This window comes from Oceanospirillum linum (genome assembly GCF_001995095.2).
GTDB classification, from domain to species: Bacteria; Pseudomonadota; Gammaproteobacteria; order Pseudomonadales; family Halomonadaceae; genus Oceanospirillum; species Oceanospirillum linum.
The window spans coordinates 346,030-461,372 of the sequence record NZ_MTSD02000002.1 but is presented as its reverse complement, the minus strand read 5'-3'; the positions used below and the strand labels follow the sequence as shown (position 1 = coordinate 461,372).

The following is a 115,343-nucleotide window of genomic DNA, read 5'->3' as shown; positions in this document are numbered from 1 at the left end:
ATGAGGTGGCTATGAGTAAAAAGCTGGATGGAAAGGTAACTACACCTTCACAGGGCGGGTCTTTGCCAGAGATTGGATCGGCTTTATCGGTTTTAACCCAGGCTGTGACAGCGGTTTCTCACCTACAGGAAGCCGCTGAATGTGCTGCAGAGCTTCAGCAGACCTTCGGTAATACACAGCTGAAATGGGTTCTGTTCTTTTGTTCGGCTCAACTTGATGTTGAAGCATTAGCAACAGAGCTTGAGTGTCTTATGCCTGATAAAACGATTATTGGGTGCACCAGTGCAGGTGAATTAAGCCCGGCAGGCTACTGTCAGAGAAGCGTAACAGCTGTTGCTTTTCCTGAAGCTGCTTTCCATATCGAGACAGCTCTTATCGAGCATCTGGATCAGTTTGATTTTACTAAAGCCCAGCAGCAAGTGAGTCATATGCTGGAACGCTGCCAGTTAAAGCAAAAAGCTCCGCTCAAGGGGCATACCTTTTTGCTGACTCTGCTGGATGGTATGTCGGATCATGAAGAAGTGGTTCTGAATATACTGAATGCTGTACTGGGTAGTACCCCTATGCTGGGTGGCTCTGCAGGAGATGATCTTGATTTCTCTCATACGCAGGTGGTTTATCAGGGTAAAAGCTATCAAAACGCAGCAGTACTGATGTTGGTTAATACGGCCTGTCCTTTTATGGTGTTTTCCCAGAAGCATGTGGAAGATACTGATGAACTGTTTGTTGCGACGAAAGTGGATAGCGAGCACAGACGGGTTTATGAGCTAAATGCTCAGCCTGCAGCAGAGGTGTATGCCAATGCGATTGGCGTTGCGCTGGACCAGTTAACACCTACTGTATTTGCACGCCATACCCTGAGTGTTCGTATTGCAGGAGAGAGCTTTGTCCGAGCCGTACAAAGTGCTAATGACGATGGCAGTCTAAGTTTTTATTGTGCTGTCGAGCGTGGCATTGTTCTGCGCCGTAATCAACATCTGGATATTCCCCAGGCCCTGGATCTTTTACTGAGTCGCATTGATGAAAGGCTTGGTGAACAGCAGCTGATACTTGGCTTTGACTGCATCTTTCGACAGTTGGAGCTAAGAACTCTTAATAAGCTTAGTCGTGTCTCTGATCGTTTGTCCTACCACCCTGTTGTGGGCTTTAACACCTACGGGGAGCATGTTAACGGCATTCACCTCAATGCAACCTTTACGGGGGTCGCCATCGGACTTGGGCAAAAAAAGAGTGCTGAACTTTGAACCAGCGAATACCGGATTCAGGGGAAAATGATGAGTATACCCATGAGTGATGCTGATTATCTTGAGCTGCAGCGGCTTCGGCGGGAACGGAAGCAGTTGCATAAAGAGAGAGAGGCTCTGGTTCAGGCGAATTATCGTCTGCAGCAGATGAATCTGGCACTCATTGATCGGGTTGAGGCGGCACCGGATGTCGGTGGGCGGGCTTATGCCGCATTTGAGAACTCTGCTTTGTTGGCGGAGCAGGTTCGGGAGCGTACCGCAGCTTTAAATGCAGCTCTGGTAGAGCTCCGGGATAGCAATCAGGCTTTGAAACAGGCCCATATCGAGATTGAAACACTGCATAACCGCCTCATGGATGCGATTGAAAGTATGGCGGATGCTTTTGTCCTGTTTGATGGACAAAAGCGCATGGTGCTCTGTAACAGCCGTTACCGGGAGATCTGGCAACGTTATAACTTGCCTGTTCAGGTGGGTACTACGCTCACAGAGATTAACCGCTATGCCACGGATGTTTTGTTAGACGATGCGACAACACAGGAAGAGATGCAGCTGTATCGACAGGTTTATGGACAGGTTGTCCGTTTGAGGGATGGTCGCTGGTTACAGGTTAATCAGAGGGAGACATCAACGGGTGATCTTTCTATTCTCTATACTGATATTACCCGATTGAAAGCTATCGAAACTGAGCGCCGGGAGGCGGCTTTGGCAGAGAAATCCCGTGTCCTGCAAAGTACACTGGAGAACCTTTCTCAGGGGGTGGTTCTGGTTAGTGATAAGGGAATACCAGAGGTATGGAATTCTCGCCTGACAGAGTTGATGGCGATACAGGAACGGGAGTTGACGGATTGTCTGGATTTTTCCCGGATGATCAATCGGATATTTGACCGTACCGATCTGGGCAGCCCTCCCACCGAAGCTTTGTTATCAGAAGATAATGCGCTCTGCGAAGTGGTCGGCACAGATGGTTCTGTGCTTGAGATCCGCCAGCGCCCCCGTTCCGAAGGAGGGCGGGTTATCACCTTTAGCGATGTCACAGAACGTAGTTTATTTGCAAAGGCCTTACAGCAAAGCGAACAGAAGATGCGCCTGATTACAGATGCTTTGCCGGCGATGATCTGTTACATCAATGCATGTCTGGAGTATGAGTTTACTAATAGGGCCTACCAAAAATGGCATGGTTTAAAGCGTGATGAACTATTGGGACGCCATTTAAGTGAGGTTTATTCGGCGCACCAGTTACAGCGTTTGGCGCGGTATATCGACCGTGTTATTCAGGGTAATACGGTAAGCTTTGAAGTCGATGAAGCCAATCAGCAGGGTGAGAGCCGATACTTATATAAATCCTATGTTCCACATATATCTGCAACAGGGGAGACTCTCGGTTTCTTTGTGTTGACCCAGGATATTACTGAGCGGCGTCAGACGGCTCAGGCACTACGTGATGCTAATGTGCTGTTGGAGCAAAGGGTTGAGGCGCGTACATCAGAGCTTTCAGAAGCTAAAAAACAGGCTGAAGAAGCAAATATTTCTAAGACTAAGTTTCTGGCTGCGATCAGTCATGATCTGTTACAACCGGTGAATGCTGCACGTTTGTTTAACAGCGCTTTGACCGAGTACCCATTGGAAAAGGCTGCACAGCAATTAGTGCACTCAACCGGCTCCTCCCTTAACGACATCGAGGGTCTGATCGGAGCATTAGTCGATATTTCTAAGCTTGATGCAGGTGTTGTCGAGGCTCAGATGGGGGTGTTCTCTCTTGACGTTCTGCTGGAAAACCTTTGCTATGAGTATCAGTGTCAGACAGCTCTTAAGCAGCAGAGGTTTCGTTCGCGGGTCGTAAGCTGTACGGTCTGTTCAGACTCTCAGCTGTTAGGGCGTATTCTGAGAAATTTCCTGACAAATGCCAGCCGATATACTGATCCCGGTGGCCAGATATTACTTGCATCCCGAAAGCGTGGTGAGTATGTCAGTATTGAAGTCTGGGATGCCGGTGAGGGTATCGAAGCGGGAAAAATGAGTGAGATTTTTCGGGAGTTCAGTCGTCTGAAGCGTAATGCTTCAGATAAAGGGTTAGGGCTGGGACTTGCCATTGTAGAGAAAATTGCCCGCGTACTTAATCATCGCATTCAGGTACGTTCAATACCAGGCAAAGGCTCAGTATTCTCCATTGAGGTGCCCTTGGCAGACCCGGATAAGATCGTATGTACCGAGTCATTACCTCTGATGCATAAGACTGACCCTCTGGAAGGTCGGCCGGTATTGGTGATTGATAATGATCCGGCGATTTGTCATGGCATGGAACAGCTGCTGGATGGCTGGGGGGTCGATGTGATGGTCGCTCTTGGACGTGATGATGCCTGGCAGTTAATTGATGAGGGGTTCTCACCTGAGCTTATTTTAGTAGATTATCACCTGGATAATGACATAACAGGGATCGATGTAGCCCGTGAGTTGAATGAGCGAATGATAGACCCTGCCCCGGTTATTGTTGTTACGGCAAATTACTCCGGAACATTAAATGCTGAGATTAAAGCCGCACAATATCAACTATTGAAAAAGCCGGTAAAGCCGATGAACCTCAGGCTGCTTATGGGACAGTTAATTCGCTGACGCAGGTGGCTTACTCTCTGCATTTTATATCTTCTGGGCTGTCATTAACCTGTCAGTAACTCTTAAAACCCCTGTCATTCTTTCTTGGCATACTCCACATTAATTCTTTCCGTCGGAGTGTTGCCCATGAATCCTTTTCTGCGTTCTACCCGGATAGTCAATTGGGATCATCCGGAAGTTTTGGCACTTGCCAGCTACCTGACAAAGCAGAGTGAGGCTCCCCTGGTGTTCATTGCCAAAACGTTTGATTGGGTGTGCGGCCACATTGAGGATACCGAGGCGTGTCAGAAGACAGCTGCTACACTGAGGGCTTCGGATGTCCTTGTTCAAAAGCGTGGTTGCTGTTTTGCTAAGAGCCATCTGCTGGCGGCTTTATTAAGGGCTAACGGGATCTCAGCAGGTTTTGCATATCAGGCTGTTGAAAATGAATGGGGAAAGCCGTCCTATCGCTTACATGGACTGAATACGGTTTATCTTCCTCGATCAGGCTGGTGTGATCTTGATACGATGGGGCATTGGCAGAATATTGAAAAATACTCAGGGCCGCCAGATATACGTTTGAACTACCCTGATGCTACGCGAATTAAAGGTGTATGGCCTAACCCTCTGAGTTGTGTTGTTGGCACTTTTTCTGACAATCTGCCTATACAGAGGCTTTATTGTGATTCGTCGGAAATAAATACCGGTGGCTGATATGAAACAACCTGATTGCGGCCTCCAGCTTTTGCCTGATAGAGTGCCTTGTCCGCCTGAGAGAGGAGCTTGTCTACTTCGTCGGTGGCATGGCGTACGATGTCAACACCCAGGCTGACAGTGATCGCAGGAATTGTACCGCTATTGATAGAGTTCTGTTCGATCTCACTGCGAATCTTATCGCTTACTTCAACAGCATCTTCCAAACCGTATCCTGGAAATATCATTGCGAATTCCTCTCCGCCCATACGACCTATAAAGCTGCCATTAGGCAGAAGAGATGAGATCCACTTAACAGCAAATTTCAGAGTGTCATCACCCATGGCGTGTCCGTATTGGTCGTTTACTCTTTTAAAATGATCAACATCCAACATAACTATTGCCATAGGGGATTTGGTCCGATGGGCAACGGTGAGTATTTGTTGTGCTCGCTCCATAAAATAGCCACGATTGATACAGCCTGTCAGAGCGTCACGGGTAGCCATCTCGTGCAGTTTTTTCATTGTGCCATTGAGGCTGTTTACCGTATTACGAATGTTGTGTAATTCCTGATAACGGGCCTCTTTAAGAGGGGTATATTCAGTCTGCTGTTCCAGCACTGTCAGAGCTTGGCTGGCCTCAGTGACAGGGGTTATCAGATGTTTGTATAAATTGTAGCCTATGATAAAAACCACCAGTAAGAGCATCGAGATACTGCAGGCTGCGACCATTAACATCTGATTATTCGTTGCAGTTATTAACGTCATGTTTTTCGTTTGCAATGCAGTTGCATCGCTGATGATCTTATTCTGAAGCTCAAACAGTTCTTGTTTGTATTTATCCCAACGCGTCTGCAATGTTTGTTCCAGTTGAATCAGGTTTTCATGCTCAATGCTACTGAGCCGTTCTGCCCGGCTGCTCAATAGTGGCTGTCGTGTTCGGCGAATTTCGCGTATGAGTTCAAATGCAGCACGAACCGTCTTCTGGGTATTCTGATTGAAACCAAAAGAGGGCTGAAATGCGAGTACCTGGGCTGCCAGAGCATTTTTTCGGATCAGTGTCAGGCTGCCGCCATAAGCCACCAGGTCACCCATGCGTTCGAGTCGCTCGAGGTTTAATGCTGCGCGCTGATGATCATGGATGGCCGGTAAAAGTTCTTTCTGACTGGTGTCAATCAGGCGAATGCTATAACGGTGAACAGCGGTGACTATTGCCAGAGCGCAGATTACAAAAATGACCAGAACAATGGTTAATTTTTGCAATAAACGACGAATATGTGGGCGCTTTGCGCCTGGGGTCAGGTTCTGCATATTAATACACGTTAAATGGGAAGTACTTTTTACTCAGAGCGCGTAGTTCGCCGGAATTAACTAATGCCTGAATCGCTTGGTCGACCTGTATTTTTAATTCAGGATCCGCTTTGGTGATACCAAGATGAACATCACCGGAGAGGGTCTTTTCCTCTAGCGGCAAACCCACAAAATCCAGGTTATCGTTCTCTGGCCGTTCAAGAAAATTCAGTGCAAAAAGTGTTGGTATCAGGATGTAATCGACCTGACTTTTCTGAAGAGCAAGCATTGTCTCACCGATGGATGCTTTGACAAGGATTTCCCCTTTGGCGTGATCTGACAGATAGCGCCACTGTGTTGAACCGGCCGTTACGGCAATGCTGGTGTCAGGGTTTTTGATGACCTCAACCGGTTTTTGTGTACTGTTGTCCATGTGACCTAAAAGGCTGCTGGTTGAACGGTAGTACTTAGCGCTAAAGTTAATGCGTTTGGCGCGCTCTTCCGTCCGGAGAAGGTTGCTGGCTGCCAGTTGGATCTCATTAGCTTCCAACGCAGGTATAACTTGTGGAAAGGGCAGGAGGGTAAATTCACAATGAGCTTTTATCTTTCTGCACACGGCCATGGCTATATCTGCGTTGTAACCGGAAATTTTCCCATTTTCATTGAGGTAATTAAAAGGAGGGAAAGAGGTTGAGATACCTATCTTAATTGTCTTGTTTTTCTGGGCTGCACTGAGTGTCTGGCTAAAACCAATCAATATCAGACCAATGGCCAGGCAGGTAATAGAAAAGAGCTTATGACATGCCATAAAAAGGGCCTAATCTAGTAAATGTTGAAAGGGAAGTACTTATTATTAAGCCTGTTAAAGCTGCCATCGGTTAGCAAACTACGAAGCGCCTGATCAATATCAGGTTTTAACTGCTTTTGCGCCGGGTTAATGGCCACGGCAATATCTCCTGCTAACCCAGAGCTTTCGATAGGGTTACCAATCAGGTCGAAGAGCCCACTTTCATCGGAATAAAGAAAACCCAATTGAAGAATTGTCGAAAGCAGAACTAAGTCAACATCACCGCGTTTCAATGCAGCGTAAATATCACTGATATCAGTATAAACTACAGCTTCCATCGCTGCGCTATGATTCTGTTGAAGATAGAATGCATGCACAGAGCCTTTAATAACAGCGACTCGGGTTGACCGGTACTTCGGTTGAGTATTTGGATTGCCGACGTAATAGGAGACGGAGCGCATGTAGCGTTCTGAAAATACAAACTCCCGTGAGCGTGCTTCAGTGACCAGAATATTGGAAAAAGCCAGGTCGATGCGGCCCTGACGGATATCACTAATATTGGTACTGAAAGGTTGTAGAACAAATATACATTGGCGTTTTATCCGTTCGCATATCTGCTGAGCTAACTCCCCTTCAAACCCCATAACCTGATGATTGGCATCGCGATAGCCCATGACTGGAGCGCTCAGAATGCCCACTGTAAGGGGAGAGGCAGCCTGAACAGGTGTTGTAGCACACAGCGCTGCCAGTAAAGTGCCAAAGCTTAAAAACGCTAAAACAGCTGATCGAACCATTGAGGCAACGTCCTGATAAACAGCTCTGGCGAGCAAAAAAAGACGGCTGTACTTTTCATATGTACAGCCGTCCTTGGTACAGTATTCATTTTTTACTAGTAAAAACCCGAAAAAATAAAGGAATATACTAGTTTTAGAACTGCATTGTACTACAAAGATTCATAAGGTTTAAATGTTATTGCGTAACCACTGCAGCGGATGCGGGATCTGCTGACTGTCGATGCGCTTTACTTGGCTGCGGCAGGAGTATCCGGTGGCTACCAGTCTGTCTTGTTTATCTTTGTCTGCCACAATGCCAGCCCAGCTCTGACTGTAAATAGTTTTTGATGTTTCAAGATTTGCCGTTTCATGACCGAAGGTGCCGGACATGCCACAGCAGCCGCTGGCTTGAAGTGTCAGCTTATAACCCAGTGCTGCATAGACCTGTTGCCACATCTTAATTGTCGCAGCCGCATTGGTTTTTTCAGTACAGTGGGCCAGCAGGAAGATTTCTTTGCTCTCGGTTTTCTGGGGCTGGTTTTCAGCTTCCTGGGTATCTGCTGCTTTATAAGCTTCCAGTTGTTGTGTCTGATTGCTGAGCCATTCCTGCAGCAGTAGTACCTCCGGTGCATCACCTTCCGGCAGCGCCTTGGTGTACTCCTGACGATAGGTGAGGGTCATGGACGGGTCGATACCCACCAGTGGAATACCGGTCTGGTTCAGGGCCCGTAGCATCTCGGCATTATCCGCTGCAGCTCGGCCGAACTGTTTCATCATGCCGTGTACGTGCAGTGGTTTACCGTTCGGTTTAAATGGTGCGATAAAAACGCGGAAGCCTAATCGGGTCAGCAGATCAAAAATATCCAGTACCAGGCGGGTTTCAAAGAAGCTGGTGAAGGCATCCTGCACGATGACCACGGCTTTATCTTTCTGGTCTGCGGGTATGCGGTTCAGGGCTTCCGGCGTTGCCCAGGAAACACCATAACGGGCCAGCTCTTTGGCGATGTTCTCTTTGCAGATCAGCGGGCTATCCACCATTCCGGCGGTGTTTTTCAGTAAGCTCTTAACCGGGCCGAACTTCATCGGCAGGTTATACAGCAGCGGCACCTTGGCAAAGTAAGGGATCACGTATTCTAAAGTGCCGACAAAGTAGTCTTTCAGTGGGCGCAGGTAGCGGCCGTGGTACAGCTCAAGGAACTTGGAGCGAAATTCCGGTACGTTAACCTTGATCGGGCACTGGCCGACACAGGATTTGCAGGCCAGACAGCCCGCCATCGCCTGATAGACCTCATGGCTGAAGTCTTCGTTCTCTTTGCCACCTTTACGCTTGGCCAGGGTGTTTTTCAGGCGGGGGATAAAGCTACCGACAAAGCTTGCCCGGCGTACTTCACGTACCTCCTGCTGCAGATCGGCACCGGCTGCTTCCTGCAGGCGCAGCCATTCACGGATCAGGGATGAGCGGCCTTTTGGCGACTGAGTGCGTTCACGGGTCGCTTTCCAGGAGGGGCACATAGCATCATTCGGGTCATAATTGTAGCAGGCACCGTTACCGTTACAGTACATGGCGGCACTGAACTCGTTACGGGTAGCTTCGGTGATCTGACGGTCATGCTGGCCACGGGTGGCGACACCGTCGATCTTTAACAGCCCTTCATCTCTAAGAGCGCCCTGTATAAATACAGGTTGGGCACCGGACTGTGCCGGAGTCGCAATTTTGCCCGGATTCAGCTGGTTGCGTGGGTCAAAGGCGGCTTTCACTTCCTGGATAAAGGGATATAGCTCACCGAAAAATTCTGGCGCGTATTCAGAGCGAACACCTTTGCCGTGCTCACCCCAGAGCAGGCCTTTGTATTTCTGGGTCAGTTTCACTACGCCATCGGTGATGGTGCGGATCATGCTTTCCTGCGCCGGGTCTTTCATATCGATAGCCGGACGGACGTGCAGTACGCCGGCATCCACATGGCCGAACATACCGTAGGCCAGATTATGGCTGTCCAGCAGTTCCCGAAATTCCATAATAAAGTCTGCCAGATTTTCTGGTGGTACGGCGGTATCTTCAACAAAGGGAATTGGGCGCTTTTCACCTTCTGCGTTACCCAGTAAACCCACGGCTTTTTTACGCATACCCCAGATCTTACCGATCTCACCGGCCCCCCGGGCGATGGTGTAGGCAAAACTCTTACCATTACCAGCCTGTTCAGAACCGGCAATCTGGTCGAGATGGGCGGTCAGCTTATCCAACTTGGTGTTCAGCTCCGCTTCATCGTCACCGGTGTACTCCACAAGGTTGATACCGGCGATAGTTTTGCCGTCTTTACCTTCAGGAAAGTAATCGCGCACGGTATCCCAGACGATATCGCCCATGGCCAGGTTCAGTACCTTGGAGTCCACGGTTTCGATGGAGGTGGGGTTCCAGTCCATCAGGTCTTTAGCATCACGCAGGGCATCGCTGAAGCTGGCGTATTGAATATTCACCAGAGCTGAGTATTTCGGGATTTTCAGTACATTCAGCTTGGCTTCGGTGATAAAGGCGAGGCTGCCTTCGGCACCACACAGCAGTGCATTCAGGTTGAACTGGCCGTTGCCATCGCGGATATGAGCCAGATCGTAACCGGTCAGGCAGCGGTTCAGTTTCGGGAACTTAGCCTCGATCAACTCCGCCTGCTCGCTGAAGATCTGATCCGCTAAGCGGTGCACGTCACCGACACGATCTTCACGCTGCTTGATCTCTGCCAGTTTTTCATCAGAGATCGGGCCGGAAGTCCACTCGGTGCCGTCCAGCATGACCGAGGTCAGTTCCAGCACGTGATCACGGGTTTTGCCGTACAGCACGGAGCCCTGACCGCTGGTATCGGTATTGATCATGCCGCCAATGGTGGCGCGGTTACTGGTGGAGAGTTCCGGTGCGAAAAACAGGCCGTGCTCTTTCAGCGCTTTATTCAGCTGGTCTTTGACGACACCGGTCTGCACACGAACCCAACCCTCCTCTGCATTTATCTCCAGTATCTGGTTCATATGCTTAGAGATATCAACCACTAAGCCGTCGGTCAGCGACTGGCCGTTAGTACCCGTACCACCACCCCTTGGGCTTAATACAACCTGCTCAAATCCGGGCTGGTTGCTAAGGTGGGTAATTTTGGCGATATCAGCATTGTTTTTAGGATAGAGCACTGCCTGCGGCAGCACCTGATAAATGGAGTTATCCGTGGACAGTACCACACGGTTGGCGTAATCCGGGTTCAGGTCACCCTGAAAACCTGTGGCTTTCAGTGCTTCGATAAAGCGTAGATATTCATCACGTATCGGAGCCGGTGCATGTTGCGTTAAGTTGGCAGCTGCGTCGGTATATAAAGCGGTGTCGGCCAGTTGCTTAATCATCGGAATCGGGTGCCTTTCTGAGAACAGTTCGTTTTCGGCGGTGATTCGCCGGGCAGGTTGGAGATGATCGTTAACCTGCGGTATGTCAGGGGGGCGTGAGAAGGCCAGATTATCAGTGGCTGAGCTATCACTTACCCTGTATTCAAAATGGGCGTCGATTTTATCTTAGTACGACACAATAGTCAGCAAAGGCCTGCTCAGGTCTTACACTACATTATGCGACTTTGGTATAGGAGGCTATAGAAGATCTCAATCGATTTACGATAGAGAAAATTGAAGTGATCAAAAAATAGTCAATCTAAGCCTGTATGCCTTTTTTTGTCTGCTTCAGGGAAATTTCCTCAACTTATCCAGAGAGTTATTCACAGCTTTTGTGGGTAAGTAGCAGATGATATTTTTTTGCCAAACGGCATGTGGCCAGTATGTTTTATTTATTGAAAGCCTTATAAATCAATTGATTAGAACGATTTGGGTAATAACTAATACCTCAGTGCCAAGTCTAAAGCAAGTCCATTTTTTTGGTGAGTTTCTTTCTGTCATAAAAAGAGTGCAAAACTGTCATTGTACGAGGATGTCAAGTGGTTTTCTGGGGATAAAGTGCTTTATTTGGCATCGTTAAGGCAGGTTTGCAAGACTGGGTTCAGGTTTTGAATAATGGAAAATTTTTGAGATCTGCAAGAACTTTTTGATGGATGAGGGTTCTTAATCAGTGCCAATCTTGCGTAAAGCAAGTTGATCTGATGACTTTCGTCACACTCATCAACCTTTTGGGAGCCTTTGGGCTCCCTTTTTTTCTGAACTCAAATGCCTGTCAGGCTACTTATAATCAGGTTGCTGGTATAAGTTGCGGTACGTTTGCTGATAGCGCAGCCATTCGTCTTCAAATGTTGTGTCATCCCAGTGCATATACTTTTGACATAATGTTTTAAGTTCATCTTTCATACTGGTGCCGCCATCCGCGTATAAAAGGCCGATTCTGGTGCGGCGGAGCAGTAAGTCATCCAAATGCTTTACCGCCAGATGGGCCAGTGCCCAGTGCAGTTCTGCTTTATAATACGGGGTTGCAGCCACCTTTTGCTCAGCCGGTATCATTTTGTTAAGAGGCAGGACATCTGCGCCATACATCTGGTGCAAAGCTTCCGGTATGAGTAAAAACTCACCCTGGTTATGACTGTTTGCACCAAGATCAGGCCAGGGCTTAGCCACCGGGGTCTGTGGGCGGAATGTCAGCTGATCAATGGCATCTTCGGCCATTTTCTGGAAAGTCGTAAGTTTCCCACCGCATAGATATAGCTGCCCATCCTGCCACCAGAGTTTATGCTCCCGGCGTTCATCAGACGGTGCTTTGTGTTCAGGGTTGCTATCGGGTTCTGAAAGCACAGGCCGAACACCAGACCAGACGCTCAGGCAATCTTTGGGAGTCAGCTTGCTGGCAGGAAAATAGTGATTGATCGCCTTAAACAGATAATCCTGTTCTTGTTGCTGCATTCTGATCGGCTCATCCATGTGCTCTTTGTGATCAAGGTCCGTGGTGCCAACCAGTGAGTGGCCCAGCCATGGAAGGGCAAACATGAGTCGACTGTCATCGGGATGGACCAGACAGACCCCCTTTTCTAATGGCAGTCGCTTTTGGGAAAATAAAAGATGGCTACCGCGTAGTGGCCGGATTTTTACCGGATCGTCATGGGGATCCGACGGGTGGGCGCGGGGAGATTGCGTCCAGGCTCCGGTAGCATGAATGACTTGTCGGGCGGAAAGGCTGAGCATGGGGTGATCTTCAGGGGAGATATCAATCTGAAATCCGCCAGACTGGTTACCCGACTCAAGCAGCTGGATCCGGTCTACCTTACAGTAATTGAAAGCTTTGCCACCATACTGTGCCGCTTCAAGTAAAACTCTGAGTGTCAGGCGGGCATCATCTGTGATGGCATCTTTAAATTGAGTAGCACCATAGCACTGCTGGCTGCGCAGGCTTGGTGCCGCTTTTTGAATATCGGCAGCGCTCAGCCCTTTATGATACTTTTTCCCCGCCAGCAGGTCATAAAGCCACATCAGAGCGCGAAATTTAAAGCGTCCCGGAAGGTGGTTGCGGTAGTGGGGCATGACCAGTGGCAGATGTTCAACCAAACCTGGTAATTGCTGGCACAGATGTTCTCTTGCCTGAACGGCATTTCGGGTCAGACTCAGTTGACCTGTTGCCAAATAACGGATGCCACCGTGCACCAGTTTGCTGGACTGGCTTGACGAACCGGACGCGAAATCATTCTTTTCCAGGAGTAGCGCCCTGTATCCTCTGCGGCTGGCCTCGAATAATAAGCCCGCCCCAGATATACCTCCGCCAATAATAATGATATCCCACTCTTTATCCGCCAGATGGTGTAAGGCTTCAGTCCGCCCTTTTACTAACCAATGTTCTGGAAGCATAAATAGAACTCCTTGTATTGACGCTGTTTACTAAATAATCTGACGGTCTTGCTGCTTTGTTACAGAGTGGCACAGCCTATGTGGACTGGGTAGCGGGTTTTGGTTGTATGTATGTGTTAATTTTGTTGAAAAAATAGCGATGAATCAATCTGGTCGGATGAGTCGTAGCGATCAGTAATAATTTTATTCAGCTCGCCACTCTTTTTGAGACTGCGGATAGCCTGGTTAAACTCATCTCTGACCCTGTATCCCTGGGGTGTGTTTCTGAAGATAAAAAAAACTGGTTCGCGGCTGATAGGGGTGCTGGGGTTGTAATGAATGTTACTGGCTCCGCTTTGCTCCAGAGCCTTAATACCGGAGTAATGTTCTACAAGAAATACGTCGATCCTTTTTGCCTGAAGCTTCAGGAAATTTATCTTATCGCTTTTAGCGTACTGAGGGGGGAGCCTGATGTTGTTAAGGATGCTGCCATAGTTATAGCCTGCAGTGAGGCCTAATGATTTGCCACTCAGTTGAGACAGGTCCGATGGGATGGCCTCTTCCTTACGGACAAAGGCAAAAATTTCTTTGTAGAATACAGTGTCAGAACGAATGTGCTCTCCTTTGATGCTGGTTTCAAGGCCGGGGAAATAAACCTCTGCCTGCCCGTTCTCGAAATAGAACTGGGCTCTCTTGGGGGGTTGGAGGGAGAGTTCCAGGTGGTAGTTTGTGAGTTCTTGAATGCGCCTGAGAAGCTGAGAGAAGGCTCCCTGATGTTGAGAGTCGATAAAGTGAGGTATGTAAAAGCTAACTAAATTCAGGCTGTTTTTCTGGGCGTTGTCTGCAAGGGTGTTGGCGGTGAATACTAGCGCGGCGGTCATGGTTAGTTTTTGAATAAAATGCTTCATATCATTGCCAACCTGAGTGAGGGTATGTGGTCAGCCTACCGTCAGGAAAAGTCAAATTAAACCCTTTATATGTAACTGTTTTGAATTTTCTGGTTTTAGTCTCTATGTGGAAAAAAGCGCCCGGGGTCAGGCCCGGGCGCTTTACTGGGAGCTGTAGACTATGGAAATTTTGGTTAATGGCCGTCGTTACTGCCGTCAACGGATTCCGTTTCAATGCTGATATCGACAATATTGCTGGCCCCGGGGCGTAAGGTAATAATGCCGTATTCAGTCAGGCTGTCAGCTTCATCTTCAGCGCTGCCAACTTCTAGTGTCAATGAGGGGCCTTGAAGGTGATCCGGAGATAAAAGTAGTGTTGCAGGCAGGCCTTCATCCCATTCCAGGTGTAGCTCGCTGATATTGTTCAGCTCAATTGTTTCGCCGTCAGCTGTTACAGCGGTTATACGGGGACGTTGATTATTGGGCACGTGGATGCTCCTGTTTTCTGGAGAGAGGCTATCGGGGATCGGTATCAGACCAAGATATAGAAAGTGTGGAGCATAGCAGATTTTCCAGGCACTGAAATCCTTCAGTTCTAACACCTTGTTATGCTGATCGGGTATAGATTTTATGATGAGTTGCTTTGAAGGGAAGATTAATACGACTATAATAAACGCTTCCTGATGCGACCAAAGTCTTACTTTCGCCTCGAACTAAACTCAGCTGACAATAAGAAACGAGAATTTGATGCAAGCGCCTGAGCATTTTGCAGATAAACCTGAACAGGATTTCAGGGATTCACCCGATCAGACTATCAGCTCTTCTTTGCAGCTTGAGCAGTATCTTCCATATCGCTTTAACCAGCTTGCAGATCAGATCAGTAGCAATCTGACTGCGGTCTATTCCTCTGAGTTTGGTGTTAGTTTGTCTGAGTGGCGTATTCTGGCCTTGCTGGGTCAGCAGGCTACAATGATCTCCACAGATATCAGCCATCGTACCAAAATGGATAAGGCAAAAGTTTCCCGGGCGGTACATAAACTGGGTCAGGAAGGTTGTCTGCATCGTGAGCGGGATGAGCAGGACCACAGAGTAAGTCATCTGAGCCTCACCCAGGCGGGTATTAAACTCTATAACTCCATTATTCCGAAAGCACTGGAATGGGAGAGTCGTTTGGTGGCTACCTTGGCAGAAGAGGAGCGTGTGCTACTGCACCGTCTGATGAATAAGCTGGATAGCCAGATGAGAGTGATTGCCGGAGAGAAATGAGCGGAAAATCTGACACGCCTGTTCTCTGAATATACTTCACTGGTTTATAAGAAAAATGATGTTAACAACGTAGTTTGCACCTGTTTTATGACAGCTTGCAGGCCGTTTGAAGATGAAAGTTTGCCCCAACAGGGAGCTTGATTTCAGGGGAGTCTGATTTCAGGTAAAGTATGTTATGGTCGCATGGAAAAGCACTATCCAATGTAACCTTTGGTTCTGACTCATTAAATACTCGCACGCTAATCTGGAATAAGAATTAGGGAACCCATGTTCACATCTGCAATGCGTAATCTCTCATCCGGAGTGATGTTAGGTCTGATAGGTACGGTACTTTCGTTATCGTTTGCATCCTTACTTTTTGGTGGCGGCAATTACAGTCAATTTCAGGCGGGTATTACAACACTGCTGATGACGGCTGTTATCGCAACACTTGCTATTGGCTTCTTTAGTTCCCGGGATGGCATGGCTGCGATCCCATTACCAAGTGCTGTGGCTATGACTGCAGCCCTTGTCGCAGAGCAAACGATAGCTCAGCAGGATATACGCCTGGTTATGATTTGCGGCACTTTACTGGCCGCTTTGGTGATGATTTTGTTGGGTCAGGCACGTTTGGGGCGCGTGATTCGGTATTTGCCTTTGCCTGTGCTGGCAGGCTTTCTTGCCGGGGTCGGTTGGCTGTTTTTCAGCGGTGGCGTTCGATTGGTTCAGCCGGAATTGCTCAGTCTTGATCTGGTACTTAACCCTTCTGTGTGGCTGGTTCTCTTTTTTGGTGGCTTACTTTTTTTTGCTCAGAAAAAGCTGGGCGGCTCTATGGTGTTGCCGACAGGTTTTCTGATTCTTATTTTCCTGTTTAATTTACTCGGTGCTGGCTTTCCTGAGTGGTCTGGTGGCTGGTTCTTCGATGGCCGGACACTCTCTTTCTGGTCTATGAACTGGCTGCCCAGATATGACCGCATTGGGGTCTCTGATGCGATTAATTTACCTTGGGGCGGAATTCTTACGCTGGCATTAATCAGCGTCTTTTCTATGCTGCTTCAGGCAACATCTCTTGAGCTGACGGTTGGGGATAGTATTGATCTGGATAGAGAGCTGAAAGTTGCATCGGGCGCTAATCTGCTGACGGGCTTGATGGGGGGCTCAGTAGCATCCTTGTCTTTAAGTCAGACCACTCTGAATCAACAAATGGGGGGGCAAGGTAAGGCTCCTGCCATTATTGCGGCTCTCATTCTGCTGCTCTTCTGCCTGGCCGGTAGTTCTGTATGGGCTTATTTGCCACTACCTGCGGTCGCTGTCGTATTGGTATATCAGGGGCTGATTTTTATGGATCAGTGGCTGTACCAATCCCGTAGTCGATTTGGAATGATGGATTATCAGATTATTGCTTTGATCTTCACCGTGATCATTCTGAGTGGTTTTTTACCCGCGGTGCTGTTGGGCACCCTGATTACGATCCTCATGTTTGTTCGCCAGTACAGCCGCCTGCGGGTCATCCATCACAATACAGACGCCACAACGTTACGTAGCCGTGTAGAGCGACCTTTACGTCATAAAAAGGCACTGGAGAAATATGGCAACAGGGTTCGGGTCGTACGCCTGAAGGGCTTTTTGTTCTTTGGTACGGCTTATACGTTACTGGAAGAGCTGAAGACAATGCTCCAGCCTCCGTGTGTTTTTATGATTCTTGATTTTTCGCGGGTCAGTGGCACGGATTCTTCAACTGCAAATGCGTTACTCAGGTTGCACCGGGCATGTGTTCAGAGAAATATTATTCTGATATTGACAGCGGTACCCTATGAGCTGAAGCAACTGCTGGAATCCTCTGATCTGAAGATGCTTGAGGATGGTGAAGAAGCCAAGCTCACAACCCGGGGCCTGATGGATACGGCAGGCTTATTTGTTAACTGGGATCGTGCTTTGGAGTGGTGTGAGAACGAACTCCTCAGTCGTTTGCCAACGAATGAGTCGGGTGAGTATACGCTGGAGTCTGTGCTCAAGGAGCGGTTAGATCTGCTGCCTTATGAGGTGGTACATCTTGTACGTTACTTTGAGCCTGTAGATGCTAAAGCCGGTGAAACCTTTATTAAGCAGGGTGATAAAGCCGATGCCCTTTACTTAATTACCAAGGGTAAAGTTGATATAGAGCTGGAGACGGGCGAAGAAAACCGGCAGCGCCTGAAAACCATGATGCCGGGAACCATTATTGGTGAAATGGGCGTTTATACGGGAGGTATCCGCACTGCTTCTGCCACGGCTGTAGTGGACACTCAGCTTATGCGGCTGACCGCTAAATCCCTACAGGATATGGAATCCCATAATCAGCTTATGGCTGTTCGTCTGCACCGTTTTGTGGTGATGCTTCTGACTCAGCGCCTAAGTGATTCGAATAAGGTTCTTGAAGAACTGTTCGATTAATCCGGGCTCTGTGCCCAGCAAAAAAATGCCGCTTCATCGCAAGCGGCATTTTTGTTTGCTATTTCAGTAAAGCGCTTTAGCCCATATGGATTCGCTTACCATCCACCTGTACATCTTTACGGGCTTTTATGATCGTATGCTCAGCCCGAAGCGAAGCGGTCTTGTTGACCTGCTGGATAAGGCTGCCTGCCTTTTGTACATCCTGCTCTTCAACTTTTCTGTCGCTGCGTTTGAAACGTTGTCTGAACGTGCTGGCCCTCTGTTCCGCCCAATCGCTGATCCATGATAGCTTTGTGAAACGACCTTTAAATTCTGATATCTGCGCGACCAGATCAAGTATCCGTACTCTGCTTTTCAGTGCTGCCAAACTGAAGTCTGCAGCGGTTACCGACGTTTTTCCGACGCTGTTAATGGCGATCTCTTCATGGCTTTCCAGTGATATTTTTTTACCGCTTTTTAGCTCAACGCCCTGGGGAAAGCTCTGCTTGGCAGGGCTTGGGTTCTGGCGGGTGAGAATATCTGTGACAAAGTAGCCCGCATCAACATCGGCCAGAAGAACAGTGTCACCCTCTTCCGGCTGGGTGTGGCAGCTGAATGCGACCTGGGCCTTAATCACTCCGATGGGCGTATTCAGCATCAGTCGGGCGGCATTATCTGAAGAAACGGTGATAACATCTGCTGTCATCAGCTTATGGCCATGCAGTAAAACCGGATGAGCTGCTGGGCTGGCCTTGTGTTCTGCCGAACGGTTTTCTGAGTATATTGACATCTTGATTACCCCATAAGCATAACTTTAGATTGCGCCGGTTTAATGGTAACTCCCGGTGGGCCGTTCTGAGGCGCCCCATTCTGACCGGTCATTGCACTGAGTTTAGTCGCTGGCTGGCCCTGAATCATAACCTTCATACTGCCCAGCATATGGCGGCATTCGCTCATGATCTTACTGGAGATAAGACCACCGGCGACACCTGGCGTATCCCCCCATGCTTAAGGGCACAAGGGTCTTCAGGGAGTGAGCGGGCATATTCATCATCATTACTTTGGTTGACGCTGTGCCGGGGTTCGCCATCATACTGTTGGCCTGATTCGGAAAGGGCATAGGTATGGGAGGTGCCGGAGGTGCAGGGACTTTACACACATCGGGCATCATCATGCTCATGGCACCCTGTTGACTGTTGGCGAACATATGGAATCCTTGCTGATATACCAATAAAGGTCTTCTGAATTTATTTTAACTGTTTTTGCTGTTTTAATGCTGTCTTGCCGAGGGTTTTTGCCATAACGCTGCCTTGAGTCTCTTTTCATCGGTCGGCAGGGCGTCCTGTTTATTACTACCGGTCCAGTCCGTATCTTCAACCTTTACATTATGGAGATTGCATCGTGTCAGTTCGCACCCGGTCAGTACCGCCTGATAAAGATTTGCGTTGCTAAGATCTGAATAGGTTAATACAGAGTTTGCAAGATCTGCTTGCTGCAGCTGCACATCCGACAGCTGACTCATCTCCAGTCGGCAGTTTTTTAACTGAGTCCGGTTCATCTGCGCATTTTGAAAACTTGCCTGATCAAGCTGACTATTATTGAGGGTCGCATCGTTCAGCTCGCACCCGGACATTAAAACCCCTGTTGCCTGAACCCCATTCATTTGAGCCTTGTTAAGCTTGCAACCTGAAAGGTTGGTTTGAACCAGGGTTGCGCCATCTGCCCTGATGTTATTCAGAATGCAATCCATAAACTGAGTCATAGACAGATCCCGCTTTGCAAAATCAACACCTGTAAGGTCTGCTTCAGCGATCAGGAGCTTTGCCAAACGCTCTTCGGTAAAAGGGAAGGGGTGCATCTTACACTGGTAAAGGCTAAGGCGTTCTGTCATCCCGTCTGTGCTGGAGCACTGGGTCAGGTCAGACTCGAAAAAGGTGGTATGCTCAAAATGGCAACCGGTGAATTGGCACTGTTCCAGGCTATTTTGCTCAAAGGATGCGTGCAGAAAATTGGTTTTATTGAACTGGGAGTGCAGCCATTCGCATGCCAGCCACTGGTTCTGCTTGAGATCGGATTCCGTAAACAGGCAGCGAGTGAACTCATTTTTCAGCCATTGGCTACTCTCAAAATCACAACGAATAAACTGGCTATCGCTAAATTGGCACGTGGCGAAAACACTTTCCCGCAGATCACACTGCTCAAAGCGACACTGCTCAAACCGGCAGTTGCTGAAACGGGCTACCGCGAGGTCGGTGCCTGAAAAGGTTTCTTTTTGGAAAACCCGGTCGAGGATCTCTTCATCAGATTTGATCTGGAACTGAAGCGCTTCAGTTAACTGCGTTACGGGAGCCGTTGTCATGAGGGTTGCCACTCTTCCAATTGCGTCTGATCAAGGTTTGATCTCTTAAACCCGGTTTTACCAAAAGTGGCTAGGTAAAAGTCTGCACTGTAAAGGTTGCAGGCTTCGAAATCGGTCGATCTCAGGTCCGCTTCCAGCCACAGGGTGTGGGTTAGCAGGCTGCCATAGAAATCCGCTGAGGAACAATCAGCCCTGACCCAGACACTTCGCTCGGCACTGATTCTGTTAAGTGAGGCTTCTGTTAACAGGCAGTCACTGAAGTTGACGCTGTGAAGCTCTGCTTCATCAAAACAGGATCTGCTTAGCCTTGCTTCAGCAAAGCTGGCATTCACCAGGTAAGCAGCGGTGAAGTTGGCCTCCTCCAGTTGACAGCCGGCAAGGAAACGGGCGTTTTCAAGGTTTGCTCGGAGGAACTGGCTCCGTTGCAGAGCGCAGCCCAACCAGCTGCATCTCGGAGAATAGAGCTCATGGTGAAGGGGCCCGTTCAGATGGCACTCCAGAAATGAGGCGTCGCTAAGATCACAATGCTCCGTTTGCCAGCTACTAAAATCAGTCTGACTGAAGTTTGCTCCGACAAAGGAGTCATGTGCATTTTTTACGCCGTTCAGCTGACACTCTATCCATTCGCAGGCTTGCCACTGGCTCTTTTGGCTTTGGCATTCTGACCACTGACAGCTGACAAACAAGCTGTTGCTAAATTGAGTTTGAGTAAAAGCACACGCCTTAAACTGACACTCGTTCCACTGACTACTGGCGAGCTGTATTTCAGATAAGGTACATTCATTAAAGTGGCAACGGGAGAAGCTCCAGCCTGAAAGGTCAAGCTGAGTCAGGTTAATCTGATCGAGTATGGCATTTTCAAGTATGCCTTCATCAAGCAGGGTATCGCTCTGGATCTGTTGGATAAACGCTTCAAGATTCATGATTTTCCGGATAAGCCTTTTAGCAGATTGATAATGGCCTTGGTGCCTATATCACTGGGCGGGTCTAATTCACTCTTATCCCCAGGATAAGCATCATAAAGTTGAGCTAATTCTTCGGACACCCGGTTGAGCTGATCTTCTACCAAAGGCTCCAGGGTCGTAAAGTCAGGGGATTGCCCGGGCTTGGCCAGTGCCCTGGCAATTTCGTTATCGATAGCCGCATTGCCACTTTCAGGAATAGCGCTGCTGTTGGCATCGGCTAGCTCTCCTGCACGATGAAGCTGCTCCTGCACCAAGGGGTCCGCTTCAGGGTTTTCAGGATCAGGGAGTGCCTGGTCGGGGAACAGCTGGGCTAACATCTGGTTTATCAATACTGGAATCTGGTCTGGCTCCGCCTGTATTAACTCATTGAGCTGCTGGTCCGTCAAACCCATCGCTTCAAATTGTGTTTTTAAGGCATCTGCAACGTGCTCCGCTTGGGCGGCGGTGATCTTATCCGCGACCATTGCGGGTTTACTTGTAGCGGGGGCTTCAGTATCTGCGGTTGTTGTGTCTTTTGAACCCTGGCCGCCCCCCGTTGATTTTGCGGCGGCCGCCGCCATTTTAGCGGCAAGCCCTCCTGCAGCGGCCAGTGCGGCTAGGGTCAACGTTCCGGGGCGTGCAATCTCAGTTTTTTCCGGTCCGGGTATTACCAGAGGGGTTAACGGCTCTTTAACCCGTGACGGGCGTAAAGGGCTGTAGTCAAGAATCTCTTCATCGGTAATGGTATCGCTGCGCCTGAGCTGCAGGTGGTTGGAAAAGTGTTGTAGGGTACGGTTTTCAGGTTGATTGATGGCAGAATATGAAGCCAGTAGTGCCGTTACTTCGCTGCCATCGATGGAGGCGATCTCAAGTTCTGCTCGGGCGATAACAACTTGCATGTTGATATCGGGCAATAATATCAGGGTGTCGGTCACCGCCTGATGCAGGGAGGCTTGGCCCTTTATTTCTGCCAGGAATTGCAACTGATAGTCCGGTGTCAGACCTTCAATTTTCCGATGATGAGGGTGCATATTCTCTAACAGGATCGGAGTATTGCCGGGTACATAGTGCTCAAACCACTGATCCTGCGCCGCCTGCATAAAGAAGTCCGGGTTAAGATCCTTTGCCAGAAAAGGCGCGTCATGTTCCTGCCATGCTGTGTCATAAGTCCCCCATAAGGTTTTCCGGGGCATCCAGTCAACGGAGGTGGCATTAAGCCCCGCCGGTGCAGGTTTCTGATGTTTTTTTACCAGCAGTTGGTCTGGGTATTCCAGCTGGGGCATCGGCGTGTCGCTTTCCAGAGGGTGGCCTTTGCCGATGGGATTCCGATCATCTTCTTTTCCGCCGAAACCCATCTCATAGGTCAGAGGGATTTGGGTAAAAGGTTCCGGGGTTGTGGGTGTCAGGATTTTACGCCAAAGACGTTCTCCGGTAACCATGAGTTCTTTTTTAATACTGCCAACCTGTAGCAGAACGTTATCGGAACTGATCGCAAAGCCGTCGGGAGCGTAGTAATTTCCGTAGACCAAAACCTCGCCACGGGGTTTGGGGTAGCCCAGGTCAAAACATTCCGCTTTAGGAATCACCTCCATAATGCCGTTCCAGGCATCCTGGGTGGAGTAGGGTTGATGGTTGTCGATGGGGGTTGCCAGCATCAGGCTGACAGTCAGTCTCTGTTTGCCCTTCCAAGCATAAGGAAGGGTTTGGATTGTCATTTCCGGCGGTGCGATCAGTTGCGTCATATATTAGCCCAATTGCACCATGCCGCTGGCGGAGACTTTAAGCATGCCCCCACCATTAACTTGTCCCAAGGCATTGGCTTTCATATTAATGGTAGCGCCTTGCAGGGTAAGAGCCGTGTTCGCTTTAGCCATAACCGTACCGCCCGTTAAGTTCGCTGTTGTCGTGCCTTTTAAACCAAGTATTGGGGCTTTGAAAATGGAAGGACCGGTAGTCCCTGTAGCGGTAATTACAGACCCTTTTAGATTAACAGCTGTTGCCGCAGATATGTCTGTTGTGGCACTTGTCGTCAAGGTGAATTTTGGAGTATTTATATTTGTTCCTGCCGGCAGTAGCTTGATTGTACTGGCCGGTGTCGCTGCCATTTCAAGTTTTGCGGCACCAAGATCTAACCAGGTGGTTTTCCCGGCTTTAGCTGCTGTAGATTGGGCTTCTAGGGCCGCTGATGTTGATAAGGCGTTACTAAGGGCGCTATCCCATGTTGCCCCAGTCGACCCTGGGGTGATCCCTGGAGAGTTAAAAAGGCAGATGCTTCCTAATGCTCCCGATCCAATATCGACACCGCTTGCACCGGTAATATCCTGTGAGGCATCCGACTTTGATAGCTGTGGGCCTTTGGTGACCTCAAAGCTAGGGCCCAGATTGACTGAGAATTTGCATCCCACATCAAACTCGAAATTTAAAACGGACAGGCTGGCTGAAGTATTGACACCGGTAACTTTAACCTCTGTTGTCGCTAATGTGGCTCCCCGGCTCACTTCATCCAGGCCGAAATAGACCTCTTCTTTGTTACCGGTTTGATAATCATAGGTATCACCAATGGTCTTGCTGATCAGGAGCTTATCCGGGTCGTATCCGGGTATTGAAAAGTAATCCAGGCCGAAGCTACCATCCCAGGTAGTTCGACCCTCGGTCTCAACATAGTTCACTTCATAGCCATTACCGTAGCCAAAGTCTTTAGAGCCACCAAATGTGTAGGTATTACCATCGGTCCAGGTGTATTGTTCGCCGCTTATGCGTACGAAGTGGTATTCACCGGTTCGCTCATCTTCAATTTTGTCACCGAGCTTTCCATTATCGTCCCCTTTTAGGAAGATATCGCCATCCAGTGTACTTTCATCAATTAAGTCATTTGCCTGATCAGAGGTGTTTAAGAGCCCTTCAGGGATCGCATCGGTTTTCTTACGGGTTGTCATTGTTATTTGAGAGCCGCTGACAACTTCCTGATAGAAGCCCCCTTCGGTCATCATCATAATACCGTTGGCTTTTACCGGGTTTGCTGCACCCAGATGTAGGTATGAGTTGCTGTTAGGGGAGAAAAGCTTAATCCTTTCGGAACCTGCCTCGTCCTCCATCTCAATAATGTTATTAGCAGCTGTCTTAATCTTGTTCTGTGTATGATTATCTTCCTGGACAATACTTGGCTTGGAGGCATTAGGGACAGCACCTGTGATCACCGGACGGTCAGGGTCGCCGCCGATAAAGCTCAGCAGGACTTCAGCACCTTTTAAGAGCGGGAAGTGCATGCCACTGTTATCACCGGCGTTGGGCTGAGGCATGGGAATCCACCAGGATGCCTGAGCGCCATCCCGACCTTTGCGATCAAAGGGAAGTACCACTTTGTAGCGGCCCCGGCTATCCAGATGAGCGTACTGGCCATCGCCTTCGGAATCGATAATCGCGTTCAGTACGCCATAAAAACGGGGCTTCTCCGTTCGCTGCTCCGGTCGGAACTGGATATCGGCGGCGATAGATTGAATCGTGTTACTGTAAGGTTGTTCGTGGGTCTGATGAATTTGGCTTAGATCAGGCGCATAGCCGTTATGGCTTACGGATATCGGCGTGTATTCGATATTGAGCTGCCCTAAGGGGTGCCCCTGGAGATGTATCGGGTGAGCCGGCGATATTTCAACATCCAGTGAACTGCCAAAAAAACGGGTTTTCTGCATAAGCAGTTCTTCGGCTCTGATATCCGCCAACTCTTTGGCTTCCTCGAGATCGAGAAGGTTATCACAATATCGAAAAACCTCTCCCATGCCTGAACTGTCAATCAGTGCTTTTGCAGATAGATCAACTGATGGTTGGTCATTATTGTAGTCTTTTACAATAACCTCCTTCGGAACTCTTTGTATATTCTTTGTCCACTGAAAAATAACAGGCATACCATCTGAATATGAATTACCTGTTACGGTTGAATATAATGCCTGGTATGAATCCTGGGGGTGCTGGTTGTTTTTATTGCAAAAAACAGCTTGGCTTTTTTGATCAAAATAAAAGTAAACGCCTTCTCTTTCAGTAATGCGTTTCAGGAATGTGTAGTGACTTTCACCAAATTGACAGCGGTAATCCCATTTTCTGTAACCGGATATAAGGCTCAGATCATATTCATCGGCAGTGAGCCCTGCCTCATCAAAAATTAGAGTTAATGTTTCAGATAATGTCAGCCCGAGGTAGACCTCATTGGTGGTGAATTGTGTCAGTAACCAAAGTCTGGGTACCAGGGTGGCCTGATAGAGATAGCCGTTCTCTGTCGCTTTCAGGTAGTTAAAATTCGATAAAATACCCTTAAATGAGCGTTTTTTTCCATAACTATCGATCTCTAACGTACAGTTGCCGTTAAGTAGATCTTCAGCATCCAGGTTTTCCGAGTAATTGATTAACTGGATGTCGAATTGGTATAGGTCACCTAATAATTCAGAGCCTGAAAACTGTAGTACCCGGAATTCATTATCCGCATAGTTGTCACATTTAAATGAGAAATTGACATCGGAAGAAAGACCCATAATTTAATACCTGTTTTATCTAATATTAAGATAATGAAAAAAAGAGAGTAATTATTCTAGTGTGTTGTTTGAGTTTTCCTGCATATAGGATAGTCGGTTTTTTCAAAGTGGAATTCCCTAGTACCCTACTCCTAAGTAGATGCTTTTAATTAGAAAAAAACACGTTTTTTTGAACTGCCTCATAAAAAATATAAAAATTTTATTTTGTAATTTACATTGTTTTTACTTTATCTTACAAAAGTAAATGCATTTTGGCCCTATGACGTTGTGCACTGCATTTGGTCGTCAGACATTTTTGGTGGTGCCAGGGCTTTTTCATACTAAACCCGGAGTAGTGACGGATGGCTAGCAAAAATTCAGGGTCGGTGGCGCCGAAGGAAAGAATCAATATTTCCTATCGCCCGGCTACTGGCGGTGCGAAAGAGCGTGTGGAGCTCCCCTTTAAAGTTCTGGTAATGGGGCAGTTTACCCCGGATCCAGATGAGGATGTGCTGGATGAACGTGCGACCAAGAATGTGAATCGGGCCAACTTTGATGAAGTGATGTCCGGTATGAACCTGAAACTGGATTTCTCAGTGCCGAACAAATTGAGTTCCGGTGGCGATGATGTTTCGGTGAGCCTTGATCCAAAAAGCCTTAAGGACTTAGAGCCGGATAATATTGTTCAGGCTGTACCGGAACTTCAGAAGGTTTTGCAGCTGCGCGAAGCTCTGAAAGCCCTGAAAGGGCCTCTGGGTAATACGCCTAAAATGCGCAAAACAATACAGTTGATGCTGGAAGATAAAGACTCCCGTAAGAAGCTGATGCAAGAACTCGGTCTGAAGAAATAGGGGCGAAGAGATGAGCGAAGAGACCCAGGTAAAAGAGCAAACTCAATCTCAGCCTCTGGTTGGTGAGATCCTTGAGTTCACCCGTCTGGCAGAAGAGGATGAAGGCTATGAGCTTGCCCGGCAGGGCGTTGAGGCGATGTTTTCTGAGCTGCTAACTCAGTCCGAACCGGTTGAGCGTGTTGATAAATCCTTAGTTGACCAAATGATCGAAGAGCTGGATCAACGGCTTGGGCAGCAGTTGGATGCTATTTTGCACAATGAGGAATTCCAGAAACTGGAGTCTGCATGGCGCGGACTGGCATTTTTGGTTAACCGGACAGACTTTAACGAAAACATCCGTATTGAATTACTGAATGTCGACAAGCACGAACTGCTTGAAGACTTTGAGGACGCTCCTGAGCTGAATCAAACCGCAATGTTCCAGAAAGTTTATACCGAAGAATATGGCCAGTTTGGTGGTGAGCCCTATGGGGTTCTGGTTGGTGGTTATGAATTCGGGCCTGGTGCACAGGATATTAAACTGCTTGAGAGCCTTTCCGGCTTAGCTGCCGTTACTCATGCGCCTTTCATTGGCTCAGTGGGCCCCTCTTTCTTTGGTCTGGATGAGTACGATGAACTGCCGGATCTGAAAGAGCTGGATTCACTGTTTGAGGGGCCTCAGTACCTTAAGTGGCGTGGCCTGCGTGATACTGATGACTCACGTAATATTGGTCTGACTTTGCCGCGCTTTATGGGACGCATGACATACGGTGAGAGTAAGCCCGTCAAGAGCTTTAGCTACAGCGAAGAAGTAGAGCAGAAATCTGACTATCTGTGGGTTAATGCGGCCTATGCTTATGCCACCCGTCTGGTCGATAGCTTTGCCCAATACCGTTGGTGCCCTAATATCATCGGGCCTCAGTCCGGTGGCGCCGTTACAGACCTGTCCGTTCATCTGATCGACCGGGATGGAACAAAATTTCTGAACGGGCCTGTGGAAACCTATATATCGGACAGAAAAGAATATGAGCTGTCGGACCTTGGGTTTATTCCGCTGACACAGCGTAAAAATGCTGATAATGCGACTTTTTTCTCTTCGAACTCTGTTCAACGACCTAAGCAGTTTGGTACTGAGCCTGATGAGCGTCAGGCTGAACTGAATTATCGTCTTGGCACTCAGCTTCCGTATCTGTTTATTGTTAACCGCCTGGCGCATTACATTAAAGTTCTGCAGCGTGAGAATCTGGGGAGTTGGAAAAGTCGTGCAGACCTTGAGGGCGAACTGAATCGCTGGGTCCGTCAATATGTTGCCGATCAGGAAAACCCGTCTCCGGCTACCCGAAGCCGACGGCCACTAAGGAAGGCTTTGGTTACTGTAACAGAAATTGACGGAGATGCGGGCTGGTATCAGGTTGGCCTGGAAGTTACGCCTCATTTCAAGTTCATGGGTGCGAACTTTACTCTGTCCCTTACCGGTCTGTTAGATCGCGTTTAATGCCTAAATAGAGGAATTAAGTCATGCCAAGTGAAATTTTTCTGACGATTGAAACAGAAGATGGTGAATCTCTGTCTGAAGGTTCTTCAACCGAGGATAGTATTGGTGCATTTGCCAAAACTGAACATGAAGATGAAATATTCGTAATCGCTTTTGATCATAAAGCAACGATTCCAACTGACCGGCTCAGTGGCCAGGTGATGGGGAATCGTAAGCATGAATACCTTGAGATACGAAAGCTTATTGATAAAAGTTCTCCTTTACTGTTTCAGTGTATCGCTGAACCGAAGGCTCTGACGTGTACTCTGGAGTTTTTCCGTCCAGCGGATACAGGTAGTGACGGGCAGCCGGTGCATTACTACACCATTGAGCTGGAAGGGGCGAAGATCGTTTCTATCCGTACCTGCTCACCCAATATGCTGGACCCTGATAACGATGGCTTCCCGGCTTTTGAAGAGGTTCGCTTTACCTATAACAGCATCACATGGAGTCATGAGATAGCCTCCAGTACTGCTATTGATAACTGGGCTGGTGCAGAGTAGTTATCGTGACTGATGTTGTTTCTTTACGCCCGGAGAGGCACTGCTCCTCTGCAGCGATATCCCGCATATCAACTGCAGTTGGATTGCCTCTACTGGGCTTAAAAGCGGCAAAATGGCTGATGCCATTTTGCTTGCTTTTTTTATCTGCCTGCACCGTTTGTCCGCCGTCCAGGGATAACTGGAGTGGGGACATACCGGCCCAGCCTGAAGAGCAGAGCATTAATATTGAGCAAGCTTCTGATAACAGCAAAGAAGGGCTCTGGTCATGGCAGGACGGTCCAGGTCGGTGGCTTTATAGCGCCAGAGAGAAACCGGATGCACCTGGTAATCAATGGGTCTATGAGCCTAATGCTATTGTTCTGCGTGTGAATGCTGCTGATCAATTAAATAGCTATATGGGACAGCCCCATACACTGAGTTTGAAAGTGATTCAGTTAACCAATCCGGCGATTGTTTCTGAGTTACGACAAAGTCCTTTTGGCCTGTCTGATCTGATGGCAGCGAAAGGTAAAGACCTGTCGGCCAATATTGTCCGGGAGGATATTCTGGTTGTTGCGCCAGGCAGTACCCGCCAACTGGTTTTAGATCGGGAGCAGGGTGTCCGTTATCTGGCCTTAGTGGCAGGTTATTTTGAGATGGAAAGCAAGAAAAGTGTTCGCATTATTCCTATTCCATCTGTACAGGCTCGGATTCTGCCCTGTTATGACACAACACCCTGGCCGTTTGGGGAGCCGCCACCACCTCAGCCTGATGATCTGCCTGCGCGTCTGAAATTATGGCTGGATATGTCCTCTTCAGAAATTGAGGAATTACAGGTACAGGCATATTAAGAAAGATCAGATGACGCATTCGGATATGCATGCAGAAGCGGAGATACCGAGTTTGGGCACCATCCGGAAACTGCAAACGTTGTTAACCGATCAATGCTCTGTTGATTACTTGCTCTGACAGGCACCGCTGTCGGCAAAAGACGGATACGAAAGGATATAGGCAGGATTTACTTTGAATACGAATAAACCTCTGTACTGGCACCAAGGGCTGTTTCTACAGCCAAACCATTTTCAGTATCAGGATGCATATAACGAGTTTATCCAGTCGGTTATCCGTAGAACGGTTGCTCCTTTGGCATGGGGGGTCGCTTCAGCCAAGGTTGATACCACTAACCTGGATGCTGGTCAGATCGGATTTTCTCAGCTTAGGGTGCTATTTCAGGATGGCACTCTTTTCTCCTTCCCTGAAAACGCACGTTTGGCGAGCCGCCTGTTTGACGGGCCTGCCTGGGATGATCGCAATAAACCTCTGCGTATCTATCTCGGGGTTAAAAAAAGAAATGAAGAGCCTTTGGTGCAGCGTGAAATTTCCGGCGCATCTGATAATACAATGAATAGCCGTTTTGTTATTGATAGTCAGAGTGCCACGCTGAGCAATCGATATGAGCAAGCGGAACGGGTTGAAGCTCAAGTGCTTTCTCTTGAGGGAAAACTGTGGTTCGAATCAGAGCTGGATCAGGCTGTGGGCTACGACCTGATTCCCGTTGCCCAGCTGATTCGTGCAGGAGATCAGGTCAAACCTGACGAAAATTTTATTGCTCCCTGCATCACGATGCGTGGGGATTCTAATCTTGTTGAATTGCTGCGTAGTATTCGTGAAGAGGTTTTGTCCAGAACCCGCCAGCTAGAAGAATATAAGCAACCGGCAACCAGTTATACGGTTTCGGAGTTTAACCCCCGGCAAATGCGTTATCGGCTGGCACTGCAGGTAATGGTGCGTTACGTACAGTCATTAACCCATATTTTGGAAATTCCCGATTTGCCACCGGAGCGTGCTTATACCTGTCTACGGGAGTTAACGGCTGAGCTGTCTGTCTTTACCCCTTTATCAAGTGCGACCTGCGAGATAGCCCCGGAAAATATTGTTTTGCCTGCTTATAACCATCTTAAGCTTGGCGATTGTTTCTCTGTGGCCCATACGCTTATCCATCGTCTGCTAAACGAGATCACGATCTCATCTGAAGCTATGGTGAGTTTTGAGCGGCTCGATAATGCAAGCTTCCGAGGTGTGCTTGATAGTGAGATGCGCGAGCGTAAAGGAACCTACTTCCTTATTTTGCGCACTGTGCAGTCACAGGACACCTGGCTAGAAGATTTCCGCCGGTACTCGAAGCTTGGGGCTGAAAGCCAGGTTGCACTTTATCAGGCAAGAGCACTTCCGGGCATTGGCAAACATTTGCTGAACAGCCGCCCGGAGGGGTTACCCAGCCGCCCGAATTCCCACTATTTTAGCCTGGATGTAACATCGAGCCTTTGGCATAGCGTTGAGAGTGATGCCTGTCTGAGTCTGATTTGGCCCGGCGCACCGGAAGATTTGAAAGTAGAGCTGGTCTCACTTAGGGGGTAACCATGCACCTGATTGATAGTTTTGTAGATGTACTGGTTTACGTCCAGCAGCAGAAAGCACTGATTGACTCTGGTGTTCAACCGGATTTTGAAGAGGTTCGGCTTAATGTTGAGCGTCTTTTAACAGAGAAATCCACCCTTTATCTGGAAGGGGGGGGTATCAATCTGAGCACTATGACGAAGCCCGCTTTGCGGTTGTCGCATTTATTGATGAGGCACTACTGGACAATGCATGGAAAGACTCAGGCCGTTGGGCAGCAGACCTGTTGCAACGTAATTATTACCGTACGGCATCTGCTGGTATTGAGTTCTTTGATCGATTAGCAGACCTTAACATGATTGATCCTGCTCACCGGGATATCCGGGAAGTCTATTATTACTGTATGGCTTTGGGGTTCAGTGGTCGCTTCTTTGAGCGTTCTGAGCGCTCAGTTCTTGAGCGCATCCGCCTTGATACCTATCAGCTTCTGATGGCGGGGCAGACAAGCCGCTTAAACGATGATGCAGAGTTGTTATCGCCTGAGGCCTACCCTGAGATCAGTCAGCGAAATACTGAAGTAAAAACCGGGCGTTGGACACCTTTTATTTTTGGTGTTCCTGTTCTGGTTCTGGTTATTACCTATGTGGCGATGAAACTTGATGTTGTCAGCATGGCCAACCACCTGGTTTCCCTGATCTGATCAGGGTTGTTGCGGACTTAGAATAAGAAGACGGATCGTGAAAACATTTCTTCGAGTACTATTTTATCTGCTGATCTGGCTGGTGATCTTTGCGATTACCATAGGGTTGGGTTTATTCCTTGGCTTTACTCCCCAGGAAGGTGCCATCGCAGCGGTAGGTATTTTTCTGCTCTGGCTGACTTACCGGCTAATAAAGCGCGTGCTGATTCGTCTTCACGCCAAAGGCCGTATTAAGCAACTGATACGCTTGGGGCGGAAGGATGAGGCGCAGGAGCAGCTGAAAGCTGATACCTCTGGCCTGGAACGCCGCTTTACCTATGCTATGCGTTTTCTGAAGCGTAGCCCGAACACGCATGCCTCCGACCCTGTTTATCAGCTGCCATGGTCCGTGATGCTTCCTGCCAGAAGTCATGATGCTGAGCGTTTGATTAATGCTGGTCAGCTGGTTCTGCCTTCGGGCCATAAAGAGATCTTTACAGGGGAAGACTGCCAGACAGAGTGGTGGTTACACAATGAAGGGGTTGTTCTGCAGACCCCGCCAGGTATCTGCGCCAGTGGTGGAGCACTGAACCCGGAGTGGGGGCGATTGCTTGAGTTGCTAGCCTCCCGTCGGCCTGCAGAGCCTATTAGCCATGTTTTGTTGACCGTTTCTCTGGCAGAGCTGGCCGCTAAAAATGAAGATGAGCTGTATCAGCAGGGTATGATTCTACGTGAGCGATTGGATCAGGTGATCCAGACTCTTAAGGTGAATGCTCCGGTTTATTTGGTTTTTAATGACCTGGAACATTTTGCCGGTGGCCGCTCTCTTTTGCAGCACCTGCCCGAGCAGATACGAGCCCAGGCTTTGGGTCATCATTTCCCTCAGGAAGGTGATCAGCTTGAAACAGAGACTCGTGTTAATACGGCTCTTGATGGTCTTGCAGAGCAATTGAAGCAGCTGAACCTTGAGTTGATGGGGCGTGGTATTGTTGATGATGCCATTATGTTATTGCCCTCTGAGTTGGAGCAGTTGCGCTCCGGTATTCGTGCCTTCTCGAAAGGGGTCTTCCAGAACAGTGTCTTCCAGGCATCGCCTCATTTACGGGGGGTATACTGGATGGGCGCTGAGGATACAGCCTCTGACAATGATTCATCTGTTGGTGCCGGTCTTTTTGTTAAGGATTTCTTTACTGAAATACTGCCCCGGGACCGGGGAATCGTGAATAAGATTCCCGCTGCTGTTCGTGCAGAGCGCTGGGTCAGAAATCTTTGGTTCACCGGCTTTGCGTCTATTACCGCACTGCTCTGGGTTGCTCTTATATATACCTATACCGGCGATAAGGGCTTTTTAGAGTCCCTTGAGCAAACATTTGCCGGTCAGATTGTCCAGCGGAGCGACCTCGGTGGAAATATTGAAAATGGCGAGCAACTGGTTGTACTGATTCAATCTCTTGAGCAGCACAGTTTTTTTCCATGGATTGATGATTCAACCACTGAACCTTTGTTTGTGAGCAAACTTAAGGCGATTTACGTTGACCGGGTCTGGAATGATCTGGTTATGCCTGTAGATCGTCGAATCGAGCGCTCTTTGAATAAAGCTTTATTCGATAACAAGCTGCCGCCGGATGAGGCTGCCCAGGAGATTGCTCGCTACGTTGGTATTCTTGTTAGGGAGATCAATATTCTGCAGGACTTCCTGGCAGGTAAAGATATGGATGCCCTTTCAGCTTTGCCTCCGCTTTATCAGGCTGATGACCAGCTTTTACATCAGGAGCTGGCTGAGTCTGAGTTTGACAGTCTTAACCGTTTGTATTTGCAGATGCTTTACTGGGCAACGTCTACCGATAGCTATGAGTCGACTCTCCAACGTAAGCAGCGGCTTCTGAAACGTATTCTTGCAGACCATCCGGATAATTTGAACTGGTTAGTCAACTGGGGGAATACTGCGGGAAAGTCCAATGAGGTCAGGCTAGCAGACTTTTGGCAAGGAAGTGTGCCCCTGGACCGTAATATTCAAGTTGCTCCGGCATTTACGTTAGCCGGTAAAGCGATGATCGATGATTTTATTGATCAAATCCTGGCCACGGATCAGGCTGCAGAACGTATTAACGCTCTTATACCGGGTTTTCAGGAGAGTTATCGCAAGCGTTATCTCGACGCCTGGCGGCAGTTTGCTCTGAACTTTTATAAAGGCACAGATGCGCTTTCCGGCCATCTTGACTGGCAAAGTGCTGTTGATACCCAGGCTACAGGAAGAAACCCCTTTTTCAATCTTCTCAACCGAATGGCGGAAGAGCTTGGCCCCTATGAAGTCATGGAGGATAAGCCGGATTGGCTGTTCATGGTCTTCTACTATAAGCAGATGGCGACATATGCTCCTGCGGATAAAACGGACTCAGGCGGTAATGGGGCTCTTGCAAAGCTGGCACTCAAGGTTGTTGGTAAAGCAGGGGCGGCGGGTAAAGCGGTAGCTAAGGCGGGTAAGACAGCACTAAAAACCCAGAAAAAACTCAATAAAGGGAAAAAAGGCGGGGGAGGCTCGCCTTCTGATGAGGAGCGGCTTGCGGTTCTTGAGCAGGCTGGTGCTCTTCTGGGGGAATATAAGCAGTTGATCGAGTCGATAGTTTTTAATTCCGGTATTCGCTCTACATCGTTCAGCTCTATATCCGGCCTGTACGCAAGCCCTGATAACCCGTCACAGGGAGAGACTGCCCTGGCGCAGACCTATGCCCGTATAAAGACACTGCAAGGGATGCTAGGCAAGAGGAGCCGCCAGAATGAGGCTTTTTGGGCTGTTTTTGCTGGCCCGATTCATTTATTCCGGGATTATATGACACAGGAGGCTGCCTGTGAGCTTCAGGAACGTTGGGAAAATAATTTCCTTGCAGGTATGCAGGGCGTCCCTGCTTATAAAAGAACGAGCTTTCTTTACGGTGAGGGCGGGCATCTCTGGAGTTTCAAGGATGCTCAGCTGACGCCTTATGTTAAACCTAAGTTCGGCGCAGGCTTTGTTCCTGTTCTTGCATCCGGTAAGGCCTTCCCCATGGACACAGCGCTGCTTGAGTACCTGGCCCGTGGGGACGATTTTCGGAAACAGCAGCAAAGCCGCTACACGGTTATTGTGAAATCCCGGCCTACTTCAGCAAACCCTGAGGCGCAATATTTACCTCGAAGAACGGTATTGGAAATGCAGTGCGAGCTGGGTCCTACCCGGCTGGAAAACCTTAACTACGCCCAGGATCGGGCCTTTGTTTGGGATCAGACCTGCGCTGATACAACGCTTCTGATTAATATTGGCCGTTATACTTTGGAAAAACGCTACCCCGGCCCTCAGGGGTTCGCTCGATTTTTAAAAGATTTCCAGAGTGGGCAGCGACGTTTTGTCCCGGATGACTTCCCAATTATGCGGGATCGTCTGCTCGATTATAAGGTGTCTTATATCGATGTTCGCTACGAGTTCCGCGGTTATAAACCTGTTATCAAAACGTTGGCAGCATCAGATCTTAAGCCGCCACGCCATATTGCTGCATGCTGGAGCTCATAGAAGATGGATTCCCGTAATGCTCTTATCGCATCCTTGATGATCAGGCCTCAGGAGCAGGAAGCTCAGTTGCCCTGTCGGGTGCTGTTTGCCGGTGCGTATGCCGGTAATGTTCAGAATGATGCGTTAATATTTCGTCAGATTCGCCTCAATGTGCAGAAACCTGAACAGGCAATGTACGAGTTGGGGTGTGCTGTAGATTTCTCTGTCGTGATGCCTGAATGGCGTGAGCCTTATGAGATCAGAACACTTGAAGATTTTCACCCGAGTGCTCTGATTCAGCGTTCACCACTTCTGAATTATGCAGTGAACCTGCGGGATCAGCTGCTTGCGGATACCTGCCCTGCAGAGTCTCTGTTGGCTGAGGCAAAGGCTTTTCTGGAGCGTTACTCCCCGCTGGAACCTGCGCAGCAGGCAGATGACTTTCTCTATGCTGATCTGGAAGTTTGTTTGACGGATCTGCTTAGCCAGCTTCTGCACTTTCCGGCATTTACTCAACTTGAGTCTCTCTGGCGGCAGCTGTACGCACTTTGTGAGTCTGTGCGTTATCACAATGCCAGTGATATCGTACTGTTGAACTGCAGCAAGGCTGATTTAGTCGATGACCTGGCTGGAGAAATGATTCGCAGCGAGCTTTATGAGCGAGTGTACAGTCATGAGTTTGGCCAATTTGGTGGTCAGCCCTTTAATATGCTGGTTGTTGATTTCTACATGGAGCAGACGGAGCAGGATTTGCGCCTGCTTCAGACCTTGTCAGATATAGGCTGCAGTGCGCACTTGCCGGTTGTTGCCCCTGTTTCACCGCAATTTATCGGTTTTAATGGTTACGAACAGCTGCTGGGGCAGTCGCTTGATGAGTGGTTTGAGAACCCTCGTTTTATGCCCCTGCATCGGCTTGCGGAGCAAGCGCGCAGTCGCTACCTGTTTCTGGTGCTGCCTGATCAGGTTACCCGGGCCCCTTATAATGGTAGTTTTTCCGGTTTTTTCTTTCAGGAGCAGGTTGATGCAGATGGTTGCTCCTTACTGTGGGGCAGCAGTTGTTACTCTCTGGCGGCTACAGTACTGAATACCTTTGATAATCAGTCGTCTTTTAGTCAGATGACCGGCAGTTTTTATGGCCGGGAGTTGCTGCATAAACCCTGGCAAGACCCGATGGCAGATATGATGCTGTCTCCTCTTGAGGTCGATCTTCCGACATCACTGGTAACCGATCTGTCCCGGCATGGCTTCTGCGTGTTATCCGCTCTGCCGGAAGAGAACTCCAGCTATTTTCCCCAGCTTAACAGTCTCCACCAGCTGTCCCTCAGTGGCGATAAAGCCGTACCCGATGCACAGCTACCTTATCTGCTAACCATTTGCCGGGTCGCTCATATGATGAAGCGAGTGTTCCGTGAGCAGATTGGCTCAATGGATGAGCCGGAACAGTTACGACAGAAGCTTGAACAGTGGCTTAAGAGTTTCGTGGTTGATCTGGAGTCACCGGCACTGGATGTCATGATGAAAAAACCTTTTCGTCAGGCTGGCGTTATTCTTCGTAGAGCGGAAGGTTGCCTGATGGAGGTGCGCTTACAGCCGCATCTGCGTTATATGGATGAGCGTTTTCAGCTTTCCTTAGATCTTATCCTGCAGGAGGTGGACTGATGGCTCGTCCTGGTTTTATAAGCTTTACCGGCTCTGCTCAGGGGGCGCTGGAAGGACCCGAGAAACAGTTGACTCGTGATGGTCTGAGTCATGTTTTAGTCTTCAGGCATGGTATAGATCTGCCGAGTGCTGATGACAGCAGAGTTTTAGGGGGACAGCCTATGCACCGACCTGTCGAGGTGATTAAGCCTCTGGATAGAATTTCTCCTCAGCTTTATCAGGCACTTTGCGAGCGGGAAGTGCTAACAAAGGTCGTGCTGTTCTGGTGTCATTTTAACAATAGCGGGACATCTGAGCTGCTTTACGAGATAGAGCTTAAAAATGCCCGGCTTGTTTCATTGCAACCTGTGATGCCGGATCTGCTGACCAAAGGCCAGGAAGATCACCCTTATTGTGAAAAAGTGAGCCTCTTATATGAATCTGTAAGTTGGCGTTACGGGCCCTCTGCTGAGGTCGAGTTTGAAGCCCGTAATGAGGCAGGTAAAGCATGAATAAAGTAGGGCGGGTGCGATGAAGGCTGGCTTACTCAGACGTCTGAATGATGATGTTTTGCAGGGTGATATTGAGGCCTTAGCTGCCCTTCTCGCGTTGCAGCTGCAGGATCTGCTGAATGTGAGAGCCGGCTCCTGCCTTTCCAACCTGGAGCTTGGATTGCCGGCGATTTCGCCGGTTCAGCTACAGGGCGATACGGTTCAGTCTCAACGATTGGCAAAGGTGATTCAGCTGCAGGTTTCCCGTTTTGAACCAAGGTTACAGCAATCAGAGGTGGTCGCCGAAGGGGATAAACAGGGCGTCATGTTATTCACCCTGAAGTCATTTTTTGAGCAGAGATATGAACGCTACCAGGCTAAATACCAAATTCGGATCGATAGTGATAGCCGGGTTGCTGTTTTGTGTACGGGGCTACAGTCCATTGGGCCTGCCCATCGTTGAGTTGTAAGAGTGTTTGGCTTACTGGCAGGACCACAGGTATAGCCTAACCCGATAAGAACAGTGGGTCTGAAATAAGAAGAGTACTTATGGCAAAAATTGATCGCCATTATCAGGATGAATTAAACCGCCTGCATGAGATGGCTGCTGAGTATGCAGAGTTAAACCCGTCACATGCTGGTTATCTGGCCTCTGCCGGAAATGATCCGGATGCAGAGCGGATTCTGGAGGGTGTTGCTTTTCTGACCGCCGGACTCCGTAGTGAGCTGGAAAAAGATCAGGCTCAGTTGTTACAGAATGTGCTGCAGGTTGCATCACCGGATCTGTTACGCCCTCTGCCATCGATTACTCTGATGCAATTTAAAGGGCGGCCAGCGCTCAAAGAGTTACTGACTTTACCTGCAGGTACTCCTGTTGCCGGTAAAACTCCTCAGGATGATAGCATCTGCGAATTTCGTACCCTGATGGCTTCAGGTGTATTACCCCTTGAGATCAGAGACGCATCGTTCCGTAAATCCCGGGAGAAAGAAGCAGGGGCAAGTTGCCTGAGTGTGAGTTTCCGCTTTACCTTTGGAGATAGTCTTTATCTGGCAAACAAACCTCTGGCGATCTACCTGAATACAACCCAGGGCGTTGCCGCCAGGATGCTCGATGCGCTATTACAGCATTGTGTTGGTTCCGCCGTAGTCTGGCCGGGTCAGCAGGTCGAACCTATGGAGCCCCCTGTCTGGAATACCGATCTTATGCAGTGGGCCTTTTTAAGTGATGATCAGCCGGAACTTCCGGCGCAGCGCCTAGCCCGTCGTTATTTCTCTGCCCCGGAGTTAGCTCAGGGCTTTTGTTTCCGGTTGCCGGAGTCGGCGGCTGAACAGTGCGCTACTGAGTTCAGCGTAAACTTCTATTTTGACTCGTCTGCAGACTGGCCGAAAGCCGATCTGGCAAAAGTGCTGCGGCTGAATGTCGTTCCTGCCGCGAATTTGTTTATCCGTGATGCACCTCCCAGAGTTCGGGACCTGCGACAGGTTTATATGCCGTTGGCACCCCGGAAGCGGGATGGTGAATTTCTTTGTGTATACGGTATTGAACAGGTTTCCGGACAGTATCGCAGCGAGCCGGAAAGTCATCTCTATTTGCCTTTCTGGCGACAGACCTCAATGGATGCACTTCGCTACCAGGAGCAGTTATCTGCTCACCCAGTAACTGATGAACTGGAGCTCTCTATCGCTTTGGGAGGTGGAGAACGTGATGAGCAGGAGGTGATTAAGGCTCGTGTTTACTGCACGAACGGGGCCGATGCCAGTACGATTCCGCCGGGAAGGGTTGCCGACTATATCTCTGGTTCGCCGGAGCTGGTTCAGTTTGAAAACCTGACAGCCCCAACGCCTTATCGAAAGGCGCTCTCGTCGGAGCAGCAATATTGGCAGGCCGTGCGCCAGTTAAGTGGCAATCTGATGGGGCATCTGACAACGGATCGTTTACATGCGGCTCTGAAAGAGTTGGTGATGCAGGCGAGTCCTGATCGAGCCCGTCAGCAGATTAATATGAAAAAAGTCGATGCTATTCAATCGGTTGAACTCCTGATGACAGATCGTCTGGTTTCCGCGATGTCGGTACGGGGCTATGAGGTCAGCCTTGTTCTGGCTGGCGATCATTTCTCTTCCAAAGCCGAGATGCACTTATTTGCCCGATTGCTGCAGCAGTTTTTTATCAGTCTGGTACCGGTGAACTATTTCTGTTTGCTTAAGGTGACAGATCAGCAGACCGGTGAAGTACTGCAATGGTCACCAATGCTGGGTAGGAAGCCGCTGCTGTGATACTTGATGACCTGTTAAATCATGGCCACAGATACAGTCTGTTGCAGGCGTATCGCTTACTAATGCAGCAGTTTGGATCTCAGGTACGGATTGATCTTGAGCCTGCTTTGGGGCTGGACAGTGCCCGGAGTGTGATTGAAAAAATTGAGCAGGTATCGGCATCTCATTTCCGAATAGAGCTGAATATTTTCAATCTGTACGGTCGTAATGGCGCTCTGCCTGCTTATATGACGGACTATCTGATGCAGTCAGAGCAGCAGGAAAAAGGCGGGGCAAGGACGTTTCTGAATCTTCTGAATCAGCGTATTTACCAGATACTGATTCAGACCCAACAACGTTCAATGCTGGTTTTCCAGGAAAAAGATGACCTGGAAAACCGCTATTACGACCGTTTACGTGCGATGGCGGGAATATCCGATGCGAGCCAGGAGCCTGAAGGTGGTCTGTTAAGGTATTTCCGTTTACTGACATCGCCTTATCGCTCTGCTGCTGGCCTTGAAGTGCTGCTGAGTGACTTTTTAGGTGATGTGCCCGTAAAGGCGCGGCAGTGCGAGTTACGACAGGTTTCTCTTTCCCGCCAGGCGCATTTAAAGCTGGGGCAGCAATCAGCAGGGCTTGGTGAAGGCTCCTTGCTAGGCAGCCGTATGCCCGAAGCGATCGGCAGTTTTGTCCTGGTTGTTGGGCCTGTGGCTTATCGTCGTTTTGATCAGCTGATCAGTGATAAGGAACAGTGGCGGCAGCTCCGGGAACTGATTCGTCTTTATTTGCAACAGCCCCTGCGATGTGAGCTTGAATTTTTACTGGATTGTACCGGTATGAATCAGAGTGTCAGAGATTCATCACAGATCACTTCTGGCCTAAATGGTTGGGGGCGCCTGGGCAAAAATGCCTGGTTACTGAAGCCTGATTTTACTGCCATAGATGGCTCGTCTTATCAGTTACAAGCCCGAATAGCGTTGGATTAATTTGGAGCATCCTATGTTGAGCTATCGTATGAAAAATATGATCAGTTGGTTTCTTCTGGCGATTGCTGGAGTACTGATCCTGTACTGGGGGTATCAGAAAAGCCATGAGTCTAAAATGATCCGTATTGCTACGGCATCAAAAGGCGGATACTACTACCAGTACGGCACGCTGTTAAAGCGCTATATTGAGAAAAAAACCGACTATACAGTGCAGCTGTTGGTAACCCGGGGGTCCGTGGATAACCGGGGGAAACTACTGGCAGGTGAAGCTGACTTTGCCATTGTCGGGACAAATTCCGTGTCTCTGCAGAACCTCTATATGGTTGCTCCTCTGTGGCGGGATTATATGCACCTGGTGGTGCGTAAAAACAGTGACATCAGCTCCTTGGCTGATATGGCAGGTAATAGTATTGCGCTGGGTAAACCGGGCTCCGGTTACCGGGCTCAGTCGATGAAAGTGCTGGATCATTTTGCACTGGAGGCAGAGCAGTTTCGCAGTAATGATGTCTATTTCACTCAACTGTTAAGCGATGCTTCACTGGAAGGGGCCATCGTGACAACCGGTTTGCTTAACCCTGACCTTAGGCAGGTGATGGCCAGTGGCTTGTTCAGGCTGGTATCACTGGAGGGTGCCGAGGGCTATGCTTTGAATCACTCTCAGTTAACAACCGCGAAAATACCTTCTGGTGTATACAGCACTGTAGCGGGTCCGGCTCCGGCTGAATCGGTGGAGACAATCGTGACCTATGCTGTTATGGCAGCCCGTCCCGGCCTTCCTGAGAAGATGGTTCAGGCCGTGCTTGATCAGCTTAATAGCGACCAGGTTCGGGCTGATGCTCCGGTCATGTTGGATATTAACCCTACTGAAGACCCTGTATTACGTTATCTGCCGCTGCACTCCTTGAGTAACCGCTATTACAATCCGTTTGTGGGTCTGGATAATTTTTCCCGATTGCTGGGTCAGATCGCTGAACACAAGGTGCTAATACTTGAGGGCCTGATCATTTTTGTTGTGGTCGTGGTGCAGTTAAGCCAGTTGCGCCGCCGACGTATTGAGCAGGTTCGGGTTAATCTTGCGGCTGAACTGGAGTCTGTTTTCCGCCAGACCGTTGAGATTGAACGTAATCAGAAAGATGCCCGGGACTGGCGTCTGCTAAAACAGTATTTAGTTGAAGTGATGCGCCTTAAACAGCAAGCGGTAACCCTGGTTCAGGGGTCGGAACTGGCAGAATCTATGCTATTTCTGAGCACTATCCAGCAATGTGCTGATGTGATGCGTCAGCTTGAGTGGCGTTTGTCGGCGATGCAATTGAGTGAAGCGGCCCGGCAGGAAGTTGATGCTGCCCGCTCCCTGGTTTCTGAGTAATCTGAGCTCGATAAGAAGGCGAGTGTTATCGGGATGAGAGAAGAGGCTTCTATGGCATCGTTGACAACTGAGCAAGACGGAGCAGGCACTGAGGGCTCCCCGGAGGAGAAGGCTATTCCCAAGGGTGGCTCTCTGATGGGGCGGCTTGGTTTAACACTGGTATTTGTATTGCTCTTTAGTGTTAGCCTGAGTGCTCTGCTGGCATATTTTAATTTTGAGAAACGTCACCGAGAACTGATCAGCTCACGCTTACAGGTGATGTTGGATGAAGTTCGTCTGGGTATCGACTATGGAACGGGACTCGGGCTTCCGGTGAGCAGCCTGACAGAAACCGGAGAGCAACTAAAAAACCTGGTTAAGGCTGATTCTGCTATTGATAAAGCCGTTGTTTATTCAGCCCAAAAGCAGCGTTTGTTTCAGGCGGGCTCAGGCGATCTTACCGGCCTGATTCCTCCGGGCTGGTTTCAGCAGGTGGTGGATGAATCACCGGATTCAGGTGCCCATCTTTTGATTCGGGAAACAGATGACTATCTGTTGGTGGCTGAGCCACTTTTTAACACCTTTAATGTTCAGTCCGGCATTGTTGTTCTGGCATATAGTCGAGGTGCCTATCAGGCTGAAAATGCAATGCTTATGAAGCAGCAAGCCTGGCAATCGGGCCTGGGTGTTCTGATTAGCGCTCTGGTTGGTTTGGGTTTTTTATGGCTGATGATGCGACGCTTGCGCAGGCAAATCCTGCGTTTGAGCGGAAGCCTGGATCTCCAGCTGCAAGGAGGCGCTACTCCTGAAGATGCGTCTGATGTTAATGCTTTACAGCCGCCGGACGAATTGGAAGCCCGGTTCCAGCTATTACATGACCGCGTGCAGGAGGCACAAAAAGCGTCATCGAATCCCAGCGACTCCCGGCAAAAGTAATCATTACTGTTAGGGTTCGTTGGCAGAGGAAGTAAAACAATTTATGAAGCGTATCTCTCTGTCAGGCAGTGTGGTGTTTATAGCGGTACTGGTGATTGTAATGGGTACTGCTGTTAGCGCCGGGATCTCTCTTGGGCTGATCAAAGACTCTCTTAAACCCGCTCAGCAGGTAAAAGCAGCCACTGTGGCCCAGTCCGCAGACCGGTTAGTATTGCATCTACTGGATCAGGGGGTTCCACTGGGCCGCTTTGGTCGAATGGATCAGGTGCTTGCCAGTCGTTTAAAAGGGCATGCTGACCTTGAGTATCTGGCTATCTATCAGCCTGATCAGAATCGTATTCTTTATCAGGCGCAGGCGGATACGACAGCATTGTTGCCCCCTGTAACCTCTCTTATGATGGCAGAGAAGCAGTTTGCTCTTTATCGCTATCCTCTGATGCAGAATGGTCAGCAGATCGCTGAGATTTGGGTTGGTTTTGATCCCGGCTTTATGGCTCAGGTATTTGAAGAGATTGGCTATGATATTGCGACTATTTTAGTTGTGACCCTGCTGCTGGCCATGGAACTTCTGATGTTTATCACCACCTATCACATTAAGACCCCTATGCTGGGTATCCATACTATGTTGGATAAGGTGGCGGAGAAAGACCTGCGTGAGGTGGTTTATTTCCCTGGGAAAGATGAGTTATCTCACTTAGGAAACCGTGTAGCTGCCGCCATGGGGAGTATGACGACCCGGCTCAGGAATGTGGCTCTGGGAAATGGCTATCAACTACCGGAAGGAGAGCCCAGACGAGTCGGTCTGACTCGACTGTCCTTTGTGCGGCCACCACTCTTTTTGGTGATTTTTTCTGAATCAATGTCACTCTCTTTCTTCCCGGCCTACGTCAATGCACTCTATGAGCCGATTGCGGGTTTATCTCCGACAATGGTGGTCGGTTTACCTATCTCTGTTTTTATGCTGGTTTGGGCTTTATCTTTACCTGTTGCAGGGCAGTGGTCGGATAGTGTAGGTCGCAAGAAAGCTTTTATGGTGGGGGCAGGGCTCACTGCTGTAGGACTTTTGTTAACAGCCTGGTGCGATAATCTCTGGCAACTGCTGATTGTGCGCTCCATTACAGCTGTGGGCTACGGCGTTGTCTTTATTACGGCTCAAGGCTATGTAACGGACAATACTACGGTTGAGAACCGTACAAGGGGAATGGCGATGTTCCTGTCCGGCTTTTTCTCTGGTTCTCTTTGTGGTGCTGCGATTGGCGGTATTCTGTCGGATCGCATCGGGTTTGAAGCGACCTTTATGCTTTCGGCGACCCTGTCTCTGGTTTCGGCTGTTTTTGTTATGCAGTTCTTTGAAGCTAAAGAGAAAGACCCGGATGCGCCGCCGCCAGCGGTTTTATCTTTCAGCGATTTTACGACACTGCTGACGGATAAGTACTTTCTGCTGATCACGTTTCTGTCGGCTATTCCTGCGAAGCTGTTGCTAACGGGATTTCTCTATTATGCCGGACCGGTTTATCTGAATGAGCTAGGGGCAAACCAGTCTTCTGTAGGGCGCATTCTTATGGCTTACGGTCTGGCTATTGTGCTGATCTCTCCCTTGAGTGCCTGGCTGGGGGATCGGCTGAAGAATAAGAGTGCTTTTATCATGTTTGGCGGCGGTTTATCTGCGCTGGCGCTGTTTGCGGTTTATCTGATTCCCGGGGTTTACGGCATGTTTACCGGAGTATTACTGCTAGGGGTTGCCCATGGTGTAGGGGTTTCACCTCAGTTATCACTCCTGACAGAGAAAGTGAAATTAAAAAATGGGCTTACCTTGGGTAAGACTATCGGAATTTTCCGTCTGACAGAGCGGATAGGGAATATCGCCGGGCCATTGGTGGCGGCAACGCTGATCAGCTTTATGGGGTTCCAGAACTCTTTCCTCTGGCTCTCCTCTGGCGTGGCTGCCAGTCTGATATTACTTGTGGTTCTTTATTCTATGTTCCGTTCAATGGATCAGCGGCAGTTACAAGAGGTATAGCCAGTGTTAGGATTTAATGTTTTCAGCAGGGCCTTGCTTGCAGTTGTTTTTATGATGTCGGGCCTGGTGTCTTCTGTTTGGGCTGACCAGACATCAGTGATTAAGCCGGTGAAGCAGGTTTATATGGTGCTCTGGCGAGGTGTGACGGAAGCGGAGCGGGGTTTTATGGATTCGATGATGAACCGGCCGGAACCTGTCGAGTTTGTTATTCGAAATGCCGGGAAAAGCCGCCAGCAGGTTGCCTTGATTCGTCAGGATATTCTGCAGCGCAAACCAGACCTGGTTTATAGTTTTGGTACGACGGTGACCTCTATCCTTGCAGGAGCTGAATCCGCTACTCATTCGGATGATGAGTATATTCGCTCGATTCCGCTGGTATTTAATATTGTTGCTGACCCAAAGGGGGCGGGTCTTGTATCGGACTATCAGGCGCCGGGGAGGAATGTGACAGGAACATCTCATCTGGTACCGATGGCGACTCAGGTTGCGGCTATGCAAGAGCTTGATGGTATTGAAAAGGTTGCGGTGATTTTTAATGCTAAAGAGAAGAACTCTCTGCTTCAGGTTGAAGCGTTGCAGAGTGCCTGTGATGCAGCAGGGATTGACTTGGTTCGCTTCCCGTTACCGAATGCAGATGAGGCAAAAGCGGACGATTACTTTGCCGCTTTTGCTCGCTTTATTACGTCTGAGGGGGCCGATATCACTTATTTGCCATCAGACTCATTCCTTATTTCAAATGCGAAAACCCTGGTGAACGTCAGTCATGGTGCTGGTGTTCCTGTCTATTCAGCAACAGAAGGGCCAATCCGTAAGGCTGGTGCCTATATGGGACTGGTGAGCCGTTACTATAACGTAGGGCAGTTTGCGGCTTATAAAGCCCATCAATTACTGTTTGAAGGGCGGCAGGTTTCTGAGGTTCCTGTTGAAACGCTTAAACGCTTTAGTTTTATTGTGAATATGGATTCAGCGAAAGCCCTGGACCGATATCCGCCAGTGACGATTATGCAAACAGCTGAAGTCGTTAAGGATTAATTTCTGTTAGAATAGCCCGCTTTGTGCGGGCTTTTTTCTATGGTTGCTATAGATCAACTCCATGTGTGAACGACCCGTAAAAACTCTCCTTAAACCACTTGAGGTAAGGCTTTGACTCAGTTTCGTCCGTGTATCGACCTGCATCAGGGGCAGGTTAAACAGATCGTAGGTGGCAGCCTGAACGAGCAAGGGGCTGATACAAATTTTATCAGTGAATATAGCAGCCGTTATTATGCTGAGCTGTATCGTGAGCACCAGTTGATGGGAGGCCATGTGATCGCCTTAGGTCCGGGCAATCAGGAGGCTGCTCTGGCTGCGTTATCAGCCTGGCCCGGAGGCTTGCAGTTCGGTGGCGGTGTGAATGCGGGTAATGCTGCGTCCTATCTTGAGGCTGGCGCTTCCCACGTGATTGTAACCTCCTATCTGTTTGAAGGTGGACAGTTCAGCTGGGAACGGCTGGCAGAGATTAAGGCGGTAACGGGTAAGGAGCGTTTGATTTTAGACTTAAGCTGTCGGAAAACGGCTTCAGGGTGGAACATTGCCACAGACCGTTGGCAAACGGTTACGGAGTTGGCGGTGGACCAGCATACGTTACAGGCTTTAAGTGATCACTGTGCTGAGTTTTTAATTCATGCGGCGGATGTGGAGGGGCTTCAGAGTGGTATTGATGAAGATCTGGTACGTTTGCTTGGGGCTGCAAGCCCGATTCCGGTGACATACGCTGGAGGAGCCCGTTCCCGGGAGGATCTGGAGCGGGTGCATGAGCTTTCAAACGGTGGCGTCGATCTGACCATTGGCAGTGCGCTGGATATTTTCGGTGGCCACGGTATAACGCTGGATGAATGTATCCAGTGGAATCACCAGCAAGCATAGTTAAAGCGGCAGCCCGTAATAAAAAGCTCTGGCGGAGACAACTCCGCCAGAGCTTTTTTGCTTTTCAGTCCGATATATAAAAAGCGGTTAACGACGCTCAGGTAGTGCTGGGCGTAGTTTTTCTGCCATCTTCAGCAATGTTTCTTCTGTGGTATCCCAGTCTATACAGGCATCTGTAATGGAAACGCCATACGCCATCTCGTCCCGGTTTGGAGACATTTTCTGATTGCCCCAGCCGATGTTGCTCTCAATCATCAGGCCGACAATCGATTGATTGCCATCCAGAATCTGGTGGGTGACATTTTCCATAACCAATGGCTGTAGTGCCGGATCTTTATTGGAGTTTGCATGGCTGCAGTCGATCATAATGTTCTTCGGCAGTTTAGCCTTTTCCAGATCCTGCTCACACAGGGCGACACTGACTGAGTCGTAGTTGGGCTTGCCATTACCACCACGAAGAACCACATGGCCATACTGGTTGCCTTTTGTTCGGATCACGGCAACCTGACCCGCCTGGTTAATACCCAGGAAGCTATGAGGATGAGATGCCGATTGCAGTGCGTTGGTTGCGACTTCCAGGCCGCCATCTGTACCATTTTTAAAGCCGATTGGCATCGACAGGCCACTGGTCATTTCACGGTGTGTCTGAGACTCTGTGGTACGAGCACCAATAGCAGACCATGCGATAACATCCTGCAGATACTGAGGTGAAATCGGGTCCAGAGCTTCTGTTGCCAAAGGCAGTCCCATTTCGGCCAGATCGACCAGAAGTTGGCGGCCAATATGCAGACCCTCTTCCAGTTGGAAAGAATCATCCAGGTGCGGGTCGTTGATCAGCCCTTTCCAACCAACTGTCGTGCGCGGCTTCTCAAAATAAACACGCATGACGATATACAGGGTGTCACTGACTTTGTCGGAAAGAGCTTTCAGGCGTTTTGCGTAGTCTTTGGCAGCATCAATATCATGGATAGAGCAGGGGCCTACAACAACAAACAAGCGCTGGTCTTTACCGTCAAGAATATTTTGAATAGTCTCACGACCCTCAACCACCGATGCACGGGCAGGATCCGTTAAAGGAATTTCTTTTTTCAGTTCTTCCGGGGTGATCAGGACATCCTGAGACACCACATTGACATTCGTCAGACGAGTTTTAGGCATCTGAAATCGTATCCTATGTTAGCTTTATGAATCGTTTAGGGTTTTATTATTAAGTTATTGTTCTTAATAGAATATTGTTTTTAACGGCCCAGTGATAGGGGCTAAGCCTATACTTTGGGTGATAAATTGAATATCTATTGTTTGTTCGTATTTCTCTGGCATTTTTCAGAATGAACTGCCTCAAAGACAGTTGGTAGGTTTGGGAAGCCCTGCCAGCTTACTGGCCATTTTGGCCGGGCTTTCTCCAAAAAGCTGCATCAGATAAATGCTTTTAGCTTTCTCCTTGCCCAGGTTAAGTCCAATATATTTCACCAAAGGGCGCATGGCAGGCGAGAGCTCAAATTCCTGATAAAACCGGCGCAGTAAATGAATAACCTCCCAGTGGGCCTCTGTCAGTTCCAGCCCTTCCTTCTCGGCCATCTGTTCTGCGACCTCCGGCTGCCAGTCTGAAAGTTGCTCCAGATAGCCTTCATCATCTAAAGGAATCCGCTTATTTCCAGTCATCAGCATAAAATTAAAACCAGCTGCAGACAGAGTCTGCCTGTTCTGTCAGTTCAACGAAGCCTGAATAATCTACGGGCTGGCACTGCCCGGTCAGCAGACATGCACTCAAACCGCGTGCAGCGGCATCGTTCTGGAGTACAAAGTAGCTAAGATCATCGCGCAGCCGTTCTTTGAAGGCAGATGTTGCGCCGTAGACGCCATCCTCGATAAAGAGCACGCTATCGCCACTACTGGCGCTGTAAAGGCACTCCTGCAAGGTGTTACTCGTTGATGGTGATTTATTAACTGTATGTAAAATCATCTTTAGATTCGCAAAACTATGGCGTTATTGGACGCTTAAAAATTAAAAACCTGACGATGGCTGTTCAGAAGTTTCTGCAGGCTAGCCTGGCTGATAGATTGACACTCGAAATCCAGCAGATTTGCCCTCAAGCCCCGCTCGCTCAGGCTTTTTTCACAAACAAAGACCTGATCGATATCGTACATCGGCAGGGCTTTCATCATTGCCTGAGTACCTTTTTGCTCAACCTGATCCGGCTGTTGATTACTCAATAACTGATAAACACCATCCCCCATAAAAAGCAGTGTTGCCTGCTGGCCGAACGCTGCACCAACCAGCGCCAGGTCAATTGCTTCTCTTGCCCAGGATGTACCGATGGGAGGTTTACGGAAGATAATCAGTAGTTCGGACATTCTCAGGCTCCAAAGGTAATCAGTTTGTCGCAGTTAATGCTGGCATCAATAAGCTGGCCCAGACCTGAAAGAGTGTATCCTTCGGCCAGGTTATAGGACGATTTGCTGTACCGTTTGGCTTCTTTCTCATCCAGAAGGCCGCGCCGGACTGCCGCCGCGATACAAACCACTAACTCAATTCCGTGCTCGCTGGCCAGGGTCTGCCATTGTGTTGGCACATTAATTTCATCCTGAGGGGGCGTCACCAGTGCTGAACTGTTGTATACACCATCGTGGTAAAAGAAAACCCGCTGAATACGGTGTTCACGTTTTAATAGCGCCCGGGCAAAATGCAGTGCGCTGAGGGAGGCCTGGTCACTGTATGGGCCGCCATAAATGGCAATACTGTAGTTCATTTCATTACAACTCTTCATCACAACTCTAAAAATTGCAGCACCGGATTTTCTTAGCCGGATAACCTTGGCCTCTGATGTCTGTCTTTTGGCTTGTCGCTATATCGGGGATGACCCCAACGGGCAGAAACAAAAACGCCCTGCAGTGCAGGGCGCTTAGTATAACGTATTCAGCCTGTTTTAGTCGTCTCCACTTAGCGCGCCAGTCAGGTGGAGCAGGCTCATAAAGAGGTTATAGATGGAGACATATAATCCGATGGTCGCCATAATGTAGTTACGCTGCCCATCATGTACCAGTTGGCTGGTTTCATACAGGATTGCAGCGGAAGCAAAAAGTACGAAACCGGCTGAGATCATCAGACTTAAGCCGGGAATACTGAAGAAAAAGCCTGCGATCATGGCACCGACCAGTACTAGGAAGCCGACAAACATAAAGCCGCTCAGGAAGCTGAAATCTTTTTTCGATGTCAGGGCATAGCCTGAAAGTGCCAGGAAAATGACAGCGGTGCTTGCTAATGCGGTCGTGACAACCTGCCCGCCGTTTGGCAGAGACAGGTACATGGAAACGACAGGGCCAATCGTGAAGCCCATAAAGCCTGTAAAGGCAAATGCACTGACAAGACCCCAGATGCTGTTCTGAGTTTTATGGGTTAAAAACATCAGGCCATAAGCACCGATCAGAAAAACAAAGATATTCATGCGACCGAGCCCCATCGCCGCCGAAATAAACGCGGTGAATGCGCTGAAAGCCAGTGTCATGCTCAGCAGCATAAAGGTGTTACGGATAACCTTATTAACAGGGACTGCAGAGGTCGACCCGTAGGTATTGTATTCTTCGATAGCCATTGAATAGCTCCTCTAATTCTTCGTGGTCGTCATTAAGACCTATTCTGTCTGTTTATGTTCAAAAGTTAAAGCCTTGTATAACCTGAGAAAAAACATGAAATGTCTATTGACGAAAAAAAATATTTGCGTATCATATGCGCCAGCTGGAGGGATGGCTGAGCGGCTGAAAGCACCGGTCTTGAAAACCGGCAAGGGTTAATAGCCCTTCCAGGGTTCAAATCCCTGTCCCTCCGCCATTTTTATAAAAAACCTGCTCTTTTTGAGCAGGTTTTTTTTTGCCTGTAGCTCGGGTTCATCCTAGGTTATGGTTTGGGGTTCTTTGAGTTAGAATCTGCTACCATACAAAAGCATGTTCAAAAGGAGTTGCTTGCTATGGATAAAGATATTTCACCGTGCTTCCCTTTTTGGGTAAAGCTGCTTTGGGTTATTGCCAGTGCGGCTCTTTTCTACCGGCTTGGGGTTGCTGCAGGCTGGTTCTGAATCTTTTCTGAAGCTTAATGAATGATGTTTTCACCAGCCTGAACCTGGATTTGATACAATTCATGCGGGACAACTAACTGCTGATTGCTGTATAAATGAACAAGAGGCTTTCTTTTGTTCTGTAAAGCAGCTAATTTACTCCTCATGATGGGTTTTTAAAGGTAAGTCATTGAAATATGGCTGATTTTCAAGCTTCACAGCTATCATTAAGTATCGGTCTAAGAGACGATGCTACGTTTGCTAACTTTTTTCCGGGAGATAATATTTATCTTCTGGAGGCTCTGTGTTCGCTTCTTGAAAGTGGCGGCGAGACATTTCAGTATATCTACGGGCCTCAGGATTCAGGCAAAAGCCATCTGTTGCAAGCCCTTTGTCACCAGGCCGATGCTTTAGGTTTCCGCTCTGTATACCTGCCTTTGGACGAACTTGCCCTTCTGTCCCCGGAGCTATTGGAGGGGCTGGAGACGCTGGATCTGGTTTGTATTGATGATCTTCATTTAGTCGCTGGCCGGGCCAAGTGGGAAGCCGCACTATTTCATTGCTTTAACCGTTTGCGTGATGCCGGAAAAGTTCTGGTGATCTCTGCAGATGCCCCTCCCTCGAAGCTGGGGGTGAAGCTACCTGATCTTTCGTCCCGTTTGGCGTGGGGTATTACTTCTGCTCTGCACAAGCTTGATGACGAACAAAAAATAATGGCTTTTAAGCTGCGTGCTCACGAGCGGGGACTGGAGCTGACGGATGAGGTTGCGCGCTATATATTGCACCGAAGTCCAAGAAGCTTGCGTGAATTATTCGATATGCTGTCGGTATTAGATCATGCATCTCTGATGGCTCAAAGAAAGTTAACAATACCCTTTGTGAAAGAGACTCTGCGCTGGTAGTTTTGTTTTGGATGCAGGTGTTTGCCTTGGCTTATTTGTCTTGTTTTATCGGATTAAGACAAAGCGTTACCTTTTGCTGCTTTTATTGAGAGGGCGTTGGGGTTATTTTCTTAGTCTTACCGATAAGAACAAAGGTTTAAGGAGAGTGCGATGATGGCTGTTTCAGATCAACTTGTCGGGGCTGCTATTGCTCAGTCCCGGGAGTTGTTGTTATTACTTGACCCGAAAAGCCTGAGTTTTATTTACAGCAACTCTGCCGCAGAGACAGCTTTGGGTTATGAAAGTGGTGAAATTTGCAGTCTTTCCCCCCATGATCTGTTCCCGGAATTTACTGCGCCAGAGCTTAATGCAATTCTTGATAATCTTTCCGTGGATGTAAACAAGCACTCTGTGATGAACACTGTTCTGGTGTCTAAGCTGGTAGGTCTGCGTGACTACTATCTTCAGCTGCAGGGGGTTGAGCTTGACCAGCAAGAGGTGATTCTTATCTCTGGTCATGATGTTACTGAACGCATGGCTGAGACAGATCAGGTGCACGAGATGCTGGCTGAGGCCCAGATGGACTCTATGCTGGACTCAGCAACAGGGCTTATGCAACGCGTTTATTTCCTGCCTTACATGAATAATGTGATGATGAAGTCACACGAAACCAAGAAGCCGTTTGGTCTTATGTTGCTGGATCTTGAGAATATGCCGGAAATTAATGAGCTGTATGGTCAGCCTGCCGGTGAGCGTGTTTTCCTGCATATTGGTCAGATTGTGAAGCGTGTGGTGGAAGTTCCCGAATATGCTGCCCGTTTTTCAGGGAAAAAAATCTGTCTGTTATTACCTATGGCAACGAAAAAGTCGGTTCAGGATTTGGTGTCTCACCTGATGCGGGCCATTGCCCGTCTCTACTATCCGGAATGGCCGGAACTGAAGGTTAAGGCGCGTATGGGTATCTATTTTGGCAGCCCTACAGTTGATCCTGAGGTTTTGCTTGAGCGGGTAGGTACCGATTATCGTGATCGCAGACTGGAGGCCGATGAAGTGCTGACACTGCTAAATCCGAGTCTCGACCCCTAGGATATTTACCCATTAAGCCTTTTGTGCTTTCAGGAACCAAGTGTTACTTATCGGAATAAAAAAGCGGATCACTAAAAGTGATCCGCTTTTTTTATTTCTGAGTGAAGCTTCTGATATAGTCCTAGCCCATGATGGACTTGTACATCACAATGATGACGGCCAGTGGCGTCACATAACGGGTGACATTCCAGAACAGAGACAAAGCACCTTGGGACATATTAAGTTCGTCTGCCACATCTTCTTTCTTCATAACCCAGCCTACGTATAGTGCGGCCAATAAGCCTGCCAGAGGTAGCATAATATTGGCAGTGATGTAGTCCAGCAGATCAAAGATTGTTTTGCCTTCAAAAACGGCAAACATACCCAGTGGGTGAACATCAGACCATACATTCAGGGAGAGTACCGTTGCGATCCCCAGGAACCACACCGCACCGCCTGCGGCCAGAGTCGCTGTCAGGCGATTAAAGCCGCTGCGCTCTTCCAGCCATTCCACGGAAGGCTCCAGGAGAGAGATTGCTGAAGTAAGTGCTGCGAATACCAGCAATATGAAGAAGAGTGTACCGATCAGTGTCCCCATGGACATACTGCCGAAGGCCATGGGTAATGACACAAATATCAGGCCTGGGCCAGCGCTTGGTTCCATGCCATTGGCAAATACAATTGGGAAAATTGCCATGCCAGCGACCAGTGCCACAAGGGTGTCCATAAGGCCAACGGTGATGGAGGTCTTTGCGATGGATACATCCTGGTCCAGATAGGAGCCGTAAGCCATCATGACGCCTGTACCCAGGCTCAGAGTGAAGAACGCATGCCCTAATGCTTTCAGAACACCCTCAGAACTGAGTTTGGAAAAATCAGGGTTGAACAGGAAATTAACGCCCTGGGTGAAACCGTCCGTTGTCATGGCGTAGCCCACCATGATAACCATGAGTATAAAAAGGGCTGGCATCAGGTAGGTTACAGCTTTCTCCAGGCCGCTTTTAACGCCCCTGGCAACAATAAAGAGTACGCATGCCATAAATATACTGTGCCAAAACAGTAGCGTTGACGGGTCCGCTAGCATGGAACCGAAAATACCACCAACGGCATCGCTGCTTTGGCCTACAAAGTCACCGCTGAAGGTGTAGCCCACATAGTTGACCGCCCAGCCACCAATGACACTATAGAATGACAGAATCAGAAATGCTGCAACTGTACCCAGCGTACCAATCGATACCCAACCTGCTTTGGCGTTATGCTCGCGAATCAGATCTCGCATACTGGCAATAGGGCTCTTTCCGCCTTTGCGGCCTAAGAGTACTTCGGCAATAAGAATCGGTAGACCAACAATGGCGATGCAGGCCAGGTATACCAGAACGAAGGCACCGCCACCGTTTTCACCCGTGATGTATGGGAATTTCCAGATGTTGCCAAGGCCGACCGCAGAACCGGTTGCAGCCATAATAAATGCCCAGCGCGAAGACCAATGCAGGCCCTGGTGCCCAGTGGCGTTTGTTGTAGTTGTTTTAGACACGAGTTTCTCCTCGGTTTTTTTGGCAATAGCTCAGTAGGCCAGCCCCTTGAAGGAGGGGAGGCTAAGCTTATTTGTGGGGTTAAAAATTAAGCGTTCTGAAGGTTTCCGTCCGGGTGAGCAAAGCGCTCGCGTGCAACCTGATCTGCAATGGCATGGGTAGGTTGTTGTTCATGATCGGCCCGGGAGAAGATTTCCATCAGGGTGTTATGAATAGACTCGATGTGCTCATTAACGGCTTTAGGGTCAAAGTTGCCCATGCGTTCATAGCCCACATCAATGATGCCACCGGAGTTGATAGCATAATCCGGAGCGTAAAGAATGCCCTTGTCACGAAGTTGGGCTCCGTGGTGTGGAGACTCAAGTTGGTTGTTTGCAGCGCCGGCAATAACCTTGGCTTTCAGCTGGCTGATGGTCTCGTCATTCAAAATACCACCCATAGCACAGGGAGAAAAAACATCGACATCCAATCCGTAGATTTCGTCTGAAGCAACGGCTGTTGCGCCCAGCTCGTTAACGCAGCGCTGAACCATATCTCTGTAAATATCGGTTACCCAGAGCTCGGCTCCTGCCTGATGAAGGTGCTTTGCCAGTCGAAAACCAACATTGCCTACGCCCTGGATTGCAACCTTGAGCCCCGCTAGGTCAGTGCGGCCCAGGCGATATTCAACCCCAGACATCAGACCACGGTATACACCATAGGCTGTCGAGGGAGATGGGTCGCCGCTACGTAAATGACCGTCAGCGCAAGGTTTCTCCATGATGCCGGCAACATATGAGGTTTCTTCGGCCATAAGTTTTAGATCTGGCACGCTGGTTCCTGAATCCTCAGCGGTAATATAGTTACCATTGGCAGATTCAATGAAGCGCCCCATAGCGTGAAGCAACTCCGGTGTTTTATCACGCCGTGGATCGCCGATGATAACGGCTTTACCGCCGCCCAGGGGAAGGTTGGCCAATGCAGACTTATAAGTCATCCCCCTGGATAGGCGCAAAACGTCTTTGAGAGCCTCAGCCTCTGATGGGTATGGCCACATACGGCAGCCGCCGAGTGCAGGGCCGAGGTTGCTATTGTGGATAGCAATAATGGCTTTAAGACCAGACTCAGGATCATGCCCGAACAAAACACGTTCGTGCCCGTCGAAATCAGGATGGCTAAATACGTTCATGGCGTACTCCATTTTTATTTTCAGGCTTTTGGCCTTTTTGTTTTTTTTCGGGCTTTTGGCCCGGGAAGAGCTGGGTAAACTATGACTTTACCCGTTCTCTGTGCTGTGTGATTTCACTTCATCAGGTTATTCCGTGACCTGGTGTACCGGTCAGGTCAGGATGGTGCTTGACCGGTGTTATATTTTCACAGCGATGTTTGTCAGACACATATTGTATGCCAACAATATTTTTTTATTTTAAAACAATGGGTTATAAGTGTCAGTATCTTGCGTGCCACTGTATTTCTATACTTTGGTGTTACCAGATTACACGACTTTGTTACGAAAAGTTTTTAGTGGATATAACTTCAATTTCTTATTTATCAGGTTTGATAGCCTAGGTTTTTATGGAAAAAAAGTTTGTCATCTTTTAAATGGCTTTTCTCTGATGCCGCGTAATTACTGAGGTACAGCCGGTTTATAAAAGCATATACTTAAAGAGTAAGGTCTTTAGTGACCGGAAATACAGATGGTTATAAGGATTAGAAGCGGATGAAGGCATATTCAAACAGATTGAGTTATATCACTCTCGTCGTCGGTTTTCTGTTTTCAGCTTTGATTGCATGGAATATTGGTGATTTGCGTCAGGACGCTATTAGGATCCAGATTAAAGGTGAAATGAAGGAACTCTCTTATCAGGTGTCCCGCGAGTTGTTTGTGAATTTTGAAGCGTTATACGTTTTGCAGGGGGCTTTTTGAGGGTTCTTCTTCTGTAACAAATGAAGAGTTTTCCCATGTGGCTGAAAACACACTGGCGCGGCATCCTGAGCTGCACTTTCTGCAGTGGTCACCTGTTGTGACCCCTGCTGACAGACAGGTGTTTGAGAATGAGCAAAAGAAAATCGATCCCCGTTATGTGATTCAGGAGCGTTCTGCCAGAGAACGTTGGGTGCCAGCGGTAAATCGTGAGGCTCACTACCCTGTGCTATATCAGGCAACAAAAGGTCAGGCGGAGTTTCCCCTTGGCTTCGATCTGTCGTCCCAGCCTGTTCTTTTAAACGCTATTCACCGGGCAGTAGAGGGTTTTGAGCTGGCTGCGACGGAGCCTATGTCCCTGGACGATGGAGTGCCTGGAAAGCGCATTCTTGCGGTTCTTCCGGTTTTTGAAGATGAGGCTGTACGCGGACAGAGAGACCTTAAAGGTTTGGTGGCTGGCGAGTTTACCCTCAACCGGCTGGTGCAGGAGGCTCTGATGGGAGGGCGTGCGGCGGGGCTTCATATTGCCTTGTTTGATATGAAAACACTCCAGGAAAAAAATAGTGAGCATGCGGTTTTATTTGCCCGGCAACCCGTAACGCCTCCCGTTATTGATATGCAGCAGCGTTATATGATTAACGATGTAGGAGGGCGGAACTGGCAGCTGGTCGTTGCACCTTCTGAAGGTTATATGAATGAGCGTAAGAGTGAGCTGGCATATGTTGTGATGATGGCAGGGTTGTTGATTACAGGTTTTGTGGCGGCATATTTACGCATGTTATCCCGGCGTAGCTTTGAGATTGAGTCAGTTGCTGAGCAACGGAATCGCGCTCTTCAGGAGGCCAATAAAAAACTGGCACACCTATCGCAAACTGATGGCTTAACTCAGATCGCTAACCGTCGTTTCTTTGATGACAGCTTTTCCCGGGAATGGAAGCGGGCACGCCGGGAGCAGAAGCCTGTTTCATTAGTCTTGTTTGATCTTGATTTTTTCAAGCAGTACAACGATCAGTATGGGCACCTTCAGGGTGATGAGTGCTTGCGCAACATTGCAGAATTGGTTGCTTCTGTTATCAACCGGCCCGGGGATCTGTTTGCCCGATTTGGTGGCGAGGAGTTTATCCTGCTGCTGCCAAACACACCTGAGGCTGGTGCCTGGGCAATTGCAGAGCAATGTCGTGAGTTGGTTGAGTCGCTGGCAATTGCACACCACAAGTCATCGATTGCTGAGGTTGTTACGATCAGTGTCGGTGTTTGCAGCCTGATACCGGAAGATGATATGACAGAGCATGATATGCTGGATCTGACTGATCAGGCACTTTACTGTGCTAAGGATCGGGGTCGTAATCTTGTGGTTAGTGCCAATAGAGAGTCTTTTATGCCCCGTACAGCAAACCAAGGGTAGATGCCGGCTGTTTGCAGTTTTGGCTCTGATCTTTCTGTTAAGCTGGAATCCTATAGTTAGTTGAGTAAAAGCAAGAGTTGAGTGAAAAGCAAGACGGGTAAAGCAGCCGTCTTGCTTTTTTTATTTTCGGAGCAGATCTTAATGGCCTGTCCAGGGGACACCGGTTATGACACCTTCCGGCTATTACACCCTTCTTACCCGTTAGCCTGATCTTCTGCTTTTTCATTTGTTTGTCCTGACGCTTTGATACGCAGGCTTTCCCAGCGTGAAAACATCATCGCAGACATAAAAAGAATAATAGAAGAGATCGACAAGCCAAGGCCAACGACCTGACTGCCGGGTAAAAAAGCCTGATCAACTCCGTGCATAAAGTACAACAGACTGACAAAGCAAAGCCAGGCGTGGGAGCGGGGATTGCGAAGCCAAAGGCCAGGTACAAAAAGCAGGAGCGGGAGGATAGGCAGTAAAGCCAGTAACCCGATCACGTAAAGTGGTGCCCCTTCCTTTGTTGACTGGACGCTATTCAGGATCAGAAAGCCAATAATTGACAGGTAACTGATTAAAACCCAAAAACGCCCCTTGTTGGCCATCCCGGTAATATCTTTGCCTGCTTCCAGGCGGTTCATCATCTTTCTCACAGTAGCTCCTGTGAATGAATGTAAAATCAGGTCTGTTTCAGGCTCAGAGCCAGTTCAGCAACCCGTTTGCCCTGTGCAGCACAGAGTTCAAGCTCAGTCTTATCTATCGGGCTATCTCCGGACTTACCGGCAACATGGCTGGCACCATAGGGTGTACCGCCGGTGTTTGTCTCCAGCAGCCCGGATTGACTGTACGGTAGCCCGGCAATGACCAGACCGTGGTGTAGTAATGGAAGCATCATTGACAGCAGCGTAGCCTCCTGACCACCATGCAGACTGGCCGTGGAGGTGAAAACAGCTCCTGGTTTATCGATCAAAGCACCATTCATCCAAAGGTTGCTGGTACTTTCCAGAAAATGCTTCATAGCCGCTGCCATTGTGCCAAAGCGGGTCGGACTGCCCAACAGAAGTCCGGCGCACTGGCGCAGGTCATCCTCGGTACAATACAGATCACCAGTATCAGGGATAGCAGGGGACACAGCCGAGCACTCTGCAGAAACATCCGGTACGGTACGCAGACGCGCCTCTATACCGGAAACTGATTCAACCCCTTCTGCGATCGCTTCTGCCATTTTGCGGGTGGCGCCATGACGGGAGTAATACAGCACTAAAACATAGGGCTGGCTCATGCCAGCAGCTCCAGAACATTCTCCGGTGGCCGACCAATGGCTGCTGCGGTTTCAGTTTCTGCTATGGGGCGCTCAATCAGTTTTGGAGTGCTTACCATAGCTGAAATCAGAGTATCATCGCTGCTCTCTTTGCTCAGTCCCAGTTCTTTAAATTCTGCTTCTTTCGTGCGCATCATCTCAACGGCAGAGATATTCAGTTTTTTCAGTAGAGCACGGATCTCTGCTTCTGTCAGAGGTTCATCCAGGTAGCGACGAATATCCGGCTCGATCCCGTTTTCCTGTAGCAGTGACAGCGTGGCACGGGACTTGGAACAGCGCGGGTTGTGGTAAAGCGTTACAGCAGGCATGAGATATCCTTGATCCTGATCAAATAGGGTAGAATGTGGCATATTCTAACGGTATGTCTTGCTAACGAAAAGGAGCGACTGGAATGACATCCATTTTTAAAAGGGATTGGTTTGGGCTCCTGCGCTTTATTATTCGGCGCTTTATTGATCAGGAGTGTCAAAAGACTGCGGCTGCCATGACGTATACAACCCTGTTTGCTCTGGTGCCTCTGATGACGGTTGCTTACAGCATTTTGTCGGCACTCCTCAGTACTGAAGGCGCCGGAGCGGGTATTCAGGATCTGCTTTTCCGTAATCTACTCCCGGAGAGCAGTCAGGTGGTCAGTAACTATCTTGCAGATTTTGCCCAGCAAGCCCGGAATCTGACCTTTGTCGGTGTCGGTTTTCTGATCATAACCGCGATTCTGATGATGAAATCCATTGAGCGTGCCTTTAACAGAATCTGGTCGGTGGCAGAGGACCGTAAAGGTGCAAGCAGCTTTCTCCTGTACTGGTCGGTGCTGACACTGGGGCCACTACTTATGGGATCAGGTCTGGCTGTGACCTCTTTTGTGGTGTCCCATAAGCTGTTTCTCGATGCGACTGATACGTTGGGTATTACAGCGATTCTTTTACAGTTTTTGCCGTTACTGACATCTTCTGTAGCTTTTATGATGCTGTTTTTCTTTGTGCCCAAAACCCATGTTTCCCTCAGGCATGCCTGGTTGGGCGGGATCTTTACAGCCGTATGCTTTGAATTAGCCAAATGGGGCTTCAGTCATTTTGTCAGCTTATCGCCCTCTTATCAGGTAGTTTATGGTGCATTTGCTGCGGTTCCTCTGTTTTTACTTTGGATCTATATCAGTTGGAATATTTTACTGCTGGGGGCAACTCTCGTGATGGCGCTGCAGCGCTATCGTCCAAACTGGCATTCTGCTAACCGGGAGCCTTTAATTGTTGCGTTAAAGGTCGTTCAGGCTTTGTTTGACCACTGGAAAAGTAACAAACCATTAACAACCAATGAGTTACAGGAGATGGTTTCAGTCTTATCTGCCAGACAGCAACGGAAATTATTACAGGTGCTGCAGAATCAGGGGCTTTTAGTTTTCGTGAAAAATGAGGCTTCAGTGAAAGGCTGGCCTTCCGGGTACTGGCAGCTAGGCCGGGATCTGTCTGCAATGACACAGTGGCAGCTACTGGCATTGATGCCCTGGCGAATACCGCCGGAATTATTAGCCGCCGAAACGATAGATACAAAATCACCCAAGGGAGGATTTTCCCTGCTGTCGCCATCTGTTATAAATACTTTGCAGGATTATCTTCGTCAGGGCGAGTCAGTGCTTTCCCAGCCTGCTCAAACGCTTTTTGAAAGCAAACAAGCTTAGCGAAACCCGCGTAAACCCTCGTTAGTAACCGGGTTTCAGCTTGCTGGCCCTGAACAGGTGTTTAACGATCGGTGATTTAAGATGCAGAAAGAGTCAGTAACGAGGGATATGGCCACAGAGTTGCCCTGGGTGAAAGTGATCACAGTAACAGGCCGGGTTCAGGGTGTTTGGTTTCGAAAAAATACCCTGCATCAGGCCCAGAAGCGACAGCTTGAAGGTTGGGTAATGAACCTTGATGATGGCTCTGTGCTGGTACATGTTCAGGGACCAAAGAGTCGGGTTGAGGATCTGATCGCCTGGCTTTGGAAGGGCTCACCTTTATCCCGGGTTGATCATCTGGATATCGCCGATGCTAAGCCTCTGGTTATCAATGGTTTTGAGATCCGTTGATCACCTTTTAACTGCGCTAGTGAGTCACTATGCTTGACCGTCGGACTCTTAAGGCTTAATGAGCTACTTTCGATATTACCGGCATTTGACTTAAGCCAAGTAAAATACTCGGGTATTCGCTAGAATAGTCTCAGTTTTTTTCGGAGGCTTTATGGCTGCATCTCAACTTTCGTACCGTTCTGATCTTAAGTTCTCTTCAGGGGCTTTGTTCTCGCTGGGTTTCCGGCCTTTTTTTCTGCTGGGAGCGTTGTTTGCCGTGGTTCTGATGCTCGGCTGGGTTTTTCAGCTTCGGGGGGTAGCGCTCCCTTTTGCGGCAGGTGACAACTATTACCCCGGTGTTTTATGGCACAGCCATGAGCTGATCTTTGGCTTTGCCACGGCAATTATCAGTGGTTTTTTATTAACGGCAGTGGGGAACTGGACCGGGCAGAAGATGCTGCACGGCAGAGGGCTTGCCGCTTTGGTTTTACTTTGGACTGCAGGCAGAATTGCCCCCTTTCTTCCTCTTGAGCCTCTCTTCGTCGCCCTGATCGATCTTGCCTTTTACCCCTTGTTAACACTGGCGATCGCGCTACCGATTCTAAAAAGTGGCAACATGCGCAATCTGGTCTTTATCATTTTCTGCGGCCTGCTGATACTGATGAACCTGCTGGTACATCTTGACCGCTTAGATATTGCCCCCGGTATGGCCCATCTCGGCATCTACGGCGCACTGAATATTATTGTTTTGGTTATGCTGATTATTGGTGGGCGGGTTATTCCCTTTTTTACCGAGCGGGCAACACCTGAGTATCGTGGCCAGCAGATTGCCTGGGTCGAGAAGCTGGTGATTCCTGTGGCTGTCATAACCTTTCTGAATGATCTCTGGCAACCTTTGGCGAGCTGGGCATACATTTTGTCAGGCCTGCTTGGGCTTTTGCTATTACTCAGGGTTGGCGGCTGGTTTGATCGCCGGGTTTTATCAAATCCTCTGCTTTGGATTCTGCATGGGGGATACCTGATGATAGGGTTGGGCTTTATGCTACGGGCAACACTACCCTGGACGGGGTGGTCACCTTTTATCTATATTCATGCGCTGACTCTGGGTGGTATTGGTCTTCTGACACTGGGAATGATGTCTCGTGTATCTCTTGGGCACACCGGACGCCCTCTGATATTACCTGTTCAGATGCACGTCGCTTTTTACTGTCTTTTACTGGCGGTCATCGCTCGGGTTTTTGCCATGGCGATCCTGCAGAAACCATTTCTCTACGATCTGTCCGCAACCGGGTGGATACTGGCATTTGGTCTTTTTGTTTATACTTACCTTCCTGCGCTAGTATCGCCCAGGGCAGACGGTAAGTCTTAGGTTTTTTGCCGGGAAGCGGACTCCTCTGGGTCAATCATCTTATGGATCAGCTGCCCCAGCCGTATGATGGCACTGAGGTAATCGGGCTGTTCCTGATAAAGGCCGAAGTTGACCCGGATATGGTGTCTGTTGGATGGGTCGCTGCCAAAGAGGGTTCCCGGTGTTATGTTAATTTTTTCCCGAAGTGCTTGTTGATATAAGGCCATGCCATCGCAGGATTCAGGTAGTCTGATCCAGGCGAGAAAGCCGCCATCTGCAGGTTGATATCTCACTGATTCAGGCCAGCTCATTGTCACTATTTTCTCAAACAGCTGCTGTCGTTGCCGGTAGCGTCTGCGGATCAGGCGCAGATGTCGCTGCATGTATCCGGCTTCTAACCAGGTACCCAGTGCGTTTTGAGTGTGCGCTGGCAGTCCCATTTTACTGACGAACTGCAGATGCTGGCAGCGCTCCTGCCAGCGCCCCGCCACCAACCAGCCCAGCCTGAGTTTGGGGGTGATGGTTTTTGATATGGAACTGCAATAAAGCACCCGATTCTGTGTGTCGATCGCTTTAAGTGGGCTTGGGGCGTTGCCACGGTAATCGAGATCGGCGGAAATATCGTCCTCGATAACCGCGATATCGTAGCGGTTGGCTAATCTAATGAGCTGCTGGCGGTGACAGGGCTCCATGCTTCTTCCGGTGGGGTTATTGATCGTCGGCTGAACAATAATCGCCCTGACCGGCCATTTCTCAAGGGCTGCCGCGACAAGGCCCAGATCCGGACCTCCTGTTTCGGCCTGTGGAATCTCAACGACCTGACGTTCAAAGGCCTCCAGGCATTGCAAAATGCCGTAAAAGCAGGGTGACTCAACCAAAACGATATCCCCCTCGTGACTCACCGCTTGCAGCGCCAGGCTTACCGCCGACTGAGCACCATTGGTGATGATGATCTCATCCGGTCCGATTGTGAGCTCTCGTTTTGCCATTAACTTACTCAACTGTCGCCGCAGTTTTTCAGCCCCCGGCGGCGTTTGGTAATGGGATATATAGCTTTCACTGAGGGCCTTTTCCTCATGGGCGACCTCTTTTTTTAATAACTGATAGAGGCGTTTAACCCCTGGAAAATTAACACAGGGGTTTGCGGTGCCCAGCAGAACCTGATCTTTTTTTCCTGCAGAGCGGACAATTTCAAGCCCGAGAGAGCGGTTATCCAGTATTTTGGGTCGGATTGCAGCCAGCTGCTCTTCACTCGGTTCCGCTTTTAGCTGATGATCGGAATGACTCTGGGCGGTACGCGCCCTGGGACCCGGAAAGAAACCTGATTTTTCCCGGGCTTCCACCCAGTTGTTATCCTCCAAATACTCGTAACAGCGCACCACGGTTCCCTTGCTGACGCTTTGCTTAAGACTCAACTCCCGGATGGAAGGCAGTTTCTCATCCATAGCATAGAAACCATCGCTTAACTGCCTGGTCAGTTGGTCGGCGAGTTGTTTGTAGTAAAAGCTGCTCATCTGTACCCTTTTTTGTTCGCTTTTTCTGTCTATATTTTTATTTTATATCGCAGTTTATAGTACAGATACATTTAAGTCCCCGCTATCTGATTGCCAGATCTACCGTCACGAGACAACGACTGCAATATCGATTATCCAGGAATAATTTATGACTGCCTTTGCTGCACAGTTTGAACGGCATAAAACACTATTGATTGCACTTTTACCCTGGGTATTTGTGCTGCTATGGAGCACGGGCTTTATTGGTGCCCGCTATGGGTTACCTTATAGTGAGCCCTATACTTTTCTCAGCTGGAGGATGGCAGGTAACCTGCTGGTGTTTCTTTTACTGATGCGCTTGTTTGGCGTTTCATTACCTCGCCGTTTTGCCTTATGGAAGCAGCAGTTGATCACAGGTACGCTGGTGCATACTGCGTACTTGGGCGGTGTTTTTTCCGCTATTGAACTGGGTATGCCTGCAGGGCTTGCCGCACTCCTTGTTGGCTTACAGCCCTTGGTGACTGCCGGGGTTATGGCTCTGGTCTATCGTAGTGCGCCCAGCCTGAAACAGTGGTTTGGCCTGACTCTGGGGATACTCGGTGTCGCCTTGGTTCTGAGTAATGGTCAGGCGGACTTTTTGCAAAAGGGTGATATCAGTGGTCTTCAGTTACTCTGGATTTTGTTAGCACTGGTGGGCATTACACTAGGTACGCTATATCAGAAAACATATTGCGAGCAGCAGCCTCTTTTAGCTGCGACCTTTATTCAATACCTTTCTGGTCTGGCTGTAATGTTGCCTTTAGCTCTGTTGACAGAAAATACTCAGGTGCAATGGCACCCAGAGTTTATAGGAGCTCTGGTCTGGTCTGTGCTCGTTCTCTCTGTTGGGGCTATCTTACTGCTGATGCTGATGATCCGGATGGGGGAGGCGACCCGGACCGCCAGCTATTTCTATCTGGTGCCTCCGGTGACGGCACTGCAGGCCTGGCTACTGTTTGATGAGCAATTGACAGGCGTAGCATTGGCTGGAATGGCAGTGACAGTGCTTGGCGTGTACTGGGTAAATAAGAAATAGTCCCGAAGAATAACATTCTATTTATTAGAATTATTTTCGCCATAAATAGTAATTTTTTGTCGTTTTTCTTGAGGTTATAGTGGCTTTAATATTGATAACCTGAGAAAGGAGCCAGATATGGCGGATTTTAAAGTTCTTAATCGTGTTAAGGGAATACCGACTTCTGATGGTGCCGGTGTACGCCTTAACCGGGTAATAGGCACGACTCAGCTAAAAAATCTTGACCCTTTTCTGATGTTAGATGAGTTCCGTTCTGACCGTGCAGATGATTATATTGCAGGCTTTCCGCCTCATCCGCACAGAGGGTTTGAAACGATCACTTATATGCTGCAAGGCTCTATGAAACATGAAGATCACTTGGGCAATGTTGGTGTGCTGACCGGGGGCGGTGTCCAGTGGATGACTGCGGGTGCGGGGATTATCCACTCAGAGATGCCGATGCAGGAAGACGGTCTGCTCTGGGGCTTTCAGTTCTGGTTGAATCTGCCTGCGGCTGAAAAAATGAAAGCGCCATCTTATCAGGATCTTGCGCCGGAGGAGATCCCGGAGGTGATTGATGATAATGGGGTATTGCGCCGAGTGGTAGCCGGTGTTTCTAAAGGTGTCCCGGGGCCGGTTCAACGGGAAGCAACTCAGCCGTTGATGGTGGATTTTCGTGTTTCACAGCCGACCGCATTTGAACATGATCTGCCTGAGGGGCATAAGAGTTTTATTTATGTCTATGAAGGAAATCTGGACGTGCCGGATGTGGGCGTAACACTTGAGCAGGGTGAGCTTTTGGCTTTTACCGGGAGTCTGCTACGCCTGAATGCCAAGGGGAAGGCGGGTGTTCTTTTGGTTAGTGGTAAGCCGCTGTTGGAGCCGATTGTGCAGCATGGCCCTTTTGTGATGAATACGGCCCAGGAAATCCAGCAGGCAATAGCAGACTATCAGAATGGCTCTTTAGCGAAAGAGGCTCGTCGGTACTGATAGGGGGCTTAGCCGGTGAGTCTGCTTCGGATTACTTCTCCAGCCAATGATTTAACTGCCGGTTAAACTCCGGGATGTTAAGTGGCTTGGTGAGATAGGCGTCAAAACCGGCAACTTCTGCCTGCCTGATATCTTCCGGCCCTGAGTTGGCGGATAAGGCTATTAGCTTACGGTTGATATGCAGGCCTTCTGTTCGTATATGACGTAAAAGGTCATAGCCGGACATGCCCGGAAGGTTGATATCAAGTATTACCAGGTCCGGGGTTTCGTGGCGCAGAATTTCAAGCCCCTCTTCCGGGGTGGTTGCGGTAAGTAGCCGGTCACCCTCGCGCTTGCTGAAGATTTTCTTTACCAGCATACGGTTCGCGTTATTGTCTTCCACATAGAGTGTTGTGGTTTTTTCTCCTCCACGGGAGATTATTTCAGCGACCGAAAGCTCAAGGCTTTGCATGGGCTGAGGCAGCTGATGTTCGCCCGCAATGGGAAGACTTAGTGTGAAAATACTGCCTTTTCCGGGCTGGCTGCTGACCTCAATCGTGCCGTGCATCGCTTCAGCCAGCTTTTGGCTGATAACAAGACCGATACCTGTACCCTGCCGGGTCGATGACTCCATACCCAGTCGCTCAAAGGGCTGAAATAATTGCCCAAGCTGCTCCTGAGACAAGCCATAACCTGTGTCTGATACATGCACCCTGAACTCTGTACCGGTCTGGTCCATGCTCAGTTCAACCGTTCCGTCGTCGTGGTTGTATTTAATAGCATTGCTAACCAGATTTAACAGAATTTGTTTAACTCTGCGGCTATCCCCCATCACTGAGAGGTCGAGATTATTTGGAAACCGGGTAGAAATCGATACTCCCTGGCGGTCTGCCAGGTGTTTGTTCAGGGTGAGGGCGTCCTGAATGACCGGGATCGGATTGATCGGCTCGATTTTAAGATCAATGTGGCCAGCTTCAATTTTAGATAGATCCAGAATCTCATCAATCAGTTGCAGTAAATGATCGCTGGCTTTACGAATCTCCTGAAGGCCTTCGACGTGCTCTTCGATGAGATCAGCTTTATCCATTTCCATTAACTGGGTATAGCCCTGAATGGCATTAAGTGGGGTTCGCAGCTCATGACTCATACTGGCCAGAAAGGAACTTTTTGCACGGTTGGCCTGCTCGGCATTCTCTTTGGCGTGCAGTAACTCTTCCATCATCAGTTTGCGGCCGGTGATGTCACGGTATGTTCCTAAAAGCCCAATGATGTTCTGGTCGTTATCCCGGATCGGGACTTTATTGAGTTCTACCCAAAGGTAGCTGTCATCACTGCGGTGAAGGTAGTAGTTTTTGTTTCGGATCTCCATACCTTCTTTGACGACAAGGCTATCATCCTGCTGCAGTTGTGCCTGGCGGATCAGGTTCTGTAATCGCTGAATGTTTTCTGCATCAGAAGGCGATGTGCTCTCGCGCTCAGTATCAGGAGCACCGGCTGCAGACAGGTCACGAATCAGCCAGCGATTGGCATTTTGGATCGTGCCGTCAACATTTTGCCAGTACACCCCGGCGGGTACATGATCCATTACCAGTTTGAACATCTGTTCAGTGCGCTCCCGTTCAGACGTTTCTTGTTGTAGCTTCTTTTTAAGCCGCTGATGGCTTCGGTGTCGCTCCAGCGTGGTTGCAAGACTATCCAGAACGGAGGTAAATAGCTGATCTGAAAAAGGTAGTGCCGTGTCGGTGGAGAAGAGAATAAAAGCATCTGTTTGCCCTACAGGCAAAAGCAACTCTGAGGGATAGCACTCGAAAGCCGGGCCGAGCCCCTGAAGGTGATCCTCAACGGGCCTGAATTCGCTTTTCAGAGGCATTTCACCGCGACGGGAGATCTGTTTGCAAGGATCAGGTGAAAAAGGTTTATCTGTGATGCTATAACAGATATTAAAACTATAGCTGTTTGCCTGCCGTTCAAGATGGCTGATAAACAGGCCTGAAGAGATGTCTGTATGGCGCAGCAGGCACTGCAGAAACTTTTGTACCAATGGCTGCTCAGAGGTTTCAGACCCCATCAGGAGCGCCATTTCATAGAGGGTTGCCAGTTTCTGATCGCTTGCGCTCATGAAGTTCCCCGTTAAATGCCCAAACTCAGTCTGTTAGGCTGATGTATATATTGCGCGGATGTATATAGAGCAAGGCACTTCCTGCCCAGCGTCGTTTGAGCCTTAAGTTGCCCAGGATGTTAATAGCAATCCCTGTGGTGGTCGGTTCCCTGCACTCTTTCTCCCACCTGCAAGTATATTGAACTCATGCCGGAATATCATCTTTAACTGGTGGATTCCTTACGGCTGGCATTTCCTGAAGATAACAAAAACCCGCCCGGTCAGGGGCGGGTTCTGGCAGAGGTCAGCCTGAAAAGAACAGACTGTTATGCCTGTCCGGCAAACGCATCCTTAAGGAAGGAGATTACCGTTGCCTGATCGATCATGGTGTTTTCGCTGTCGCGTCGGCCACGGTACTCCAGTTGGCCTTCTTTAAGGCCGCGCTCACCGATCACGATACGGTGTGGTATACCCACCAGTTCCAGGTCGGCAAACTTGAAGCCTGGGCGGCTGTCACGATCATCCATCAGAACATCATAGCCTGCAGCTTTTAGTTCTGCGTATAGTTTCTCACTGGCATCACGCACCAGCTCTGATTTATGGGCGTTCATAGGTACAATCGCAATCTCAAATGGCGCAATCGCTTCCGGCCAGATAATACCGTTCTCGTCATGGTTCTGCTCAATAGCAGACGCCACCACCCGGGTTACACCAATCCCGTAACAACCCATGGCCATTGGAATCGGCTTGCCATTTTCACCCAGCACTGTGGCATTCATCGCTTCACTGTATTTTGTGCCCAGCTGGAAAATATGACCTACTTCAATACCGCGCTTAATGGATAGCGTACCTTTACCATCGGGGCTGGCATCACCTTCAACCACATTGCGGATATCTTCAACCTGTGGCAGCTCTAAATCACGCCCCCAGTTGATACCGAAATAGTGCTTACCATCGATGTTTGCACCGGCACCAAAATCAGAAGCTACCGCTACGGCACGGTCTACAACGCAAGGGATACTCAGGTTAACCGGGCCCAGAGAGCCCGGGCCGGCACCGATAACCGCTTTTATCTCTTCATCAGATGCGAAGGTCAAAGGCGCTGCAACCAGTGACAGGTTTTCTGCTTTGATCTCATTCAGGGTGTGATCGCCACGTACGATCAGGGCCACGAAGTCCACCCCGGCTTCTTCATCTGCTTTAACGATCAGAGTCTTAACGGTTTTCTCAACAGGCAGATCAAACTGTTCAACCAGCTGGTCGATGGTTTTAGCATTCGGCGTATCGACCAGGGTCATCTCCTGTGTAGGAGCATCCGCTTCCGACTGAGGGGCAACCGCTTCCGCTTTTTCGATATTCGCTGCGTAGGTGCCTTCGGTGTTGAATACGATATCGTCTTCACCGGAATCCGCCAGTACGTGGAACTCATGGGAGCCTTCACCACCGATAGAGCCATTGTCTGCCAGTACCGGACGATAGTTCAGACCCAGGCGGTCAAAGATGTTGCAGTATGCCTGATACATCACATCGTAGGTTTCCTGCAGAGACTCCGGTGTGGTGTGGAAGGAGTATGCATCCTTCATGATAAATTCACGGGAACGCATGACACCGAAACGTGGGCGAATCTCATCACGGAACTTGGTTTGAATCTGATAAAAGTTAACCGGTAGCTGCTTATAGCTTTTAATCTCTTTACGGGCCATATCCGTGATCACTTCTTCATGGGTTGGGCCCACACAGAATTCACGTTGATGACGGTCTTTAAAGCGCAGTAGCTCCGGGCCATACTCTTCCCAGCGACCGGATTCCTGCCACAGCTCTGCAGGTTGTGCAGCCGGCATGAGAACTTCCTGAGAAACCTTGTCCATCTCTTCACGCACAATTCGCTCAACTTTGCGTAGGGTACGCAGGCCTAAGGGTAACCAGGTATACAGGCCGGAAGCCAGACGTCGGATCATACCGGCACGTAACATCAGCTGGTGGCTGATCACTTCAGCATCAGCTGGGGTTTCTTTTAATGTAGAAATTAGAATTTGACTGGCGCGCATAAAAACGGTCTCTGGCTTAGTACATGTTGGTAAATGCGGGTAATTGTATGCGTTCAGAAAGCCAGCGTACAGAGGGGGCGTCTGCCTTTCCCTCTGTAAAGGGCTTATATTCCATCTGTTCAGAAATTGTAGACTAAAGTAACACCAAATTCTGAGTTGGTATGCTTGGAGTCAACGGGCACGGTATCGGTATAATCCCAGTGATAGCTTATCTTGGTTGCAAGGCTGCCATTGATACGGCTTTTCAGGCTGGATTCTGAACGCCAGGTGGTTTTCTGTGAACCGGTATTGACGGATAGCATCTGATCAAATTCAACGCCCTTCTGAATTTTCCAGAAATACTTCCCTGCCAGACGCAGAACCGTTTCCTCTTCAGCTCCACTGTTATCTTCTCTCTGATCATAGCGGTAACCCGGGCCGATTTCGGCATCCAGGTAATGCCTGCGGTTATTAATAAGGCGGTAGCCGTAACCGATAGAATAGAGTGTTTGGTAGTCATAGCCACTGAAGCGATCAAATTCATAAGACAGCGTGGTTGCCAGATAATGGTGTCGGGTAAATTTCCGGTTAAGGTCTAATGTCCCTTTGTAACGCTCTTTGGAGGTGACATCGTCCTCTTTGCTGGTGAGTGCATCTAGGTTCAGAACCAGATCCCATACCCTGGCTTTGCGTTTCAGGTTCAGCGTGGCATTAATACTTGATGTGTTTGTGTTGCCCGTGGTTCTGATCGAGCCCAGTTCAGCTGCGCCTTTCCATTTAGGAAACGATGGTTCGGTGTCTGCAGCATTTAGGCTTCTGGCTACGATAAGTGCAGGAAATAAGAGCGCTACACAAGCTTTGGTGGATGATGGCCTGTGAGTCTGATGGTCATGATATTGCATATGAAGTGATTGTCTTTAAGCAGATGTATTCAAAGTTGCAGAGATTTAAGTTGTTATAGTGATTTAAACGGCAGATGGAGCAGAGCGGTTTTCCGCCCTGCTTTGAATGTTAATGACTGGTGGCAATCGAGCGACGGAACAGTGCCAGACTGGCGCTGAAGAATATGGCACCCAAGCCTGTAATAATCAACAGCTGAGGCCAGATAATACTCAGATCTGCACCACGGAAAACAACCGCTTGGGCAAAGGACATATAGTGACGCGAAGGTAACAGCCATGTCATCGGCTGTATGATTTCAGGCTGGCTTTCTACCGGGGTTAAGCCGCCGGAAAGCATGGTAATGGGTACAATCACCATAATCATCAGCAGGGCAAATTGCGCCATGGTGCGGGCGATGGTACCCAAAAATATCCCGATGGCGGCGGCGGCCAACAGATAGAGTGTTGTACCACTGAGCAATAATATGCGAGAGCCGCTAATAGGCACATCCAGAATCGTTTCCACCACAAGCTGCATGGATAGGGTGAAGGCCACGAGAATAATTAAGCCGTTAGCCCAAACCTTAGACATCACAATCTGAAATGAATTAAGTGGCATCACAAGCAAATGCTCGATAGTGCCGTGCTCCCGTTCCCTTAGTAGCGCTGCTCCCGTCAGAATGATGGTAATCAGTGAGATCTGATTGATCAGGGCGTTCATCGCCCCAAACCACATGCCGGTGCCATTGGGATTAAATGCCCGTCGCTGTACCTGTGTCACGGGATAGGATGTTGTTTTATCGGAACGATTGATAAAGTGGTTAACCTCATCCACGATAATATTCTGAATATACTGATTACCAAGGGCAGCCTGAGTGACGGCGGTGGCATCAATATTAATCTTTACGCTGGGCTGGCGGCCTTTACGCACATCCTCTTCAAATTGTGGCGGGATCTCAATGACAAACATAAAGTGATCCAGATCCATGGATGGATCGACTTCGGAGGCAGAGATCAGCTCCGGTGTTTTAAAGTAGGGGGGATACAGGGCGTTGGCAATGGCCCGTGAGAGTGTCGAGTTATCCTCATCCACGATGGCAACGGAAGCATTATTGACCGACTCACTGGTCGCTGTTGCCTGGGAGTATATGGCGAGACTAAATGAATAAAGAATCAGTACAACCATCACGGCATCACTGAAAACGCTGCGCAGTTCTTTCCTGCCCAGCCAGAAAATATTAATCCAGGCTTTCATTACTCAGGCCTCCTGCTTTTTCAGAAATGCGGCCGTTATGACAATCAGTATTGGCCCGAAACATGAGAGCACAAGGATATCTCCGGTCAGATCGGTAAATCCAAGCCCCTTAGTAAAAGCGGCAACGCTGAGGTGCATATAGTAGCTTGCGGGCCATAGCAGGCCGATAATATGACCGCCCCCTTCCATGGTTGAGGTTGGCTGTACGAGACCGGAAAAATTGATCGTTGGCATAATCAGTAGAATAGCGGTGGCAAATACCGCAGCGACCTGTGATTTGGTTAATGTGGACACTAACAGGCCAAAGCTGGTGGACGTGAACACATAGAGTAGCGCTCCCAATGCCAACCCCCAAAAGCTGCCTTTTAAGGGAACATCCAGCAGAAATACCACCAGCAGGGTCAGGACAATAAAGTTAACCATACCGATGCCGATATAGGGCAGCTGCTTACCGATAAGAAATTCCAGCCGCCTGGTTGGGGTGACATAAAAATTGGTAATGGTACCGATCTCTTTTTCCCGGGCCATGCTGACCGCCATCAGAATAGCCGGAAACAGCAACAGCAGTACGGCGGGGGCTTTTGGTCCGATGGAGTATATAGTCTCAAAGGTTGGGTTGTAGCGGTAGCGCGGCTCCAGGGTTACTTTGGACACGGCGCTGGCATCCACACCGGCATTGGCAGCCAGTTCCGACAGATAGTTAATATGGGCCCCACTGACATAACCGGAAATGGTGTTTGCCCGGGTGGTATTCGCACCATCAATCCACGCTGAAATTTCAGTGGCTTCCCCTTTTTTCAGGCTTCTGCCAAAATCCGGCGGAATCTCTATTGCCAGCGTGATATCGCCTGATTTCAGACCCTGATCGAGAGCCTCTTTACTGTGCAGATCCGGCTGTTTATTAAAATAGCGGGAGCCTTCAAAATTGCTGAGATACTCACGACTTGCCGGGGTTTGATCATGATCAAGGGCTGCATAGTTGAGGTTTTCAACATCCAGAGATATGCCATAGGCGACAACAATCAGCAGCAGGGCACTACCGAGAAAAGCAAAACCCATACGCACAGGATCACGGATCACCTCCATGATTTCACGATAACTATAGGCCAGCAACCGACTAAAACTGAACCGATGCAGCTTAGCCTTTTGGGGTTCTTCTGCTGAAAGAGGGCTTTGGTCAGGGGAGGCCTGTTTCTCTTGTTTTTGTGCGCCTTGTTTCTGTGTCTCTTTTTTCGGCGTTTCTTTTTTCTGCTCTTGCTCGCTGATGGCATCTTCCAGATAGCCAATAAAGGCTTCTTCTAAAGAATCCGCACCTTTTGCTGCAACCAGATGCTGAGGTTTATCGTAGACCAGCACCTGACCGGCGTGCATCAGTGAGATACGATCACAACGCAGGGCCTCATTCATAAAGTGGGTAGAGATAAAAATGGTCACCTTGTCCTGACGGGACAGCTCCACCAATAACTGCCAGAATCCGTCTCGGGCGACGGGATCAACACCTGAAGTGGGCTCATCAAGGATCAACATCTCCGGCTCATGGATCACGGCTACCGCTAAAGAAAGGCGCTGACGCATGCCCAAGGGCAGAGATGAGGCCAGAGTATCCAAATGTTCTGCCAAGCTAAAACGCTCAACCAAGGTATTGATGCGTTCCAGCGTTTTCTCCGGTGTTAAATGGAACAGGCGGGCATGTAGCTTTAGGTTTTGCGCCACGGTTAATTCGCCATAGAGGGAGAAAGCCTGAGTCATAAAGCCTACCCGTTTACGGGTTTCTAAATCCCCTGCATCCACCGGTTTACCAAACAAAAATGCCTCACCTTCAGAGACAGGTAATAGACCGGTCAGCATCTTCATGGTGGTGGTTTTTCCGCAGCCGTTGGAGCCAAGAAAACCAAAGATCTCACCTGCCTGAATCTCAAAACTCACATTATCGACGGCGGTAAAGCTGCCAAAACGACGGGTCAGCCCTTTGGCGACAATGGCAGGGGTTGCCTCACTCTGCTCTAAAGGTGGGATAACCAGTTCGGTGATATCACCGCGCTTCTCTTTCGGTAACAGGCGCACAAAGGCAGTTTCCAGATCTTCAGCGCCGGTTCGGGCCTTAAGGGCTTCTGGGGTGCCTGTATCCAGCACACGTCCGGCATCCATGGCAACCAACCAATCAAAGCCCTCGGCCTCATCCATATAGGCGGTGGAGACTAACACGCTCATACCGGGTCGTTCCTGGCGAATCGTGGCGATTAATTGCCAGAACTGACGACGGGAAAGCGGATCAACGCCGGTGGTTGGCTCATCCAGAATCAGCAGATCGGGATCATGAATAAGAGAGCAGCAAAGTCCCAGCTTCTGTTTCATGCCACCGGATAATTTACCGGCTTGCCGTGATAGAAAGCCATGCAGCCCTGTCGCTTTTGTTAGTCGATTGATACGGGCCTGGCGCTCAGATGAGCTTTGGCCAAATAACTTGCCAAAAAAGTCCAGGTTTTCCTCAACACTGAGTTCTGCGTAAAGGTTTTTGCCCAGTCCCTGGGGCATATACGCGATACTGGGGCCGATCGCGTTACGGTGCGCCGCAGAGGCCATATCACCACCCAGCACCTCAAGATGCCCCTGTTGCAGTTTGCGAGCCCCTGAAATAAGCCCCATCAGCGTTGACTTACCAACACCATCTGGCCCTAACAGGCCAACCATCAGACCTGAGGGAATATCCAGCGTGATATCATCAACTGCGGGTGACTTTTTATAGGTATGGGTTACACCCTGAATACGTGCGATCAGGCGATCTTGTTCAGCCATAGTTCGTACCTTCAGCCATAGATTCTGTGGTTATCGGTCAAATACCGTTAGCGCAAAGTTGCCATCAAAGCGTTGTCCGCCCGGATTTTATTGGCTGTTGGTCTGAGGGGCTGAATGAATCCCTGAAGGTAGTTTCTGTAAGAAGTCCGGCCATGGAGCCGGGGCTTCACCGGACTCTTTACTGGACTCTTTACTGGACAAAGGTGATAGGCGAATATAAGCCACACCCCGTATGCCAGTTTTAACACGGTCAATGTAGGCCATCACCAGCTCTTCTGGTATACGTACTTTAACGCGGAACATCAGTTTTTCGCGCTCACTGGCCGTTTCAACCTCTTTCGGGGTAAATTGGGATTCAGGGGACACAAAACTAACGGTGGCGGGAATGGCGACATCTAGAATATCCAGCTTAACCCGAGCTTCGGCACCAATAGCAACACGGTGGGCTTGAGTGGATGGCAGAAAGGTCTCCATATAGATATCGGTGAGATTCACCAAGGTTAGCACTTTGCCGCCGCTGCCTAAAACTTCCCCTGACTCTGCCAGACGGTACAAGACACGGCCAAGGCTTGGTGCAACCAGGGTGGCATCATCGATCTGGGATTGGATACCCTGCGCAACAGCTTGAGCGGCATCAACACTGCGCTGCCGTGCAGTCAGCATCGCCTCAGCGGCCTTAAGATTGGCTTTGGCGACGGCAACTTCACTGACACGGATATCATAGGTTTCTTTGCTGGCATGACCCTTTTTGAGCAGCTCCTGTGTCCGGCGTAATTCCTGCTGTGTCAGAATCAACTTAGCCTGAGCCTGCGCAATGGACGCTTCGGCGGCGGCAATCTGACTTTTTGCTCCGGCTATTTCAGCTTCAGCCCGGAGTCGCTCGGCCATTAACTGGGTTGTGTCTATGGTTGCCACGACCTGACCCGGCTTAACAAGATCGCCTTCCTGTACTAAAACAGAATCAACCCGTCCGGCTATTTTTGTTGAAACATCGACCTGAATCGCCTCAATCCGGCCGTTACCTGAAGCGATACTGACCGGTAACTCCGGCTTCAGCAGGGATTGCCATAGTATCCAGCCACCAGCGGCAACCAATATTAGAATCACACCTGTTATTGATCGTTTCACGTTTTTCTCCCTGTTGAATATTTGTCAACGGATGACGGTTCTTAGCCTGGATATTTCATTATTAGGAGCGGTAGGTTGGTCTGTCGGCAGACTGCCATCGTATGTCCGGTGGTGATCTGTGTCGCATAGTCGAGAAAGACACCAACTGCTCCTATTCCCTGAAAGGCTGCAAGCATTCCCTGGAGGGCTGAAAGGCTCTGGTCGTATTGCTTTTTTTGAACGGCGGCTTTGCAGCTTCAAGCTGTTGTTCTTTAGAACTAATTTAGTATAAATGAATAACTAAGTATTTCATCTGCCGAAAGAGGGATCTGCGCTAATTTCATGTTTATATTTATACATAAAGCAGCTGAATGATCGATTTATTGGGCCTTCCCGAGGGTGCGTCGTATAAGCCAGTGATAGGATCACCAAAACCAAGTTCTAGTGATGGGCTTCTAAACAGGCATCGGTTAGGTTCCAAAATGCTTCAAGTGGTAATGATAATCCAGCTCGGCCTTCGACATAATAATTTTTTCTGCCATCAACCGAGCATCCCAATCATTACAATACAGCAGGGTTCCAGAAATAATATTCATCGCTAGGGGAATCGGGGCGATTTTAACATCAACAATACTCAGTTGATCCTCCTTTAGCCCTAGCGATTTCACCCAATCCAACGCCAATAATTCAGGGCGAAGGCGGCGTTCAAGAGGGTCCTCAATTCTGCTGGAAAACAATACGGCCACGTCATAATCACTATCTACACGGTGGTTTCCCTTTGACCGTGAACCGTACAGCCACATGGCTGCAACCTCGTGGTATTGAGCCGCCAGCTGAATCAATTGTGTCACCGTGTCGTCTGCATAACCGGAATGAAGAGGCATCATATTTTATCTTTTACAAAGTGGATACGGAGTAACACGCCGCATTTTACCGTGTTCTGCCCTTAAAGCTATTTCAGGGCTCTACCGTTATTCTTTAAAAGGGAGCATCTCCCGGGCTTGTTCTGCGTAGAGCTGGACATGCCTGGCTTCTTCCTGCACAAAATCCCGTATTGCGGCATCAAACTCCGGCTCCGCCAGCCAGTGATGTGACTCTGTGATAATCGGGCGAAAGCCGCGACTGATTTTATGCTCTCCCTGGGTGCCGGGGTCAAAATGATCAAGACCTTTTTCTAAGCAATATTCGATACCCTGGTAGTAACAGGCTTCAAAATGCAGGCTGTCGGCCTCAACTTTGCTGCCCCAGTAGCGTCCGTAAAGACTGGCGCTGTCATGGAAAAAGAGAGCTGCAGCCACGGGGGTGTCTGCCGTATGACGGGCGATGACCAGCATGATCTGTTCCGGCATCGTTTCCACTAACTGTTGGAAAAATGTTCGGTTCAAATAGCCCTTTTGTCCACGTTGCATATAGGTTATTTGGTAACAGTGATAGAAATGCTCCAGCTGTTCCGGTGTGATATCGGCACCTTCAAGGCGCTCCAGTGTCAGCCCCTGTTGCACAACCTTACGTCGTTCCTGTCGGACATTTTTACGTTTTTTCGCGTTGAAACTCGCCAAAAACTGGTCGAAGTTCTGCCAGTTATCGGTATTAAACCAGTGAAACTGGCAAGTAAGACGGGTGTGCAGTTGCTGACCTGCCTGTAGCTGGTGCTTATCTTCCCGGGGGAAAAGCAGGTGCCAGCCCGAGGCTCCCAGCCGTGTTGCTTCAGCTTTTACCGAATCCACGATCAGAGGAATCAGGTCGGACTTTTGTACACCATCTGCCACTAACAGGCGCTCGCCCTGGCTGGGTGTGTAGGGGATGGCAGTAACAAGCTTGGGGTAATAAGCCAGTCCATAGCGCTGATAAGCCTCCGCCCATGACCAGTCGAAAACATACTCGCCATAGGAGTGGGTTTTGAGATAAAGAGGCATAAAGGCGATCAGGTCATCACCGGACTCCGCTATCAGATGGTGAGGTTTCCAGCCACCTTTTTCGCTGGCGGCTCCTGACGTTTCTAATGCCTGCAGAAAGGCTTTGCCGATAAAAGGGTTGTTATCGTGGTTGTTCAGCTGTTGCCAATGCGGATCGCTGATCTGGCTGATCTGATCGATAAAACGTATCTTCATCGGTTTGGATTTTCCTGTCATGGTCTGAACCGCTTTGGTTTATTTTCTTAGCCGGATGATACGCTTTGAGGCGTGAATAAGAGTAGCTCATCCAGTTTTTTAATCCGACTGAATGCCTGTCCTTTGTATTCACCGGTTTCACTCTTATCCGTCAGCCAGATCGCCTTAAGCCCCGCTTCAAGTGCTGGTGCGATATCTTTGTCAAAGTCATCACCCACCATGGTGCACTGCTCCGGAGTAATGCCCAGCTGTCTGATTATGGCCCGGTAAAATTCGGCTGTGCCTTTACCCAGCCCCAGATTGCTTTGGCAGAAATAGCCCTCCAGATAAGGGCATAAACCGACCCGGTCAAAGGCAGCGCGGATATCCGCTTCAGCGGAATCTGCAGCGCCCGTCGCGACAAAGAGTCGGGCGCTTTGGCTTAATTCTGCTAAGACCCTGTCGGCTTCAGGCTGCATCTGAACCTTGGGCCAATCCTTCATTTTTCCTGTCATTTCCGGGAAATCCACCATTAAGGTATCGCCCCAGTCAAACAGATAAACCGGTTGATGCATTTTGCTTTCTGACACTGTGACTCGCTCCCAGTCAAACCCGCTGAGGCTCTTTATTAACCCCGCTGAGGCTCTTTATTAATCCGCTGAAGCTCTTTATTAAACCAGCTTAAGCTCTGGCATTGCTTTCTGCAGGTGGGGAATAAGCTGTCGGATTCCGGTCTGAGCTTCTTCCTCGCTCATGGTTTCCGGTGTACCAACACCCCAGACCGGAGCAGGCCAGGCGGCATCACCTTCCTGACGAACCACATGATGCATATGCAGTTGTGGCACAACATTGCCCAGGGCCGCCACATTCATTTTATAACCCCGGAATGCACTCATCAGAGCCTCTGCCAGAATACAGGACTCATCCATCAGTTGCTGGCGGTTGGCTTTGTCCAGCTGGTGGATCTCGGTGATTCCGCCAATACGGGGGATCAGAATAAACCAGGGAAAACGGGCATCATTCATCATCACCAAACGGCTCAGGGGGAGATCTGCAACAGGAATCGTATCCTGCTCAAGACGGGAATGTAGCGTAAACATAAGGTGCTCCTGAAAACAGATGGCCGTAATTAATATTGGATGAAAAGGCCAGTGATTTCAGAAGCATAGCAGAGATAAAACTTGTCCCAATAGCTCTTTTTCTAGCGGCTCGGCCTATGTCCCCTTGGGGACATTTAGCATTCTGATACCTCTTTCTAGAATGGATGGCGATCCAAAACCCGCAAAAACAACACTAATCGAGGATCTCCCCTATGGATAATGTTCAGTCGGGCAGTCGTTTCCAATGGAAGCTGCGCTTACCTTTTGTTTCACTATTAACTTTGTTTCTGATCACGCTGCTGGCCCACCAGTTTTATGGTGGCGACAGAGACTTTGGCAGTCTGAGTCTGCTGCCGACGGTAGTGGTTCTGATTATCGCCCTGATAACCCACCGTACCCTTGAAGCTCTGATTGCCGGTAGCCTGACAGGCTTTCTGATGATCTCTCCGCAAACAGCCCTGCAGGAGTTTTCAGCAACGGCTCTTAAAGTGATGCAGGATCCCACAACTGGCTGGATTTTTCTGGTTTGTGGTCTGTTCGGTAGTCTGATCGCTTTGCTGCAGTTCTCGGGAGGCACACTTGCATTCAGTGATATTGTCGGGCGCTACTGCCGTACCCGCCGCAAAGCGCTGATGTTTGGTTGGCTGCTGGGTATCGTTATTTTTATCGATGATTATTTGAATGCGCTAACCGTCAGTACCGCTATGCGTAAACTGACCGACAAGCTGAAAGTCTCTCGTCAGATGTTGGCTTATATTGTTGATTCCACGGCAGCGCCAGTGTGCCTGCTGATTCCTTTCTCAACTTGGGTACTCTATCTGGCAGGTCTTTTTGAAAGTAATGGACTGGCTGAGGCCGGTGGTGGTTTTGGTTTTTATCTGGAGCTTTTGCCTTATCTCTTCTACCCGTGGATCGCAGTAATGTTGGTTCCTCTGGTGATTTCGGGTGTTATTCCTCCGTTAGGTGCGATGAAAAAAGCGGAGTTGAGTACTGGCTGTGAAGGCGTAGAGGAAGATAGCGCAACCCCTAGCCATGTTAAACCCCGCATGATCAACTTTGTTCTGCCTATGCTGACTCTGATCGTTGCTACCTGGTATTTCGATATTGATGCATTGATGGGGGTTGGTTGTGCGCTGATTGTGACTCTTGCCTTGTACAGCTTCCAGAGAATTGCCTCTTTTTCCCGTTTGTTTGATGAGCTGATGGCGGGGCTCGAGTCCATGCTGGTGCCTCTGGGGATTATTTTCACGGCCTTCATTCTACAGGCGGTTAACGAAAAGTTAGGGCTGGCACCTTATCTGATCGATACCGTAACACCGTATATGGATGCCAAGTGGTTACCTGCACTGACTTTTATTCTGTTGTCTGCTTTGGCTTTTGGCACGGGTTCATTCTGGGGGGTTTACGCAATTGCCTTGCCTATTGTCGTACCGCTGGCTCAATCCCTTGGTGCGGATATAGCTCTCACGCTGGGGGCTTTGATTTCTGCGGGGGCTTTCGGTAGCCATGCTTGTTTCTTTGGTGATGCCACCGTTATTTCAGCTAAAGGCTGCGGCATCACGCCGATGCAGCACGCTATGAGTCAACTTCCTTACGTTTCGATTGCCGCTGTTCTGAGCTTCTTGCTCTTTCTACTGGCAGCCTGATTAGAAAATAAACTGGAGAATAACAACCATGCGAAAAACCGGATTTGCTTACCATGAAATTTGTATGTGGCACGATGCGGGCCCGTGCTCGGTCTTTGATCAGGCTGGTGGCTTTATTCAGCCGGCAACTGCAGCAGAAAACCCTGAGACAAAACGTCGGCTCCGTAATCTACTTGAGGTGAGCGGTCTGTTACATGAACTGGTCCCCATTGCCGGAGAGCTAGCTGAGATGAGTGATCTGCAGTTGTTCCATACCTCTGAATATCTTCAGCGGCTGGCGGAAGCTTCAGAGTCAGGTTTTGGTGATGGTGGCGAATATGCACCATTCAGGAAAGATAGCTTCGAGATCGCTCGTAAGTCTGCGGGCCTGGCAATCGCTACCGTAGAGGCCGTGCTCCGTGGTGAGGTCGATAATGGCTACTGCTTGTCTCGTCCGCCGGGTCACCATGCGGAGAGGGATCGTGGTCGTGGTTTTTGCCTGATCGGTAATATTCCTGTGGCAATTATGGCTGCTCAGGTAAAAGGGCTGGTGAAGCGGGTTGCGGTGATTGATTGGGATGTACATCACGGCAATGGCACGCAACAGGCGTTTTACGATAACGGGGATATACTGACCATCTCTCTGCATCACGAAAACAACTATCCGATCAATTCAGGAGGTGCTGATGAGCGGGGGAAAGGTGAAGGCTTGGGGCTAAACCTGAATATTCCTCTTAATGCTGGTTCTGGTATTGGTGCATATCAGGCCACGTTGGAACAGCTGGTAATACCGGCATTGGAGGCTTTTAAACCAGAGCTTATCGTGGTTGCATGTGGTTATGATGCATCGGCAATGGATCCGCTGGGCTGCATGATTCTGAACAGTACTGCTTTTGCAAATATGACTCAGAGTCTTATGGAGGTCGCGGACCATCTATGCGACGGAAAACTGGTGATGGTTCATGAAGGGGGCTACTCAGAAGGTTATGTACCCTTCTGCGGGCATGCCGTTATTGAAACTCTGAGCGAATCATCAATCAAAGTCCCAGACCCTGTTGCGTCCGATATCGCCCGTTGGGGGCAACAGGATATTCAGCCTCATCAGCAGGCATTACTTGACCGACTCAGACCTCTACTGGAGGATATCAGGTAACCCTTATTGTTTTTATTCATGTTATGTCGGAGTACTTTCTCCGGCATAACCTTTTGGTTTCAGTGATATGCAGAAAATAAACTTAGATGGTGCGCTCCCGAGCACACTGGAGCCTCTGGCTGAACTGGTCAGGACGATGCGCAGCCCTCAGTTTCTCTCCTCTATCGGCGGTATGCTGGAACAGTATTTTTCCGGTATTCACTACGTACTTTTCTTCTTAGAACGGGAAAGGCGGCCTGTCGTTCTGCGAGATAATCTCAGTGAAGATCTGAAGCAGAAGGCACTTAAACCCTATTGTGACCGTATGTACCTGCTGGATCCCTTCTATCGCTACTGGCTGACCAATCCGCTACCAGATTTTAAAACCTTGGATGCAGTTGCGCCCCATGGTTTTCGGCAATCGGATTATTTTCGGGAATACTATGCGCCTCTAGGGTTGTACGATGAGGCTATGTGTTTCTTTCAGCCGACTGAAACCCAGTGTCTTGGGTTTTCTTTTGGCTTTTACAGTCATCGGCAGCGGGTAGAGCCTGATCAACTGGCTCAGCAGATGACATTTTTGTTTCCGGTATTACAGGCGATGGTGGAGCAGTTCTGGCTCAGCAGTAATCTGAACCTGCAAACTGATGCGAACCCTGCAGAGCTTTATCTGTTAGATAACTTTGCCAAAGATATTCTCAGTAGTCGTGAACAGGAAATTGCACGACTTATTGTGCTGGGCTATTCCTCAAAAGGTATTGCTGATCGGTTGGGTATTGCGCTGGGGACTGTGAAAAACCATCGGAAGCACCTCTACGCTAAGTTACAGATCAACAGTCAGGCAGAGTTGTTTAACCTTTTTCTTCTATATCAAAATAAAGCACACTGGGATAACCATAGGGCTTAGGCCACCTGCCGGAGCCCGGTTGCAGCAAGCTTTACGATAAGCAGAAAGGGAGGTGCGCCATGCATAAAGAGGTCAAACCAGTCCAGGGGCGCTTTCAGTTCGCCGTTCCCCAGCATGCGGAGCTTTTCTATCAGGTGAGGTTCCGGAAAAAAAGGGGCGAGTCCTAATGTCAGAGAGCCAATGATCAGTAGTGACCAGGGCAGGGCGTCGATCCAGTTCAGCAATGTGGGCATAGAGAAACCTTGTTATTTTATGGATAGATTAAATTAATATATTCTAATTTTAACTATCCTAATTGATTTCTTGTCTGCATCCCAGTGGTCGTGGAACCTGTAGCGGCTAGCGCTGGTTTTCCCGCAGAAACTCTCGCCACTCCTCCAGTAGATAAGCGAAGTCATCCAGCCCGCACTCAGCCTTGGCGTCGCCTTCATCGGCCTGAAGATCCTCCTCTTCAAGACTGGTACGGTCGTAACCGCCTTCGCGCACTTCATGCTCAAGGCTTTCATCAAACAGTAGCCAGTTGGCAATAATCGCGCACTCGTCTGGTGTCAGGGTAATCTGAAACTCGGGGTCATTACCGATATATTCCCGTTTGTTCCCCTGTTTTATATCCGCAATGACCTCCAGAAGGTCATCCAGTGCGCAGATAGACTGGCGTTCTTTGGCATTAAACCAGCGTTCAAGGGCGGTTTGTTCACCGTTCAGCTCAAGACTGCATTGGCCGTCACGGTCGCGGATAAAATCAAATTCCATTATTAGGTTCTCAGGGTTGGGGGCTGATACAAAAAATGAATCGCTCGGGATATTAGGCAAGCCGGACTCGTTGGGCAAGCAGATAACGGCCCAGAAACAGACATTAAAGAAGAAAAGCGGTGTATCCAAAGGTAATGCAGGTGTTTTTTTTACGTTGCGAAGGAGGCCCAGAAACGGCGGAATAGTGGTTTTTTCGCACTTTAAATGGGCAGGATCAGAAATATAAGCTATTTGAATGCCCGTTTTTAGGGAGATATTAAAGTGTCATACGGATCTTGTATGGCATCTTTCGTTATTCAAATTGGTAGACCTTGGGCCTTCCATTAGACTTTTTTCCGATGACAGTAGTGTGTAATGACGCACCGTCTGTGTTCAGAAGCACTTTCCGACTGAACCAAATCGTAAAAAAAGATAATAACTAACGGGAGTCCAAGATGAAAAAATCCGTATCCCTGCTAGCTGGCGCGATTCTGAGCCTGGGGCTCATGACTGGCGCTAATGCAGCAACTTTGAAGATGGCATACGATGCTGACCCTGTATCACTTGATCCGCACGAGCAGCTTTCCGGTGGCACACTCCAGCTGTCCCATATGACGTTTGACCCTCTGGTACGTTGGGATAAGAAGCTGGGCTTTGAGCCTCGTCTGGCAGAAAAATGGGAGCGTGTTGATAATCTGACCATGCGCATCCATCTGCGTAAGGGTGTAACATTCCACTCTGGTAACCCTTTTACCGCTAAAGATGTTGAGTTCACCTTTAACCGTCTGCGCGAATCTGCTGACTTTAAAGGCGTATTTGCTCCTTTCTCCGGGTTGAAAGTGATCGACGATTACACCGTCGAGCTGAAAACTGAAAAACCTTTCCCGCTGATTCTGAATAACCTGACTTACCTGTTCCCAATGGACAGCAAGTTCTACTCAGGTACTGATGCTAACGGCGAGCCAAAAGACAAACTGGTTAAACACGGTAACTCTTTTGCATCCCGTCAGCTGTCCGGTACCGGTCCATACACAGTTGGCTATCGCCAGCAGGGTGTAAAGGTTGAGTTCGACCGCAATGACAACTACTGGGATACCAAGTCTCCGGGTAATGTTGATAAGATCGTTCTGACCCCGATTAAAGAAGCACCGACCCGTGTTGCAGCTCTGCTGTCCGGCGACGTTGATTTTATCGCTCCGGTTCCGCCAACCGACCACAAACGCATCAAATCCAACGATAAAGTGGATCTGGTGACCATGGGCGGCACCTATATCATCACATTCCAGATGAACCAGGAACGTGTTGAAGCCTTCAAAGATGCCCGTGTACGTCAGGCGGTTAACTATGCCATTAACCAACAGGGTATTGTGAAGAAAATCATGCGTGGTTTCGCAACACCTGCTGCGCAGATGAGCCCTTGGGGTTATCTAGGCCACAACGATGCTCTGACGCCTCGTTATGATCTGAAAAAAGCCAAGCAGCTGATGAAAGAAGCGGGCTACGAAGATGGTTTCACCGTCACCATGATGGCGCCTAACAACCGTTATGTGAACGATGAGAAGATCGCTCAGGCGGTTGCATCTATGCTGGCACAGATCAATATTAAAGTTGATCTGAAAACCTTGCCAAAAGCACAGTACTGGGGTGAGCTCGACGCTCGCGCTGCAGACATGATGATGATCGGCTGGCACGCAGATACTGAAGATTCCAACAACTTCTTCGAGTTTCTGACCGCTTGTACTGATACTGATTCCGGTCTGGGCCAGTACAACAGTGGTAACTACTGTAACCCTGAAGCTGACAAGCTGATGGCGCAGGCGAATACCGAAACCAGTCCTAAGAAGCGTGCGCAAATCATGCAGAAAATCGAACAGATGCTGTACGACGATGCCGCTTTTGTTCCGCTGCACTGGCAGAACCTGGCTTGGGCCGCTCGTAAGGGTGTGAACATTGAGCCTGTGCTGAACGTAATGAACTTCCCTTACCTGGGTGATCTGGTTATTGAAGAATAATCCCCGCCTCGTATAAAACGAAGTTCCGCCGGTCAGGCATCTCACTCCTTCCCCGTGATGTCCGGCCGGCTCTGTGTTCCTCTGTGAATGCTCTCTCTAGACATAAAGAATAAAACGACGCAGGGACCCGCGACGTCATAAAGGCAGAACAACCATGATTGCTTTTTTTATAAAACGACTGGCTCAGGCGATAGTAGTGATGTTTGTCATCAGTATTATCAGCTTCTCCATTCAGGATAATTTAGGTGACCCGTTACGTGAGATGGTCGGTCAATCGGTATCAGAAGCCGAACGCCAGGAACTTCGTAATGAACTCGGCCTGAATGATCCCTTTTTAGTACAGTACGGCCGCTTTGTAAAAAATGCGCTGCAGGGTGATTTAGGCACGTCCTACTTTTTTAAAGAACCGGCACTGGATGTGATCCTGGGTAAGCTCCCCGCCACATTAGAGCTGGTATTTGGGGCGTCGCTGATTATTGTTTTTCTCTCGGTGCCGCTGGGTGTCTACTCTGCCATTAATCCTCATAGCTGGTTTTCCAGGGCGGTGATGGGCTTCAGTATCATCGGGATCTCGGTGCCGGTTTTCCTGACCGCTATCGGCCTGATCTACTTATTCTCCATTGAGCTGGGCTGGATGCCTTCCTTTGGTCGGGGTGATACCCAGCCGATGTTCTGGGGCTGGGAGTCCGGTTTCTTTACCTGGGATGGTATCGCGCACCTGATTCTGCCCTGTATTTCATTGGCATCGATTATGTTGCCGCTGTTTATCCGACTGATCCGTGCCGAGATGATGGAAGTGCTGCAGTCGGAGTATGTGAAATCTGCCTGGGCGAAGGGTCTTAACCCGCGCCGTATCTACTTTCTGCACGCACTGAAAAATACCATGCTGCCGGTGATTACCGTGGGTGGTGTTCAGATCGGCACCATGGTGGCTTACACCATCCTGACGGAAACTGTCTTCCAATGGCCGGGTATGGGCTTTTTGTTTCTGGAAGCCATTAACCGTGTGGATACTCCTCTGATTGTGGCTTACCTGATTGTTGTGGGTGCGATTTTTGTGATTACCAACACTATTGTTGACCTGATTTATGGTTTGGTTAATCCAACGGTAAATCTGGCGGGTAAGAAATAAGGCGGCATGACCATGACAAATCAAAATCAAACACCAGCCAGTAAAATGCCTGAGGTAGAGACTGTTCCGACGGCCTGGCAGCGCTTTAAAGATACGCATATCTGGAACAGCTTTATTAAAGACCGTGTCGCCCAGATTAGTCTGACTATCTTTATGGGTTATGTGATTATGGCGCTGTTTGCGCCGGTTATTGCACCCTTTGACCCCTATGATCCGACTCAGATGGACATCATGAACTCCGAGCTGCCACCCAGCTGGGATGAAGAGATGGGTGAAGAGCAATTCTGGTTGGGTACCGATGCCCAGGGACGTGATCTCTGGTCGACGATTCTGTACGGCACCCGTATCTCTCTGACCATCGGCATCTGTGCCGTACTGTTGCAGGCAACGATCGGTATTATCGTCGGTTTGATCGCGGGTTACCGTGGCGGCCGTGTGGACAGCATCCTGATGCGCTTTGCCGATGTTCAGCTGTCGTTTTCTACCATGATGGTAGCGATTGTTGTGTTGGCTATTTTTCAGGCCAGCTTTGGTACTGAACTGTATCAGGATCTGGCAATGGTGATGCTGATTCTTGTGATCGGTATCGCCGAATGGCCGCAATATGCCCGTACCATTCGAGCATCTGTACTGGCTGAGAAAAAGAAAGAATATATCGATGCCGCCCGAGTCATGGGTCTTGGCCAGATTCGTATTATGTTTCGTCATATTCTGCCGAACACACTGAGCCCTATTCTGGTGATCTCTACGGTTCAGGTAGCCAATGCCATTATCTCTGAAGCGTCTCTCTCTTTCCTGGGCCTCGGCATGCCGGTATCTCAGCCCTCCCTGGGTTCTCTGATCTCCAGCGGTTTTGAGTATATTTTCTCCGGTGCCTGGTGGATTACCGTAATTCCGGGTGTTGTGTTGGTTGTGCTGGTACTGGTGATGAACCTGTTAGGCGACTGGCTGCGTGATGTTCTCAACCCGAAACTGTACAAGGGGTAAAACCATGCCGTTATTAGAAGTTAGAAACCTTGAAGTCAGTTTTGGCCTGCGCAGTGGTGATGTAAAGGCACTGCGTAACGTTAATTTCACACTGGATCGTGGTGAGCGCCTCGGTCTGGTGGGCGAGTCCGGTGCCGGTAAGTCGGTATTGGGTTTCTCCATCCTGAACCTGATCTCCAAACCGGGTCGCATCTCAGACGGCCAGATCCTGTTTGAAGGCAAAGATCTGGCGGATATGTCCCCTGAGGAGCTGCGTAATATCCGGGGGAACCGCATCTCCATGATCTTCCAGGACCCGATGATGACCCTGAACCCTGTGCTGACCATCGGCCAGCAGATGGTGGAGTGTCTGCAGGCACACCGGAATATCAGCAATGAGAACGCCCGCACCATTGCGGTTCAAAAACTGCAACAGGTACAGATTCCGTCACCGGAAACCCGTATTGATCAGTACCCCCATGAACTGTCCGGTGGTATGCGTCAGCGGGTGGTGATCGCCATTGGTCTGCTGATGGACCCGGATATTATCATCGCCGATGAACCCACTACAGCACTGGATGTGACCATTCAGGCTGAAATTATGGAACTGATGGTCGAGCTGTGTGAACGTAATAACGTTGCTCTGATTCTGATCACCCACGATTTGGGTGTGGTGTCTCAGGTTACACAGAAAGCGATTGTGATGTACGCAGGTCGTATTATTGAGCAGGGGCCAACCCGCGAGATTATCAACGATGCTCAGCACCCTTATACTCAGGGGCTGATGAATGCCCTGCCTCAGATGGCAATTCCCGGACAGCGTCTGAATCAGATTCGTGGCTCTATGCCCTCTTTGCAGAAAATTCCGACGGGTTGCGCATTTAATCCCCGCTGTGATTACCTGCGTGATGCCTGTACCAAACAGCTACCGGGATACACCGTATCCGGTAATTGTAAGGTGGCCTGCCATATGGTGGCCGAATTGAAGCAAGCGGAACAGGCACCCCACGAGGCATAATCATGACCGATCAGAATACGATGAAGACAACTGAAACGGATCAGATACAGGTTAGTGAGTCTCTGGTTCAGATCCGTGGTTTGTACAAAAAATTCAATATCTCCGGCGACTTTCTTGATCAGCTGAAGTTTAAAGGCGGCAAGATTGTTCGTGAACAGGAGTTTGTTCATGCCATTAATGGCGTGGACCTGGACATTAAAAAGGGTGAAGCTCTCTGTGTGGTTGGGGAGTCCGGCTGTGGTAAGTCCACAGTGGCTCGTACCGTGATGGGACTGCTGACGCCATCGGCGGGCACCATCAGTTACCGGGGCGAGCGTATTGATGATCTGGATGATAAGCAGCTGCTGTCGTATCGCAAAAAGATGCAGATGATCTTCCAGAACCCCTATGCTTCCCTCAATCCACGGATGACCATTGCGCAAACGCTGGAAGAGCCGGTTACGGTTCACAATCCTGACTGGACGGCCCGGCAGGTGCGGGACAAAGTACATGAAGCGATGTTCTCCGTGGGTATCGATCCGAGCTGGGGCGAACGATTTGCCCATGAGTTTTCCGGTGGTCAGCGTCAGCGGATCAGTATCGCCCGTGCCTTAGCGGTCGACCCTGAGTTTATTGTCGCCGATGAACCTATCTCTGCACTGGACGTATCGATTCAGGCTCAGGTGTTGAACCTGCTGATGGATGCCCAGGAAAAACGTAACCTGACCTATCTGTTTATCACCCATGATCTTTCGGTGGTGGAGCACTTCGGTACCCGTGTGGCGGTGATGTATCTTGGCTCTCTTTGTGAGCTGGCGGCGACTAAAACACTGTTCGCTAAACCTCGTCACCCGTACACTCAGGCGTTGATGTCTGCAATTCCGCGTCTGGAAGATGATCGTCCGCAGCATATTAAGCTGCAGGGTGAGGTGCCTACTCCGGTGAACCTGCCCAGTGGATGTGTTTTCCATGGCCGCTGCCCTTACGCGAATGAGCGCTGCAAACAAGAGATTCCGCAGTTGATCACCACTGATGAAGGTGGTCAGGTGGCTTGTCATGGCGTTGCAGAAGGCCGCATTTAAGCGGCCTGTACCGGCTTGGTCACCCAAGACGTTGCGTTGTCATCCAAGACGTTGCTTTGCAACCCAATACTTTCTTCTTATTAAAAGCCGCTTAACTGAGCGGCTTGTCAGGGAATGGATATGAGCTTAACAATCCCGTCCAGGATCAAGATCAGCAGTCAGTTCGACGCCGGTAATGTTGAGGTGCTGGATCTGACCAACCCCAAGGATATTCAGCTGAGTATCTGTCACGATAACCAGTCTGATTTCTTCCAATGGTTCCATTTTCGGGTACAGGGTGCGGCTACTCAACCGCTGAACCTGCGTATTGTGAATGCCGGGCAGGCCGCCTATGTGGATGGCTGGCCGGACTATCGGGCCGTTGCGTCCTACGACCGTGAAACCTGGTTCCGGGTCGATACCGCTTATGAAGCCGATACCGGAGAGCTGGTTATTCAGCATACTCCGGCTCAGAACAGCATCTACTTTGCCTATTTTGCCCCCTACAGCTGGGATCAGCATCTGGATCTGATCGGTCAGGCGCAACAGTCTGCACTGTGCGAGGTGCATGATATCGGCACCACCCTGGATGGTTATGATCTGAATCTGCTGAAAATCAGTAAGGCTTCCGATGATCCGACAGCAAAAAAACAGATCTGGGTAACGGCTCGTCAGCACCCCGGTGAAACCATGGCAGAGTGGTGCGCTGAAGGCTTTATCGCCCGTCTGCTGGATGAAGATGACGCCTTGGGCCAGTCGGTTCTGGAACAGGCGGATCTCTATATCGTGCCGAATATGAATCCCGATGGCTCCATTCGCGGACATCTGCGCACTAACGCCTGTGGTGCTAATCTTAACCGGGAGTGGGAAACACCAACCCCGGAGCGTAGCCCTGAAGTTCTGGCGGTACGTACCCTGATGCAGCAAAGTGGTGTTGATCTGTTTCTCGATCTGCATGGTGATGAAGCTCTGCCGTGCAACTTTATCGCCGGTCAGGAGGGAGCCCCTCATCTCAGCCCGGAAGTTCTGGCGCAGGAAAATAGCTTTAAACAAGACCTTGAGCAGATCAACCCTGACTTTCAGACGGCACGGGGTTATCCACCTGGCAAATTTGGCCCTGAGACCTATACTATTGCAGCCTTCTGGGTTGGCAGGGAGTTTAACTGCCCATCCATGACCCTGGAGATGCCATTTAAGGACTATGACAACCGCCCGGATGCGGATTTTGGCTGGTCACCGGAGCGCTCTGTTAAACTGGGGGAGTCCTTACTTTACCCGGTACATCAATGGTTGCAGGCTGGTTTATAAGCCCCCGGTAGTTGTTTGCTCTTTTAAGGTACGCTATGGAAGTTAGATGGCTCGATGATTTTATCGCTCTGGCCCGGGCCCGGCATTTCTCCCGGGCTGCGGATGAGCGCAATGTCACCCAGCCCACCCTCAGTCGCCGTATCAGGCTGCTGGAGGAAGAGATGGGCACAACACTGATCGACCGCAACAGTCTTCCGCTGTCTCTGACCGCTGCCGGCGAGGTGTTTCTGGCCGGTGCGGAACAGATGACCCGCATCGCACGGGAGACCAAGGTGCGCTGCAATGAGATTCGGGAGCAGCAGAGTAACCGGCTGACATTTGCCACAACACAGACACTCTACCTGACGCTCTATCACTCGGTACTGATGCCGTTTTCAGCCCAGCATAACCTGCCCATTGACCTGAATCTGAAATCCACTTCATGGGTGGGTGCGGACTTTGTTAATGCTTTGTCCCAGGGGGAGTGTGATCTGGTGCTCTGCTTCTGGCATCCCACCATGAAGGTGGCCCGGGATCTGGATGATGAACGCTTTGAAAGTCTCACCGTCGCACGGGAAAAACTGGTGCCGGTAACCGCCAACGATGAAGATGGGCGTCCACTGTACTATCTGCCGGGACAGAAAAGTCAGCCGCTGCCCTATATCGGCTATTACGAGAACTCTTTTATGCGCTCAGTGCTGGATCACTTTGTTCAGCAGCAACCGGAGCCGCCTCAGCTGGTCACCATGAATGAAAATGTCCACTCGATCAGCGTTAAAGCGATGATTAAAGAGGGCTTTGGTTTTGGCTGGGTACCTAAGCGTCTGGTCAACAGTAGCCTGGAACATGGCAGCCTGAGCTTGGCTGGTGGTGAGGAGTGGCATGTGCCCTTAGAGGTTCGTCTGTACCGGAACCGTCAGAATATTCAGCCCAATATTAAGCAGCTCTGGGCTCTGTTAGAAGATGCCCTTGCCAGCCAGTCTCTGAACGTCTGATTCAATGTTTCAACTCGCCTGAGGGCGGGTTAGCTTAAAAAGGTTTTTTATGTCTGCACTTTATTTTGCACACCTGTCTCAACTGCAATCCCGGTTTGAAACACTCCTGCATGAGCATTCGTTTGATCAGCTTTTGATCGGTTCCGGTCATCTGCACAAGCACTTTCTGGATGACACCCGTTATCCCTTTCGTCCAAATCCACACTTTGTTTACTGGTCGCCGTTCCTGACACAGCACCCGGATTGCTGGTTACTGGTTCGTCCCGGACAGAAGCCTTTAATGTTTTATTACACGCCGAAGGATTTCTGGCACCTGACACCGGATCTGCCTTGTGCAGACTGGGCGCTGGGTTTTGAGTGGATCGCCTATGATGATCCGGCGGCTATGCTGGCGACGGTGGGTCAGGCACGTACGGCTCTGATCAGTGAACAAGGTCTTGAGGGCGCGCATCTGAGCCATAACCCTGAGGCTCTGATCCATAGCATTAACTTTGGCCGGGCGATCAAGACCGAATGGGAGCAACACTGCCTGCGGGAAGCCAACTATCTGGCCGTTAAAGGCCACCGCGCCGCTCAGCACGGTTTTGAATCCGGCCTCAGTGAATACGCCATTCATCAGGCTTACCTGAGTGCGATTTCACATAATGAGCGGGATATGCCCTACGACAATATTGTCGGCCTGAATGAACATGCCGCTGTACTGCATTATCAGTTTCAGCAACGGTCAGCTCCGGGCGAGCATCGCACACTACTGATTGACGCCGGTGCCAGCTTTAATGGCTATGCGGCCGATATCACCCGTACATTCACCCAGGACGGTACCTTGTTCTCTGATCTGGTGAAAGGACTGGATGACCTGCAGCGTCAGCTGTGTCAGCAGATCAGTGCCGGCAGCAATTTTGTGGCCCTGCACGAGCAGATGCACCTGATGATTGCCGATCTTCTGAACCGTTTCGGTCTTGTGCATGCCAACCCTGAAGACCAGCTGGAGCAGGGTATTACCCGCACCTTCTACCCCCATGGCCTGGGCCATCTTCTGGGACTGCAGGTTCATGATGTGGGGGGCTGGCAGCAAAATGCGGCAGGAGTTCAACAGGAGCCACCGGCTGAGCATCCTTTTCTGCGTCTGACCCGTACACTTGAGGCAGGCTATGTTATTACCGTGGAGCCGGGAGTTTACTTTATTCCTCAGTTGTTAGCGGAGCTGAAAGCCTCGAAGGCTTCAGAGCAGATCAATTGGGCGATGGTGGAAAAACTACTGCCTTATGGCGGTATTCGCATTGAAGATAACCTGTGTGTGATGGGGGATGGCAGTGAAAACTACACCCGTGATGGTTTCGCGCGGTTAAGTGATCTCTGAATTTACCACCCTCTATCAGACGAAGCTCAGCATGATGGTGTTACAGGGACGGTACGATGGATACAAGGACGGTATCCGGGTGTTACATAATGGCGTGGAATCCGGGGGCGGCTATTGGCAAAATGCGCCTTAGCACGGACTGTTATCCACTTTGACTCAGGATCGATCATGATAAAAAAGATGAACCGTATTTGTATGGCAGTGCTGGTACTGACTCTGGGGCTAATCTCCCCAGCGCAGGCCGCACCTTCAGGCAAGGATGTTACGCAATTATTGGATATTTCAGGCGTTTCTGCTCAAATTTCTGAATTTCCTCTGGCGATTAAAGAAGGTATTGCAGATGCGGTTGATGAAGGAAGAATTTCTTCTGACAGTGCCTTTAAAGTACAGCAGCAAATTGACCTGAGCCTGAATGAAGCGGTTATTCTTTCGGATATTTCCCAGTCCCTTAAAACAGAGATGTCCGCGGCGGAAGTGAATGAGCTTCTGACCTGGTTTGACTCGGAGCTTGGCCGCCGTATTACCTCTGAAGAGGCAAAAGCTTCGGAGCCGGATAGCCAGGCGTTGATGATGGCCCATGTCCAGTCACTGATGCAGGATCAGAGCCGGATGGCACTGGCCGCTCAGATCAATAAAGCGGCAGGTGTCACCGATATTACCCTTGATATGCAAAAGCAGGTTGCCTCTGCGATCTTTGTTGTTCTGGAGCGCTCATCCGGGGAGGGCGGTGATATCGATCTGGATGGCTTTCATCGTCAGCTGATGATGTCTGAGTCAGAGACGCGGCAGCAGATTGATCAGATGGTCACCATTGCCCTTGCGTTTACTTACCGTAACCTTGACCAGAGTACCCTTCAGTCCTATATCCGGTTTCTCTCGCAGCCGACAACGCAAAAGTTTAACCAGACGGTGCAGCAGAGTATTAATAACAGCATCGAACAGGTGGTGCGCCAGTGGGCTGCTAACATGAGTGTTGCAGCCCGTTAGGTTGGCAATATCTACCCGTTAGCCTGCGTTCGCGGGCGGCTGAGCCAACTTTTTTGCCACTGTCCGATCAGAAAACCTATCAGAATCAGCGCGCAGGCCAATAGCTTGGTGTCGCTGATGGTTTCTCCATGAAAGATCATACTGCCCAGCAAGCCAAATACCGGCGTCAGCATGGTTAACGGTGCTACCGTTGATAGTGGGTACTGAGTCATCAGGCGATTCCATAGCCAGTAGCCGAGCAGGGTGGTCGGATAAGCCTGAAACAGCACCGAGAACCAGACGCTGCCGTTCATCTGTTCCGGCAGGGTGGCAAATGCTTCAGTGCCATAGGTGACCAGGGCAAGGGCTGCCAGCGGCAAAGGCGCAAACAGCATGCCCCAGACGCTGAAGGCGAAGATCTGCTGAGTATTAGCAAGCTTTACGATCAGGCCGATAACCGCCCAGCTTAAAGCACCGATCAGAACCAGCATTAAGCCAGCCAAAGGCACGGAGCCATCTTCAAGACTCAGGCTGACCACCGCACCCAGTAAAATCAGGCCCGCTCCCACGGTCTGACGTGGACTGATTTTCTCTTTGAGTACCAGCCAGCCGATCAGAAGGCTGGCGATAAGGCTCAGATCCATCAGCACACCCGCCATCCCGGCACTGACCCCCAGAGTGATCGCCGAGGTCATCATGCCCCAAACTCCGACACCAAAGGTCACGCCATAACTTACCAGATAGCGTAGTTTCACCTTAGGACGCTTGATAAAAAAGATTACCGGCAGCACGGCAAAGGTAAAGCGCAGGGTGGTCAGCACAATCGGATTGATCTGATCGGCCCCCAGCTTAATGACAGAGAAATTAAACCCCCATAAACACATAATACTTAAACCCAGTAGCAGGTCTTTCAGGCGCATCGTTTTGTTCTCCCTAAAACACTGAAACGTGTTGTTCTGTTGAGAGGTGAGTCTCAGCCTTTGCCAGAAAAGATAACAGCATCAATTTTTGAAAATAAAAAGTATACAGTTCCTCGGTGTGGCGCTAACCTGAACAAACAGATCAGTTGGATTCGGAGGTGAGACGTGCGTTATCAGGGGATTGCTGAACAGATTATTGATGATATTCAGGCGGATAAGCTCGCTCACGGTAGCCGTATGCCCTCCCTCAGAAAGCTGGCGCAGCAGTTTAATGTCAGCATGACCACCGCCATTAATACCTATCACTATCTGGAAGAGCTGGGCTGGATTATCGCTAAACCCCAATCGGGCTTTTATGTTTCCCGCCCCCCTGCTGGCGGGTAAAATCCCGGAGCTGCCTCAGTTTCGCAGTCAGCTGAAAAGCATCTCTTTTCAGGAATCCGGCATTCACTATCAGCCGGGTATTTATGAACCCGGCCCTTTAGGTATCTCCCAGTTAGCACCGGACCTGATGCCGACAGAAGCGTTGCAGCGCAGTCTTAAGCGGGGTGTGACACGCCTGGCCCGGCAACTGCATACCTACCCGGATCGTCAGGGTGATCCGGCGCTGCGTCTGGCGCTGGAAGAGCACTTTTCTGCCTACGGTTTTCCGCTATCCGCCAAAGATCTGGTGATTACCGGAGGGTGTATCGATGGGGTGCGTATCGCGCTGGAAACCGTATCCGACCCCGGTGATGCCATCGCCATCAGCTCCCCCTGCTTCAGCGGTCTGCTGGAGCTATTGGCGGGACTGAACCGCAACGTCGTGGAGATTCCTTCAACTGCAGAGGGGATCGATCTGGATCAGTTTGAGGCCCTGCTGAAGGCTGAAACGGTTAAGGCCGGGCTCTTCAGTACCTCCCATATGAACCCGCAGGGGATCAGCATGACGGCGGCTCAGAAACAGCGGTTGGCGGAACTGGCCAACCACTACCAGGTGCCGGTGATTGAAGATGATATCTATATCGAACTGGGTCAGAGCAAAACACTGCCGTTACCGGCGAAATATTGGGATAAGGGTGGTTTTCTGCTCTGGTGTGGCTCGGTGTCGAAAACCCTGAGCGCCGGTTTTCGTGTCGGCTGGTGTCTGCCGGGACGGTTTTTCACCGGCTATGAGCGGCGGCACGGGGTGAATCATTTTGGCATCAGTACACCGGTACAGGCCGGTTTGGCGGATTTTATTAATACCGGCCAGTACCGCCGTCATCTCAATCGGGCACGAATCCAGCTGCAAAGAAACCTGCAGGGTTATCGGGAATATCTTCTGGCGCACCTGCCGGAGGGGAGTGCGGTCAGCCAGCCCACCGGGGGTATGGTGCTCTGGTTACAGATACCGGGGCTGAACAGTCAGCAACTTTGGCAGCAGGCGGTAAAAGCGGGGCTGGACCTGAGAATCGGCCCGGCCTTTACCACACTGGATTATTACCAGGACTACGTGCGTATCAACGCAGGCTGGCCATTGGATGATAAGATTGAAACCCTGCTGGAGTGTTTTATTGGGCTGGTAAAAAGGCAGCTCGTTATCCAGCCTGATTACGGAGCCAGCATCAGATAATCCATCGGCAGGTATTTCACCCAGTCACCTTCCCGAACCTTTTGTCCCGGCTCCACAATCGCCAGGGCATCGGCCCACTGGCAGGAGGTGAGCACACCGGAGTTCTGGGATGGTGCCAGCTCAATACGCATCGGCTGGCTGGGCAGGTCACCGGGGCGCAGACGGACACGGCGAACCCGCAGATACTCCCGACGTTCACCGGCATCGATATTAAACTCCGCTTCAGCATACCGGTACACCGGAGCCGGCACCTCACCCCGCCCCTGAAGGACGCCGAGAGCCGGACGAACCACCACCAGGCAGGTCAGTAAAGATGACACCGGATTACCGGGCAAACCGATAAAGGGGGTTTCTCCCTCTGCTGTTTTAATCTGACCGAAGGCCAGAGGCTTACCGGGTTTCATCGCCATACGCCACAGGTTAAGGGTTCCCTGTTGTTCGATGGCAGGCTTCACATGATCCTCTTCACCCACAGAGACGCCGCCACTGCTGATCACCAGATCCGCCTGACAGGCTGCTTTCTGCAGCGCTTTTACCGTCGCTTCACGATCATCCGGGATGATTCCGCTATCGATGACCTCGCAGCCCAGATTCGCTAACAGTGAGAGCAGCATGTAACGGTTAGAGTTAAAGATCTGTCCCGCCTGAAGAGGGGCACCGGGTTCAACCAGTTCATCACCGGTACTGAGCAGCGCCACTTTAGGTTTCTGATGAACAACAACCTCCGCCTGGCCGATCGATGCGATCAGCCCCAGCGCCACCGCATCCAGACGGCTGCCGGTATTTAACAGCACCCGACCCTGCTGAATATCCTGCCCGGCCTTACGGACAAAATCCCCCTGGTGAGGGGCATCGATATGGGTATGAAAGCTGACCTTGTCGCCATCCACTTTCACCTTCTCCTGCATAACAATGGTATCAGCACCATCGGGCAGAGGGGCTCCGGTAAAAATTCGGGCGCAGGTGCCGGGTTGTAGAGGTTCTGGCTGCTGTCCGGCGGGAATGCGCTGACTGATGGTCAGTGGACTCTTTTTCAGGTCTTTAATATTCAGTGCATAGCCGTCCATGGCACTGTTATCCATGCCGGGCACATTGATCTGGGAGACAATGGGCTCTGCCAGGACGCAGCCCAGCGCCTGAGAAAGAGGCTTGACCTCTGTTGCAACCGGTCTGATAGCGGTACAGATACGGCTGATCGCTTCATCTACAGGCATCAGTCCCGGTTGATCACAGGCGTCTTTTCTCGTTTTAAGCAGCATAACTTCCGGTTTCCGTTGTCGGTTTTGTTGGCGCAGCGGGTGTTATCAATATTCAATTAAACGTGCTGAGCATTGCCCTTGGTCAGCAAGGCCACGTAATTGCAGGGACGGTGGCGGCTATCCAGCTGATCCTGAATCACTTTATACCAGCCGGTACGGCAGGCACCGGTGGAGCCCGGCAGACAGAAAACCAGGGTGCTGTTCGCCAGTCCGCCAATGGCACGGGATTGAATGGTAGAGGTTTTGATCTCATCATAGGAGACCATTCGGAAGATTTCACCAAAGCCATCAATCACTTTGTCCAGCAAAGGGGTTACCGCTTCCGGTGTGCTGTCACGACCTGAGAAACCGGTTCCGCCGGTGCTGATAATGCAGTGGATCTTTTCGTCGGCAATCCAGTTAGAGAGGGTCGCCCGCAGCTTGTAAATATCATCCGGAACAATGGCGCGATCACCCAGTTTGTGACCGGCTTCTTCCAGGCATTTAACCAGAGTATCGCCGCTTTTATCGGTTTCCGGGGTGCGGGTATCGGATACGGTAAGCACCGCGATATTCAGGGGTACTTCAACAGGTTCTGCTGTTTGGTTGTCCATTATTTGTGTCATGGGGTTACCTTGTTCTGAATAATTAACGTTGGCGAAAGCTGTCCATCTTTAACACAAAGCACAGCGTATGCCATGATGATCAGGAAAAAAGCCGGAAATCCTCTGTTATCATCTGAAATATTCCGGTTAGGGCTGCTGATCGGCAGTCATCTTGTGATTGAGTCTCTGGTGTAACCAGGCCAGGGCCAGTAACGCAAGCCCCAGCCCCATAAAGGACGCGACACGCCAGAGACCGGTCAGATCAGACATATCAACTAAAAATAGCTTAGCTACCACAACCAACAACAAGCCCATCCCTGCTTTATAGAGTGATAACTGCTGTCGCCAGCTCCCGATAAGGAGTGCTGCGGAGGCCATCAGCAGCCAGACCACAGAGTAGGTGTATAGCTCACCGTTTGAGGTGCCGTGACGCAGTGCCATATCTCCCGCCTGAGCAATATCCCCTGACTGCCAAAGATGTCGAATCTCCATGGAAACAAACAGCAGCAGGTTGGCACCGGCAAACATAATGGCGTAACGGGCAAAAGGGGTGGGCAGTAAACGCCAGAGTGCGATACCGATCAGCGTGGGCACACCGTAACTCAACAGCAGCAGGTTAAATACCGGTGTTGTACCCAATGTGGTCTCATCGCTCCATAGAGGGTTACCGGCAAGCAGTACAAAAACACCATAGTTTACGATGGCTGCGGTCAGGTGTACTCCCGCCAGGACGTCATAGAAGCGCACCAGGTGCTGGCTGATTCGGGCCCGGTAAAGATAAATCGCTGCTGCACCGCCCCAGATCAGGGTATTCAGGCTGGCTTCCAGGAAACTGTATTCAGAGGTAAAAATATCGCCATCGTAGAGCCAGTATCTTAACTCCGCCGCGATGGTCAGAATCAGCAGATGCGCCGTTGCACCCTGCAGCCAGGCACGCATTTTAATATCAGATTGCAGCAGCCACCCGGCGAGCACCGTAAAGAGGGTGGCCCCACCGTAGGTCCACAGTGACCAATGGCTACCGTTGTCGTAAGTCAGTAGCCATGGGTTTAGTGTCAGGCGGAGTACCACCACAGACAGTACGGCACGGATGACCCACGGCATGTAGGTCAGCTGATAGCGGCGCTGGAGCCAGGACAGGCTCACCAACTGCGCCGCCAGCGCCAGGGTCAGCGTGGCATCCGCCAGCCAGATCACTGCCAGAAGCGTCAGGCTCAGGTGCATCGATGCCGTTATCATCACCTTAAAGGCATCACTGTAGTAGGGCTGGTTTCGGTTAACCGCCCAGCGCATCAGCAGCAGATAAGCGATGCTGACGGCAAGGGCAACCGAACCCCAAACCCACGCATCGGTAAAGCTATTCAGTGCGTAATACGCCGTAGACAGCAGTGCCACCGGTGTTAACGCCCCCATGCCCGCCCAGTAGGCCGGTAACGGATAACGCTGCCGGATCAGCCAGATCGCGGTGCCGCCGAACAGCAGGCTCAGCAGTATAAAGCGCACGATCAGGCCGTATTGGAGGCCGTAAGAAACGGTTTCCAGGACAACCCGGTCATCTATTTCCGTCAGAAGGGGCAGCAGTGCCGCCATGGTGGTGGTCACCAGTGCGATCACCGGTAGCAGGAGCAACAGCGGACGGCGGGCCGCCACCAGAATCAATAACGCCGGAAGCAGTAACAGGCTGATCGGGCTGGTATCAGCGACCCCTTCAATCCACAGGCTCCAGGCCTGAGCTAGGGTCACCAGCAATAACAACATCCCCTGAAACCAGACGGTGCTTTGGCGTAGCTTGTTTAACTGTGACCGGCGAAATTCAGCCTCTTTCAGGTTTTTCAGCCCCTGCCACAGGTCTTTTACGGCGCTCTGATGATCCTCCGGCCAATCGATCTGTTTTAGTGTCCAGTCAAAGCGCGGCACCGCAAGGAAGAGATAGGCGATGACCAGCAGATAAAGGGAACGTGCCCCCTCCATGGGCGTTGTCGCCAGGGATGCGAGCCACCAGAGAAGGCTACCGGCGATAACCCCGATCCAGAGCCAGCGGCGTTCAACGTAGGAGATCAGCCAGAGACTGAAAAATGTCAGAATGGTGCTGTAGACCAGCGCCAGTTCGATCTCACCGCTACCTGTGTTGACCAGTAAAGGAACAATATAGCCGCCCAGCATGCCCAGTGCCGCCAGAACCGGCCCCTGGCGCAGGGCCAGTGCCATGGTGGCGAAGGAGGTCAGGGCCATTCCGGTAAACACCAACATGGGGGAGACCTCCGGGAAGAGCCGGAAGGTGGCAAACAGCGCCGAGTAGAGAATGATACTGGCACCACCGGCCAGTGAGGCAAAGACGTTATGGGGGCCTTTAGTGCGGTGCAGATGCTCTGCCAGACCATGCAGACCCAGCCCCGCCAGAAGGGAAAGGACAATCCGGGCCATGGGCCCCAGAATACCCTGTTCTATGGAGTAACCCACCATAAAGACACCAGCCAGGCCAACGCAGATACCGCCGAGCCAGATCATCCAGTGTTGCTGCACGCTTTTTTTCAGGCGGTCAAACCAAGGGGTATCGGTTTCTTCCGGCCTCTGATCCGGCACTGGAGGCGGAGAAGCCTCTGCTCTAAGGGCGCTGGGTTGCTGAGTCTGATCTGCCGCACGGTTTTGGGCGGGCACTATTTCGGTATCAGCTATAGCTTGCAGTGATGCCGGGGAGAGGGCCGATTGTTTTGGCGCTTGGCCCCCGGCCTGATCCAACCGTTCCCTCAGCTGCTGCTGACTCAGGCTCTGGTCTTTCAGTCGGGTATCAAAGTGCTTCAACACCTGACGGTACTCACTCAGCTCATCCCGCAGGCGTTTTAGTTCGTCCCGCTGATGCTGAGTGCGGAAAAAGGCCGCCATGCCCAGCGCTGCCATCACCAGCCCTGCCGTCGGGACAATAAAAAGAAGGGCGATTAATAAAGCTTCATCCATGGCATGGAGATCCTAGAGTACACATTCCCGTCTGCCGGGTATAAACCGGTAGCGACAAATACCGTTGAGGGTTATTGGTCAAAAACAGAGTGCATACTAGCAGATTACAACTGAGTGGCTACAACCGGGGGCGAGATAAGTGGCTACAACCGGGGGCGAGATAAATGCCTTAGTCGGGTTCCGGTCGGAAGCTGTTTGCAATCAGCCCGGAACGAAGGCCGGTTTATCGTCTGAATTACGCCGGATTGAACAGCCTAAGCGGTATCTGCAAAGAGGCAGGCTGCCGCTTAGGTCCGATTGTTTTAACGGCACAGGATCGGGAGGGAGCTAATCAATTATCCGTTATCGGCTGCAATGTTTGTATCGCGGATGATCTCTTTAACCGGAAAGGGGCATAGATCAGCGCCAGTACCAAAAAGAGTCCCAAATAACCGATTAAAGGATAAAAGAGGGCCACCAACTGAGTGAATCCGGCAAAGCTGGCGATAAAGGCCACCAGCAAAGTCACGATACTGAAGCGATTCGCGGCGGCGGTTTGCATTCGTGTAAACCGGGCCACAAAGGCATAAAACATACTGGCACCGGTGCTGAAAATCATACCGAACAATACAAACGCCATTCCTTTTGCCAGCAGAGGAGAGATACCGTCGATAATTTTCAGCAGAGGCAGGGCATAACCCGCAACCTGATCAACTTGAGAGAACATGGCAAGATGGCTGATCATAATCAGTACACCTACACCGGCACCGCCTAAAAGACCACCCCAGCGTGCGATATTGGCATTAGGTTCGGCACCCCTCATCACCAGCGCCATTGCAGCACCGACAGCAATATTAAAGGAGACATAGTTAACCGCAGACACTAACCAGTGGGGCAACGTTGAGTCGATACCTTCCGCAATGGGGGCCAGTTCGGCAAAGCTTCTTTCCATGGTTGACAGGCTGTAGACACAGATCAGAGCCAGGGCCAGTACCAGAAATGGCGTGATACTACCGATCAAAGCCACCACCCGGCGAACGTCCAGCATAAGGGTAGCGCCCATCATCAGTGTCATCACAATACTGCCAACATAAGCAGGCAGCCCAAACTGCTGATTCAGGGTTGAGCCTGCACCGGCGATCATCACCACGCCGACACCGAACAGGGTAAAAATAATAATACCATCGACAATCCGGCCAATATGGCGACCACTGATCTGGTAGATCACGCTTTTATGGGAGTGCGTACCTGTTCGGCTGCCTAACCAGGTCAACATCATACCCAGGTAGGCAAACAAGGCTGTTGCCACCACCGCCGCTACGGTGCCCATATAGCCAAAACTGGTGAAGTACTGCAGCACTTCCTGACCGGAAGCAAATCCGGCACCCACAATAATACCGATAAAAGCACTGGCAATTTTAATAATGTTCCACATAATCGTCTGGTAACTCTTGTTTTTGTCGTAAATAAACAGTGTTTAAAATTTAAAAGGCAGCATATTATTTTGCCTTCCTTGCAAAGGGGGCGAAATTAGCAGAGCTGATTCCGTTGCAGTATTGCACCTTGGTCGTATGGCAGGGTGCTGTGTTAAGGCTTTTCTCAGAGGATAATATTGCAGGCAACAAAAACCCATAGCGGGTATTTAAGGATGCCGCAACGGGCAAAGGGCAAGGTTTCGAGGTCGGAGCGAGGGATAAGCAAAGGAACAAGCTATATCAGGTGCGGTGTTTATCGCGCCCTGGTAACCGGAAGAAGTAAGGGCATCAGCAATGACTGATAGCCCAATTGAGCACAGAGGCACACCTGAACCGGTTCCAGCGGGCGGTGGCCGAATCAGCGGCGCTTAAGCGTTGCTTTCTGCCAGATGGAGGCCGCCTCAGAAGGAGCGCTGGCCGCACCCGCTTGCTTACCGGATGCGGGGTTATTGCGGGTGGCCTGTTCACGGGCTGCGGCTTCCCGTAGTTTGTCTTTTTTACTTTTGCGTTTGCCCTTGACCGGTGGCTGACCTTTGCCTAGCGCAGCAATATCATCCGGTGGCGTCGTACTACGCTCAAAGCCTGCAATCTGCTCACGGGTTACATTCAGATGGTTGCGCTTAGCGATCAGCTTAAAGTGCGCGTCGCTTTCATGGTCGATAAAACTAAACGCTGTACCCACTTCACCGGCACGGGCGGTACGGCCGATCCGGTGAATATAATCCGCCGGTGAGCGGGGCAGGTCGTAGTTGACCACAAAAGGCAGCAGCGGAATATCCAGACCGCGAGCCGCAAGGTCTGTTGCTATCAATACCTGAATTTCGCCGCGCTTAAATGTAGCAAGTGAGTGGTTACGCTCTTTCTGTGACCGGTCACCATGCAGGGTTTCTGTTGTGAACCCGTACTTGTTCAGCTTACCGGCAACATTATCAGCGGTGCGTTTACTGGCAACAAAGACCAGAAACTGAGCACCATTCATCTCCCCCAGCAGATGACGCAGCAGCGCCGTACGCTGCTCTTTATCCACCTCAATGGGGCGCTGAATCAGAGTGTCCGGCAGCTTGTTTTCCCGCTCGATCTCAATATTAACCGGATTGAACAGCAGGCGGTTGATCAGGGCGTCCACTTCCTCCGGGAAGGTGGCGGAGAAGAGCAGATTCTGACGCTGTACCGGCAGTTTACTCAGTACCTGTTGCAGCTCATCGGCAAAGCCCAGATCCAGCATACGGTCGGCTTCATCCAGCACCAGATGCTGCACCTTATCCAGCGTGATGGCGTTTTTCTCCATCAGATCCAGCAGACGACCGGGGGTCGCCACCATCAGATCACAACCGCCTTTCATCGCCTGCATCTGGGCGTTAATAGAAACACCGCCGTAGACCGCGAGGGATTTGATCCGACGCGGGTAATAGGTGGTATACGCTTTAACCGCTTCTTCTACCTGAACCGCCAGCTCACGGGTTGGCACCAGCACCAGTGTTGCCACCTGATTGCTGCGCAACCCGTCATGGCCCAGCAGCTTTTCCAGCAGGGGCAGTACAAACGCCGCCGTCTTACCGGAACCGGTTTCCGCCGCCGCCAACAGGTCACGCCCCTCCAGCACCGCAGGAATCGCCTGGGCCTGAATGGCAGTGGGGGTGTCGTAACCCAGTTCATCTAAAGCGCGTTGGAAAAAGCCTGACAGGCCAAGGGAGAGAAAAGACATAGAGTGCAGAGTACCCGTGAGATAGCCGAGAGAAATAAAAGGGGCGATTCTAGCAGGTTTTGGCACTGCGCGTGCGACTTTAGGTGCGGGTGGGTTTTGTCAGATTTCGATTAAGGGTAATCTTATATGATAAGTAGAGTTTTAGAGCCGGGTTTTGGCTCGGTGGTTATAGCACAGGTGCGCGAGCAGGGAAGCGGTCTGATCTGAGATGGAGTTTGTTCCTTTCTTATTGAAGTCTTTCCTTGGTTTTTGTCGGTGTTTGAAAGCGGCGAGATGCGTCTGCCTGATATCAAAATGTTAGGTGTCGGAAGCAACAAGGAATCGAGAATGACAGAAGTAGCGGCATTATCTGCTGAAGACATTAAAGAATTAGTTCATGCTAAGTTGGAAGGCTACAAAAATCTGAGTGTACTTGAGCAGTACGCCATGTTCATGGGTAAAGCTCAAATTCTCGAATTTGGCTTAAAGGGGCTGCTCTCAAGAATATATGGCGTCCCATCAGAGAATATGGAAAAGTGGACTCTTGGAAAAACCAAGAACGAGCTAAGAGATAAAGGCTTAAGACCAGATTTTATTGCTTATCTAGAAAGTGTCGTGAATTATCGTAATGATATGGCGCATGAATTTCTTCTTAATAATGCAATAACTCAATCAATGGCTAATTTCAGTGAGCGTAAACTTTACGGTGATTTGTTTCGAGCAATCTATGAAATTGAACAAATCATAATTCTTTATGACTGGTGCGAAGAGAACAATGGTTGGCAATAGCGCGCCTACGTTGATTTAAGGGGGCCAAGGATATGAGAACACGGCCGAGCGGTCATATATGGATGGCAGCAGAACAATTTTATAATGCTGCTGAAAAGGTGTGGAATTCAGATGACATCGATTTGGCCGCATATGTATATCCATTAGTGGTTAACTATGCATTCTCATGTGAGTTAAGCCTTAAGGCTTCTGAAGGTAAAGTTAAGTTTTCGGAAGTAAGCTCTGAGGGCTTGTTATTTGCCACAAATATTGAATCGGCTGTTCGTGGTCATGATTTGAAATCAATTTTTACTAAACTAAAGCTAGAAACACAGGAAGGGATCAAGTCAGAGTTTGAGTCTGCTACCGGCGAAAATTTAATTCCGCTTTTAGAAGAGTGTTCCAGATACTTTGAAGATGGACGCTATTCATTTGAAAAAATTGGTGGTTCATACTCGCTTTCTGGTGTTCGTACCCTGGCAAAAGGCCTATTGGATGCCGTCATGGCTTTTGGGAAAAATCATGCCTAACAAACTGCAGCACTTCAGCCGCTATGCGGCTCGGACCTCCAAAAGCTTCGCTTTTTCCGGCCGGTGTGCAGAGCGTTAATTTCGGAGAATACATGGAAATAGTTGAAGCAAAACAAACGGATTTAGAACCGTTTTTCGATTACTTGGAACCGCAACTTTCAGATAATGCCTCTGATGATTCACCATTATTCCTGCCAATAGCGAAACAGCACTGCCATGTCTCTGATCAGCTCCGTGCCAGCTTTCAGAATGGTTTTAGATTTGAACTTGGTCAGCCGGGTTGGCGTAAGCTGTGGTTAGCGAAAGACCTTAATGGAACGATTTGCGGTCATATTGATTTACGCCACCACAATACCGATTACAGCTACCATCGCGTTGTTTTAGGTATGGGAGTAGATCAAAGCATGCGACAGCAAGGTTTGGGTGGCAAATTACTTGAAGCCATTATTACCTTCTGTCGCGAAACCAAGGGTGTCGACTGGCTGGATTTAGCGGTGCTATCAAGCAATAAACCTGCACTGAGTTTGTATTTAAAATGCGGGTTTAAAGTGGTTGGGGAGGTCACGGACAGGTATCGGATTGATGGTGTTGCAGTGTCTGAAATTGCCATGACCCTGAGTACAAAGAATTAAGCATAACAAGGCACGATTGTAACCACGCGGAGCGTGGGTACAAGTTTCACATCATGCAATTTGCGGTAGTGTCGGATGGCGTGCCAATGGCATCCCGTGCAGTTTTTGAGTGCGGATTCTGGCGCTTATGCCGACCTACTTTTGGCCTGTTTACAGAATTTTCAGCAAGCATAGTTTGCCTGGGATAAAGGGCTGGCATGGATCTCATCCTGCCAGCCGCTGCAGGCTATTTTCAGGTAGGTCAGAAAGCAGATTTAACGTGTTAATGTGAGTTAGAAACAGATTTTTCTACAAGCTCGTTAGGCTAAAATCGAATAATTAGAAGAAGGTGTCTATATGATTGACTTCAAAAATTCATCAGTATTCAAACTCAAACCCATTGATATTTCAGATGCCAGAGAAGACTTTCAAAAATTTCTGATTGATGGGGAAAGTATTCTTGCTGCATTTAAGACAGTACGTGACCAAGTGATATTTACAAATAAGCGCGTAATTGCGGCCAATGTGCAAGGTATCACAGGCTCAAAGGTTGACTATACGTCACTACCGTTTAGCAAAGTTAATGCATTCTCAGTTGAAACATCAGGTACGTTTGATTTGGACTGTGAAATCGAATTGTATTTGAGTGAAGTGGGCTGTGTTAGGTTCGAAATTAAAGGTACTTTTGACATTGTTCGATTCAATCGCACCATCAGTGAGTACGTATTAGCCTAACAAACAATTTAAGAGTATTCGGCGATGAAAAGTGCACCAGAGGGGGGCATAGTTCTGTATCACCCATTACTTACCAATCAGGCTTTGTCGGAATAGATAGAATAGAAAAGCAGCAGCTTGAGCAAGAGCGGTGGATGCAAACGTTGGAAGCAATGGAGTCCGCCGCCCAAGGCAAGGTGGTTGATTCCAGCGAGGTTCATAGTTGGCTTAATAGCTTGGGAACCGAAAAGGAGCAGGATGCACCGAGGTCAGGTAAGTGAAACTGGTTTACACGGACGAAGCCATTGAAGACTTGAAGCGCCTCAGGGAGTTCATTGCCGTTCACAACTCGTCGTCGGCAACCCGGATCGCTGCATAACAAGGCACGATTGTAACCACGCGCAGTGTGGGTGCAGGTTTCAAATTCTGTGATTTGCTAATTGTCGGATGGCGCGCGAATGGCGTCCCGTGCAGTTTTTGAGTGCCGATTCCGGCGCTTATGCCGACCTACGTTTTGGACTGTTTACAGATCTTTTTTTGCCCACTTTCCCTTCAGGCACTCTTAAAATATTAAAAATCTGAATCTTTAGCATAACTTCCGGCGTAATTAAGGGGGCAGTCTTGCAAGTTAAGAAGTTTCTGACCGCCCTATGTGTTCACAGGCGTGAACATCTACCCATTATGAGAATGCTATAGATGAAGTTAACTATCAGTGAAATAAAGATCGCCATCCTGGGCGGCCTGATCGCACAAATTGCCTTTGAGGCTTATGCCTGGCTTATTTCCCCTCTTGTGTTTGGCCCAAAGCTACAGCCTGCCTTTCTTGTTATAGGTTTGTTCAAACAGTTTGCCGGGGTCACGCCTTCCTACGCGGTGGCTTTCACTCTGCATGCGATCATTGGGGTTGTGGGATTTGGTCTGTTTACTTTGATGTTCTATAAGGCTTTCCGTGGCCGGGCGATTTTGTCAGGCTTTATTGCGGGGCTGATTTTGTGGTTTATTGCCCAGGGTATGCTGGCTCCGGCCATGGGCCGCGAATTTATGATGGGCTTTGGTGTTTATACTCAGTCTTCCTTTGTGTCCCACGTTGGTATGTCATTGATTATTGCACTGTTTTTTCATTACCGGTTCAGAAAAGATCAGACCGCTGGGGCATAAGGCGGGCTATCGGGCTGCCTTATAAGGGCGCTTTCGGAACCTGATCTGTTATTTCTGTGAAAGCTTGCGGTGCTGTTGCTCCGCAGGCTTTTCTTTGCCTTTTTGGCGAACTTCCCTTTTCCCCTTTTTTAGCTTTGCGGGAATATAACGACGCTCTGTGTCCTGCTCCCGATTGAAGCTGTGTCTGAACTTCTAAGCAAACACGTTTCCCAGTCGCTTACAGGCGGCGGCCAGCTCCTTCTCACCATACCAGGCAAAACACAAACGCATACTGGAATGAAACCGGTCATTGGCGGAACAAAAATTACCCGGCAGGTAGTTCACGCCCGCTTGCTGAGCCTGTTGTCTGCTGCTGGCGAGATCCCGGCCATCGGTAAAGCTGGCCCATAGAAAGTAGCCGCCGTCGGGCTGATGGAACTGTAGTTGCCCGCCAAATACGGATACCAGCTCTGCACACAGAACCTCTGACCGGGCCGCATAGGTTTGCCTCAGGTACGACAGGTTCTTCTGAAACTCGCCATTGGCCAGTAAGCCGCCGACAAGGGCAGAGGTGACCGGTGCCAATCCGCCACCACTTTGCAGTAGTGCTGAGTTTTTCAGGCGGCGGAAGAGCTCACCGTTGCCCTGTATCCAGCCAAGGCGTAGTCCGGGGGCAAGAATCTTGGAAAATGAACCGATAGAGATCACCGGAGCTGATCTGTCATAGCAGGCCAGGGGTGCCGGTGGTTTATCGCCAAAGTAGAGTGACTGATACACCTCGTCGGCGATCAGTGGGCAATGGTGATCTTTGGCGAGTTTAACCAGTGCCTGACGGCGTTGGTGCGTTTGGGTAATACCGGTGGGGTTATGGAAGGTCGGAATGGTGTAGATAAATGCCGGATGATATGTCTCTATTGCCTGCTCCAGCGCAGCGGGCTGAATACCTTCTTCATCCATTGGCAGGGCGATCACCTCAAAGCCCCGGGCTTTAAATAGCTTCAGAGCGATAAAGTAGCTGGGGTCTTCCACCAGAATAGTTGCACCGGGCTGACTCAGATGTGAACAGATCATATCCAGTGCGTTGGATGAGCCGTTGGTAACCAGTAGCTCCTCTGCACTGACCGGCTGGCTGTAATCCTCCGTCAACCAGGCTGAAAGCTTTTGCCGAAATGCGTCAGCCCCAGCCTGCTGTCCATAAGCCAGGTATTCCTGCTCAACGGCGAGGGGACGGATTAAATCAGTGGGTAAAAGGTCGGGTGCGGGATGGCCTACGGCTAAATCAAGTAAGTGGGTAGGCTGTGTAACCTGAACAGTCATTATGGGCTCGCATCGGAAGCAGGTGAAAACCGGACTCTAATCTAGCGTATTGATTTATCAACAGCAAACCCCGGTATTGGCAAAAAAAAACCTCCTGAACGGTGATACGTCCAGAAGGTCAGTTTTGTTACGCCAGGCAGGCTGCGGCTAGAGTAGTTTTGAATCCAGCTTAAATGCGCTGGATAACTGCTCCTGTAAAGAGATGCTTTCTTTTTTCAGCTGCAGTGCCTGTTTGTGGTTCTCTTCCGTCACTCTGGCGGAGTTATCAATCAACTGGGCGATGTGTTGGCTATGCTGGTTAACCTCATTTGACATCACGTGTTGCTCTTCAACAGCACTTGCGGTCTGAACCGTCATATCACAGATGTTGTTGTTAGCTTCGGTAATGACTTCCAGCTGCTGACTGGCTTTGTCAGCCTGGTCTGTGCTTTCCTGCGCGGTTTCTTCACTGGCATCCATATCCTCCAGTGCCTTCTGGGTTGCCACTTCCAGCTCCTGGGTTAAGGTATGGATCTCATGGGTTGCTGATTGGGTGTTATGGGACAGGGAGCGAACCTCATCGGCAACCACGGCAAAGCCACGCCCATGCTCACCGGCCCGGGCGGCTTCAATGGCTGCGTTCAGGGCCAGCAGGTTTGTTTGTTCTGCAATCTCATTAATTTTAGAAAGAATGCTGCGAATAGCGGCAACGGTTTTAGCCAAGGTGCTGAGTTGGCCTGAGTTTTCATGTATCTGGCTTGATAGTGCCGCAATGGCAGACTGACTGGAGGTCACCAGTGCAAGACCTGAACCGCTGGCCTGTGCTGCCTGCTCAGCGGAGCTTGCGGTTTGTTCGGCATTTCTGGCGATCTCACCACTGGCCATGGACATCTGAGCAATAGCTTCTGTTAATTGTGACAGCGCTTCCTGTTGTGCCACGGTATCTTTTAAAGCGTTATCTGCGCGCTGGGCTGTGGAGTCAGAATCCTGTAGTAATTTATGACTCAGACGGAAGATGTTGCCTATGCTGCTGTGCAGCTTGTCTGCTAACTGATTGAAGGCGCTGCTGATCTGGCCAAACTCATCTTTGCTGGCAATATCCAGTCGTTGGTTGATATTACCATCGGCAAGTCGGTGCAGTGCTGAGGTTGCAAGAACGAGGGGTTGGCTGAAGTAGCGGGCCATCAGATAGACCAAACCGCTTGCAACCAGAAGAATCAAAATACTGCTGATGGTCAGCTGCCATGCCAGTTTATACAGCGGTGCCAAGGCTGCATCCCGCTCCACCAGAAGAATCAGTCGCCAGCCGGTTTTCTCCAGCTCGACTTCCTGAATAAAGAACTGCTCTCCCTGGTAGTTAACCCGCTGCAGGCCTGCTATGCCGGATTCAGCCTGGGTTAACAGATCGTCGTAGCTTTGTTTTTGGACGATAAGATCAGGATTGGGGTGTGCTAAAAGCTGATTATCCTGACCAACAAGCCAGAGTTCTGAAGGCCAGCTGGTATCCAGGCTTAAAAGGGATTTAATCAGGCTGGTCAGGGTGATGTCACCGGCAACAACGCCACCTAAAGAATTTTTCATAGGGGCGGCTAATGTAACAACTAACTCACCGGTACTGGCCCGGGGATAAGGTGGTGTTACAACGGCGCGACCCTCTCTTTTTACCTGCTGATACCAGGGTCTTTTTCTTGGGTCGTAGTCCGGCGATAAGTTAACCGGTGGATAAGACTGCAGCATATCCCCTTGCTCGGTGCCCAGATAAAACAGATCGAAATCACCGGCTGAGCGACCTAATGTTAAGAAATCACTCACTCTCTCTTTTTCTGTAGGCAAGGTTTGCGATGCGGCACTGACAATAGCAGCTTTACTGTCCAGCCAGCCGTCTACCATAGACTCAGCCTGGTTCAAGGTCATGCCGAGCTGGTCGCTGATCTGAACACTGGTCTCTGTGACCAGCCGGGTTAGAGAGAGAAGGGCAAGAACTACACAGCTTACCAGCAAAAGGCTTATTGTTGAGAGAAGCATTTTGCTTTTAAAAGACAGTGACGTCATTTAAGAATCCTTACATGTAAGTAAAAAAGGTATTAAAAAGTAAACTACCCTTTACCACAGGAAAAAGCACCTAACTTAAGGTTACAAAATGCATCAGATAAATATTTGCTCTCTGGTGCAATAAATTGGTGCAATAAACTTAATATGTCTGTACGTAGGGCAGTTTTTATCACAGGTAAGGGTCGTTCAGTGCTGCCGCAGGATCGACTTGCCACCTGTTTCTGATCGAACCGCCAGCAGGAGAGTGCAGATGGTGATGAAGTATTTATCAGAGGTTATGGCATATCTGCCCCGGATTCTCAGGGGGCAGCCTGTACCGACGGAGGTAACGGCCGAATGTATTAAGGTTCGGCCTGTGCTTAGACGGGATCTGAGGGCTATTCGTCGCGTATGCTGGCGTTCATTTCAGAGTTCTGTGGCGAAAGATTTGTCAGCGGAAGGTGCGAAAACCTTTGCAGGGGTGATTACGCCCAGGGCTTTTAAAGAGCGTATGAGAAAAGGACACCTGATGTTTGTGGCCCTGGCTGGCCGCTATCCGGTGGGTTTTATCGAACTGAAAGAACACCGGCATATCGCTGTTTTTTTTATTGCGCCTGAATTTCAGCGGCAGGGTGTGGGGCGGAAGTTACTCGAGGTTGTGTTTGTCCACCTGCAGGGTGAGGTCGTCACGGTGAACGCTTCCCTAACATCTGTGACCGCTTATCAGCGTTTCGGTTTTGAACTGAATGGTGATGTGGATGAATCAGGAGGTCTGGTCTATCAGCCGATGAAGCTTAAACTAAGCCGGGCTTCAGGGGCGCATTTCGGGGATCATCACCGGACATAAAAAGAAAAAAGAGGAGCTAAAGCCCCTCTTTTTATGTTCTGGTAACCCTGCTGTGAAAAAGAGAGGCTTAGCGCACGTCTTTTTCATCCACCGCCTGGTCTTTTACATCTTCATACCAGAGGTCATGGTGCTGCTTGGCCCAGGTTTCATCAACGTAACCGGTTGTCATACCTTCCAGAGCACCTTCAGCACCGACGGTGCCGATATAGATATGCCCCAGGGAGATAGCAAACAGAAGCAACGAGGCTCCACCGTGAATCAGATTGGCCCACTGCATGGTGTCCCGCACCTGACCAAAGATCGGGAAATCAAGCACAAAACCGCTGGCAACAACGGCTGAGCCGATAAAGAACAGCGCCCAGTACCAGCCTTTCTCACCGCCATTCATAAAGCCTGCGCTGGGGTGTTTATTGCCGATCAGGCCGCCACCCTGCAGAAACCAGGTGATATCGGTTCGGGTGAAAAAGTTATTTTTCAGCCACCGGAGCAGCATCACAATCAGACCAACAGAGAAAATCGGGCCGATATAGTTATGCACCAACTTGCAGAAGGCGATGGTGCCTTTCCAGAAGCTGTAACCGAACAGGTCGGGAATAAAGTGCTTACCGTACATAATGATGATGCCGCTGAACGCCAGTGCCAGAAAGGTAATGGCTACAAACCAGTGCAAGGTACGGTCTGTCGGGTTCCAGCGCTCAATTTTTCTGCCGGTACGTGGCTTATCAAGGCGCATAGGGCCCAGAATAAGATAGGTCAGTAGCAGTACCGAGATACTGCCACCAATGGCGATGAGGCCACCGGGACTGATCCAGCGGTTACGCCATTGCCGCCAGGTTTCACCACTGACATTGATCAGTTGACCGTGCTCACGCCCCTTTGAGGTGGTGTAGCCTTCGGTGCCATCAGAGACTTCCCGCCAGTATCCGGCCCCGGCGAAGTTTCCTTTAACACGGTTTTCCGCGTCAGAGGTCTCCTCGGCAGCCCAGAGGCTGCTGCTCAGGGTCAGGCAGAGCAGCGTCAGCAGGCTGAGGGCGACTATCTTCAGGCGCTGAACGGGGGTCGATCTCCCGGAGTGTTCACCGTTAAGGGTGAAGCCTGTGTGTGTCGTATTTGTGTTCATAAGATCCAACTCATAGGTCAAACACCTGAGCTAAGCCCTTAGCTGCTGACAATCCGGCAGCTAAGGGTTAAACCGGTCAGGCTTTAGCGATGATATCGCTGGTGTTGTTGCTGGCAAAGGTGGCATCCGTTGCGAACGCTTCGGCACGAACCGCCATCTCTTCCGGGCTCATTTCGCCAGGGGCACTGTTACCTTCCAGAGAAGACCAGGCGCCGTCTTTATGGCCACGGTAGACCACACGCTCGCGGAAGATATCGGAAACAACCTGAGCGTCACCGGCTAACAAAGCTTTGGTCGAACACATCTCAGCACACAGGGGGAGTTTGCCCTGGGCGATACGGTTAGCGCCGTACTTTTCTTTCTCAACAACAGGGTCCTCTTCAGGGCCGCCGGCACAGAAGGTACATTTATCCATCTTGCCACGTTCACCGAATGCTTCCTCCTGAGGGAACTGAGGCGCACCAAAGGGGCAGGCAAACAGACAATAGCCACATCCGATACACAGGTCTTTGTCGTGCAGTACGATGCCGTCATCGGTCTGATAGAAACAGTCCGTTGGGCATACAGCCATACAAGGTGCGTCGGTACAGTGCATACAAGCCACAGAGATGGAGGTTTCGGAAGGCTCGCCATCGTCAAGTGTTACTACCCGGCGGCGTTGGATGCCCCATTCGGTTTCATTCGCATTTTTACAGGCGGTGACACAGCCGTTGCACTCAATGCAGCGCTCGGAGTCACATAGGAACTTCATTTTAGCCATGATTCTTTTCCTTACGGAGGCGTTGCCTCTCAGGTGGTTCCAGCGGAATGCCTCTGGGCTATTCCGCTGCGCTACAGGGTTTAAGCGGGCGTCACTTTACACAGGGTCACTTTAGTTTCCTGCATCTGTGTCACGCTATCGTAACCGTATGTGGTGGCGGTATTGGCCGCTTCACCCACAACATACGGTGCGGAACCCTGAGGGTATTTGTCGGTCAGGTCTTTGCCCTGGAACTTGCCGCCAAAGTGGAATGGAATAAAGACCACTCCACGATCGACACGGCGGGTTACCATGGCCTTGACCTTGATACGGCCACCTTCAGCACCTTCTACCCAAACATCTGCGCCGTCGCGCACGTTAAGATTGTTGGCGTCGTATGGGTTGATCTCAGCAAACATCTCCTGCTGCAGCTCCGCCAGCCATGGGTTGGAGCGGGTCTCTTCACCACCCCCTTCATATTCCACCAGACGGCCGGAGGTCAGAATAATCGGATACTCCTTGGAGAAATCCTGTTTCTGAATGGATTCATACAGGGTCGGCAGGCGGTAGTGAGACTGCACATCCTTCCAGGTAGCGTACTTGCTCAGCAGGTCGCGGCGTGGCGTGTACAGAGGTTCACGGTGCAACGGCACTTTATCCGGGAAGGTCCAGACCACGGCACGGGCTTTGGCATTACCAAAGGGGGCACAACCGTGTTTAATGGCAACACGCTGAATACCGCCGGAAAGGTCGGTTTTCCAGTTTTTGCCCTCGGCTGCTTTTTTCTCTTCCGGGGTCAGCTCATCCCACCAGCCCAGCTGCTTCAGTAGCTTATCGCTGAACTCCGGGTGACCATCTTTGATATCTGCGCCAACGGGGTAGGAGTCTTCTGCCAGCAGGTTGACACCATCACGCTCCACACCAAAGCGGGCGCGGAAATTCAGGCCGCCTTCCGCAACAGGTTTGCTTGTGTCGTAGAGCAAGGGTGTACCCGGGTGTCT

At 49.9% G+C, this 115,343-nt stretch carries 102 protein-coding genes and 1 tRNA gene (1 of these 103 running past the window's edge); 54 read left to right on the top strand and 49 right to left on the bottom strand.

Going from position 1 to position 115,343, the window contains the following annotated elements; translation table 11 throughout:
• Positions 1–11 precede the first annotated feature (11 nt).
• The 3 genes from nosP to BTA35_RS07215 all read left to right on the top strand — a co-directional run bounded on the left by nosP (position 12) and on the right by BTA35_RS07215 (position 4,547).
• Entirely contained in the window at positions 12–1,244 is a 1,233-nt protein-coding gene (gene nosP / locus BTA35_RS07225; RefSeq protein WP_078319137.1) for a nitric oxide-sensing protein NosP, read from the top strand.
• 30 nt (positions 1,245–1,274) lie between these two features.
• Positions 1,275–3,854, top strand: a complete 2,580-nt coding sequence (locus tag BTA35_RS07220) for a NahK/ErcS family hybrid sensor histidine kinase/response regulator (RefSeq protein ID WP_160055119.1) — start codon at positions 1,275–1,277, stop codon at positions 3,852–3,854.
• A gap of 126 nt (positions 3,855–3,980) precedes the next feature.
• Complete coding sequence (locus tag BTA35_RS07215; protein ID WP_078319135.1) at positions 3,981–4,547, top strand: transglutaminase-like domain-containing protein; 567 nt, start codon at positions 3,981–3,983, stop codon at positions 4,545–4,547.
• Here BTA35_RS07215 and BTA35_RS07210 read toward each other — a convergent pair.
• From BTA35_RS07210 to BTA35_RS07180, 7 genes are all read right to left on the bottom strand, one after another.
• Entirely contained in the window at positions 4,511–5,836 is a 1,326-nt protein-coding gene (locus BTA35_RS07210; protein WP_078319134.1) for a GGDEF domain-containing protein, read from the bottom strand. The two genes, BTA35_RS07215 and BTA35_RS07210, sit on opposite strands and share 37 nt — an antisense overlap.
• Position 5,837: 1 nt before the next feature.
• Positions 5,838–6,572, bottom strand: a complete 735-nt coding sequence (locus BTA35_RS07205; RefSeq protein WP_160055122.1) for a substrate-binding periplasmic protein — start codon at positions 6,570–6,572, stop codon at positions 5,838–5,840.
• Positions 6,573–6,637: 65 nt separating this feature from the next.
• Entirely contained in the window at positions 6,638–7,396 is a 759-nt protein-coding gene (locus tag BTA35_RS07200; RefSeq protein WP_078319132.1) for a substrate-binding periplasmic protein, read from the bottom strand.
• 168 nt (positions 7,397–7,564) lie between these two features.
• Complete coding sequence (ydiJ, locus tag BTA35_RS07195; RefSeq protein WP_078319131.1) at positions 7,565–10,753, bottom strand: D-2-hydroxyglutarate dehydrogenase YdiJ; 3,189 nt, start codon at positions 10,751–10,753, stop codon at positions 7,565–7,567.
• Between the two features lie 816 nt (positions 10,754–11,569).
• Complete coding sequence (locus tag BTA35_RS07190) at positions 11,570–13,177, bottom strand: glycerol-3-phosphate dehydrogenase/oxidase (RefSeq protein ID WP_078319130.1); 1,608 nt, start codon at positions 13,175–13,177, stop codon at positions 11,570–11,572.
• 116 nt (positions 13,178–13,293) lie between these two features.
• Positions 13,294–14,064 (bottom strand): substrate-binding periplasmic protein, encoded by a 771-nt coding sequence (locus BTA35_RS07185; protein ID WP_078319129.1) that lies wholly within the window; start codon positions 14,062–14,064, stop codon positions 13,294–13,296.
• A gap of 173 nt (positions 14,065–14,237) precedes the next feature.
• A complete protein-coding gene (locus BTA35_RS07180) occupies positions 14,238–14,531 on the bottom strand; it encodes a hypothetical protein (RefSeq protein ID WP_078319128.1) in 294 nt (97 codons plus the stop codon).
• 259 nt (positions 14,532–14,790) lie between these two features.
• Here BTA35_RS07180 and BTA35_RS07175 point away from each other — a divergent pair, with 259 nt between their 5' ends.
• Together BTA35_RS07175 and BTA35_RS07170 are read left to right on the top strand one after the other, a co-directional pair.
• Positions 14,791–15,309 carry a MarR family winged helix-turn-helix transcriptional regulator gene (locus tag BTA35_RS07175; RefSeq protein WP_078319127.1) on the top strand — a complete coding sequence of 173 codons (519 nt, stop codon included), beginning with the start codon at positions 14,791–14,793 and terminating at the stop codon, positions 15,307–15,309.
• Positions 15,310–15,576: 267 nt separating this feature from the next.
• Positions 15,577–17,721: an SLC26A/SulP transporter family protein gene (locus BTA35_RS07170; RefSeq protein WP_078319126.1), complete on the top strand. Its 2,145-nt coding sequence runs from the start codon at positions 15,577–15,579 to the stop codon at positions 17,719–17,721.
• Between the two features lie 76 nt (positions 17,722–17,797).
• Here the strand turns inward: BTA35_RS07170 and BTA35_RS07165 are convergent, their stop codons facing one another.
• The 7 genes from BTA35_RS07165 to BTA35_RS07140 form a co-directional block, all read right to left on the bottom strand.
• The gene (locus tag BTA35_RS07165; RefSeq protein ID WP_078319125.1) at positions 17,798–18,490 is read right to left on the bottom strand and encodes a DUF3540 domain-containing protein; all 693 of its coding nucleotides are present in this window, start codon (positions 18,488–18,490) and stop codon (positions 17,798–17,800) included.
• A gap of 5 nt (positions 18,491–18,495) precedes the next feature.
• Positions 18,496–18,657: a PAAR domain-containing protein gene (locus BTA35_RS18835; protein ID WP_202931219.1), complete on the bottom strand. Its 162-nt coding sequence runs from the start codon at positions 18,655–18,657 to the stop codon at positions 18,496–18,498.
• A 4-nt stretch (positions 18,658–18,661) separates the two neighbouring features.
• The gene (locus BTA35_RS18270; protein ID WP_202931203.1) at positions 18,662–18,907 is read right to left on the bottom strand and encodes a PAAR-like domain-containing protein; all 246 of its coding nucleotides are present in this window, start codon (positions 18,905–18,907) and stop codon (positions 18,662–18,664) included.
• A gap of 63 nt (positions 18,908–18,970) precedes the next feature.
• Positions 18,971–20,059 (bottom strand): pentapeptide repeat-containing protein, encoded by a 1,089-nt coding sequence (locus BTA35_RS07155; protein WP_078319124.1) that lies wholly within the window; start codon positions 20,057–20,059, stop codon positions 18,971–18,973.
• Positions 20,056–20,982, bottom strand: a complete 927-nt coding sequence (locus BTA35_RS07150) for a pentapeptide repeat-containing protein (protein ID WP_078319123.1) — start codon at positions 20,980–20,982, stop codon at positions 20,056–20,058. The genes BTA35_RS07155 and BTA35_RS07150 overlap by 4 nt, the downstream gene beginning before the upstream one ends.
• A complete protein-coding gene (locus BTA35_RS07145; protein ID WP_078319122.1) occupies positions 20,979–22,745 on the bottom strand; it encodes a DUF2169 family type VI secretion system accessory protein in 1,767 nt (588 codons plus the stop codon). Before BTA35_RS07145 ends, BTA35_RS07150 begins: the two co-directional genes overlap by 4 nt.
• A 3-nt stretch (positions 22,746–22,748) precedes the next feature.
• The gene (locus tag BTA35_RS07140) at positions 22,749–25,526 is read right to left on the bottom strand and encodes a type VI secretion system tip protein TssI/VgrG (RefSeq protein ID WP_078319121.1); all 2,778 of its coding nucleotides are present in this window, start codon (positions 25,524–25,526) and stop codon (positions 22,749–22,751) included.
• A 341-nt stretch (positions 25,527–25,867) separates the two neighbouring features.
• Between BTA35_RS07140 and tssB the strand changes: the two genes are divergently transcribed.
• From tssB to hisA, 18 genes are all read left to right on the top strand, one after another.
• Positions 25,868–26,356: a type VI secretion system contractile sheath small subunit gene (gene tssB / locus BTA35_RS07135; protein ID WP_078319120.1), complete on the top strand. Its 489-nt coding sequence runs from the start codon at positions 25,868–25,870 to the stop codon at positions 26,354–26,356.
• A gap of 10 nt (positions 26,357–26,366) precedes the next feature.
• The gene (gene tssC, locus BTA35_RS07130) at positions 26,367–27,830 is read left to right on the top strand and encodes a type VI secretion system contractile sheath large subunit (protein ID WP_078319119.1); all 1,464 of its coding nucleotides are present in this window, start codon (positions 26,367–26,369) and stop codon (positions 27,828–27,830) included.
• 23 nt (positions 27,831–27,853) lie between these two features.
• A complete protein-coding gene (tssD, locus tag BTA35_RS07125; RefSeq protein ID WP_078319118.1) occupies positions 27,854–28,372 on the top strand; it encodes a type VI secretion system tube protein TssD in 519 nt (172 codons plus the stop codon).
• A 5-nt stretch (positions 28,373–28,377) separates the two neighbouring features.
• On the top strand, positions 28,378–29,202 hold the full coding sequence (gene tssJ / locus BTA35_RS07120) for a type VI secretion system lipoprotein TssJ (protein ID WP_078319117.1): 825 nt from the start codon (positions 28,378–28,380) through the stop codon (positions 29,200–29,202).
• Between the two features lie 172 nt (positions 29,203–29,374).
• The gene (tssK, locus tag BTA35_RS07115) at positions 29,375–30,769 is read left to right on the top strand and encodes a type VI secretion system baseplate subunit TssK (RefSeq protein WP_078319116.1); all 1,395 of its coding nucleotides are present in this window, start codon (positions 29,375–29,377) and stop codon (positions 30,767–30,769) included.
• A 2-nt stretch (positions 30,770–30,771) separates the two neighbouring features.
• Positions 30,772–31,092 (top strand): hypothetical protein, encoded by a 321-nt coding sequence (locus BTA35_RS18440; protein ID WP_238377516.1) that lies wholly within the window; start codon positions 30,772–30,774, stop codon positions 31,090–31,092.
• Complete coding sequence (locus tag BTA35_RS07110; protein WP_238377528.1) at positions 30,975–31,448, top strand: DotU family type IV/VI secretion system protein; 474 nt, start codon at positions 30,975–30,977, stop codon at positions 31,446–31,448. The genes BTA35_RS18440 and BTA35_RS07110 overlap by 118 nt, the downstream gene beginning before the upstream one ends.
• A 37-nt stretch (positions 31,449–31,485) precedes the next feature.
• The gene (locus BTA35_RS07105) at positions 31,486–34,971 is read left to right on the top strand and encodes a type VI secretion protein IcmF/TssM N-terminal domain-containing protein (RefSeq protein ID WP_078319114.1); all 3,486 of its coding nucleotides are present in this window, start codon (positions 31,486–31,488) and stop codon (positions 34,969–34,971) included.
• Positions 34,972–34,974: 3 nt separating this feature from the next.
• Positions 34,975–36,609 (top strand): type VI secretion system contractile sheath domain-containing protein, encoded by a 1,635-nt coding sequence (locus tag BTA35_RS07100; RefSeq protein ID WP_078319113.1) that lies wholly within the window; start codon positions 34,975–34,977, stop codon positions 36,607–36,609.
• Positions 36,609–37,100 carry a type VI secretion system tube protein TssD gene (gene tssD, locus BTA35_RS07095; RefSeq protein ID WP_078319112.1) on the top strand — a complete coding sequence of 164 codons (492 nt, stop codon included), beginning with the start codon at positions 36,609–36,611 and terminating at the stop codon, positions 37,098–37,100. The genes BTA35_RS07100 and tssD (BTA35_RS07095) overlap by 1 nt, the downstream gene beginning before the upstream one ends.
• Positions 37,101–37,119: 19 nt before the next feature.
• On the top strand, positions 37,120–37,542 hold the full coding sequence (locus BTA35_RS07090) for a GPW/gp25 family protein (RefSeq protein ID WP_078319111.1): 423 nt from the start codon (positions 37,120–37,122) through the stop codon (positions 37,540–37,542).
• An 86-nt stretch (positions 37,543–37,628) separates the two neighbouring features.
• Positions 37,629–39,353: a type VI secretion system baseplate subunit TssF gene (gene tssF, locus BTA35_RS07085; protein WP_078319110.1), complete on the top strand. Its 1,725-nt coding sequence runs from the start codon at positions 37,629–37,631 to the stop codon at positions 39,351–39,353.
• Positions 39,350–40,318, top strand: coding sequence for a type VI secretion system baseplate subunit TssG (gene tssG, locus BTA35_RS07080; RefSeq protein ID WP_139363635.1), 969 nt, complete (start codon positions 39,350–39,352; stop codon positions 40,316–40,318). The genes tssF and tssG overlap by 4 nt, the downstream gene beginning before the upstream one ends.
• 13 nt (positions 40,319–40,331) lie before the next feature.
• On the top strand, positions 40,332–41,684 hold the full coding sequence (locus tag BTA35_RS07075) for a TAXI family TRAP transporter solute-binding subunit (RefSeq protein ID WP_078319108.1): 1,353 nt from the start codon (positions 40,332–40,334) through the stop codon (positions 41,682–41,684).
• 51 nt (positions 41,685–41,735) lie between these two features.
• Complete coding sequence (locus BTA35_RS07070; protein WP_078319107.1) at positions 41,736–42,599, top strand: hypothetical protein; 864 nt, start codon at positions 41,736–41,738, stop codon at positions 42,597–42,599.
• A 43-nt stretch (positions 42,600–42,642) separates the two neighbouring features.
• Positions 42,643–44,619, top strand: a complete 1,977-nt coding sequence (locus BTA35_RS07065) for an MFS transporter (protein WP_078319106.1) — start codon at positions 42,643–42,645, stop codon at positions 44,617–44,619.
• Between the two features lie 33 nt (positions 44,620–44,652).
• The gene (locus BTA35_RS07060) at positions 44,653–45,651 is read left to right on the top strand and encodes an ABC transporter substrate-binding protein (protein ID WP_139363634.1); all 999 of its coding nucleotides are present in this window, start codon (positions 44,653–44,655) and stop codon (positions 45,649–45,651) included.
• 111 nt (positions 45,652–45,762) lie between these two features.
• A complete protein-coding gene (gene hisA, locus BTA35_RS07055) occupies positions 45,763–46,524 on the top strand; it encodes a phosphoribosylformimino-5-aminoimidazole carboxamide ribotide isomerase (RefSeq protein ID WP_078319104.1) in 762 nt (253 codons plus the stop codon).
• An 87-nt stretch (positions 46,525–46,611) separates the two neighbouring features.
• Here the strand turns inward: hisA and BTA35_RS07050 are convergent, their stop codons facing one another.
• The 6 genes from BTA35_RS07050 to BTA35_RS07025 form a co-directional block, all read right to left on the bottom strand.
• The gene (locus BTA35_RS07050; protein ID WP_078319103.1) at positions 46,612–47,682 is read right to left on the bottom strand and encodes a 3-deoxy-7-phosphoheptulonate synthase; all 1,071 of its coding nucleotides are present in this window, start codon (positions 47,680–47,682) and stop codon (positions 46,612–46,614) included.
• 180 nt (positions 47,683–47,862) lie between these two features.
• Positions 47,863–48,186, bottom strand: coding sequence for a TusE/DsrC/DsvC family sulfur relay protein (locus BTA35_RS07045; protein ID WP_202931218.1), 324 nt, complete (start codon positions 48,184–48,186; stop codon positions 47,863–47,865).
• Between the two features lie 10 nt (positions 48,187–48,196).
• On the bottom strand, positions 48,197–48,487 hold the full coding sequence (gene tusB / locus BTA35_RS07040) for a sulfurtransferase complex subunit TusB (RefSeq protein ID WP_202931202.1): 291 nt from the start codon (positions 48,485–48,487) through the stop codon (positions 48,197–48,199).
• Positions 48,488–48,522: 35 nt separating this feature from the next.
• The gene (tusC, locus tag BTA35_RS07035) at positions 48,523–48,879 is read right to left on the bottom strand and encodes a sulfurtransferase complex subunit TusC (RefSeq protein WP_078319101.1); all 357 of its coding nucleotides are present in this window, start codon (positions 48,877–48,879) and stop codon (positions 48,523–48,525) included.
• A 2-nt stretch (positions 48,880–48,881) separates the two neighbouring features.
• A complete protein-coding gene (gene tusD / locus BTA35_RS07030) occupies positions 48,882–49,274 on the bottom strand; it encodes a sulfurtransferase complex subunit TusD (protein WP_078319298.1) in 393 nt (130 codons plus the stop codon).
• 177 nt (positions 49,275–49,451) lie between these two features.
• On the bottom strand, positions 49,452–50,117 hold the full coding sequence (locus BTA35_RS07025) for a Bax inhibitor-1/YccA family protein (RefSeq protein WP_078319100.1): 666 nt from the start codon (positions 50,115–50,117) through the stop codon (positions 49,452–49,454).
• A gap of 145 nt (positions 50,118–50,262) precedes the next feature.
• Between BTA35_RS07025 and BTA35_RS07020 the strand changes: the two genes are divergently transcribed.
• The 3 genes from BTA35_RS07020 to BTA35_RS07010 all read left to right on the top strand — a co-directional run bounded on the left by BTA35_RS07020 (position 50,263) and on the right by BTA35_RS07010 (position 52,543).
• Positions 50,263–50,353: transfer RNA gene (locus tag BTA35_RS07020), tRNA-Ser, on the top strand.
• A 420-nt stretch (positions 50,354–50,773) separates the two neighbouring features.
• The gene (gene hda / locus BTA35_RS07015) at positions 50,774–51,478 is read left to right on the top strand and encodes a DnaA regulatory inactivator Hda (protein WP_078319099.1); all 705 of its coding nucleotides are present in this window, start codon (positions 50,774–50,776) and stop codon (positions 51,476–51,478) included.
• A 150-nt stretch (positions 51,479–51,628) separates the two neighbouring features.
• Entirely contained in the window at positions 51,629–52,543 is a 915-nt protein-coding gene (locus BTA35_RS07010; RefSeq protein ID WP_078319098.1) for a sensor domain-containing diguanylate cyclase, read from the top strand.
• A gap of 121 nt (positions 52,544–52,664) precedes the next feature.
• Here BTA35_RS07010 and BTA35_RS07005 read toward each other — a convergent pair whose 3' ends face one another.
• Both BTA35_RS07005 and BTA35_RS07000 read right to left on the bottom strand, forming a co-directional pair.
• The gene (locus BTA35_RS07005; protein ID WP_078319097.1) at positions 52,665–54,056 is read right to left on the bottom strand and encodes a sodium-dependent transporter; all 1,392 of its coding nucleotides are present in this window, start codon (positions 54,054–54,056) and stop codon (positions 52,665–52,667) included.
• Between the two features lie 86 nt (positions 54,057–54,142).
• Positions 54,143–55,222, bottom strand: a complete 1,080-nt coding sequence (locus BTA35_RS07000; RefSeq protein WP_078319096.1) for a Glu/Leu/Phe/Val dehydrogenase dimerization domain-containing protein — start codon at positions 55,220–55,222, stop codon at positions 54,143–54,145.
• Between the two features lie 531 nt (positions 55,223–55,753).
• Between BTA35_RS07000 and BTA35_RS06995 the strand changes: the two genes are divergently transcribed.
• Entirely contained in the window at positions 55,754–55,960 is a 207-nt protein-coding gene (locus BTA35_RS06995; protein ID WP_078319095.1) for a hypothetical protein, read from the top strand.
• Positions 55,926–57,362 carry a sensor domain-containing diguanylate cyclase gene (locus tag BTA35_RS06990; protein ID WP_078319094.1) on the top strand — a complete coding sequence of 479 codons (1,437 nt, stop codon included), beginning with the start codon at positions 55,926–55,928 and terminating at the stop codon, positions 57,360–57,362. Before BTA35_RS06995 ends, BTA35_RS06990 begins: the two co-directional genes overlap by 35 nt.
• 194 nt (positions 57,363–57,556) lie before the next feature.
• Here the strand turns inward: BTA35_RS06990 and BTA35_RS06985 are convergent, their stop codons facing one another.
• The 3 genes from BTA35_RS06985 to arsC are packed head-to-tail and all read right to left on the bottom strand — an operon-like array spanning position 57,557 to position 58,976.
• Positions 57,557–57,991 (bottom strand): DUF2069 domain-containing protein, encoded by a 435-nt coding sequence (locus BTA35_RS06985; protein WP_078319093.1) that lies wholly within the window; start codon positions 57,989–57,991, stop codon positions 57,557–57,559.
• A gap of 35 nt (positions 57,992–58,026) precedes the next feature.
• Complete coding sequence (gene wrbA / locus BTA35_RS06980) at positions 58,027–58,629, bottom strand: NAD(P)H:quinone oxidoreductase (RefSeq protein ID WP_078319092.1); 603 nt, start codon at positions 58,627–58,629, stop codon at positions 58,027–58,029.
• Positions 58,626–58,976 carry an arsenate reductase (glutaredoxin) gene (gene arsC, locus BTA35_RS06975; protein WP_078319091.1) on the bottom strand — a complete coding sequence of 117 codons (351 nt, stop codon included), beginning with the start codon at positions 58,974–58,976 and terminating at the stop codon, positions 58,626–58,628. Before arsC ends, wrbA begins: the two co-directional genes overlap by 4 nt.
• 83 nt (positions 58,977–59,059) lie before the next feature.
• On the opposite strand from arsC, the gene BTA35_RS06970 reads away from it, so the two are divergent.
• From BTA35_RS06970 to BTA35_RS06960, 3 genes are all read left to right on the top strand, one after another.
• Positions 59,060–60,340, top strand: a complete 1,281-nt coding sequence (locus BTA35_RS06970; protein ID WP_078319090.1) for a YihY family inner membrane protein — start codon at positions 59,060–59,062, stop codon at positions 60,338–60,340.
• Between the two features lie 81 nt (positions 60,341–60,421).
• A complete protein-coding gene (locus BTA35_RS06965) occupies positions 60,422–60,730 on the top strand; it encodes an acylphosphatase (RefSeq protein ID WP_202931201.1) in 309 nt (102 codons plus the stop codon).
• A 151-nt stretch (positions 60,731–60,881) separates the two neighbouring features.
• Positions 60,882–62,078, top strand: coding sequence for an NnrS family protein (locus BTA35_RS06960; RefSeq protein ID WP_078319089.1), 1,197 nt, complete (start codon positions 60,882–60,884; stop codon positions 62,076–62,078).
• Here the strand turns inward: BTA35_RS06960 and BTA35_RS06955 are convergent.
• Entirely contained in the window at positions 62,075–63,571 is a 1,497-nt protein-coding gene (locus BTA35_RS06955; protein ID WP_078319088.1) for an aminotransferase-like domain-containing protein, read from the bottom strand. The two genes, BTA35_RS06960 and BTA35_RS06955, sit on opposite strands and share 4 nt — an antisense overlap.
• 148 nt (positions 63,572–63,719) lie before the next feature.
• On the opposite strand from BTA35_RS06955, the gene BTA35_RS06950 reads away from it, so the two are divergent.
• Positions 63,720–64,625, top strand: coding sequence for a DMT family transporter (locus BTA35_RS06950; protein ID WP_078319087.1), 906 nt, complete (start codon positions 63,720–63,722; stop codon positions 64,623–64,625).
• Positions 64,626–64,742: 117 nt separating this feature from the next.
• Positions 64,743–65,594 carry a pirin family protein gene (locus tag BTA35_RS06945; protein ID WP_078319086.1) on the top strand — a complete coding sequence of 284 codons (852 nt, stop codon included), beginning with the start codon at positions 64,743–64,745 and terminating at the stop codon, positions 65,592–65,594.
• A 31-nt stretch (positions 65,595–65,625) separates the two neighbouring features.
• On the opposite strand, the gene BTA35_RS06940 is transcribed toward BTA35_RS06945, so the two are convergent.
• The 10 genes from BTA35_RS06940 to BTA35_RS06895 form a co-directional block, all read right to left on the bottom strand.
• Complete coding sequence (locus BTA35_RS06940) at positions 65,626–67,692, bottom strand: ATP-binding response regulator (RefSeq protein WP_078319085.1); 2,067 nt, start codon at positions 67,690–67,692, stop codon at positions 65,626–65,628.
• A gap of 305 nt (positions 67,693–67,997) precedes the next feature.
• The gene (locus tag BTA35_RS06935) at positions 67,998–69,719 is read right to left on the bottom strand and encodes a proline--tRNA ligase (RefSeq protein ID WP_078319084.1); all 1,722 of its coding nucleotides are present in this window, start codon (positions 69,717–69,719) and stop codon (positions 67,998–68,000) included.
• Positions 69,720–69,838: 119 nt separating this feature from the next.
• Positions 69,839–70,600 (bottom strand): DUF481 domain-containing protein, encoded by a 762-nt coding sequence (locus tag BTA35_RS06930; RefSeq protein WP_078319083.1) that lies wholly within the window; start codon positions 70,598–70,600, stop codon positions 69,839–69,841.
• 109 nt (positions 70,601–70,709) lie between these two features.
• Positions 70,710–71,834 (bottom strand): ABC transporter permease, encoded by a 1,125-nt coding sequence (locus tag BTA35_RS06925; protein ID WP_078319082.1) that lies wholly within the window; start codon positions 71,832–71,834, stop codon positions 70,710–70,712.
• A 3-nt stretch (positions 71,835–71,837) separates the two neighbouring features.
• Positions 71,838–74,630, bottom strand: coding sequence for a ribosome-associated ATPase/putative transporter RbbA (gene rbbA, locus BTA35_RS06920; protein ID WP_078319081.1), 2,793 nt, complete (start codon positions 74,628–74,630; stop codon positions 71,838–71,840).
• Positions 74,631–74,717: 87 nt separating this feature from the next.
• Positions 74,718–75,758 carry an HlyD family secretion protein gene (locus BTA35_RS06915; RefSeq protein WP_078319080.1) on the bottom strand — a complete coding sequence of 347 codons (1,041 nt, stop codon included), beginning with the start codon at positions 75,756–75,758 and terminating at the stop codon, positions 74,718–74,720.
• A 449-nt stretch (positions 75,759–76,207) separates the two neighbouring features.
• Positions 76,208–76,624, bottom strand: coding sequence for a nucleotidyltransferase domain-containing protein (locus BTA35_RS06910; RefSeq protein WP_202931200.1), 417 nt, complete (start codon positions 76,622–76,624; stop codon positions 76,208–76,210).
• An 84-nt stretch (positions 76,625–76,708) separates the two neighbouring features.
• Positions 76,709–77,848 (bottom strand): GNAT family N-acetyltransferase, encoded by a 1,140-nt coding sequence (locus BTA35_RS06905; RefSeq protein ID WP_078319078.1) that lies wholly within the window; start codon positions 77,846–77,848, stop codon positions 76,709–76,711.
• A 47-nt stretch (positions 77,849–77,895) separates the two neighbouring features.
• Positions 77,896–78,402 carry an HAD family hydrolase gene (locus BTA35_RS06900; protein ID WP_078319077.1) on the bottom strand — a complete coding sequence of 169 codons (507 nt, stop codon included), beginning with the start codon at positions 78,400–78,402 and terminating at the stop codon, positions 77,896–77,898.
• A 96-nt stretch (positions 78,403–78,498) separates the two neighbouring features.
• Complete coding sequence (locus BTA35_RS06895) at positions 78,499–78,927, bottom strand: HIT domain-containing protein (protein WP_078319076.1); 429 nt, start codon at positions 78,925–78,927, stop codon at positions 78,499–78,501.
• Between the two features lie 212 nt (positions 78,928–79,139).
• On the opposite strand from BTA35_RS06895, the gene BTA35_RS06890 reads away from it, so the two are divergent.
• From BTA35_RS06890 to BTA35_RS06880, 3 genes are all read left to right on the top strand, one after another.
• On the top strand, positions 79,140–80,573 hold the full coding sequence (locus BTA35_RS06890) for a Na+/H+ antiporter NhaC family protein (protein WP_078319075.1): 1,434 nt from the start codon (positions 79,140–79,142) through the stop codon (positions 80,571–80,573).
• A gap of 28 nt (positions 80,574–80,601) precedes the next feature.
• Positions 80,602–81,705 carry a class II histone deacetylase gene (locus BTA35_RS06885; RefSeq protein ID WP_078319074.1) on the top strand — a complete coding sequence of 368 codons (1,104 nt, stop codon included), beginning with the start codon at positions 80,602–80,604 and terminating at the stop codon, positions 81,703–81,705.
• A 67-nt stretch (positions 81,706–81,772) separates the two neighbouring features.
• Positions 81,773–82,591 (top strand): response regulator transcription factor, encoded by an 819-nt coding sequence (locus tag BTA35_RS06880; RefSeq protein ID WP_078319073.1) that lies wholly within the window; start codon positions 81,773–81,775, stop codon positions 82,589–82,591.
• Here BTA35_RS06880 and BTA35_RS06875 read toward each other — a convergent pair.
• Complete coding sequence (locus tag BTA35_RS06875; RefSeq protein ID WP_238377515.1) at positions 82,588–82,824, bottom strand: hypothetical protein; 237 nt, start codon at positions 82,822–82,824, stop codon at positions 82,588–82,590. The genes BTA35_RS06880 and BTA35_RS06875 overlap by 4 nt on opposite strands.
• 106 nt (positions 82,825–82,930) lie before the next feature.
• On the bottom strand, positions 82,931–83,344 hold the full coding sequence (locus BTA35_RS06870; protein ID WP_078319072.1) for a YacL family protein: 414 nt from the start codon (positions 83,342–83,344) through the stop codon (positions 82,931–82,933).
• A gap of 434 nt (positions 83,345–83,778) precedes the next feature.
• Between BTA35_RS06870 and BTA35_RS06860 the strand changes: the two genes are divergently transcribed.
• From BTA35_RS06860 to BTA35_RS06820, 9 genes are all read left to right on the top strand, one after another.
• Positions 83,779–85,335, top strand: a complete 1,557-nt coding sequence (locus BTA35_RS06860; RefSeq protein ID WP_078319070.1) for an ABC transporter substrate-binding protein — start codon at positions 83,779–83,781, stop codon at positions 85,333–85,335.
• 154 nt (positions 85,336–85,489) lie between these two features.
• Entirely contained in the window at positions 85,490–86,467 is a 978-nt protein-coding gene (locus BTA35_RS06855) for an ABC transporter permease (protein WP_078319069.1), read from the top strand.
• A gap of 6 nt (positions 86,468–86,473) precedes the next feature.
• Positions 86,474–87,454 carry an ABC transporter permease gene (locus tag BTA35_RS06850; RefSeq protein ID WP_202931199.1) on the top strand — a complete coding sequence of 327 codons (981 nt, stop codon included), beginning with the start codon at positions 86,474–86,476 and terminating at the stop codon, positions 87,452–87,454.
• A gap of 4 nt (positions 87,455–87,458) precedes the next feature.
• Complete coding sequence (locus tag BTA35_RS06845; RefSeq protein WP_078319068.1) at positions 87,459–88,451, top strand: ABC transporter ATP-binding protein; 993 nt, start codon at positions 87,459–87,461, stop codon at positions 88,449–88,451.
• A gap of 2 nt (positions 88,452–88,453) precedes the next feature.
• Complete coding sequence (locus BTA35_RS06840) at positions 88,454–89,512, top strand: ABC transporter ATP-binding protein (RefSeq protein ID WP_078319067.1); 1,059 nt, start codon at positions 88,454–88,456, stop codon at positions 89,510–89,512.
• A 120-nt stretch (positions 89,513–89,632) separates the two neighbouring features.
• On the top strand, positions 89,633–90,799 hold the full coding sequence (locus BTA35_RS06835; RefSeq protein ID WP_078319066.1) for a M14 family metallopeptidase: 1,167 nt from the start codon (positions 89,633–89,635) through the stop codon (positions 90,797–90,799).
• A gap of 35 nt (positions 90,800–90,834) precedes the next feature.
• Positions 90,835–91,773 (top strand): LysR family transcriptional regulator, encoded by a 939-nt coding sequence (locus BTA35_RS06830; protein ID WP_078319065.1) that lies wholly within the window; start codon positions 90,835–90,837, stop codon positions 91,771–91,773.
• Positions 91,774–91,822: 49 nt separating this feature from the next.
• Positions 91,823–93,133, top strand: a complete 1,311-nt coding sequence (gene pepQ / locus BTA35_RS06825) for a Xaa-Pro dipeptidase (protein WP_078319064.1) — start codon at positions 91,823–91,825, stop codon at positions 93,131–93,133.
• Between the two features lie 168 nt (positions 93,134–93,301).
• Positions 93,302–94,120, top strand: coding sequence for a DUF2059 domain-containing protein (locus tag BTA35_RS06820; RefSeq protein WP_078319063.1), 819 nt, complete (start codon positions 93,302–93,304; stop codon positions 94,118–94,120).
• An 11-nt stretch (positions 94,121–94,131) separates the two neighbouring features.
• Here BTA35_RS06820 and BTA35_RS06815 read toward each other — a convergent pair whose 3' ends face one another.
• Positions 94,132–95,019, bottom strand: coding sequence for an EamA family transporter (locus tag BTA35_RS06815; RefSeq protein ID WP_078319062.1), 888 nt, complete (start codon positions 95,017–95,019; stop codon positions 94,132–94,134).
• A gap of 165 nt (positions 95,020–95,184) precedes the next feature.
• Here BTA35_RS06815 and BTA35_RS18265 point away from each other — a divergent pair, with 165 nt between their 5' ends.
• Positions 95,185–95,403 carry a GntR family transcriptional regulator gene (locus BTA35_RS18265; protein ID WP_202931198.1) on the top strand — a complete coding sequence of 73 codons (219 nt, stop codon included), beginning with the start codon at positions 95,185–95,187 and terminating at the stop codon, positions 95,401–95,403.
• Entirely contained in the window at positions 95,375–96,613 is a 1,239-nt protein-coding gene (locus BTA35_RS06810; protein ID WP_202931197.1) for an aminotransferase-like domain-containing protein, read from the top strand. Before BTA35_RS18265 ends, BTA35_RS06810 begins: the two co-directional genes overlap by 29 nt.
• On the opposite strand, the gene BTA35_RS06805 is transcribed toward BTA35_RS06810, so the two are convergent.
• The 5 genes from BTA35_RS06805 to BTA35_RS06785 all read right to left on the bottom strand — a co-directional run bounded on the left by BTA35_RS06805 (position 96,592) and on the right by BTA35_RS06785 (position 104,570).
• On the bottom strand, positions 96,592–97,872 hold the full coding sequence (locus BTA35_RS06805; RefSeq protein ID WP_078319061.1) for a molybdopterin molybdotransferase MoeA: 1,281 nt from the start codon (positions 97,870–97,872) through the stop codon (positions 96,592–96,594). The two genes, BTA35_RS06810 and BTA35_RS06805, sit on opposite strands and share 22 nt — an antisense overlap.
• Positions 97,873–97,928: 56 nt before the next feature.
• Positions 97,929–98,477: a molybdenum cofactor biosynthesis protein B gene (gene moaB, locus BTA35_RS06800; RefSeq protein ID WP_238377514.1), complete on the bottom strand. Its 549-nt coding sequence runs from the start codon at positions 98,475–98,477 to the stop codon at positions 97,929–97,931.
• Positions 98,478–98,603: 126 nt separating this feature from the next.
• Positions 98,604–101,411 (bottom strand): DUF2339 domain-containing protein, encoded by a 2,808-nt coding sequence (locus tag BTA35_RS06795; protein ID WP_078319059.1) that lies wholly within the window; start codon positions 101,409–101,411, stop codon positions 98,604–98,606.
• Between the two features lie 331 nt (positions 101,412–101,742).
• The gene (locus BTA35_RS06790; protein ID WP_078319058.1) at positions 101,743–102,825 is read right to left on the bottom strand and encodes a YkvI family membrane protein; all 1,083 of its coding nucleotides are present in this window, start codon (positions 102,823–102,825) and stop codon (positions 101,743–101,745) included.
• 398 nt (positions 102,826–103,223) lie between these two features.
• Complete coding sequence (locus BTA35_RS06785; protein WP_078319057.1) at positions 103,224–104,570, bottom strand: DEAD/DEAH box helicase; 1,347 nt, start codon at positions 104,568–104,570, stop codon at positions 103,224–103,226.
• Between the two features lie 327 nt (positions 104,571–104,897).
• Here BTA35_RS06785 and BTA35_RS06780 point away from each other — a divergent pair, with 327 nt between their 5' ends.
• The 6 genes from BTA35_RS06780 to BTA35_RS06750 all read left to right on the top strand — a co-directional run bounded on the left by BTA35_RS06780 (position 104,898) and on the right by BTA35_RS06750 (position 108,330).
• Positions 104,898–105,338: a hypothetical protein gene (locus tag BTA35_RS06780; protein WP_078319056.1), complete on the top strand. Its 441-nt coding sequence runs from the start codon at positions 104,898–104,900 to the stop codon at positions 105,336–105,338.
• A 62-nt stretch (positions 105,339–105,400) separates the two neighbouring features.
• Positions 105,401–105,847 carry a hypothetical protein gene (locus BTA35_RS18260; RefSeq protein ID WP_202931196.1) on the top strand — a complete coding sequence of 149 codons (447 nt, stop codon included), beginning with the start codon at positions 105,401–105,403 and terminating at the stop codon, positions 105,845–105,847.
• Between the two features lie 92 nt (positions 105,848–105,939).
• Complete coding sequence (locus BTA35_RS06770) at positions 105,940–106,479, top strand: GNAT family N-acetyltransferase (RefSeq protein WP_078319055.1); 540 nt, start codon at positions 105,940–105,942, stop codon at positions 106,477–106,479.
• Positions 106,480–106,815: 336 nt separating this feature from the next.
• Entirely contained in the window at positions 106,816–107,193 is a 378-nt protein-coding gene (locus BTA35_RS06765; protein ID WP_078319054.1) for a PH domain-containing protein, read from the top strand.
• A 134-nt stretch (positions 107,194–107,327) separates the two neighbouring features.
• Entirely contained in the window at positions 107,328–107,453 is a 126-nt protein-coding gene (locus BTA35_RS18695) for a hypothetical protein (RefSeq protein WP_274378420.1), read from the top strand.
• A gap of 415 nt (positions 107,454–107,868) precedes the next feature.
• Positions 107,869–108,330 carry a hypothetical protein gene (locus BTA35_RS06750; RefSeq protein ID WP_078319053.1) on the top strand — a complete coding sequence of 154 codons (462 nt, stop codon included), beginning with the start codon at positions 107,869–107,871 and terminating at the stop codon, positions 108,328–108,330.
• Between the two features lie 192 nt (positions 108,331–108,522).
• Here the strand turns inward: BTA35_RS06750 and BTA35_RS06745 are convergent, their stop codons facing one another.
• A complete protein-coding gene (locus tag BTA35_RS06745) occupies positions 108,523–109,626 on the bottom strand; it encodes an aminotransferase-like domain-containing protein (protein ID WP_078319052.1) in 1,104 nt (367 codons plus the stop codon).
• Between the two features lie 147 nt (positions 109,627–109,773).
• Complete coding sequence (locus BTA35_RS06740) at positions 109,774–111,657, bottom strand: methyl-accepting chemotaxis protein (protein WP_078319051.1); 1,884 nt, start codon at positions 111,655–111,657, stop codon at positions 109,774–109,776.
• Positions 111,658–111,907: 250 nt separating this feature from the next.
• On the opposite strand from BTA35_RS06740, the gene BTA35_RS06735 reads away from it, so the two are divergent.
• Positions 111,908–112,483: a GNAT family N-acetyltransferase gene (locus BTA35_RS06735; RefSeq protein WP_238377513.1), complete on the top strand. Its 576-nt coding sequence runs from the start codon at positions 111,908–111,910 to the stop codon at positions 112,481–112,483.
• A 67-nt stretch (positions 112,484–112,550) separates the two neighbouring features.
• Here BTA35_RS06735 and BTA35_RS06730 read toward each other — a convergent pair whose 3' ends face one another.
• The 3 genes from BTA35_RS06730 to BTA35_RS06720 all read right to left on the bottom strand — a co-directional run.
• Positions 112,551–113,603, bottom strand: a complete 1,053-nt coding sequence (locus BTA35_RS06730; protein ID WP_078319050.1) for a formate dehydrogenase subunit gamma — start codon at positions 113,601–113,603, stop codon at positions 112,551–112,553.
• Positions 113,604–113,679: 76 nt separating this feature from the next.
• A complete protein-coding gene (fdh3B, locus tag BTA35_RS06725; RefSeq protein WP_078319049.1) occupies positions 113,680–114,363 on the bottom strand; it encodes a formate dehydrogenase FDH3 subunit beta in 684 nt (227 codons plus the stop codon).
• A gap of 80 nt (positions 114,364–114,443) precedes the next feature.
• Positions 114,444–115,343 carry the 3' end of a formate dehydrogenase subunit alpha gene (locus BTA35_RS06720; protein ID WP_078319048.1) on the bottom strand. Its footprint extends 1,965 nt past the window's final position, so the window shows 900 of its 2,865 coding nt (coding positions 1,966–2,865); its start codon lies beyond the right edge, outside the window; its stop codon occupies positions 114,444–114,446.

Coding starts and splice junctions, on each gene's coding strand:
- moaB (WP_238377514.1), bottom strand. CDS start 98,477: ATGACACAAATAATGGACAACCAAACAGCAGAACCTGTTGAAGTACCC.
- nosP (WP_078319137.1), top strand. CDS start 12: ATGAGTAAAAAGCTGGATGGAAAGGTAACTACACCTTCACAGGGCGGG.
- BTA35_RS06940 (WP_078319085.1), bottom strand. CDS start 67,692: ATGAGCGCAAGCGATCAGAAACTGGCAACCCTCTATGAAATGGCGCTC.
- BTA35_RS06830 (WP_078319065.1), top strand. CDS start 90,835: ATGGAAGTTAGATGGCTCGATGATTTTATCGCTCTGGCCCGGGCCCGG.
- BTA35_RS06810 (WP_202931197.1), top strand. CDS start 95,375: ATGTTTCCCGCCCCCCTGCTGGCGGGTAAAATCCCGGAGCTGCCTCAG.
- arsC (WP_078319091.1), bottom strand. CDS start 58,976: ATGCCTGCTGTAACGCTTTACCACAACCCGCGCTGTTCCAAGTCCCGT.
- BTA35_RS07185 (WP_078319129.1), bottom strand. CDS start 14,064: ATGAAGCATTTTATTCAAAAACTAACCATGACCGCCGCGCTAGTATTC.
- BTA35_RS06905 (WP_078319078.1), bottom strand. CDS start 77,848: ATGAAGATACGTTTTATCGATCAGATCAGCCAGATCAGCGATCCGCAT.
- BTA35_RS18260 (WP_202931196.1), top strand. CDS start 105,401: ATGGCAGCAGAACAATTTTATAATGCTGCTGAAAAGGTGTGGAATTCA.
- BTA35_RS06945 (WP_078319086.1), top strand. CDS start 64,743: ATGGCGGATTTTAAAGTTCTTAATCGTGTTAAGGGAATACCGACTTCT.
- pepQ (WP_078319064.1), top strand. CDS start 91,823: ATGTCTGCACTTTATTTTGCACACCTGTCTCAACTGCAATCCCGGTTT.
- BTA35_RS18440 (WP_238377516.1), top strand. CDS start 30,772: ATGCACCTGATTGATAGTTTTGTAGATGTACTGGTTTACGTCCAGCAG.
- BTA35_RS07065 (WP_078319106.1), top strand. CDS start 42,643: ATGAAGCGTATCTCTCTGTCAGGCAGTGTGGTGTTTATAGCGGTACTG.
- BTA35_RS06845 (WP_078319068.1), top strand. CDS start 87,459: ATGCCGTTATTAGAAGTTAGAAACCTTGAAGTCAGTTTTGGCCTGCGC.
- BTA35_RS07010 (WP_078319098.1), top strand. CDS start 51,629: ATGATGGCTGTTTCAGATCAACTTGTCGGGGCTGCTATTGCTCAGTCC.
- BTA35_RS06770 (WP_078319055.1), top strand. CDS start 105,940: ATGGAAATAGTTGAAGCAAAACAAACGGATTTAGAACCGTTTTTCGAT.
- BTA35_RS06795 (WP_078319059.1), bottom strand. CDS start 101,411: ATGGATGAAGCTTTATTAATCGCCCTTCTTTTTATTGTCCCGACGGCA.
- BTA35_RS07050 (WP_078319103.1), bottom strand. CDS start 47,682: ATGCCTAAAACTCGTCTGACGAATGTCAATGTGGTGTCTCAGGATGTC.
- BTA35_RS06960 (WP_078319089.1), top strand. CDS start 60,882: ATGGCTGCATCTCAACTTTCGTACCGTTCTGATCTTAAGTTCTCTTCA.
- tusC (WP_078319101.1), bottom strand. CDS start 48,879: ATGTCCGAACTACTGATTATCTTCCGTAAACCTCCCATCGGTACATCC.
- BTA35_RS07140 (WP_078319121.1), bottom strand. CDS start 25,526: ATGGGTCTTTCTTCCGATGTCAATTTCTCATTTAAATGTGACAACTAT.
- BTA35_RS07200 (WP_078319132.1), bottom strand. CDS start 7,396: ATGGTTCGATCAGCTGTTTTAGCGTTTTTAAGCTTTGGCACTTTACTG.
- BTA35_RS06965 (WP_202931201.1), top strand. CDS start 60,422: ATGCAGAAAGAGTCAGTAACGAGGGATATGGCCACAGAGTTGCCCTGG.
- BTA35_RS07150 (WP_078319123.1), bottom strand. CDS start 20,982: ATGAATCTTGAAGCGTTTATCCAACAGATCCAGAGCGATACCCTGCTT.
- BTA35_RS06935 (WP_078319084.1), bottom strand. CDS start 69,719: ATGCGCGCCAGTCAAATTCTAATTTCTACATTAAAAGAAACCCCAGCT.
- BTA35_RS06860 (WP_078319070.1), top strand. CDS start 83,779: ATGAAAAAATCCGTATCCCTGCTAGCTGGCGCGATTCTGAGCCTGGGG.
- tssB (WP_078319120.1), top strand. CDS start 25,868: ATGGCTAGCAAAAATTCAGGGTCGGTGGCGCCGAAGGAAAGAATCAAT.
- BTA35_RS07190 (WP_078319130.1), bottom strand. CDS start 13,177: ATGCTTCCAGAACATTGGTTAGTAAAAGGGCGGACTGAAGCCTTACAC.
- BTA35_RS07025 (WP_078319100.1), bottom strand. CDS start 50,117: ATGGCTATCGAAGAATACAATACCTACGGGTCGACCTCTGCAGTCCCT.
- tssC (WP_078319119.1), top strand. CDS start 26,367: ATGAGCGAAGAGACCCAGGTAAAAGAGCAAACTCAATCTCAGCCTCTG.
- rbbA (WP_078319081.1), bottom strand. CDS start 74,630: ATGGCTGAACAAGATCGCCTGATCGCACGTATTCAGGGTGTAACCCAT.
- BTA35_RS06785 (WP_078319057.1), bottom strand. CDS start 104,570: ATGTCTTTTCTCTCCCTTGGCCTGTCAGGCTTTTTCCAACGCGCTTTA.
- BTA35_RS06955 (WP_078319088.1), bottom strand. CDS start 63,571: ATGAGCAGCTTTTACTACAAACAACTCGCCGACCAACTGACCAGGCAG.
- BTA35_RS07075 (WP_078319108.1), top strand. CDS start 40,332: ATGTTGAGCTATCGTATGAAAAATATGATCAGTTGGTTTCTTCTGGCG.
- BTA35_RS06780 (WP_078319056.1), top strand. CDS start 104,898: ATGACAGAAGTAGCGGCATTATCTGCTGAAGACATTAAAGAATTAGTT.
- BTA35_RS07215 (WP_078319135.1), top strand. CDS start 3,981: ATGAATCCTTTTCTGCGTTCTACCCGGATAGTCAATTGGGATCATCCG.
- BTA35_RS06805 (WP_078319061.1), bottom strand. CDS start 97,872: ATGCTGCTTAAAACGAGAAAAGACGCCTGTGATCAACCGGGACTGATG.
- BTA35_RS06900 (WP_078319077.1), bottom strand. CDS start 78,402: ATGCATCAACCGGTTTATCTGTTTGACTGGGGCGATACCTTAATGGTG.
- BTA35_RS06855 (WP_078319069.1), top strand. CDS start 85,490: ATGATTGCTTTTTTTATAAAACGACTGGCTCAGGCGATAGTAGTGATG.
- BTA35_RS06835 (WP_078319066.1), top strand. CDS start 89,633: ATGAGCTTAACAATCCCGTCCAGGATCAAGATCAGCAGTCAGTTCGAC.
- BTA35_RS06850 (WP_202931199.1), top strand. CDS start 86,474: ATGACCATGACAAATCAAAATCAAACACCAGCCAGTAAAATGCCTGAG.
- BTA35_RS06870 (WP_078319072.1), bottom strand. CDS start 83,344: ATGGAATTTGATTTTATCCGCGACCGTGACGGCCAATGCAGTCTTGAG.
- tssD (WP_078319118.1), top strand. CDS start 27,854: ATGCCAAGTGAAATTTTTCTGACGATTGAAACAGAAGATGGTGAATCT.
- BTA35_RS06985 (WP_078319093.1), bottom strand. CDS start 57,991: ATGATGAACCGCCTGGAAGCAGGCAAAGATATTACCGGGATGGCCAAC.
- tssD (WP_078319112.1), top strand. CDS start 36,609: ATGGCTCGTCCTGGTTTTATAAGCTTTACCGGCTCTGCTCAGGGGGCG.
- BTA35_RS18695 (WP_274378420.1), top strand. CDS start 107,328: ATGCAAACGTTGGAAGCAATGGAGTCCGCCGCCCAAGGCAAGGTGGTT.
- BTA35_RS18270 (WP_202931203.1), bottom strand. CDS start 18,907: ATGTTCGCCAACAGTCAACAGGGTGCCATGAGCATGATGATGCCCGAT.
- BTA35_RS07000 (WP_078319096.1), bottom strand. CDS start 55,222: ATGAACGTATTTAGCCATCCTGATTTCGACGGGCACGAACGTGTTTTG.
- BTA35_RS06995 (WP_078319095.1), top strand. CDS start 55,754: ATGAAGGCATATTCAAACAGATTGAGTTATATCACTCTCGTCGTCGGT.
- BTA35_RS07070 (WP_078319107.1), top strand. CDS start 41,736: ATGGCATCGTTGACAACTGAGCAAGACGGAGCAGGCACTGAGGGCTCC.
- hda (WP_078319099.1), top strand. CDS start 50,774: ATGGCTGATTTTCAAGCTTCACAGCTATCATTAAGTATCGGTCTAAGA.
- BTA35_RS06930 (WP_078319083.1), bottom strand. CDS start 70,600: ATGCAATATCATGACCATCAGACTCACAGGCCATCATCCACCAAAGCT.
- tusB (WP_202931202.1), bottom strand. CDS start 48,487: ATGATTTTACATACAGTTAATAAATCACCATCAACGAGTAACACCTTG.
- BTA35_RS06820 (WP_078319063.1), top strand. CDS start 93,302: ATGATAAAAAAGATGAACCGTATTTGTATGGCAGTGCTGGTACTGACT.
- BTA35_RS06730 (WP_078319050.1), bottom strand. CDS start 113,603: ATGAACACAAATACGACACACACAGGCTTCACCCTTAACGGTGAACAC.
- wrbA (WP_078319092.1), bottom strand. CDS start 58,629: ATGAGCCAGCCCTATGTTTTAGTGCTGTATTACTCCCGTCATGGCGCC.
- BTA35_RS06925 (WP_078319082.1), bottom strand. CDS start 71,834: ATGAAAGCCTGGATTAATATTTTCTGGCTGGGCAGGAAAGAACTGCGC.
- BTA35_RS06750 (WP_078319053.1), top strand. CDS start 107,869: ATGAAGTTAACTATCAGTGAAATAAAGATCGCCATCCTGGGCGGCCTG.
- BTA35_RS07170 (WP_078319126.1), top strand. CDS start 15,577: ATGTTCACATCTGCAATGCGTAATCTCTCATCCGGAGTGATGTTAGGT.
- BTA35_RS07155 (WP_078319124.1), bottom strand. CDS start 20,059: ATGACAACGGCTCCCGTAACGCAGTTAACTGAAGCGCTTCAGTTCCAG.
- BTA35_RS07090 (WP_078319111.1), top strand. CDS start 37,120: ATGAAGGCTGGCTTACTCAGACGTCTGAATGATGATGTTTTGCAGGGT.
- BTA35_RS07220 (WP_160055119.1), top strand. CDS start 1,275: ATGAGTATACCCATGAGTGATGCTGATTATCTTGAGCTGCAGCGGCTT.
- BTA35_RS06880 (WP_078319073.1), top strand. CDS start 81,773: ATGCAGAAAATAAACTTAGATGGTGCGCTCCCGAGCACACTGGAGCCT.
- BTA35_RS07145 (WP_078319122.1), bottom strand. CDS start 22,745: ATGACGCAACTGATCGCACCGCCGGAAATGACAATCCAAACCCTTCCT.
- ydiJ (WP_078319131.1), bottom strand. CDS start 10,753: ATGATTAAGCAACTGGCCGACACCGCTTTATATACCGACGCAGCTGCC.
- BTA35_RS18835 (WP_202931219.1), bottom strand. CDS start 18,657: ATGAGCGAATGCCGCCATATGCTGGGCAGTATGAAGGTTATGATTCAG.
- BTA35_RS06740 (WP_078319051.1), bottom strand. CDS start 111,657: ATGACGTCACTGTCTTTTAAAAGCAAAATGCTTCTCTCAACAATAAGC.
- BTA35_RS07045 (WP_202931218.1), bottom strand. CDS start 48,186: ATGACTGGAAATAAGCGGATTCCTTTAGATGATGAAGGCTATCTGGAG.
- BTA35_RS06950 (WP_078319087.1), top strand. CDS start 63,720: ATGACTGCCTTTGCTGCACAGTTTGAACGGCATAAAACACTATTGATT.
- BTA35_RS06790 (WP_078319058.1), bottom strand. CDS start 102,825: ATGTGGAACATTATTAAAATTGCCAGTGCTTTTATCGGTATTATTGTG.
- BTA35_RS07210 (WP_078319134.1), bottom strand. CDS start 5,836: ATGCAGAACCTGACCCCAGGCGCAAAGCGCCCACATATTCGTCGTTTA.
- BTA35_RS06910 (WP_202931200.1), bottom strand. CDS start 76,624: ATGATGCCTCTTCATTCCGGTTATGCAGACGACACGGTGACACAATTG.
- BTA35_RS06765 (WP_078319054.1), top strand. CDS start 106,816: ATGATTGACTTCAAAAATTCATCAGTATTCAAACTCAAACCCATTGAT.
- BTA35_RS06840 (WP_078319067.1), top strand. CDS start 88,454: ATGACCGATCAGAATACGATGAAGACAACTGAAACGGATCAGATACAG.
- tssF (WP_078319110.1), top strand. CDS start 37,629: ATGGCAAAAATTGATCGCCATTATCAGGATGAATTAAACCGCCTGCAT.
- fdh3B (WP_078319049.1), bottom strand. CDS start 114,363: ATGGCTAAAATGAAGTTCCTATGTGACTCCGAGCGCTGCATTGAGTGC.
- BTA35_RS06745 (WP_078319052.1), bottom strand. CDS start 109,626: ATGACTGTTCAGGTTACACAGCCTACCCACTTACTTGATTTAGCCGTA.
- BTA35_RS07165 (WP_078319125.1), bottom strand. CDS start 18,490: ATGTCAATATACTCAGAAAACCGTTCGGCAGAACACAAGGCCAGCCCA.
- BTA35_RS06815 (WP_078319062.1), bottom strand. CDS start 95,019: ATGCGCCTGAAAGACCTGCTACTGGGTTTAAGTATTATGTGTTTATGG.
- BTA35_RS07100 (WP_078319113.1), top strand. CDS start 34,975: ATGGATTCCCGTAATGCTCTTATCGCATCCTTGATGATCAGGCCTCAG.
- BTA35_RS07175 (WP_078319127.1), top strand. CDS start 14,791: ATGCAAGCGCCTGAGCATTTTGCAGATAAACCTGAACAGGATTTCAGG.
- tusD (WP_078319298.1), bottom strand. CDS start 49,274: ATGAACTACAGTATTGCCATTTATGGCGGCCCATACAGTGACCAGGCC.
- BTA35_RS06970 (WP_078319090.1), top strand. CDS start 59,060: ATGACATCCATTTTTAAAAGGGATTGGTTTGGGCTCCTGCGCTTTATT.
- BTA35_RS06885 (WP_078319074.1), top strand. CDS start 80,602: ATGCGAAAAACCGGATTTGCTTACCATGAAATTTGTATGTGGCACGAT.
- BTA35_RS06890 (WP_078319075.1), top strand. CDS start 79,140: ATGGATAATGTTCAGTCGGGCAGTCGTTTCCAATGGAAGCTGCGCTTA.
- BTA35_RS06895 (WP_078319076.1), bottom strand. CDS start 78,927: ATGTTTACGCTACATTCCCGTCTTGAGCAGGATACGATTCCTGTTGCA.
- BTA35_RS06735 (WP_238377513.1), top strand. CDS start 111,908: ATGGTGATGAAGTATTTATCAGAGGTTATGGCATATCTGCCCCGGATT.
- BTA35_RS06875 (WP_238377515.1), bottom strand. CDS start 82,824: ATGCCCACATTGCTGAACTGGATCGACGCCCTGCCCTGGTCACTACTG.